Genomic DNA, 110807 nt, shown 5'->3' on the forward strand with positions numbered 1-110807 from the left:
GGGGGGGGGGGCTGGCGAGGCGGGACCACCGGCCCCGCCCGGGCCCGCCCCCGGCGCGGCCCCCCCCCGGGCCGCCGCCAACCCGCCCCCCCCCCGGGGGGGCCCGCTGGCCCGGGGCCTCTTCGTCATGCGCGGCCGGGGCCCTTCGTCATGCCCGGGGGTTGCTCCCGTCCCCCCGCGCGACCTGCACCGACATCCCCGGGTCCAGTTCCTCGCCGTCGATCAGCACCGCCTCCACCGTGCGGGTCTCCGGGTCGATGTCCGCCTCCATGCCCTCGCCCGTGTACCGGGGGTAGCCGGAGGCCCCCGTCTCGCCGGTGGCGGACACGACCGCCGAGCGGATCGGCCGTCCGGGGGCTCCGGTCCGCGTCCTGCTGTGGTCGGGGATCAGGAGGAGTTCGTAATTCTGCGGATGGCTCATGGTCCCGACGCTAGACATCCGCCGTACGCCGCGCATGTCGTCGCGCCGGGCCGGTCAGCTGGACTCGCGGTGTACGGCGCTGGTGCGCAGGAGGTCGTGGTGGACGGGGGCGCTGCCCGGGTGGTGGACGAGCCGGTCGATCGTCTCGGCCAGCGGGTGCTCCATCGCGAGCTCCATCCGGACCGTGGAGAGTCGGGGCCGCAGCAGCCTGCCGAGCAGCAGGTCGTCCGCTCCGACGACCGCCGTGTCGCCGGGTATCTCCACGCCCGCGTCCTGGAGGGCCCTCATCAGCAGCATGGCGTACTCGTCGTTGTACGCGAACACCGCGTCGAGCCCCAGCTCCCGCCAGCCGCCCGCCAGCTCCGCCGCGGACTCCTCCTCGTACCGGAGCGGGAGCGGCAGGACCTGGGCCCCGGCCGTCCCGGCGGCCTGCCGGGCCCCGGCGAGGCGGGGTTCGGAGAACGGGGCGAGTCCCGGCTCACGGGGCATCACCACCCCGATACGGCGGCGGCCGCGCGCCAGCAGGTGCCCGACCGCTCCGGCGCCGACCCGCCGCTGGTCCATGACCAGACCGTGCGCGCCCTCCACCGGCTCCGGCCCGAGCGTGATCACCGCCTTGGCGCCGGAGCGGGTGAGGACGCCCGTGCCGTGCGGGGTGAGCGTGATGCCCGGCGGTACGACGACGGCGACGGGCCGCAGTTCGGCCCAGGCCCTGACCGCCTCCTCGGCGTCGAGACCGGCGCTGCCGTACTGGACGACGGTGTAGTCCAGACGGCGCAGTCCCGCCTGGAGCTCCTGGAAGAAGCGCTGGTGCAGCGGGCCCGCCGGTATGTGGCCGGAGGGCAGCAGGACCAGGCGGCTGTGTCCGGCGCGCAGGCTGCGGGCGGCCGCGTGCGGGACGTAACCGAGCTGCGTCGCGGCCTCCCTGACGCGGTGCCGGGTGGGTTCGCTGATCCGGACGGTGGCGTTGTTGTTCAGGACGTACGACACGGTGGCCCGGGACACTCCGGCGAGGCGCGCGACATCGGCGCTGGTCGGGACGGAGACCTCGGTGGGCTGCTTGGGTAACTGGCTCATGGCGTCCGGCAGTCTTCCAGATCCCCCGGACGGGTCCTCGACCCGGGGCGCCGGTCCGGCACCCGGCGGGCGGGCCGGGCGGATCGCCTCGCCGTGCCCCTCGTTCGGCGGACCCGCTCCCGGGATCGGACCGGGCAGGTCCTACGGTGTTGCGATGACGTTCCACCACAGCGCACAGCGCACCGACAGCCCGCCCGTCGCCCCCGGCAGCACCGGGCCGACCGCCACCGTCCAGGCCGATCCGCACAAGGTGGGCCCGGTCCGCACCTCGTACGCCCCCGACCGCGACGGCACCCCCGACCCGGGCGAGATCGTCTGGACCTGGGTGCCGTTCGAGGAGACGGGAAGGCGCGCCGACGTTTCCGCAGGTAGCGCCCACAAACTGCGAATCGCAGTGAACGGATCCCCGGCGGAACCCCGGATTGAGGCCGGATTCCGAGGGTCCACAGCCCGCATCTAGATGACGAATGTGCCCTTGCCACGGACCGTCTGCACAAGGCCGCGCTCTCGCAGTTCACGCACGGCTCTGGACGCGGTCATTCTGGCGATGTTGTACCGAGCCACCATGTCCAGTTCGCCGGGCAGGCGGTCCCCCGGCCCGAGCTCGCCTGTGCTGATCCGCCGGGCGATGTCGTCAGCCACGGCCATGTACACCAGCTCCGGGCCGCGCCGCTCCAGGTTCCGGATCTCCTCCTCGCTCATGGTCGCCACATAACCACCTGCTGACCTGCGAAGACACTCGGAGGCCCCCACAGGTGCCTGCACATGTCTATAGTGCCCTACATGCATCAGAGCCGCCCCCGCCGCATGTGCCTCGACTGCCAGACGCTCACCGAGACCCCGGTCCTGCTGTACGCCATCGAGCGCCAATCGGGTCCAGCGTTCCCGGTCTACGCCTGTCCAGACTGCGCCCCAGCCCGCATCTCCTATGACTCCGCCCTCGCCCTGCTCTTCAACCACACCACCGCTTGCCCGGACTGCACTCCCCTGGACTCCTGTCCACAGGGCTGGGCTCTCAGCCGGGTTGTCGGCCGCTGCCTCCGCCGCGTCCGTCCCACGGCCGCCCCCGACAGCCCGCCGCCCAATTCTTTGGGGTCATAGGCGAGCCCGTAGGCGTCTGTGAGGCCCCGGGATGAGCGGCTCCGAGTTCGCTCGTTACGCGCCCATACGCTGATTCCGGTGAACGTATCCCGCTTTCAGGGCGAATTGGGCGCAGCCGGTGACGCCGTTACTACCGGCCTCACAATTGCAGATCGAGCGATTACCAAAAGAGGTAGCCTTTCGGGGACGAAAGGAGGCCCACATGGCAATCCCCAAGCGCATAAGCGCCAAGCGCGCGGAAGAGGCTCGACAGTGCTACGAACTCGACCTGGCTGGATTCTCTCAGCGCCAGATTGCGGAGAAAGTCGGCATCTCGCAGACCACCGTGCACAACCGAATTCACGAGCACATCCAGAATCGCGTCCATCGCAAGGCCGACGAGTGGCGAGACCGTCAGCTGGACGACCTGATGGTGATGCGTCGGAAGCTCGTGAAGTCGATCGAGTCCGGCGACATCAAGGCCATCGGCCAGGCCGTCCGCATCTGGGAGCGGATATCCAAGCTGTGCGGCCTCGATTCCGCGACCCTCTTCAAGATGGAGGCACAAGTCGTGTCCAAGGAATCCGACGCCAACGATGCGCAGCGCCTCATGGACCAGTTCTTCGGAGCCAACCCCGCCGAGCAGCGCCGCCCCGTCATCAAGGGCGAGGTCATCACCACCAACGGCCACACCCGGCCACGTCGCAAGTCCGCGCCGCCCAAGCCCCTCGCCTACGCCACGCCGGAGCCCGACGAGTTCGCGGCCGAGCCGGACGCTCTGGAGGAATTCGACATCGAGCCCGCCGAGCCCGAGCCCGCACCTCGGCCACGGCGTAAGCGTGGACAGCCCATCCCCAACCCGGCAGCGCAATTCCTGCGGGACAGCGACGACTAGGCGGACACTATCCGCGTAGCGAACACCCGCGAGGTAACCTTCAAGTGTCATCCGCTGCGTAGCGGATACCGACAGCGCACAGCAGCCCGAGGAATCCCCGTAGCCAGATGGGCAAAGGGAAATCCAGACAGCTGAGTCGGAGCCCCATAGACCGAGCAGGACAACGCCGAATGGCGACCCTGGAGAAGTCTGGATAATCGAATACGCTACACATCATGCGTTGTCACGCTTATGGCGAGACGCGCACCGCAACAAGTGCCGAATGTCGCTGACGAGCGACGGTGGCGGAACAGCCCGAGTGGGCGACTTGGACGGCAACGAAGACTTGTCCATGCAATTGCCCTATGCCCAGGAGGCTTCCAGTGGCTGTTTCCAAGATCAAGATGTCCAATGCCCGCCGCGCTCTGATCGAGGCGGGAATGTCCAGGACGATGGCGCGCGGTGCACTGCGCCTTCTGGACCTGAGCGAGCCCCTCAAGCCGCAGATCGTGGCGCTCGCCGAGGAAGACCCCGAGCTGTTCGGCCTGGACGCCGACGGCAACCCGCTCCCGGACGACGACGACGCCGAGGACGAGCGCCCCATGACGGTCCGAGAGGCCACAAACGCCCGGCTCCGGGGCACGGCGCACCTCAAGGGGACGACCTTCCGCCGCCCGGCTCAGCCGCGCCCCTCCACGGCCAGCAAGGCCGCTCAGGAGGCCGCCGCGCACCTGACCAGCAACCATCGCGAGACGCCGCCCCCGGTGCGCAAGTACATCGAGCCCGTCCGCGACCTCAACGCCGGAGCCAAGCAGTTCAACCGCGAGCGCCCCAGCTCCGCCGACGCTCTCGCCAACCGGCTGCGCGGCAACTGACCGCCCAACACCCCATCCCCGCCACACAGTTAGGACACACCCATGGCCGCTGTAACCCTGGAGACGACCGAGCTGGAAACGCTCGTCACCGCCGCTCTCCGCAACCCCACCGTCGGCATGTCGCTGCTCAACGAGCTCCGCGTCAAGAACAACGGCGAGCCCGCCCGGCTCCCGGCCAACTACGGCCCCGGCGACCTGTCCGTCGTCCACGACTCCGCCTGGCGCGCGGCCCTGTCCGGCCTCACCGCCGACCTGGCGGTCTGACATGAGCGACATGTCGTACCGCGAGTTCGTCAAGGGCCTGAGCAACGAGACCTCCAACGTCAAGGTGCGCGTGCACGGCCGCGACTACGTGGAGCAGACCGCCAACGACCAGGTGCACAAGGTCCTCGCCGAGGCCACGGCGCAGGCGGTCCAGAGCCTCATCTGCGACGCCGTGGAGCAGGCGCTGGACCTCTCCTGGAAGGCGCACGGCGGCGAGACGCCGTTCCGCGAGTGGTTCGAGCCGGTGCGAGAGCGAGCCGCCGACGGCGACCCCTTCTCGACGGTGAACCTGTTCATCGCGCAGTACCTCAACCTCGACGTCTGACCCACAGACCGGGGCGCGGCCTTCTGACGGGTTCGCCGCGCCCCTCCCTTCTGGACCGTTCTCGTTGTCTGGGCTTCCTCCCGGACGCAAGGTGAGACCAACACCTCTCCTGCGAGAACGTCCAACGCAACAGCCCCAGAACAGCCGGATGTGCTCACATCGGTTCTGGGGCTGTTGTGCGTTCTGGAGTCGGTTACGCCGGTGATAGCGGCGTAACCCTCGGAATCACAGGGAGCCCGCGTAAGCGCTCCGCGCGGCTCGGTCGGACGAAGTCACCGACCCTGGGTCTACGAGTCGCCTACGGCCCCACGGAGCGCCGTTACGGATGCGCCCGCGCCGAGGGTCTGTCCGGCCCCGGACAAGAAGGCGTCGATCGCGCTCATCTTCCCTGTGTTGTCCTGTCGGAAGAGGTGGATGTACACCTTCTCCGTGACCGAGATGGACGAGTGCCCGAGCCACTTCGAGATGTCGTAGACGGTGACCTCGCCACCAACAGCCGCCATGATGCTCGCGTACGTGTGGCGAAGGTCGTGCCAGCGGAGTGCAGTCGGCAGGCCGGCAACACCAGACCGCACAGCCGGGCGGAAGTAGCGCTTGCAGAAGTTGTTGATGTCGAAGGTGCGGGTCCAGTCCACCTCTCCGCCCTGGCCCGTGTTCCTGGACCCCGGCCACAACGGCGCGTCGGGGTTGTGCCCGTCGGGATGGGCCGCGAGCCACTCCGTCAGCTCCGCCCGGAGGAAGCCCACCAGCGGCACGTTGCGGACGGACTTGACGGACTTGGGCGCGGTGAACTTCCACTCGCCACCCTTGCCCCGGCGGACTGTGCGGCGCACCTGGACCTCTCCGTGCAACATGTCGATGTCCCGCACGCGGAGCGCTGCCTGCTCGCCCGCCCGGAGACCGGTGTAGGCGGCCATCCGAATCAGCAGGCCGAACCACTCTTCCTTCTGGGACAACAGACCGGCCAGAGACTCCACCTGAACCGGCGTCAGGAAATGCCGCTTCTCCACGATCTCCGAGTTGTCCTTGGGCAGCGCCACGCCCGTGCACGGGTTCACCACAAGCCATTCATGGCGAATTGCATACTTGGCGGCCTTGTTCAGCACATTGTAGATAGTGCGAACTGTGCCGGGGGCCACGTTCTTGGCGAGCTTGGCAATCCACTTTTCGATATCCCGCGCCCGGAGAGAGCCAATTCGGCGCTGTCCAAAGGCGGGGGTGATGTGATTCTTGAGGATGGACCGCTGACCCTCGGTTGTGCGCGCCTTGAGCCGGGCCGCGTCGGCTGCGATGCACGCTTCCACGACCTGCGTAACGGTCCGCTTCTCCACGCGCCACAGCGTCGAGCGGCCTTGCGCTAGCTCGTCCTCAATCCGGTGCTTCTCCTTCTCAGCCTCTTTGAACGTGGTGCACGTTGTCTGGCAGTCCCGACCGCCATCCGTCCAACGCACCTCCCATGCAGATCCGCCCTTGCGCGCGACCTCGCGTATGCCTGCCATGTGTTGACTCCTGAAACGTGGGCCAGGCCCGGTGACGGTTGCGTTAGAACCGTCACCGGGCCGAGCGGGGATGTGGACTAGAAGAGGGCGGACCAGAGACCGGCGATGCCGTCGTTGCCGAGGACGACCCACAGCGCCGCGCACCAGAACAGGCAGAGCGGGGTGGCGATGGACACGAACTCGCGCTCAGCCGTGGCGCGGGTCCAGCGCTTGAAGCGGTCCCACCGGGTGGGCTTCCGGCGGCTCCACGCCGTCCCGATCTCAGGTGAAGCCGATTCGGCTTGACCGGCGCTGACCTGCGGGAACCCGGCGAGCTCGGCCAGGAGGAGCGTGGACAGCTCCTCGCCGGTCGGGTCGGGGTTGGTGGTGTCGATGTGCTCGTACCCGGCGAAGTTGCGGGCCGGGCGGACCCACGAGGCCCACAGCTGGCCGTCGCCCTCTTCGAGGATCTCGGTCCAGGTGCCACGGATCCGGCCGGTCGGCTGGACGGGTTCCATCGTCAGAGCCTCAACGCGGCCCACGAGCTGCTCGATGGAGATGCCGTCCAGGAGCCGAACTCCGCACACGGTGCAGGTCGTCTGGAACGGGTCCTTCGAGGAGACGTGCGGCGGGCAGAGCGGGACACGGGTAGGGTTCATGGTGTAACTCCGTTTCCTGGCGGATTTCGGGGTTCTGGTTGGTGAAGAGGGCCGAGCTACCACTCGGCCCTCTTCGCGTTACTTGGACTCGGTGGCCTTGGCCGGAGCCGCCGTCTTCCGCGTACGGGCTCGCGGGGTCCGCGCCTTGGCCGGGGCCTGAGCCGCCTTCGCGGGCTCGGCAGGCGTGGGCGTAGCGGCCTTACGGGTGCGGCGCGCGGGCTTCTCCGGGGCTGCCGTCTCGACTGCCGGCGAATCCGTTGCGGTCTCCTTGGCCAGCTCGGCCTGGAGCTTCGCCAACTGCGCCTCCAGACGAGCCTTCTTCTCGGCGGCCTGCTTCTTGCGCTTGGCCTCGGCTGCGGCCTTCTTCGCGGCCAGCGCCTTCTGGTTGTCGTCCGACGCCTGGAACTCCATGCGGAAGATGCAGGCGAGCTGGACCGACTTGGTGTCGGGGCGGACGCCGGTCTGCTCGTAGATCCACTGCGCAAACCGCTCGTGCAGCTCGGTGGGGACGGCGGCGGCGCGCTCTTCCAGCGACTTCGCGTTCTCGGACTTGCTCATCTGGGGCTCCTCGGCTCGGCGTTGCGTTCTGTTGACGAGGAGAACTTAACCCCCAAATGTCGACATTCCGCTACCCTTCGGGACGATCCGGACATGTATGACCACATGAGACACATGAAATTTCTTTGCACTGGAGGCGAGTTCAGTCGTCGTCCAGCTCCGTCGAGACCCAAACGGAGGTCCGCCAGCGCTCGGCCGCGTCCCTGCGCCGGTTGTTCTCCTCCTGCGTGACCAACTCCAAGTGAGCGGTGTTCACGCACGCCTTGGAGCGGCAGCCGCGCAGATAGACGTGGTCCAGGACCATGTCATCCGGGATGGTCCCGTGGCGCAGCGTCCAGGCCACCCGGTGCGCCAGGACAGACCGGCCCTTGATCTTGAACTGTCCATAGCCACCAGCGAACTTGGAGGCGTTCCACAAGGTGCAGCCGTCGATGTTCGGCGGGTCCACCTTCTCCAGGAACCGGGAGATGTCCTGATCCGTAAGCACAAGCTGGATGCGCGGCGGTGCGGGCTCACCTCCAGCCACTCGCCAGACGGGAACGATCGGACCTGCCGGGCGGCGACGGCGCTTCGGCTTAACGGGCTCGGTGACGCGGGTAGTAACCGCCTCACCTGCAACTCGCTTGCGCCTCCTGAGGATTGGCTTCTTCGACTCAGCCACGGAAGAACTCCAGCTTCGACAGAATTTCGGACAATCCCTTGTCCTGGATGACGAGTACGGGTCGGTTGCGCAGAAGCGTGAGCAGACCGTCAGGGTTGATGAGGATTGCGCCGGATTCGATTCCTTCAGGGTTCACGAGATGACCCGTGTCCCATCCCTCTTTGCCGACCTCCAGGAGAATGCTTTTCCGCTCCTCCTCCGACATCTTCAACGCGTCCTGCACGCTGCCGACGGTGAAGAAGTAGCTATCTCCGGGACCGTCCACGAATTGGAGTTTCTCCGACTCACGCATCGGCCGACTCCGTCCAGAGCGAGGCGGGGACGCGGAGGATCGCGCCTGCACCGGCCACGTTGGAGAAGCACCGCATGTACGCCACGCCCGCGCTCTCGGCCCGCTGGAGCGCCTCCGCCGTGGCGATGACGAAGTAGCAGATGTTCTCTCGCTGCGGGAGGTCGGACGCTGCCTTGTTGTAGGCGTCCTGGACGTCCTTGACGGGGTACTGCACAACCGTCGCCAGAGCCCGCTTCTCGCGGTACAGGATCTGGACGAGCAGCGCCCCGGACTCGGCCTGTGCACGGGCGATGCCGCGCTTCAGGGACTGGCTACCTACGGCCGTCCGCAGTGCACCTTGTGCCCAACTCGGCAGCCTGCTGAAGGTCGGATTCTTCATCTGCAATTCCTCTCGTACTGGTGTTCGATCCCGAGGGCGTACGTTGGCGCGTACGCCCTCGGGGAAGCGGGGTGAGGCCGGGTGCCTCGGGGTGCCGCGTTCGCTCGTTACGCGGGCGGCGGGATCACTTGCCGGGGTCAGAAGCGGCTGAACGACCTGTCTCGATAGTCGAACTCGTCACCGAATTGGTCCCAGCAAGGCTTGCAACACACCTGGTCGATCTCGTCGAACCCAGCCTCATCACCGGGCTCGATGCGATCGCCGCAGCGCTTGCACTTGCTGTGGTAATTGGCGACAAATGATGCACCCATCAGATCTGCTCCTTACTGGCCTTCAAGCTTGAACTGGACTTTGATCGGGTCGGGGATGCTGAGCCCGTGGACTCGGCGGCTGGTCTTGAAGCGCTCCTTCTCCGCGTGTCCGGAGCGCAGCGGACCGAAGTGATAGCCCAACTTCTTGAGTCGGTTGGTGAATTCGCCCTTGGAGTTGCTCGGGATGGCCACCTTGTTCGTGCGGCCCCACTCCAGAGCGATCTTGTGAAGGTGGCTGACGCTGCCCGAGGTGTTGTCGTCGTCGATGACGTGTCCCTCGTTAAGCGCGTCCTGGAGCCACAGCTTCACGGTGTCGCTCTGGTCCCGGTACTTGGCGATGGCGTTGATGACGGATCGCGGGGGCACGATCTTCCGTCCAGCCTTGATGTACATGCGGAGCCCCTCAACAACCCAGACTCCGACGAACTCCATTTCGCCGGGGAAGCCGTTACGCCCGATGATCTTGTCTGCGAGCTGCTCGTCTCGATCAGGATTCGGAATCATGTTGACGCCGTCGGGTCCAGGGATCATGCGGTGGAACGGCACCTTCCATTCCACCAGCATCATGCGCTCCCAGAACGCGGGGTCCTCGACATTCACATGCACAAGGTGATTGGTGGTGACGAGCATCAATCCCTCACTCGTCCATGACTTGTTGCCGCCGATGGCGTGGTTGTCTCGCGTTGAGACCTCGTCACCGCCCGTGTACTGCTTGATGAAACGCACATCTGGCTGCTTCTTCGGGTCCATCTCGGAAACGATGCTCAGCCGCTTGTCTCGCAGCGCCATGCGGTCGGGGTCTCGGCCGCCGTCGCGGTTGTTGCGCTGGACGATGGTGTCTTCCGCGAGAGAGGCCGCATATCCATTGCCGAAGAACGCCTTCATCACGGCCACGAATATGGACTTGCCGGTGTCGCTCATGGCCGAGTACATCATCAGGATGATCTTCTGGTTGCCATCCCCCGACATGGCATAGCCCATGCACATCTGGATGAATGTTCGCTCCGCCCTGGACACGATGTTGGTGCCCATATACCTCGTCCAGAGCGGCCCCTTGGCATCCGGGATGTACGCGTACGGCGAGACTCGGGTGTTCAGGTCCTCCGGGTTGTGCCCCGGCGAGAACTTGCCCGTTCGGGTGTCGATCTCGCCGTTCTGGAAGGCGAACTTCGTGCGAACCTGGTTGAAGTCCTCCGCGCTGGCCGTGGCTCTCCGTCCGAACTGGCGGACAGCAGCGTTGATGCCGGCATCTGTCGCTGTATAGGCCGCGTTCGCCATGAGGTCCTTGACGATGGCGTCTTTGGACTCCGCCTTCAGACGGTCACCAAACCACTTGATGCGCTCGCTCCCACCCTTGGAGAGCCATGCAGACAGCTTCCGAGGGTGTGAGTTGACCGCGTCCATCGCGGACTTGATGGGCTCTGGGTCCTTGCCACCAGTGGTGAGATTCCACTCGTCGTGCATCGGAGCCCCCATAAGGCTCACAGCTTCGGCAAGATCTCGATTGTTGATGTAGTCCCGCAGGACCGTTGCCACCAAGTGCGCCGTTCCGCCGTCGTCCGTGGCCCAGTGGTTCAAGTTCCAGCAGCGCCACTCGGTGTTCTTGATGCGGCGAATCACCTTGCCGAACAGCATCTCCATGCGCTGTCCGTTGGCGATATCCGAGTTCTCCAGAATCGGCTCGTAACTACCGATGTGCGGACCGAACTTGTCCAGTGCCGCCTTGATGGTCGGATCCTGCTCGCTCACTGGTTACCAGCCTCCTTGATCAGTGCAAATCCAGCACCGTCCTTGTCGATCCAGGCTTGCGGCCGATGCCGCGCCGTGCCGATGACGGAAAGTCCTCTGTTGATGGCTGCATGGCCCCGGTCCCGCCCCTGGACCCACTTGTCAACGCCCGAACCGAGAATCTGGCGGATCTCGTCAGCGGTGGTGTCGTGCGGGGCGTACTTGCTGAACTCCAACGCGGCGTTGTTGCAAGGCGTGTCAGCCTCCGAGCCGACGGGCAGCGCGGCGAGGGAGTCGGCCGCCGCTCGGAGCGCCCGTAGGAGCCCAGGGACGGCCCCTAGGCGGATCGGGAGCGGGTCGGTGGGCGCGGGGACCGGGGCGCGCTCCGGGGCTCGTAGCGCGAGCTCTACGCGCGGCGGCAGGAACGGCAGATCGCGAGGCATCGGCGGCAGGTCCAGACGCTCCGGGCTGCTACCGAAGTACCACTCGTACTGCTCACCGGACTTGGGGTGCAGAGACGGCCAGGCCACAGCGAACCGGTGGTGATGCTGGACAATCTCGACGCCCGGTCCTACGGCCTGCTTCAGGCGCTGCTGTCCGCGCGTCCGGTACAGCCGGATTCCGCTCGCTCCGGGGCCGCGCGAGGTGGTGTAGAACGTCGGCGGGAGCTGTCCGTGCTGCATCTGGAGGCGACGCATCGTGCGATCTCCGCCGCGCCCGTCATAAGCGTCAACGTCGATGCCGATGATGCCCCGAGGCAGCCGGAGAGCGAGATTGCATTGCGTGTACAGATGGGCTATCTGCACGCATTCCTCAGCAGTGAGCTGGGCATATCGGCCGGTGATGCCGCCGACGGCCGGTTCCTTGGTGCCGGGGCGGATGGGGATGATTCCATCCCAGCCAGATCGGGCGTAAGTCGTCACACCCTCGAAGTACGGGCGCGGGGTATAGTTGGGCGTAGCACTCGGCAACGTGCTTTCTCCTCTCGCAAGTGTTCCTTGAAAGGCTCCGGTTGTGGCGACCGGGGCCTTTCGTCATTTCTGGAGTGCGGTGGCCTTGGGTGCCTCCGGGAGGTCCAGGCCCCAGTCTGTGCGCGCGAGTTCGTAGAGAACTTCGCGCAGGACCGTGCTTACCGAGACGTTGCGTTCCTGGGCACGCGCCCTGAACTCCGCCGCCACTTCTTCATCGACATTCGTGCGAAGTGTCGGCATGGCGCGGATGCCCTGTGAGGGACGACCAATTGCCATGAGTTTGCCTTCCGTTCCGGGTCGGTTGACCTGTCCGCTTCAAGTATGCCTTACGAGCTGCGAATGCCGCTGTTCGGAGCGCAGTGCGGAAGAATGGGAGTATTCGCAATGTCGAGATTCAGGCAATAGCGAGATGTGAATGTCGAGATAAAAGGCGTCTGAAGCGAGCAAGCGAGCTTCAAAAAGCGAGCTTGAAGCTGGCTCTACCTGCGGAAGCTTGCAAAGCGAGCAGAGTCCGACAACCCCCTCCCTATAAGAGGCTCCTACTGCGAGGAGAAGCCCTTAGGAGAGAGAACCTTCTTTTTGATCGCTTTGCTCGCTTCAGAGAGAGAAGAGAAGAAGAAGTAGCAGGTAGAAGGCTGTTTATGGCGAAGCGAGCTCGACCCGGCTGCGCGCTTTGTGCTCGCTTCGGTGGTCGCTTCACAGCGCGCTTCGGCCATCCGGCATAGGCCGATTGCCGGGATCTGCGCAGGTCAGGGTGTGTGCACTGTCTGCGGATGTGTACTCGATATTGGTAATCGGACATGAGAAAGCCCCTTGGAATCGCAGCGGAGCGCCAGGAGCCATGAGCATCCCGGCGAACTGACTGCGCCTCCTTGGGGCGTCTGGTGTCCACATTAGCTGAGGGGGCGAATCGCGCTCCGGCTCCCCGGTAGTTCCCCGCCTGCGGCCCTGCCGCGAACGCCCTGGTAGGACGGGGTCGGTTGGTGAAACCCCGACGAACCCCGTCTCCTGATTCCCATCTCGACATGGGCGAACGGGCAGGTCAGAGGGGGCTCGGCGGCCACCGGGGAATCACGCCTTGCGTTCGAGGAGAACGACGGGCGCGGCAAGGACCGGCCGGTTCTCGTCGTCGCCCGCGAGGCGGCGGGCACCCTGCTCGCCGTCCAGCTCTCCAGCAAGCAGCACGACATGGACCACGAGTGGGTGGCGCTGGGGGCCGGTCCGTGGGACAGCTCCGGACGGCCGTCCTGGGTCGACCTGGACCGGGTGCTGCGGGTCCACGAGGACGGGATGCGGCGCGAGGCGTGCGCGCTGGACCGGGAGCGGTTCGATTCCGTCACCGGGCGGCTGCGGGAGCGGTACGGCTGGAGCTGAGTACGGCTCGCCGCCGCGCCGCGTCCGTCGCATGCTGGTCGCAGGAGCGGTACGGGCCGTGCGAAGCGGTGCGGCGGCGACCGCTTTTCCGGTGACTCGGGGGCACTCTTGTGCGATCCCGGGGTACGGGTTTGGGTGGTAGGTACGCAACTGAGAAGGAGGCGCCTCATGTCCTCGGACACACCCGGCGGCCCCGGCCCACGCCCGGAATCCGACCCTCTCGACGAGGGTGCGGCGCAGGATTTACTGCGCGGCATATGTTTCAAGACAGGCCCCCCTCGCATCGTGGGGGTGGAACTCGAATGGCTCATCCATGACCGGGAACGTCCCGCCGTCCCGGTCGCCCAGGAGCGGCTGGACAGCGCGGTCGCGGCCCTCCGGGAGCTCCCCCTGAGCGCCGCGCTGACGTTCGAGCCGGGCGGGCAGGTGGAGCTCAGCTCGCAGCCCGCCGGTTCCCTGATGGAGTGCATCGAGACCACCTCGGCGGATGTGGCCGCCCTGCGCGGTTCGCTCGGCCGGGCCGGGCTCGCGCCGGTCGGGCTCGGCGTGGACCCCTGGCAGACGCCGTACCGCAGGCTGCGCGAGCCGCGTTACGACGCGATGGAGGCGGCGCTCGACCGGGCGGGCCCGGCCGGGCGGGCGATGATGTGCACCTCCGCCTCCGTCCAGGTCTGCCTGGACGCGGGCGAGGAGGAGCCGGGGCCGCTCGGCTACGGGAGGCGCTGGCAGCTCACCCATCTGCTCGGTGCCGTCCTGGTGGCCGCGTTCGCCAACTCCCCGTACCGGCAGGGGCGCCGGACCGGCTGGAAGTCCACCCGGCAGGCCCTGTGGGCCGATCTCGACCCCGTACGGACGCTCGCGCCGGGCGGCGCGCTCCCGCCGCGCGAGGCCTGGGCCGCGCATGTCCTGGACACGCCCGTGATGTGCGTGCGCCGCGAGGAGGGCCCCTGGGACGTGCCCGAGGGCCTCACCTTCCGGGAGTGGATCCGCACGGGTGCGCCCCGGCCGCCGGTCCGGGCCGATCTCGACTACCACATCACCACCCTCTTCCCACCGGTCCGGCCGCGCGGACACCTCGAACTGCGCATGATCGACGCGCAGAGCGGCGCGGACGGGTGGCTGGTGCCGCTCGCCGTCGCCACCGCCCTGTTCGACGACCCGGAGGCCGCCGAGAGCGTGTACCGCGCTGTGAAGCCCCTGGCCGAGTCGGCGGGTTCCGCCGCCGCGCCGCGCAACCCGCTCTGGACGACGGCCGCCCGCGAGGGCCTGGCCGATCCGGAGCTGCGGGCGGCGGCCACCGTCTGCTTCGCCACGGCGCTGACGGCGCTGGAGCGGATGGGGGCGAGTAAGGCCGTACGGGAGACGGTGGCGGCCTTCAACGACCGGTACGTGCTCCGGGGCCGATGTCCGGCCGACGACCTGCCCGAACCGGGCGCCCTCACCGATCCGACCCTGCTGACCGGCCCCGCGGACGCGCCGCCCGCACCGCCGCACCCGGGAAGGGTGACCTCGGCATGACCGACGACCGCACCACCTCCGCCACCGACTCCTCCTCCGCCGCCTCCGCCACTACATCCGCGACCACCACGGACGGCTTCCCCCCGGCCTCCCCGACCCCCTCGGTCCACCCAGTCCCCTCAGTCCCCTCACTCCACGACCCCGAGGCGCTGCGCCGCCGCGCCCTCGACGCGCTGCTGAGGGCCCGGGCCCGCACCGCGACCCTGACCGACAGTGTGGACGACGGTGAACTCACCGCCCGGCACTCCCCCTTGATGTCCCCGCTCGTCTGGGACCTGGCCCATATCGGCAACCAGGAGGAGCAGTGGCTGCTCCGCGCCGTGGGCGGCCGACAGCCACTGCGCCCCGAGATCGACGGGCTGTACGACGCGTTCGAGCACCCCCGAGCCGCCCGCCCCTCACTGCCGCTGCTGGCCCCCGCCGAGGCCCGGACGTACGCCTCCGATGTACGGGGCCGGGCCCTGGACATCCTGGAGGGCGCCCCGCTGCACGAGGGCGGACGGCCGCTGGAGCGGGCCGGGTTCGCCTTCGGGATGGTCGCCCAGCACGAACAGCAGCACGACGAGACGATGCTGATCACCCATCAGCTGCGATCCGGTCCGGCCGCACTGACCGCTCCCGCGCCGCCCGCGCCCACGGACGCCCACACACTGCCCGCCGAAGTCCTCGTCCCCGGCGGCCCGTTCACCATGGGCACCTCCGCCGAGCCGTGGGCGCTGGACAACGAACGGCCCGCGCATCAGCGGGAGGTGGCGGCATTCCATCTGGACACCGCACCCGTCACCTGCGGGGCGTACCAGCGGTTCATCGAGGACGGCGGATACACCGACCCCCGCTGGTGGGCGCCCGAGGGCTGGGCCATGGTCCGCGAACACGGCCTGACCGCACCGCTGTTCTGGCACCGGGACGCCGGGCAGTGGCTGCGCCGCAGGTTCGGGGTGACCGAGCCGGTGCCGGAGGACGAGCCGGTGCTGCACGTCAGCTGGTACGAGGCGGACGCGTACGCCCGCTGGGCCGGGCGGCGGCTGCCCACCGAGAGCGAGTGGGAGAAGGCCGCCCGCCACGATCCGGCCACCGGGCGTTCGCTGCGCTACCCCTGGGGCGACACGGACCCGACACCCGAGCAGGCCAATCTGGGCCAGCGCCATCTGCGTCCGGCGCGGGCCGGTGCGTATCCGGCGGGCCGGGCGCCGTCCGGCGCGGGCCAGCTGATCGGCGATGTGTGGGAGTGGACGTCGAGCGACTTCCTGCCCTATCCGGGCTTCGTGGCGTTCCCCTACCGGGAGTACTCCGAGGTCTTCTTCGGTCCGGGCCACAAGGTGCTGCGCGGCGGTTCGTTCGCCGTGGACCAGGTCGCCTGCCGGGGTACGTTCCGCAACTGGGACCTGCCGGTGCGGCGGCAGATCTTCTCCGGGTTCCGTACCGCGAGGGACGCCTGATGTGCCGTCATATCGCCTATGTGGGCGATCCGGTGGCTCTGGGGACGGTCCTGGCCGCGCCGCCGCACTCCCTGGTGCGGCAGTCCTGGGCGCCGCGCCTCCAGCGGTACGGCACGGTCAACGCGGACGGCTTCGGCGTCGGCTGGTACGCGGACGGCGACCCGGTCCCCGGCCGCTACCGGCGCCCGGGGCCGATCTGGCACGACCAGACCTTCACCGATCTGGCCCGGGTGGTGCGCAGCCGCGCGCTGCTCGCCGCCGTACGGGACGCCACCGAGGCGGGTGCGGACGGGGAGGCCGCGGCCGCGCCGTACGCAGCCGGGCGGCTGCTGTTCAGCCACAACGGCGCGGTGCCGGGCTGGCCCGCGTCCCTGGCGGGGCCGGCCGCCGCCCTGCCCGCCGAGGAGCTGCTGTCGCTGGCCGCGCGCAACGACTCGGCGCTGGTGTGGGCGATGGTCCTGCACCGCGTGGCGGCCGGGGACGACATACCGACGGCGGTCGCGGAGACCGTCCGGGAGGTCTCGGAGGCCGCGCCCGGCTCCCGGCTCAACCTGCTGGTCACGGACGGGTCCGCCATCGTGGCCACCACCTGGGGCGATACCCTCTGGTACCTGCATGACCCGGGCCGCTCGACCGCGGTGGCCTCGGAACCGTACGACGACGATCCCCGCTGGCGCGAGGTCCCCGACCGCACCCTGCTGGTCGCGACCGCCACGGACGTCACCCCCACACCGCTCAAGGAGCCCGTCGCGTGAGCCCATTCCTGCTGACCCGCACCCTGCCGGAGGACGCGACGGACGCGGCGCTGCGCGCGGACGTCCTGAGCGGTCTGACCCGGCACCCGAAGACGCTGCCGCCCAAGTGGTTCTACGACGCGCGCGGCAGCGAGCTGTTCGAGGAGATCACCCGGCTGCCGGAGTACTACCCGACCCGCGCGGAGCGGGAGATCCTGGAGGAGCGCTCCGAGGAGATCGCCGCCGTCTCCGGGGCCCGGACCGTGATCGAGCTGGGCTCGGGCTCCTCCGAGAAGACCCGCCATCTGCTGGACGCCCTACCCGGTCTGCACAGCTATGTACCGGTGGACGTGAGCGAGAGCGCGCTCACGGGGGCGGCCGAATCGCTGATCGCCGAGCATCCCGGGCTCTCCGTGCACGCCCTGATCGCCGACTTCACCGGAGGCCTCGCCCTGCCCGGCACACCGGGGCCCCGGCTCGTGGTGTTCCTGGGCGGCACCATCGGCAACCTGCTCCCCGAGGAGCGGGCGACCTTCCTGCACTCGGTGCGCTCGCTGCTGTCCCCCGGCGACGCGCTGCTGCTCGGCACGGACCTGGTGAAGGACGAGAAGACGCTGGTCGCGGCGTACGACGACGCGTCGGGCGTGACAGCGGCCTTCAACAAGAACGTGCTCAGCGTCATCAACCGGGAGCTGGGCGCCGACTTCCCGCTCGACGACTTCGAGCATGTCGCGGTGTGGGACCCGGAGCAGCGGCGGATCGAGATGCGGCTGCGCGCCCGCCGGGCGCTGAGCGTGAAGATCCGGGAGCTGGACCTGGTGGTGCCGTTCGAGGCCGGTGAGGAGCTGCGTACGGAGGTGTCGTCGAAGTTCCGTCAGGAGGACGTGCGCGCGGAGCTGGCCGGGGCCGGGCTCCGGCTCGCTCAGTGGTGGACGGACGCGGCGGGGCGCTTCGCCCTGTCGCTGGCCACGGCGGTCTGAGCCGCCGCGGGCGAAGGGACCGCCCGGGGAGCCGTCGTCGCTCGGCCCGTGCCGAGGACGGCGGCTCTCGCGGTCCGGGCCAGAGCACGGCGGCCCGGCTCACCGCTCGCGGAGAGGGCCGTGAAGTCGGCGGCCCGGAGCGGGGCGAGAACCTCGACCTCGGCGGTGAGCCCGGCCGCCCGCACCACCCGCCACAGGGAGGCGGCGAGCGGGTCGTCCCCGACGAACGCCACGGCTCCCGGCGCGCGGTAGGTGATACGGACCGGCCGTACGGAGACCTCCGCGTCGATCGCCGCCTGGAACACGGCGGGCCGGAACACCCCGCCGCTCCCCCGCCCGCACCAGGTGCTCCCCTCGGGGAACGCCACGACGCGGGAGCCCGAGCGCAGGGCCGCGGCGACGGTGCCCACGGCATCCGGCAGCGCGCGCAGCCGGTCCCGTTCGATGAAGAGCGTGCCGCCGAGTGCGGCGAGCCGCCCCAGCAGCGGCCACCGGCCGACCTCGCTCTTGGCCAGCATCCGGCCGGGCAGGACCGAGGCGACGAGCGGGATGTCCAGCCAGGAGATGTGGTTGGCCACGACGAGTTCGCCACCGGTGCCTTCGGCGTACGGATGCACCCGGACCGTCACCCGTACGCCGAACGCACGCGGTACGCCGTACGCCCAGCGCCGTACCAGCCACGCGCGCGGGGCCTGCGGGAGCAGCCGGACGGGCGGGGCGCACGCCACTCCCAGCAGCGTCCACAGACAGCCCGCCAGCAGCCGGAGAGCGGCGGGGAGCGGGGCCCGGACCGCTCCGGTGTGCCGGGCACAGCTCTGCGGGGTACAGGGGGCGACGGGCAGCCAGGCACTGCTGCCCACGTCACGGGGGCCGCTCATGCCTGCGGTACGGGGGCTGCTCACGCCCACGGTACGGGGGCCGCTCATGCCTGCGGTACGAGGGAGAGGAAGTGGCGCAGGTAGCGCGGGTCGGTGCGGCGCAGCGAGAGCAGGACGTACAGGTCGGCGACGTTGAACTCGGGGTCGTACGCCGGGGCTCCGCAGACCCAGGCGCCGAGCCGCAGATAGCCGCGGAGCAGGGGCGGCAGGTCCGCGCGGGAGCCGGGGCCCGCGTCGGGGTGCGCGGAGGCGTCCCAGAGGCGGTGCGGGGTGACCCAGTGCTCCTCGGGCGCCAGGTGCGCGGTGCGTACGGTGTTCCAGCTGCGGGCGGCCAGCGTGCCGCCGTCGGCCAGCGGCAGGGAGCAGCAACCCGCGAGCCAGGTGTGGCCCGAGCGCTGCATGTAGCGGGCGAGGCCGGCCCAGACGAGGGCGATGACGGCGCCGTCGCGGTGGGCGGGGTGGACGCAGGAGCGGCCGACCTCGACGAGGTCGTGGCGGATGGGGGCGAGGCGGGTGAGGTCGAACTCGCTCTCCGCGTAGAGCCGCCCCGCTATCCGGGCGCGGTCGGGCGGCAGCAGGCGGTAGGTGGCGACGACCTCGTCCGTGGCGGTCTCGCGGACCAGGAGGTGGTCGCAGTACGCGTCGAACGCGTCGCTGTCGAGGCCGGGTTCGGGCCCTTCGAGGCGGGCCCCGAGCTCACCGGCGAAGACCTGGTGGCGCAGGCGCTGGGCGGCGCGTACGTCCTCCTGGCCGGTGGCGAGGGAGACCCGGTAGGCCGACGGCTCGGGGGATCCGGCGGCGGACGGGGGCGGGGCGGCGGGGAGCGTGGTGGGCGGGAGCGGAGTGGCGGGGAGCGAGGCGGGCGGGGCGGTGGGCAGCACGGTCATGGCGGTCTCCGATGACGGATCGGCGAAGGCGGCTGCCGGTCCGTCGCGGGGTGCGACGGCCCGGCCCCTTACTTCTTCCGTCACCGGCTGGATTCGAGGTGACCGCTGTGGAGCACGCGGATGTGCGACGGCTGAATCCCCAGGGACGAGGCCCCACAGGGATCAGCTGCCGCACCGGCCACCGGATCCGCTGCCGGTTCCGCTGCCGCACCAGCCACAGGATCAGCTCCGCACCGACGGGAGACGATCTCCGGATCAGCTACGGATCAGCTCCGAACCGCCTGCCGGACCGGCTGCCGGATCAGCTGCCGGAGAGCATCGCCGTGATGCGCTCCGACGCCTTCTTCGCCTCGCGGGCCGGGCTGCCGCCCTGGAGGACCGCCGTCATGTACGGCTTGATCGGGTTCTCCGCCTCGACCTTGGCCCACTGGGCGGAGTTGGGCGTGGCGCGGCCCTGGCTCGCGCCCTCGGCCATCGCGGCGGTGCCCTCCTCGCCCTCGACGACGTGGGCGAGGCTGGGCTTGTTGGGGACGTAGCTCATGGAGCGGGCGAGCTCGGTCTGCCACTTCTCGCTCGCCAGCGCCTTGACGACGGCGATACCGGCGCTGCGCTGGTCGGCCTTCTTCGGCACGATGAGGTCCGAGCCGCCGGTGAAGACGGAGCCGGGGGCCTTGGCCGTCTTGCCGGGAATCGGGAAGTAGCCCAGCTTTCCCTTGAGTTCGGGGTTCTTCTGCTCGATGAGCGCCGCGCTGCCGGGCAGCGAGATGATCTGGGCGACGTCCCCCTCGGCGAATACGTCGTTCTGCGGGGGCTTCTCCTCGTCGGAGTCCATGGGCCCGTCGCCGAGCGCCTGGAGTTCCTTGTAGAAGTTCATCCCGGCGAGCGCCTCGGGGGTGTCCAGCGTGCCCCGCCAGTCACCGCCGCCGCCTTCGGCGAGTTCGCCGCCCTCGTCCCAGATGAATCCGGCCAGCACGTACCAGTTCTGACCGGCCAGATAAATACCCTGGTTGCCCTGGGTGTTGAGCTTCTCGGTGTCCTCGATCCATTCGGCGCGGGTCTTCGGGATGTCGTCGATACCCGCGCTCTTGAAGATCTCCTTGTTGTAGATCACCACGCGGTTGGCCGCGTACCAGGGGATCCCGTACTGCACACCGCTGATCTGGCCGGGCTGGGCGAGGCCGGGCAGCCAGTCCTCGCTGCCCAGGTCCCGCATGGATTCGAGGGTCAGGTCACGCAGGCCGCCGCTCTCCGCGTACTGCGCCACCTGCGTGTTGCCGACCTCGATCACATCGGGGGCGTCGTCGCTCTCCAGGGCGGACAGGACCTTGGGGCCGATGCCGCTCCACTCCTGAATCCTGAAATCCAGCGTGATCGAGGGATTGTCCTTCTCGTACGCCTCGGTGAACTTCTCCAGGAAGCTCGACGAGACGCTGTCCTTCATCAGCCAGACCGTCACGGTGCGGTCACCGCCACCCCCACCGGAGAAGTAGCCACATCCGCTGAGCGTGACGGACGAAACGAGCGCGATGGCTCCGGCGAGTATGCGGTTCTTCACGTGGTCACCTTCTGCGAAACGGCACGACGAAATCTGGACCCGGTGTGGGGGGATTGCGGGCGACGCTCGCACGGGTGTTTGGCTGAATTTTGGTATGGACCATTCAGTAGGTCAAGGCGTGCCCTCGTCCCGATTCATCCCACTCGCCCCCTCGCGCTCCACCGGGGATTGAGGCAACGTGGTCACCAGAGAGGAGACATACCATGCCGAACCACACCTATCGGGTCACCGAAATCGTAGGAACCTCCAACGAGGGTATCGACGCGGCGATCCGGAACGGCGTCGCAAGAGCCGCAGAAACGTTGCACAATCTCGACTGGTTCGAGATTAACCAAGTTCGCGGTCATATCGAGGATGGCCGAATCGCGCACTATCAAGTCGGCCTGAAGGTGGGCTTCCGCCTCGACGAAAACACCTGATCAGGTACGCCCGTCCCGCTCCTGCGCCTCCTTCAGCGCCTCCGAGGGGTCGGCCCAGCGGGCCCGTACCACGGTGAATCCAGCCACTTCTGCCGCATCGCAGACCAGTTCGTCGTCGTCGACGAGCATGCGCACCTGACGCGACCGGCCGAGCCGCCGGAGGATGTCGAGCTTCGTCCGGCGGGCCGGACGCCGGTCGTCGTTGCGCCGCATGAACAGCTGTCCCTCGGGCAGCCCCTGACGGCTCAACCACTCCACGGTGTCCCGGCGGCAGCGCTCGGGCCGCCCGGTCAGATAGACGACCTCGCACTCCTCGGCGCTGCTGAGCACCAGCCCTACCCCCTCGGCCAGCGGCGGATCGTCGGGGGCCGCCGCGAAGAAGCCGGACCAGTCGCGCTTGGCCCCTTCCAGGAAGTGCTGCCGGTGGGCGGTGTCGGCGAGCGTGCCGTCGAGATCGAATACGGCCAGCGGCCGGGCGTCTTTGTTCACCCGCCCAGCCTAGGAAGGCCCGGCGCCTTCCGCCCCCCGTTACATTTTTCGCAGTCCTGCAATAGGGCCGCTGGCCTCCGGGCCCGGCATGACTGTGCCCCCTGTCGAAGGCATGACCTGGGGGGTCACCGCGCCCGGGAGGTGTCGTCGGAGAAACTGATGAGAGGTCCGGCCACCGCCCGGCCCGGCGCAATGCCGGGCGGTTCGCGGGCGGCAGGTCTGCATAACGTGGATGCGCGCGCACGACGCCAAAAGCAGCTGCCCAACAGCGAGCCGAAGCTTCGGGTCGTGTTCGAGAAGTCGGCCGCGAAGTTCGGCACCGTTCTGGTGATCGTGGACCAGCCCGCCTCGATCGGTGCCCTGCCCCTGGCCGTCGCCCGGGACACCGGATGCAAGGTCGCCTGCCTGCCAGGACTCGCGATGCGACGGATCGCCGACCTCTACCCCAGTGAGGCGAAGGCCGACGCCAAGGACGCGGCGGTGATCGCGGACGCCGCCCGGGCCCTGCCCCACACCCTGCGCATCAGCGTCCTGTTCGCCATGCTCCGAGACGGAACCTTCTACGAACCCCGCCTCCCCTGGCGACGGAGGCATGAACCATGCCCCCAGGCAAAACGACTCAGGTCAGCGCGTTGCGCCCTCTGTCCACGCCGAGATATCCGCGGCAGCCCGCCGGACAACTTCTTCCCGGTCCCGGGCAAGTCTCGCGCAGGCCGCCGCAACATCCGGCACACCGTCCGGTCCCACGAGCGCGTCATGCACGCCGGTCTGCAGCCAGTCAGCCTGGTTGTCGTCACCCTCGGCAACCGCAAGAGCAATGAGCCTTACGGCGGTCACTGTCCCCACCCTGGCCAGGGCCTCTGCCGTCCCCCGAGCCACCGCCGTGTCCTCGACGTCCAGCAACAACCCCACCAGCGCTTCCGCAGCTTCAGGAACACCAGCGATCGAAGCAAGATCGCGCCCGGCCCGAACACGCTGCACCCACGAAGGAGACGACGCCCTGAGCAAGGCCGCCTCCAACCCACTCGTCGTCTCTGGCACAACCAGACAGTCCCACACCCCACAGAGAAGACCGAACCCCGGACACAGGCTGCCCAGACCCTTGACGAAGAACATAGAGGCCCCCAGACTTCGGGCGCCCTCGGCGGAACGTCGGAACGCTGAAGGGGCGGGACCCGGTGGTCGTAGCGACGTACAGGCGAGCGGCCGGGGCGTTCCGACACTCCTCGACAGTGGCCGCCCGAGCAGGGGGCAAGTACGAAATGTCGTCCGGCTGACGTTCTGGGTCCCCGTTGAACCACCTGACCCGGCGCACCAGGTCAAGGGCAAGCCAGTACGGGGTGCTGGACAGCGCTGGAACGAAGAGGCAGCCAAGTGGAAGCGCGAATTGCCTGGTGTTGCGGACATCGGCATCGACCTGATGGACGGTGGCCACCTGCTTGAGCGCTTGTTGGAACCGGGCGACGAAGGGCGTCAGTGGTTCTTCTTCCAGCAGCGTGCTCTCGGCCTGGAGCGGCTGCGGGAGCGACAGCGAGTCGCTGAGGACATCGCCCACGACCGCTACACCCCCGGCGTCATGTGGCGCTGCCGATCGCGTCAGCTATTGACGGCTACCTGCCAGGCTGGGTGAACAGGTCATGGAGTTCCTGAGGTCTCGGAGCCTCATGAGGGCGCTGGATACCAAAACGCCCAACCAGGCACGTCGTCTACCTGGCCCGACACGACAGGCTGTGACAACGGGTCTCCCCTCAGTGCCTATCCCGCCTCCCCGAAGTACTCGTGGAACAGCAGCAGTCACGACTGCTCCGTGGAAGCCCCTGCCGGCTTGGCCTTGCCCTGCACCAGGCTCATGAACGGAGCCGGTTCACACCGCGACCCCGACAACGGCAACGGCATACCCGCGAAGGCGACCTGGTCGCAAGGGCACTGCAAGGCACCAGACCCACGGGAACGATCAACACACTCCTGGTCCGGCGGGACTGGCTCACCCAGCGTCTCGAACAACTACAGATGCGGATGCTGGACATGTTCGGCGAACGTCAGCCCCGCAGCAATGACCATCTGCGCACCTGGCGCGAGTACAGCCAGACCGCGCTGCTCACGCCGGATATGTGCGTTCTCGCAGCGTCCCGGCTGATCACACAGGTTCGCCGGGATTCAGGGCTCTGACTTCTGCGTACGGCCGCTGCAACGCTTCCGGTTACAGCGCTAAAGGATGTTCCAGAGCTGCTGTCCGTCCCGCCTCATGAGGGCGTCGACTCGTCTCTGGATCTCACTCAGGGAATCAGGGGCATGACGAACCTTCCGGGCATTGGTTGTGATCATGCGTAGTTCCCGGATATCTCGTAGCACGGAATAGCTGGAGCATTTCGTGACGTCCCACCCGTAGTTGTCCACGAAGGCTCGGTAGTGGGCCTGGCCGTAGCCGAAGCGTCGGCAGTGGACCTCGACGGTGGCAAGGTCCCACTCCGGCTGCCCTTGGGCGATCGTGTCCCAGTCACACAGCACCGCAGATCCGTCGGGGGTGTGCAGCGCGTTTCGGTGCTGTGGGTCGCCCTGGATCAGGCCGGGGGAAAGCGTGAACTGGACGTCGAACAGTTCCTCTTCGAGGCGGTTCGCCTCATCCTCCATGTATCGGATCGCCGCAGCCGGAAGGCATGTGGTCGCCTTCAGGGAGCGACGGATCGCCCGGATGTTGTCATGCTCGGCTAGCACGATCGGGGGCGGAGGCAGCGAATGGAGCGCCTTGAGGGGCCCGGCCAGTTGCCCGGCCGCCACCGGGTGCCCTGGCTGCGGCAGGTAGGTCCAGAAGGTGACCGCGTGCCCGTCGACGATCTGCGGCTGATCGCAAGGGTGAAGGGTGACGGTGGGGAAGCCTGCCTCGATGAGCCATCGTACGAAAGTGACTGTGCGCACGACGCTCTCCACGTTCGTTCCCTTCCGCGCGATCTTGGCCACCACCTGCTCCTTCTCCAGGAGAAGAACCGCGTTGGTGTGACCGCGCAGGAGACGCGCATCACGGCTGTCCAGGCCGGCCTTCGTGCAGGCCCGTGCCAGTACCTGGAACATCTCGAACTCGTCGAACCCACCGGGGGCCGGCGTGATTGTCATGTCGCACAGGCTTACCGACAAGGGCCCGTCCTGTCACATCCGGTCTGGCGGAAGATCGATGATTTCAAGAAGCTCTCGCGCCGCTCGGCTTGTCCGTATCGCCCACGGAAGGACCTCTACGACCTCGCGGGCTCGTTCCTCCACGATGGGTGTGCGGTGGGCCGGGTCCATCCGCAGGAAGGTGGCGCTGGCCAGCTGGCACGCTTCGTCGGGGCTTCGGTCCCGCGCGTAGCAGATGGCCGCTTCAAGCCGGAGGAGGGCGGGGTCGATTCCCGTCTTGTCGTGGTAGAGGACGAGCGCCTGCTCCTGGACCTGGCGTGCTTCGCGCGTGTGTCCCAGGGCGGTCAGCGTCCCGCTCCTGTAGAGAAGGTGGCGGCGCTCCGGAAAGGCGAAGGCGTCGTCCGCCGAGTCTCCACCGAACTGTTCGAAGACCTTCGTCGCGTAGCGCAACGCGGCTTCGGCCTCGGCCGCGGCGCCGAGTTTGGCCAGGGCCCGAGCCTCTGCTGCTGCCGCGAAGGCGTGCGTGGCGCTGGACCGTGCTCTGCTGATCGCCCTGGCCTCCCGGCACAGATTCACCGCGTTGGCGATCGGACCGTAGTAGAAGGGCAGCATCGCCGCCTGAGCCCTGACGCGAGCTCGAAGCTCCGAATTTCCGCTGTCGTCCGCAGCAGAACGCGCTGTGGCGTACCAGGATCGCGACCGCGTGAGGTCGCCAAGCTTCATGAGTGCGTCGGCAGTCAGAGTGGAAAGCATCGCCGTCAGCTCCGAGAGCCGAACCTGTACAGCGGCGGGCTGTCGGTATGCGGCCAGCCCCTCGACCTCCGCAAGGAGGTCCAGAAGGCGGGTGAGCATCAGGGCCGGCGGGGTGGAGATGTACTCCTGGCTGGCCCAGAGGACCGTCTCGTCGATGTGGTCCAACTGGCTGGAGGTGACCGTCGCGGAGGCAAGGGTGCGGTCGACCGCGCGACGCGCGGCGTCGACCCTGTACGAAAGGTGCTCGGCGGCCGTCGGGATCCGCTCGCCGATGGAGTACGCGGAGGTGACCTCGGCACGGTGCCCCTGCCGGGCCTGTGACCGGAAGGCGACTGCGGCGACCGCCTCGGTGTCGTCCAGACCCGCATCATGCGGCGAGCAGCCGTAGAAGGCGGCGAGCACGAGCACAGTGGAGCGAATCGGTTGGTGCCGTCCCGTTTCCCAGAGCCTCAGCTGCTCCACGGTGACCCGAGGGGCCCTGTCCACACCAGAGACAAGCTCGCGGATCTGGTCCGCTGCCTCGGCCAGGGTGAGGCCCCTGGCAAGACGGTGGGCGCGCAGAGGGGAGACCGAGCAATGCGCCTGGATCGTGCGGGCGATCTCGTCGGTTGTGTGTCCGCGTTCGGCACCATTTTCACGTAACCGCTTTGCGCAGGACGGACCATGAGGTCCAGGACCACGTCGCATGAAGTCAATTCCCTTCGAACTCGCCGACCAGCGTAGTTACATGCTGTCCGCTCCGTGTCAAGAAGACGCGGCTCCATGGACGACGGCCCGGGAAATGCGTCAAGCGTCACGCAAGCCCGTCACGTATACGTGAACCGTCACGGTTGCCGCCCCTGGTCCGCGGGGGCAACTCTTGCCCTCCTCGGGCCTCCCGAGAACACACACCGCTCGCCGACCGCGGCACCTGACGGCTCTGGCGTGTGAGCCCACGAGCGCCGCCGCGCCCGGCACGAATTCCTGCCCATCCCTGCTCACGACGACCACTGCCGTCGCCTTGTACGCCTGAGGAGCCCCTATGGCACATGAGCATTTCCCCCGGCCTCCCGAACCTTCGCCGTCGCAGGCGGGACCCCTGTGGAACGCCGTCGAGGTGTTCTTGCCCAGCGCACCGTCGTTCATCGGAATGTCACGCCGGATCGCGGCCGGCGCCATGGATCGCTGGGGCGGCATCGCCCCGGAGGTTGTGGCCGACACGGTCCTCATCGTGTCGGAGTTGATGACGAATGCCGTCCAGCACGGATGTGGAGCCGACACCCCGCAGGCAGTGAGTCTGCGCATCGAGCGCAGCGCCGGCCAACTGCTGATCGAGGTCACCGACAGCAGCTCGGAGCCGGCCAGGCTCAAGAGCGTCGGGGAGAAGTCGACGGAAGGCAGAGGGCTTCAACTCGTCGAGAAGCTGTCGACCGCCTGGGGCACCAGCAACACGAACCACACCACGTGGGCCCGTGTCTCCGCCGAGCCGCAGGAGTTGAGGCGTCAACCCTGTTGAACTGTCCGGCCTCGTCACCGCTTCCTGACAGCCGCTCGACGGCCCGGACGCAACGGGCCTTGCCGTTGAGCGGATACCACCCCGGCGCGGGGCCGCCGCCTCGTACCTGATGCGAGCCCTCGCAGCCCCTGCACCATCCGAGAAGGAGAACCGCGTGGACAACGTCCCGGAGACCACGAACACCACAGACACCGAGGAGAGTCCGGACGAGCAGCAGTTGCGCGACACGCTCGCGCGGAACCTCGTCGAGGTCGGGGCGGCCCGCAGTGCCCAGGTGGTGGCTGCATTCCGCACCGTACGCCGGCACCTGGCCGCCCCCGAGGCGGACATGAGCAGCACGTACGAGCCCGAGAAGCCGACGATCACCAAGACGGACGAGCATGGAGTGCACATCAGCTCTGTGTCCGCGCCCCGCATCCAGGCCATGCAGATGGAGCAGGCCGAACTGGCAGTCGGCATGACCGTACTGGAGATCGGGTCGGGCGGCGTCAACGCCGCCAACCTCGCCGAGGTCGTCGGGGAGAGCGGCCACGTGGTGACGATGGACATCGACCCCGATGTCACGGACCGAGCCCTCCGTTTCCTGAAGACGACCGGCTACCAGAACGTCACGGTGCTCACGGACGACGCCGAGAACGGAGCTCCCGGGCACGGCCCGTTCGACCGGATCATCGTCACCGTACAGGCCGCCGACATCCCACCGGCCTGGCTCGACCAGCTCAAGGACGGCGGACGCCTCGTCGTGCCGCTGCGGATGCGAGCCATGACGCGTACCGTGGCCTTCGTCCGCGAGGGTGACAAGCTGGTGAGCAGCGGATTCGAACTGTGCGGCTTCGTGCCGATGCAGGGCCTCGGCGAGAACCGCGTACAACTCGCCGTCCTGCATGACGGGAAGAACGAACAGGTCGGACTGCGCCTGGACGGCCACCCGGAGCCGGACACGGTCGCACTCGCCGAGGCCCTGACCCTTCCGCAGGCCAAGGTCTGGTCCGGGGTGACGCTCGGCGGCTCCGAGTCCAGCGAACATCTCGATCTGTGGCTGACCACCGCGCTCGACAACCTGCCGCTGATGGCCGCCGACCTCGGCGCCCGCAAGCGGGGCCTGGTCGCTTCGGCCTCCCCCATGGGCATCCCCACGCTCGTCGACGGGGACTCCTTTGCCTACCGGACCGTACGGGCCACCGACCAGGACGACCGATTCGAGCTGGGCGCCATCGCCCACGGGCCGCGCGGCGAACAGGTCGCCGCGCGCCTGGTCGAGGAGGTCCGCACCTGGGACCGCGACCACCGCAGCCACCGAGCACGCATCGAGGTCCACCCGTCGGGCACGCCGGACGACCGGCTTCCCGCCACCGGCCGCCGCATCGAGCGTCGGCACACACGGGTCACGATCACCTGGCCGTAGCACCACAACGACGACGGGCCAGGTTGCACAGCACATCCCTACAACCTCTCTGGAAAGGGCGAGATGGCACAGCAGAACAGCACCACGATGAAGGCGGCCACGGACTTCCACGCGGCCGACGGCGGCGACTTCGATCTCGCGATCGAGACCGTCTCCTCGGCGCCCGTACTCGGCGCGCTGCTGAACGACACCAGCGACGGCTGCACATCCACCTGCAACTCGGCCTGCTCGAACAGCACGTGCATCGGCGGCTGAGTACCTCCCCGTAGTTGACGGGGCCGGGGGCGGGAGGTGGCCGCACCGTCCGCCCCCGGGCGCTGCGATCCGAAGGAGTACCGATGTACCGTCACATCGACGCGAGCCTGGTCAGGGCGTCGGTCATGCCGCTCGCCACCCCCGTACCCGAGTGGCCCGGGGACGAGGCCGGCATCGAGCAGGCCCGCACGTGGATCAAAAAGATATGGGCGGACGCCTCCCTCGCCGAGGCCATCAGCCATGCCTCACCCTCACTGGCGTACGCCGTCCAGGAACTGCTGACCGGGCAGGCTGCCAAGCCCTCGCGCGTCCGCCGCATCAGCCGGTCCCTGGCCCGCTACCTGCTGAGAATGCGCTACCGCGCCACGCCCTTCGGGCTGTTCGCCGGCCCGACCACGGCCCGCATCGGACGGGAGGCCCAGGTCCACTGGGGGCCGCTGACCCGCGCCACCGTGCGCGCCGATGCCTCCTGGCTCCACGCCATCACCTCCGCCCTGGAGGCCGATCCCTCCATCCTGTGGCACCTCACGGTCGTCGCCGACCCCACGCGCGTCGTACGCGGCTCCCGCATCACCGTGATGAACCAGCCGGGCGAGGACGGGCCGACCGACACGAGCCTGCGGCACACCCGCGCCTCCGAGGTGGCCTTGCGGCTGGCTCGCGCACCGATCCCGGTCCACGTCCTGGTGGCCAGGCTCAGCATCGAGTACCCGGAAGCCACCAAGGGCGCCATCGGGCAGATGGTGCACAGGCTCGTCGCGCATCGCGTGCTGCTGACCGAACTCCAGGTGCCGATGACCGTCCCCGATGCTCTCGGTCACCTGATCACCCGGCTCGACGAGAGCGGTGCGGACGTACCGACCGCCGCCCGGCTCCGTACCGTGCACCGCCTCCTGCACCGTCACGACCGTGCTCACCCCGACGAACAGCCGGCCCTGCGCGCCCACGCCGCCGAGGCGATGACCGCGCTCAGCGGCACCACCGCGCGGAGCCTCATGGTCGCCGTCCGGCCGGACGGCGACATCATCCTGCCCGAGGCCGTGGCCCACGAGGCGGAGCGCGCCCTGAGCGTGATGGCCAGGATCACTCCTTTCCCCCGCGGTTCTGCCGCCTGGCGGGACTACCGGGCGCGGTTCCTGGAGCGCTACAGCATGGGCACCGTTGTCCCCGTCCGCGACCTCACCGATCCCGACACCGGCTTGGGCTTCCCCGTCGGTTACCGCGGCACCGTACTGCCTCGGCCCGTACTCGCCACCACGCCCCGCGACGAGCACCTGCTCGCCCTGGCACAGGACGCCGCGCTCACCGGCCGGCGCGAGATCGTCCTCACCGAGGAGGACATCGAGGCGCTCACCGTGGGTCGGCCAACGGCTGTCCCCGCCCATGTCGATCTGTGCTTCACCGTCCTCGCACAGTCCGCTCGCGCACTGACGGACGGGCGCTTCGCCATCTCGACCGTCGGCCTGTCCCTCTCCGCCGGCACCCTCGCCGGCCGCTTCCTGCCGATGCTGGACCTCTCCGACCAGAACAGGATGACGGCCCAGTACCGGGCTCTTCCCACCCTCACCGAAGGCGCTGCGCGTGTGCAGGTGTCCTCTCCCCCGCTGCGCCGCCGGACCGCCAACGTCGGCCGAACCTCCCTGGCCGCCCTCGACGCCGTGGCCGTCGGAGAGCACAACCCGGACGCCACCCTCGACCTGGACGACCTGGGCGTCGTCGCCGACGCCGAACGCCTCTGCCTCGTCTCCCTCTCGACCGGAAGGTGCCTGGAGCCCTCGGTGATGAACGCGGTGGAGCTGGGCTCCGCCACGCACCCCCTGGCCCGGTTCCTCACCGAGATCCACCGCTCCCACGCCGCTGTCCTCATGCCCTTCGCCTGGGGAGCCGCAGGCCGACTCCCCTTCCTCCCGCAGGTCCGTCACGGCCGCACCATCCTGTCCACGGCCTGCTGGCGCCTACGCGCCCACGACCTCCCCGGCACCGACAGGTGGACAGAGCAGTTCGCCGACTGGCGTACCCGCTACAACGTCCCGCGTACGGTGTCCGTCGGCTCCGAGGACCATCAGCTGCGGCTCGATCTCGGCCGGACCGGCGACCGCGACCTGCTGCGGGCGGAACTGGACCGGCACCGCGCCCTGTCGGTGTACGAGGCTCCGGAGGAGAGCGCCTACGGGTGGATCGGCCGCGCCCACCAGGTGTCCATGTCCTTCGCGGCCGACCGGCCTCCCGCCCCCGCCCCGAGCCGGAACGCGGTCGCCGGGCGCGACGACGGCCAGACCCCCGGCATGGCCGACACCGCGTATCTGAAGCTGTACGGGAGCACCAACCGTGCCGACGACGTACTCCTTGACCACCTGCCCCGTCTTCTGAACGACCTGACGGTCCTGTTCCGGGGATCCTTCACCTCCGGTGACTACTCCACGGAGCTGATCGAGGATCTGTCCGACCCACGGGCGTGGTTCGTACGGTACGCCGACCCAGACCCTCACCTCCGCATCCGCCTGAGCCCTCCTCGCATGGCCGACTTCGGGGACGTGGCCTTCGAAGTGGCCCGATGGGCGGACGCGTTGCGAGACGATGGCCTGGTCCAGCGCCTGCAGTGGGACACCTACACGCCCGAGTCCGGCCGCTACGGCAATCGTCCCGCCCTGGACGCCGCCGAGCTCTACTTCGCCGCCGACTCCACGGCAGCGTTCACGCAGATGCGCCTCGCCCTCCCCACGGATCTGCGCCCGGCTGTCACGGCGGCCTCGTACGTGGACATCGCCACCGGCTTCCTCGGCTCTCCGGCCGCCGCGCGCTCCTGGCTGACCAAGCACCTCGTCCGCGCGGACGGCGCCGTGGCGCCCCGGTCCACCCAGGCTCTCGTCCTGCGGCTCACCGAGAACGACAACCCGGCCCCAGCCCTCCGCGACTTCCGCGGCGGAGAGGCCGTCCGCGACGCCTGGCAGACCCGCCGCGCGGCCCTCGCCTCCTACCGCGCCGCGCTCCGCAGGCCGGGGCCCGCACCGGAAGCCGTGCTGCCGTCCCTCCTGCACATGCACCACAATCGCGTCGCCGGGATCGACTCCGATGCCGAAGCCCTGTGCCGACGCATGGCCCGTGCCGCGGCCCTGTCCTGGACCCTCCGCCCCGAAGGAACCGCACGGTGACGACTGCTCCGTCCACCCCCGACACCTCACTGTCCACACACCAGTCCCTCGCGCACGGCCCCCTCAGCACCGCGCTCCTGCACATCGAACGCGCCCGGCGCGGCCCAGGCGACTGGACGGAGGCACGCCGTGTTCTCGCCGCCACCGGCCCACTCATCGACGGGAAGAACGCCGGTCTCTTCCTCGGCGCCCCCGCCATGGCCTTCGCCCTGCACCTGGCCGCCGACGGGACCGACCGCTACGCCGGCGCACGGCACACCCTCGACGGCGTCGTGGCCGCGCACACCCGCGCACGGCTCGCCGCCGCCCACGACCGGATCGAAGCCGGGCACCGCACCGCGTTCTCCGAGTACGACCTGCTGCGCGGCCTGACCGGGATCGGCGCCCTGCTCCTGCGCCGTAGCCCCCGGAGCCCGGAGCTGCACGGGATCCTGGAGTACCTGGTCCGGCTCGCCGAACCGCTCACCGGGCGCGACGGGCGGACCCTGCCCGGCTGGTGGGTGGACCACTCCCCGGCCGCCGACCAGAACGCCACCCCGGGCGGCCACGCGAACGCCGGGCTCGCCCACGGCATCACCGGCCCGCTCACCCTGCTCTCCCTGTCCCTGCGCGCAGGCGTCCACGCGGACGGCCAGGAGCAGGCGATCCGCCGTATCTGCCGGTGGCTGGACCAGATCCGGCAGAGCGACGCCCACGGGCTGCGCTGGCCGCGCTGGATCAGCCACCGCGGCGCCGCACCGGCCCTCCCCGCCGCGCCGAGCTGGTGCTACGGCACACCCGGCCTCGTACGCGCGCAACAGCTCGCCGCCATCGTCGTGGAGGACCCTGACCGCAAACGGATGGCCGAACGCTCCCTCGCCTGCTGCCTCACCGACGCCCGCCGACTCGACATGCTGGCCGACCGCGGGCTGTGCCACGGCGTCGGCGGACTCCTGCGAACGGTGCAGCGCGTCGCGGCCGACGCGAACCGGCCCGGCGAGTACGACCTCGGATTCGAATCGCTCACCCAGCGCTTCATACTGGCCGCGGTCCCCGAGGACGAGGGCTTCCTCGTCGGCCGGGCGGGCGCCGCGCTCGCATTCCAGGACGCCGAGGGCGCCGCGACACCCAAGGGGCAGTGGGACGCCTGCCTCCTCCTGACATGACCGACTACGACCCGGCCCGTATGGAGCATGCCGTCCATGGCGTCTTCGGCGGAGCGCCCGTCGAAGACGCCGCGCGGGCAGCGGGTGTCCCCGCCACGCAGCTCGCCGAGGCCGTCGAGCTCTACGCGGCCGCCGGCCGTGCCACTCTGGACACGGCCCCGATCGGCTGGCAGCAGGTCAATATCCGGTTCGTGGACTACGAGCGGGCTCAGCACGCCTTCAGCGCCTGCCTCGCGCCCGCTCTGCGTACCTGGCCCGTTGGGCGGTGGTGGTTCGTACGAAAGGCACCTCACTGGCGGCTGCGCTGCCACCCCGCCCCGGGAGCGAGCGCGCAGGACATGGCTGACCACGTCGCGGCAGCGCTCGACAGCTCCGTGTCCTGGGGTGTGACCGCCGACTGGCGCCCCGCCCTCTACGAACCGGAGACGATCGCCTTCGGCGGCCCAGCCGGACTGCCACTCGCGCACGCCCTGTTCCACTCCGACAGCGAAGGTGTACTCGGCCATGCCCGCGTCGCCGAGGAGAACCCCTCGGACGTGCTGGGGGCGAAGGAGACATCGATCCTGGCCATGACGCTCCTCATGCGGGCAGCCCGCTTGGAACTGGGCGAGCAGGGCGACGTGTGGGGCCGCGTCGAAGAGCGGCGCCCGCTCGCTGACGACGTCACGCCGCAACAGGTCAGCACCATGACGTCGCCGATGAGGCGCCTTCTGCTCATCGATGCCCGCCCTCTTCTCGATTCCGGGTCCCTCACCCCCGTCCGTACGTGGATCGAAGCGCTCGAACAGCACGGCCGCGTTCTGGCGAATGCGGCTGCAGCAGGCGAACTCAGCGCAGGCACACGCGCCATACTCGTGCGGCACATCCTCTTCCACTGGAACCGCATGGGATTCGGACTCCGTCAGCAGTCCATCTGGGCCCGCGCCACCCGCACCGCAGCGATGGGAACGGACTGAAGGAGAACCGGGATCCGACGGAACGAACTTGCTGGGCCGTGATCATTGATGCCGAGGGCAACGCAGCGTTTCAAGCCGGCCTGGACGGGTGAGCCGACGACGTACGGCCAGCACCCCCCGGCCATGCCCCGCCCGGCCTGCCCACCCGTCCGCGCCTAGAATCGAACTGTTTGTCCGTCCCGACACCGCCCCCACCTGTACGGAGCCGAGCCCCATGCACTCCCCCCACGATCCGTACGTCCGGGTGCGCGGCGCGCGCGAGCACAACCTTCAGGACGTGAACGTCGACATCCCGCGCGACACGCTCACGGTCTTCACCGGGGTCTCCGGTTCCGGCAAGTCCTCGCTGGCGTTCGGCACGATCTACGCCGAGGCGCAGCGCCGCTACTTCGAGTCGGTCGCCCCCTACGCGCGCCGCCTCATCCACCAGGTGGGCGCACCCGCCGTCGGGGAGATCACCGGGCTGCCGCCCGCCGTCTCGCTGGAGCAGCGGCGTTCCGCGCCCGGGGCGCGGTCGTCCGTGGGGACGGTGACCACGCTCTCCAACTCGCTGCGGATGCTGTACTCCCGGGCCGGGGACTATCCGGCAGGCGCCGAGCCGCTGGACTCCGACGCGTTCTCCCCCAATACGGCCGCCGGGGCCTGCCCCGAGTGTCACGGTCTCGGGCGCATCCACCGGACGGACGAGGATCTGCTCGTACCGGATCCCTCGCTGTCCATCCGGGAGGGGGCGATCGCCGCCTGGCCGGGGGCCTGGCAGGGGAAGAACCTGCGGGATGTGCTGGACGTGCTCGGGTACGACGTCGACCGGCCCTGGCGCGAACTGGCGGCGAAGGACCGGGAGTGGATTCTCTTCACCGACGAGCAGCCGGTGGTGACGGTGCATCCGGTACGGGACGCGGGCCGCATCCAACGCCCTTACCAGGGAACGTACATGAGCGCCCGGCGCTATGTGCTGCACACCTTCGCCGACACCAAGAGCCGCACACTGCGGGCGAAGGCCGAGCGCTTTCTGACGAGTGTGCCGTGCCCGGTCTGCGACGGGAGCAGGCTGCGGCCGGAGGCGATGGCGGTGACCTTCGCCGGGCGGACCATCGCCGAGCTGGCGGCCCTGCCGCTCTCCGGTCTGGCCGAAGTGCTCTCCGGCGCGGGGGTGGGCGGTGAGGAGACGGCCCGGGTGCTGACCGGTGATCTGCTGGCCCGGATCGGTACGGTGACCGAGCTGGGGCTCGGCTATCTGAGCCTGGACCGTACGGCCCCGACGCTCTCCTCGGGCGAGTTGCAGCGGCTACGGCTGGCGACCCAGCTGCGTTCGGGGCTCTTCGGGGTGGTCTACGTACTGGACGAGCCGTCGGCCGGACTGCACCCCGCCGATACGGAGTCCCTTCTCGCGGTGCTCGGCCGACTCAAGGAGGCCGGGAACTCGGTGTTCGTGGTGGAGCACCAGATGGATGTGGTGCGGCGGGCGGACTGGCTGGTGGACGTGGGGCCGCTGGCCGGGGAGCACGGGGGGCGGGTGCTGCACAGCGGGCCGCCGGAGGGGCTGGCCGAGGTGCCGGAGTCGGCGACGCGGCGGTTCCTGTTCGACCAGAGCCCCACGCCGGTACGCGAGCCGCGCACCCCTTCCGGGTGGATCCGGCTCTCCGGGGTCGAGCGGCACAATGTGCGCGGGGTCGACGCGGCCTTCCCGCTCGGGGTGTTCACGGCGGTGACCGGGGTGTCGGGGTCCGGGAAGTCGACCCTGGTAGGCCAGGTGCTCGCCGGGGTGCTGGCCGACCGGCAGGCGGGCGAGGAGGGCGGGGTGGCCGAGCAGTACTGCGCCTCCGTGACCGGAGTGGAGGCGGTGGACCGGCTCGTCCAGGTCGACCAGAAGCCGATCGGGCGGACGCCCCGGTCCAACCTGGCCACGTACACCGGGCTGTTCGACACCGTACGGAAGCACTTCGCGCGGACGGAGACGGCGCGGGAGCGGGGCTACACGGCGGGGCGGTTCTCGTTCAACGTGAGCGGCGGGCGGTGCGAGACGTGCCAGGGCGAGGGGTTCGTCTCGGTGGAGCTGCTCTTCCTGCCGAGTACGTACGCGCCCTGCCCGGACTGTCACGGCGCGCGCTACAACCCGGAGACCCTGGACGTCACCCTCAACGGGCTGACGATCGCTCAGGTCCTGGACCTGACCGTGGAGTCGGCCGCCTCCTTCTTTGCCGGGACCCCGGCCGCCGAGCGCGCCCTGACCACCCTCCTGGACGTGGGGCTCGGCTATCTGCGGCTCGGGCAGCCCGCCACCGAGCTGTCCGGCGGCGAGGCGCAGCGCATCAAGCTCGCCTCGGAGCTCCAGCGCACCCGGCGCGGGCACACCCTGTATCTACTGGACGAGCCAACAACCGGTCTGCATCCGGCCGATGTGGAGGTGCTGATGCGGCAGTTGCACGGGCTCGTCGACGGGCACAACACGGTGGTGGTCGTGGAGCACGACATGGCCGTGGTGGCGGGCGCGGACCATGTCATCGACCTGGGGCCCGGGGGCGGCGACCGGGGCGGCCGGATCGTGGCGACCGGTACGCCTCGGGAGGTGGCGCGGGCGGCGGAGAGCCGTACGGCCCCGTATCTGGTGCGGGCGCTGGGCAGTTGACCTCGTCGACCCCGTACGGCTCCGGACGTGATCGAAGCCGTACGGGATCGACTCCCGTGTCAGCGGCGGACTTTACGCGTCGCCCGCAGCCACTCCTTGTTCATCGCCGCGATCGAGGGCAGCGGGATGCCCTTCGGGCAGGCCGTGGCGCACTCGCCGGTCAGGGTGCAGCCGCCGAACCCCTCCTCGTCCATCTGGGCCACCATGTCCAGCACCCGGGTCTCGCGCTCCGGGGCGCCCTGGGGCAGGACGTTGAGGTGGTTGACCTTGGCCGCCGTGAAGAGCATCGCCGAGCCGTTCGGGCAGGCCGCGACACAGGCGCCGCAGCCGATGCATTCGGCGTTCTCGAAGGCGAGTTCGGCATCCGGCTTGGGCACCGGGGTGGCGTGTGCGTCGGGGGCGGTACCGGTGGGGGCGGAGATGTAGCCGCCGGACTGGATGATCCGGTCGAAGGAGGAGCGGTCCACGACCAGGTCCTTGACGACCGGGAAGGCGGAGGCGCGCCACGGCTCGATGTCGATCGTGTCGCCGTCGGAGAACGACCGCATGTGGAGCTGGCACGTGGTGGTCCGCTCGGGGCCGTGGGCGTCGCCGTTGATGACGAGGCTGCACGCGCCGCAGATGCCCTCGCGGCAGTCGTGGTCGAAGGCGACGGGCTCGTCCCCGGCGAGGATGAGCTCCTCGTTGAGGGTGTCGAGCATCTCCAGGAACGACATGTCCTGGGAGATGCCGTCGACTTCGTAGGTGGCCATGGCACCGGGCGCTTCGGCGTTCTGCTGACGCCAGACGCGCAGGGTGAGCTTCATGCGTAGCTCCGCTGAGTGGGGTGGACGTACTCGAAGACGAGGTCTTCCTTGTGCAGGACGGGGGCGCCCCCGGTGACGGTGAACTCCCAGGCGGCGGCGTACGAGAACTCCTCGTCGCGCCGCTCCGCCTCGCCCTCCGGGGTCTGGGACTCGGCACGGAAGTGGCCGCCGCAGGATTCGGCGCGGTGCAGGGCGTCCAGGCACATGAGCTCGGCGAGCTCCAGGTAGTCGACGATGCGATTGGCCTTCTCCAGCGACTGGTTGAACTGCTCGCCGGTACCGGGGACCTTGATGCGGCGCCAGAACTCCTCCCGGATCTCCGGGATTTTGGCGAGCGCCTTGCGCAGTCCGTCCTCGGTGCGGGCCATCCCGCAGTACTCCCACATGAGTTCACCGATCTCGCGGTGGAAGGAGTCGGGGGTGCGGTCGCCGTCGACGGAGAGGAGAAGGTTGATGCGGTCCTCGGTCTCCGCCACCACCTCGGCGACGGCGGGGTGTTCGGCGTCGACGTGCTCCGTGTGCGGGTTGCGGGCGAGGTAGTCGTTGATGGTGGAGGGCAGGACGAAGTAGCCGTCGGCGAGGCCCTGCATCAGCGCGGAGGCGCCGAGCCGGTTGGCCCCGTGGTCGGAGAAGTTGGCCTCGCCGATGGCGAAGAGGCCGGGGATGGTGGTCTGGAGGTCGTAGTCGACCCAGAGGCCGCCCATCGTGTAGTGCACGGCGGGGTAGATCCGCATCGGGACCGTATAGGGGTCCTCGTCGGTGATCCGCTGGTACATGTCGAAGAGGTTGCCGTACTTGGCCTCGACCGCCTTGCGGCCCATCCGCCCGATGGCCTCGGCGAAGTCCAGGTAGACCCCTTGCCCGCCGGGGCCGACACCGCGTCCCTCGTCGCAGACGTTCTTGGCGGCGCGGGAGGCGATGTCGCGGGGCACCAGGTTGCCGAAGGCCGGGTAGATGCGCTCCAGGTAGTAGTCGCGCTCGTCCTCGGGGATCTGGTTCGCCGGGCGGGTGTCGCCCTTGGCCTTGGGGACCCAGATGCGGCCGTCGTTGCGGAGCGACTCGCTCATCAGGGTGAGCTTGGACTGGTGGTCGCCGGTGCGCGGGATGCAGGTGGGGTGGATCTGGGTGAAGCAGGGGTTGGCCATGTAGGCGCCGCGCCGGTGGGCCCGCCAGATCGCGGTGGCGTTGGAGTTCATGGCGTTGGTCGACAGGTAGAAGACGTTGCCGTAGCCGCCGGTGGCCAGGACGACCGCGTCGGCGAAGTAGGTGTCGATCTTCCCGGTGACGAGGTCGCGGGCGACGATGCCGCGCGCCTTGCCGTCGACCACGATCAGGTCCAGCATCTCGGTACGGGCGTGGAGTTCGACCCCGCCCGTGGCGATCTGCCGGGAGAGCGCCTGGTAGGCCCCGAGGAGGAGCTGCTGCCCGGTCTGGCCGCGCGCGTAGAACGTACGCGAGACCTGGACGCCGCCGAAGGAGCGGTTGTCGAGGAGGCCGCCGTACTCGCGGGCGAAGGGCACGCCCTGGGCGACGCACTGGTCGATGATCTCGACCGAGATCTGGGCGAGCCGGTGGACGTTGGACTCCCGGGCGCGGAAGTCGCCGCCCTTGACGGTGTCGTAGAAGAGCCGGTGGATGGAGTCGCCGTCGTTGCGGTAGTTCTTCGCCGCGTTGATACCGCCCTGGGCGGCCACCGAGTGGGCGCGCCGGGGCGAGTCCTGGAAGCAGAACTGGACGACGTGGTAGCCCTGTTCGGCGAGGGTGGCGCCGGCCGATCCGCCGGCCAGTCCGGTGCCGACGACGATGACCGTATGTTTGCGCCGGTTGGCGGGGTTCACGAGTTTGGCTTGGAAGCGGCGGGTGTCCCAGCGCTCGGCGACGGGACCTTCGGGGGCCTTGGTGTCGACGACGGGCTCGCCCGTGACGTACTGCGTGTAGTAGTCGGGCATGTCAGCTCACCACTCCGGTCATGACGGCGACGGGTACGGAGATGAAGCCCACCGTCAGCACCGCCGCGAGGACGTTGGCGAGGGTCTTCAGGATGCGGTCGCGGGTCGCGTTGCCGACGCCGAGCGTCTGCGCGGCGCTCCAGAAGCCGTGCTGGACGTGCAGGCCCATGGCGAGCACCGCGACGATGTAGATGACGTTGCTGTACCAGGCGGAGAAGGTGTCGACGACGTTCTGGTACGGGTGTCCGGCCTCGAAGCTGGTGTGGACGGTGCCGGTCGTCAGGTCGAGGATGTGCCAGACGATGAAGAGGGCGAGGATGATCCCGCCCCAGCGCATGGTCCGGGTCGCGTAGCTGGCGCGCGGCCTCTTGTGGACGTACTTCGCCGGGCGCGCCCTGATGTCGCGGCGGCTCAGCTGGTACGCGGAGACGCCGTGCAGCACGACGGCGGCGACCAGGCCCACGCGGACGATCCACAGCGCCCACTCGTAGTGCAGGACCGGTTCACCCAGGGTACGCAGCCAGTGGGCGTAGCCGTCGAACTCACCGGGTCCGAAGAAGATCTTCAGGTTTCCGACCATGTGGGCGACGAGATACCCGAGCATGATCAGACCGGTCACGGCCATGATGGTTTTCTTGCCGACGGTCGAGTCCCAGAGCGTACGCGTCATCGACGGCCGTCGGTCCGTCCGCGTTGCCAATGCCATGGACACGACGGTAGGGGCCGAAGTCCGATCAGTCCAAGACATGGAATGGCTCATCTTCATAGGCTCCACCTATCGAGGGGGGTAGCGTTGGCGCATGCACTTCCAGCAGCTCACCTATTTCGTGACCGTGGCCGAGACCCGGCACTTCACCCGGGCCGCCGAGGCCGTGCACGTCTCGCAGCCCTCGCTCTCCCAGCAGATCCGGGCCCTGGAGAGCGAGCTGGGCGCGGAGCTGTTCAGCCGGGCCCGGGGCAATATCGCCCTGACCGACGCGGGCGAGGCGCTGCTGCCGCTGGCCCGGCGCATCCTCGCGGACGCGGAGACCGCGCGCCAGGAGGTGCAGGAGCTGGTCCAGCTGCGGAGCGGCCGGGTGCGGCTCGGGGCGACACCGAGCCTCTGTACGGGGCTGCTGCCCGATGTGCTGCGCACCTTCCACGACCTGCATCCGGGGGTGCGGCTGCTGCTGGAGGAGGGCGGCTCGCACGACCTCGTACGGCAGTTGGCGCGCGGGGCGCTGGACCTCGCCCTGGTGGTGCTGCCACTGCCTGCCGCGTCGCCCGCGCTGACCACCGTGGAGCTGCTGCACGAGGACCTGGTGGTGGTGTCGTCCGCCGCGGAGCCCGCGCCGGGGCGGGGCGGCCGGGTGCGGATCGCGGATCTGGAAGGGGCGCCGCTGGTGATGTTCCGGCACGGCTACAACCTGCGGGAGCTGACGCTCGCCGCCTGCCGCGCGGAGGGGTTCGAGCCCACGTTCACGGTGGAGGGCGGCGAGATGGACGCCGTGCTCGGTTTCGTACGGGCGGGGCTCGGGATCGCGGTGGTGCCGAGCATGGCGGCACACCGGGCGGGCCCGGACCTGCGGCGGACCCCGCTGGCCCGGCCGGGGCTGCGGCGCACCATCGCGCTGGCGCACCGCAGCGATGTGGCCCCGCCCCGGGCGGCCCGGGAGCTCCAGCGGATGCTGCTGGAGCACGGGCCGGGGGGCGGGTGACGGGGGGCCGGGCCTGGCCGGAGGGCCTGTGACGGACCCCGGACCTGACCGGAGGGCCTGTGACGGGCCCCGGCATCGGTTCGGCGCGCGGCCCCGGCCCCCTTGCGCGCAAGGACCCCGGTCCCGGGCCGCCCCGGCCCCGTACGCCTCACACCGCGTCGGCCAGCAGCAGCGAGTGGATGCGGTCCGGGGCACCGGGGCGGGCGTAGTACCAGCCCTGGGCGGTGTCGCAGCCGAGCCGGCGCAGCTGCTCGGCCTGGGCGCCGGTCTCCACGCCCTCCACCGTGACGGCCAGCTCCAGGCTGTGGGCCAGCGACACGATGCCCTCGACGATCTTCAGGTCCACCGGGTCGGCCGGATGCTGCTGCATGCCCCGGGTGAAGGAACGGTCCAGCTTGAGGACGCTCACCGGCAGCCGCCGCAGATTGGCCAGGTTCGAGTAGCCCGTGCCGAAGTCGTCGAGCGCGATGTCGACGCCCATCTCCGCGAGCTGCCGCAGCGGCTTGAGGAGATCGTCGTCGGCGCCGATCAGCGCGGACTCTGTCACCTCCAGACAGAGCGCACCCGGCTCCAGACCGGAACGTTCCAGCACGTCGACCGTCTCGGCCACCAGCCGGGGGTGGTGCAGCTGGGTCGGCGAGAGGTTGACGTTGATCCGCAGCGGGCCGCCGTCGCTGTGCCGCTCCTTCCAGAAGTTGGCCTGCCGGACGGACTCCTCCAGCACCCAGCGCCCGAGCGGCACGATCAGCCCGGTGTGCTCGGCGAGCGGGATGAACCGGTCGGGGCCGAGCACGCCGTGTTGCGGGTGGCACCACCGTACGAGCGCCTCGGCGCCGTGGACGGTGCCGTCGCCCATGTGCACGAGCGGCTGGTACTCGATGAAGAACTCGCCCCGGTCCAGCGCGGCGGGCAGCGCGGTGGTCAGGCCGTGGCGGGTGATGGCGCGGGCGTCGGCCTCCGCGTCGGCGAGTTCGAAGCGGTTGCCGCCCGCAGCCTTGGCCCGGTACATCGTGATGTCGGCGGAGCGCAGCACCTCGGCGGCGCTGCGCTCCCCCGCGGGCCCCTCGACGACGCCGATCGAGCCGCGCACGGTGAGTTCGCGGCCGTCCAGCCGGATCGGTGTGGTGAGTACGTTGAGGATGCGCCCGGCGAGTTCGTCCACCGCGTCGGCGGAGTCCTGGCCGGTGGTCAGGGCCACGAACTCGTCGCCCCCGAGCCGGGCGACCATCTCGCAGGGCGCGGTCGCGCAGCTCTGGAGCCGGTCGGCGACCTCGACCAGCAGCCGGTCGCCGGCCGCGTGGCCGAGGCTGTCGTTGATGGCCTTGAAGCCGTCGAGGTCCAGGTAGCAGAGCCCGAAGCGGCTGCCGTCCTTCGCGGAGAGCACCTTCTCCAGCCGTTCGAAGAACAGGGTGCGGTTGGGCAGTCCGGTGAGCGCGTCGTGGGTGGCCTCGTAGCGCAGCCGCAGGTTGAGCAGGCGGCGCTCGGTGGTGTCCTCCATGAGCGCGAGCTGGTACTGGGGGCGGCCTTCGGGGTCGCGCAGCAGGGAGACGGTGAGGTTGGTCCACAGGACGGTGCCGTCGTTGCGGTAGTACGCCTTCTCGACCCGGTAGTGGTCGCGCTCCCCCCGTACCAGCTCGTTGTAGTACTTCCAGACCTGCGGCGAGTCCTCGGGGTGGACCCACTCGTTCACCTTGTGGCTGCGGACGTGGTGCTCCAGGCCGCCGAACATCCTGGTGAGGGTGTCGTTGATCTCCAGGATGTTGCCGTCCAGGTCGGCGATGCCGATGCCGACGGCGGCGTCCTTGAAGACCGCCCGGAAGCGGGCCTCCGTGGCGTGCAGGGCCTCCTCCGCGTGGGAGCGGGCGGTGAGCGCCGAGCGGGCGATGGCCTCCTGTTCGGCGAGGGTGCGCTCGCGCAGGGCCTGGGAGAAGCCGGAGGCCAGGGTGTGCTGGATGCGGGCGCACCGGGCGCGGGCGTCCTCGGTGGAGAGTTCGCCGGGGCCGTTGCCGCCGCAGTACAGGACGAGGTAGGAGTCGACGACGCCGAGCGTGGAGCTGAGCGCGTCCGGGTCGGTGCAGTGCGCGTCGACCAGCGCGGCGCCGATCCGGGCGGCGGGCGAGGCGTCGAACGGGTGGGCGTGCAGGGTGCCGTTCAACTCGCGTGCCAGGGGCAGGAGATGACGCTCGAACTCCGGGCGGGTCAGGGAGGTGGCCGTCAGCGGGAAGATGGCCCGGCTCCAGATCGTGGCGAACCTCCGGAGCCGGCCTTCGGGACCGTCAGGTTCCGCGTCCCGCTCGCCGGACGCCTGGGCGGGGATACTCACGCCTTACGCCCGACCCCGGCGAAGCCCGAGAAGGCGTACGGGTCTTCCTGCCCGGGCGACTGCGGGGTGTCCGGCCGCCAGTCGGGCATCGACACGAGGCCGGGCTCGACCATCTCGTACCCGTCGAAGAAGGCTCCGATCTCCTCGCGGGTGCGCATGATGAGCGGGTTGCGGATGTTCCGGTAGACGCCGACCGTGCCGTCCGCCTCCTCCCTGGAGAGCGGGATGCCCTCGTACGAGGCGTGGGTCAGGATCAGCAGGCTGCCAGGGGCAAGTGCCTCGCGCAGTCCCGCCACCGCTCCGCGCGGGTCGTCGGCGTCCTCGATGAAGTGGAGCACCGCGACCAGCAGCAGGGCCACCGGCCGGTCGAGGTCGAGCAGCCCGGTGACCTCCTGGTTCGCCAGGATCTCCCGCGGCCGGCGCAGGTCGGCGGCGGCGATCACGGAGCGGTCGTCGCCCTCCAGCACCGCCTGGCTGTGCGCGACGGCGACCGGGTCGTGGTCGACGTACGCCACCTTGGCCCGGGGGTCGGCGGCCTGGGCCACTTCGTGGACGTTGCCGAAGGTCGGGATGCCGGAGCCGATGTCCAGGAACTGGTCGATGCCCGCGTCGACCGCGTACCGCACGGCCCGGCGCATAAAGGCCCGATTCGCCTGCATGATCTTGGGAAGGCCCGGCAGGAACTCCATGGCCTTCCGCGCGGCTTCCCGGTCCACCTCGAAATTGTGCGATCCGCCCAGATAGAAGTCGTACATGCGGGACACGCTCGGCACCGAAATGTCTATGCCTTGCGGTGCCCAGGCGGGACGCTCCATCGATGTCTCCAACAAGTCGCCACGGCGATCCGGCCATGTTCATGGTCAGTGTTGACCAGAGGCTACTGATCGACCGCCAGGAGAGCGAGAGGAAACGGAAATTAGCGGTCCGTTATTGGTCACACTCCGGTGGCAACAACGGCCGATCCGTCGCTGCGTGTGCTCATGCAGCGACGGACCGGCACTTCGGGCACCGATTCCCGGTGGTTCGGGGCCACTTGGGGGCTACTGGGTGGTTACTTCGGAGCACCGACGAGCTTGGAATCGGGCGAGACCGCGAACCACGTGCCGCCGACTCCCTGGCCGTTGACGTCGCCCGGCTTCTCGTCCCCGGCGAAGGTATAGATGGGCCAGCAGTCGATGGTCTGCTGCTTGATCCCGTCGGGGCGGTCGAAAGTGACGAATCCCTTCTTGGTCACGCCTTCCACCGAGTTCTTGGAGACGGGCTCGACCACCGGCCACTTCTTGAGGCAGTCGCCGGTGCAGGCCGTCTTCATCGGCCATGCGGTGTCCTTGGTGAACCGGTAAACCGTCATACCCCGCTTGTCCACCACGATGTCACCGAGTTCCGGGTCCTTGCGCACCGAAAGGCCCGCCGCATCGGCCGGTTCGGCGGCGCCCGCGCCCGCACTGTCGGCGTTGGCCGCCGCCTTCTTCCCGTCGGGGGCGGAGGCGAACCAGGTGCCGCCGACGCCCTGGCCGTTGATCTGCCCCGGTGCGGTGTCCTTCGCGTACCGGTACATCGGCCAGCCGTCGACGGTGAGTTGCTTGGAGCCGTCGGTCCGGACGACCTCGCCGAGCAGCGAGGCATCGGTTCCGGCGGCCGCCGTGGCACCGCCCGCGGCCACCACCGGCCAGATGTCCGCGCACTCGCCGTCGCAGTTGGACTTCGGCGGGTTGGCGGTGTCCTTGTCGAAGCGGTAGAGCGTGAAACCCTCGCTGTCGGTGAGCACCTTTCCGAGCTTCTTGCTTGCCTGCACGCCGAGTTGACCCGCAGGCTTCGCGGCCGCCGCGGCTTCCTTGCCGGAGCCGTAACCGCCGCCGCCCGAGCCGTAACCGCCATCCGCCGGCTGCTGTGCCGGGGCCGCGTTGCCCACCGACTGACCGTTGGGCGTTGCCGAGCCCTGCTCCTGACCGCACGCCGTCGTCAGCGTCAAAAGGGCCGCGGCGGTGACCGCGAGCGAGGCGTTGCGCCAGGTGTTCATGTCGACTCCCGTAGTACGTCGTCGTATTCGCTCCGATGACGACGCGAGTCCGCGCCGTTCATGGCCCTAGGTACGGGCCACCACGGGGGTCGCGTTCAATGCGGGGCCGAGAAGAATGGCGGGAGGAATGCGGCGGTGGCTCATCTCGGGTGCGTACGGGGGCGGTTGGGGGCGCTCGGGGGCGGTCTGGAAGTCAACCCGGCGCAAACATGAACGACGCATTGTCCCACCATCAGGCGAATCGACGCGGAGTTCAGCGTGTCGGCGGAGAACGTGGATCATGCTCGCCGTCGTGTACGGATCCCGCATCGGGCGGCTCTCGACAGCCGCCGCACTCGTCTGGCTGATAGCCGTACCGCTGCCCGCGAACGCCGACAGCTGTGCGGTGGCCTCCATCGGGGAGGGCGACGGCAGTTCCGCGGTCGCCGTGGCGGGGAGCGGGGGCTGCGTGGCGGTCACCACACCGGAGCCACCGCCTCCATCGCCGTCCCCGTCCCCGGAGCCTCCTCCTCCGCCACCGCCGCCTCCTCCGCCCCCACCACCATCACCGGAGCCGCCACCACCTCCTCCCCCTCCACCGCCACCCCCGGCTCCCGCACCGGCACCCCCGCCGCCACCTCCCCCGCCGCCCGCGCCGGAGGTCGTACCCGAGGCCGCGCCCGAGCCGAAGCCGGCACCGAAGCCCGCACCGAAGCCTCCGCCCGAGCCGTCGCCGAAGCCGTCGCCGGTCCCCTCGGTGCGTCCGGAGCCCCGGCCCGTGGCCCTTCCGACGTACCGCAAAGCGACCCGCAAGGAGCCGCGGAGCGGGCCCTCGCTGGTGTCCACGACCCTGCTGATCACCGCCCCGGCGGTGTTCGCCGTCGCCGTACTGCGGCCCCGATCGTCCCGCTGACGAGGAGATACCCATGTCCGAATGGCTCGTCCTGAGCATTGCCATGGCGTCGGCCTGCGCGGTCGTGCTCACCATCGCGGTCCTCAACAACCGCCGCATCGCCGATGACGACGACCCGTCCCAGACACCCGACGTCATCGAGTACATGACGATGATGATCGGCGTGGTCTACGCGATCGTGCTGGGCCTGGCCATCGCCGGGGTCTGGGAGGGCCGCAGCGCCGCCCAGGAGTCCGTACGGCTGGAGGCGCAGGCGCTGCACGAGGTGCGGGAGCGCTCCTCCGTCTACCCGGCCGAGGTCCGCGACCGTATCCGCGCGGATGTCAACGCGTACGTCGCCCATGTCGTCGACGACGAGTGGCGGGTGATGGCCGAGCGGGGCGCCCTCACCGAACGCGGTACGGAACTGCTGGCCCGGGTGCGGGCAGACGTCACCGACTACGAGCCGCAGACCGAGCACGAGGGGCAGGCGTACCAGCCGCTCGTGGACCAGGTGGCGGCGGCGGACGACGCCCGCAGCTCACGGGGGGAGAACGCCGGGGAGACGATGCCCGGGGTGGTGTGGTTCGGGCTGATCATCGGGGCGCTGGTGACGGTCGGGCTGATCTTCACCCTCCAGATCCGCAGAACCTTCCGGGAACTGCTGCTGGCGGGGCTCTTCAGCGCGCTGATCGCGTTCCTGCTCTTCCTGATCTGGTCCTTCGACTCACCGTTCGGCCGGGGCGTCACGGCCACCGCCGCCCCGTTCCTCGACCTGTTCCCGGAGGCCACCCGCTGATCCTCCGCTCCCCCGGCCGGTGCGCCGGTCGGGGGAGAGATTGACCCGTTCGCCGGACCCCGATAGCGGTCGGTATGCCCCGCTCCTAGCGTGTCGGGCATCGAGGTGCATTTTTCCTGCTATGTGGAAATTCATTCCGCAGCTGCCCCTCGGGGAACCGGAGGATCCACCATGCGCGCGATACGTGTCGCACCCTTCGCTCTACTGGGCGCCACCGCCCTGACCCTGCTGGCCCCGTCCGCCGCCCACGCCACGCCGGACGGGGCCATCAACACGTTCAACCCGACGATCAGCCCCTCGGTCGTCGCACCGGGCGGCCGGGTGACCCTCGGGGGCGGCGGGTGCACCGGCGAGACGACCGTGACCTCGGGCGTCTTCGACACGACCGTCATCCCGAGCGGCAGCACCACGGCCACCGCCACCGTCGACACGGACGCCCGGCGGGGCGCGGTCTACGCGGTGACGTTCTCCTGCGGCTCCACCGGCACCACCCGGAACGTCAACCTGACGATCACCGCCGGGGCCACCACCGCCCCGACGCCCACGACCGCACCGACCACGGCCCCGACCGTCAGCTCCACGGCCATCGCGCCGATCGCGCCGAGCGGCGTGCGGGGCGGACTCGGCGGCAGTTCCGGCACGCTGGACACCGCGCAGGTCGCGGGGGGCGCGGCTCTCGTGCTCGTGGCCGCCGCCGGCACCCTCTACTTCGTACGCCGCCGCAGTGCCGACCGCCGACACTGACGGCGCCCACGGCACTCACGGAACGAACGGCACGAAGTATGGTGCACACGACAGTCGCCCCGGGTCCTGATCCAGGACTCGGGGCGACGGGCGTATCGGGCCGGGCGGGAGGTCGGGCGTCCTAGAACGCCGCATGGCTCGTCCGCCGACGCCGGACGAGGAAGACCGCGCCACCGACGGCCGCCGCGGCCACCAGTCCGCCGCCGATCTGCATCTCCGTGGAGTTCGGGCCCATCGAGCCGCCGAGCCCGCCCTGCGCGCCGTTGCCGGCGAGCACGGTGAACTTGTGCGTCGCGATCTTGTCGTTGTCACTGCACTTCACGGAGAGGTGGTAGTGACCCGGGGTGGTGTTGTGGCGGATGTGCGCCGTGGCGTGGTTGGTGCCGCCCGCCGAGAGCTCCGTCGTCGGGAAGGCGTTCGACCAGACCTTGCCGCCGTGGCCGCAGCCCTGGGCGGTGACCTTCAGGGTCGCGCCCTGGTGGACCGACTGAGGGTTGACGGCGACGTTGACCGGGCCGTTGGTGGCGGCCGCCATGGGAGCGGCGAGCCCGACCGCCGCGAAAGCGGTCACGGTGACCGCGAGAGCGCGTGAAGCACGCATGGTGTGGACCTCCAGCGGGAAACGCCCCCGGAGGCCTGTCCTCCGGGATGGATCGACGTGAACGCCTCCCATGACGAACACTCACCAGTCCTTGATCGGCTCGCACTTCGGCGCTGCTCCACCCCGGTGACGCGACACGCCGTACAAGAACTCCTGCGTCGGACAGATCCGCAGGTCACAGGCTGTCAGAACTTTTATCTGCTCATTACTCCGAAGGGCAGTCACCCGGGTGGGCCGGATTCCGGCCGCCACCCGTTCGCCCCTCTCTGATCGCCGCCCGGCCGCACCGCCCCTAACGTTCCAAGCGTCGCGACGAAGGGAGCACCATGGGCCGGGACTACGCTGGCGCCGGGCGGACCAGACGCGTGCCGTGGGGTGCCGTCGCCCTGGTCATGCTCACGGGCCTCGCCCTCATGCGCAACGGAGCGGAGTTCGGGGAGGCGGGCCCGCCGCAGCCCGCGGCCGCCGCCTCGCTGGACCTGAGCGGGGACACCCCGGGACCGCCGGTGGAGGGCGAGACGGTGCAGCCGCTGCCGTACGCCCCCGCCTCCCGGGTGAGGATCTCGTCCATCAACGTGGACGCCCCGGTCATCGACGTCAACCTGGACGCCAACGGCTGGATCGACGCCCCACCGGCCGAGGACCCCAACCTGGCCGGCTGGTACCAGAACGGCATCGCACCCGGCCAGCAGGGCACCGCCGTGGTCGTCGGCCATGTCGACAACATGTCGGGGCCCGCGGTCTTCTACGGCCTCGGCTCGCTCCAGAAGGGCCACCGCGTCGAGGTGGAGCGCTACGACGGCCGGGTCGGGGTCTTCGAGGTCTACGGCGTGGAGGTCTTCTCCAAGGACGACTTCCCCGGCGCCCGGGTCTACGGCGACACGGGCCATGCGGAGCTGCGGGTGATCACCTGCGGCGGGGCGTACTCGAAGGCGGGCGGCTACGACGGGAACGTGGTGGTCTTCGCCCGCCTCGTCGAGACCCGCTGAGCGGAGCACGTACGGATACGCGTACGGGTGCAACGTACGGGTGCGCGTACAGATGCGCGTATGGGTGCGCGTACGGGTACGCCCCCGGCGGCCGGTCGTATCGCCGGTCCGCCGGGAACGCGGCCCCGCGCCTCAGACCCGCTGCGGCACCGTGATGCGGTAGCCCTCGTCGAGCAGCCGGGGGAGGTAGCGGCGCAGGGCCGCGACGCTCTGGGAGCGGTTGCCGCCCGCGTCGTGGGAGAGGACGACGACACCGGGCGCCGCTCCGCCCAGCACCCGGCGGACGATGGTGTCCGTCCCCGGGGTGGTCCAGTCGAGCGTGTCGACCGTCCAGGCCAGCGGCTCCATGCCCAGGTCGGCGCCGATCTCGAAGGAGTGGCGGTTCCACGCGCCGTACGGGGCGCGGTACCAGAGCGGCGGGGCGCCGAGTGTCTTGTCGACCAGCTCGCTCGTACGGCCGAGCTCGTCGCGGACGCCGGCGCGGGAGAGCCCCGGGATGAGCGGGTGCGACCAGGAGTGGTTGCCCACGACGTGGCCGTCGTCCGCCATCTCGCGCAGGAGGTCCCGGTTGTTCTCGGCCATCTCCCCGCAGACGAAGAAGATCGCGCGCGCCCGGTGCTTGCGCAGGGTGGCCAGGATGGCGGGGGTGTAGCGCGGGTCGGGGCCGTCGTCGAAGGTGAGCACCATGGAGTTCCCGAGGTCGGGAAGCTCCTCGAAGGGGCGGGTGCGTACCGGCGGCGGGGCGGGCCGGAAGCGCGGCGGGGCGGCCGCCGTCATGGGTTCCAGGCGGTACGCGGGCGGTCTGCCCGGTAGCCCGGCGGGCGGCCCGGCGGCCGCGGCGGGCGGGGTGCCCGCGGCCCGTGCGGGGCGGGTGGGTGTCGAGGCCGGGTCGGCGGCGATCAGATGCACGGCGGTGGCGGTCCCGAGGCCGAGGGCGACCTTCAGCAGGGTGCGGCGGTCGGGCCGGAGGTGATCACTTCTCATGGCCAACTGCTCGCACGGCCGGGCGCCCGCTCCGGCCGACGACACCGGACGATGACCCTTTTATACCCATTCGATGCAGCGGCCGGTCCGATCCGCCGGAGGCCGTCGGCGGATAGCCTCGGAGCCGTGACAGAACAGCAGCCCCATCAGTTCGAACGCGGTACGGACGGGCCCAAGGTGATCGTCGCGGGGCTCGACGGGTCCGACTCGTCCATGCGCGCCGCCGCCTACGCCGCCGGACTCGCCCGGCGGCAGAACGCCCGGCTCGCCCTCGTCTACGTCCAGCCCGTGATCCCCTCGGGCGCCGCACTGGGCGTGCCGGTCGGTGACGTGACGGGCGAGGTGGCCCAGGAGCTGGTCGAGGAGATCCGGCAGTCGGCGGAGCGGCTGAAGGACACCTGGGACGTGCGCTGGGAGTTCCACACCTTCCGCGGCGACCCGTACAACGGGCTGGTGACGGCGGCCGAGGAACTCACCGCCGACGCCGTGGTGGTGGGGGCGTCGGAGTCGGCGGGTCACCGGTTCATCGGGTCGGTGGCCGTCCGGCTGGTGAAGGCGGGACGCTGGCCGGTGACGGTGGTGCCGTAGGCCTCGGTGACGGTGGTGCCGTTGACCTCCCGGGCGGCTGTCGCTACTCCCCCATCACCAGGCCGTCGCCCTCCGCGCCCCGGCCGAGGACCACGTTCCGGATGCGGTCGCGGACCTCGCGGTGGTGGTCGGCTCCGGCCTTGATCGCGGTGTTGAGGTTGACGATCCGCCCGGAGCCCGTGTCGTACCACTGCGGAACGAACTCGGCCTTCTTCACCGTCCAGCGCTCACCGGGCCGCACGGGCGGCGCGAAGGTGAAGCGGCCCAGCGTGCCCTGGTTGCCGCGCGGGTCCTGGACGCCCTGGTAGTTGATCATCGCGCCCGCGATCTGGTCGCCCATGCCGTAGACGACCCACGTGCCGTTGACCTTCTCGTACGCCTGCGGCACATGGGCGTGGGTACCGATGATCAGGTCGATGTCGGGGCGGCCCGCGTCCTGGGAGGCGGTGAGGCGGTCGGCCAGTTCCAGTTGCCGGGCGTCCGGTTCGTCCTGCCATTCGGTGCCCCAGTGCGCGGAGAGCACCACGACGTCGGCGCCCGCCCGCCGGGCCGCCCGCGCCTCCGCCACGATCTTCGCCTCGTCGATCACGTTGACCGTCCACGGCTTCCCGGCGGGCAGCGGGATGTCGTTGGTGCCGTAGGTGTACGCGAGGTGGGCGACCTTCGCGGCCCGCTTCCCCGGTCCCGCCGACAGGATCGTGGGGCGGGCGGCCTCGGCGGCGGAGCGGGCCGATCCGGCGTGCCGGATGCCTGCCGCGTCCAGGGCTCCCAGGGTGCGGGCGACCCCGTCGGACCCGTCGTCCAGGGTGTGGTTGGAGGCGGTGGAGCAGGAGTCGAACCCGGTGGCGCGCAGGGCGGTGGCGACCTCGGGCGGCGACTTGAAGGCCGGGTAGCCGGTGTAGGGGCCGCCCTCCTTCCCGTACACCGTCTCCATGTGGCAGAGAGCGAGATCGGCGCGGGAGACGACCGGCTGCACGCCCTTCAGCATCGGGGCGAAGTCGTAGCCCCGCCCGCCCGCGTCGGCCGCCGCCCGGTCGATCACCGAGGAGTGCGGCAGGACATCGCCGGAGGCCAGGAGCGTGAAGGGGCGCGGTACGTCGGCGTCCTGGCCGCCCGCACCCCGGGCGGCGGCGGAAGGGGGCGCGCTCGGGACGGGCGCCGGGGGCGGCGGCTGCCCGGTGCAGCCGGTGGCCGCGGCGAGCAGGAGGGCGAGGGCGGCGACGGTGCCCGGTCGGATGCGCTGGGTCATCTGCTCGACTCCATATCCGGATGGTTAGGACGATCCGACTACACAGATCGTCATACCGCCGAAGCAAGGAGCATTGCCGCATACCTAGCTGAACTGGTCGTACCGTCCGACCCCGACGGCCCCTTGACCGTTCGCCGCACCATTCGCCGCACTGAGCGACCGCTCGTCGCACGCCTCGGTGCACCGCCTGTTCCTGCGCCGCCGAATGCGTTCGTATACGCCAGGCGGCAGCGAGGCCGCCGGGGGCCTCCCGCGGGAAAGGACGTTCATGAACACCACGACGACGACCGATGAGCGGGCCATCGCCACGTTGCAGCGGGAACACGGCCCCGCCCTCTTCCACTTCCTGCTCGGCCTGACCTTCGGGGACCGGCAGCGGGCCGAGGACCTGGTGCAGGAGACCCTGGTACGTGCCTGGCAGCACCCGGAGGCGTTCGACGCGCCCTACGAGTCGATGCGGCCCTGGCTCTTCACCGTCGGCCGCCGCCTCGCCATCGACGCCCGGCGCTCCCGGCTGGCGCGCCCGGCCGAGGTGAGCGACCTGCTGCTGGAGAGCGCCCCGGCGGTCCAGGACACCGCCGACTCGGCCGTCCACGCGCTCGACGTCCGCGAGGCGGTCCGCACGCTCAGCCCCGAACACCGGGCGGTGCTGGTGGAGATCTACTTCCACGGACTGAGCGTCACCGAGACCGCCGAGGCGCTGGGCATCCCCGCCGGGACCGTCAAGTCCCGTTCGTACTACGCCCTGCGGCTGCTCTCACGCAATCTGCCCGGCTACTCCCGGAGGTCCTCCGCCCGCAACAGCGCGAGCAGGGCCGAGGCCTCCGCCACCTCCACGTAGTCCCGGGCGCAGCCGTCGCAGCGCTGGAGGTGGCGGGCGACCCGGCAGGTCTCCTCGGCGTCCAGCGCGTCCAGGACGTACGCGCCCAGCAGCAGGCGCACATGGGGGTCGTCGCCGGGGTCGGTGGTCATGGGCAGCCTCGCATCTCCTGGGCGATCCTCCGCTTCTGCCCACGCGGGGCGTCCGCCCCCGGTTCAATGCTGCGTGAAGCCCGGTACCGAGCAAGGAAAGAGGCGAGACGGGATGCGTCCCGAGGATACGGATGGGACCGGTGGGGGCGGGCTGCCGGTACCGATGGCCTGGCTGTACACGGAATACATCGCGGATGAGCTGTTACGCACCGGCGACCTGATGGAACCGGCGACGCTGGAGTTCCGGGCCGGGCGCGACGCGCTCGCCCTCACGATATTCCTCTCCGGTCTGCTCCGGGAGCCCCCGGTCTCCCGCGCTCTGTCCGAAGCGCGCGTCGACGAACTGCGGCTGCTCACGGCGTACGGGGCCACCTGGCGGAGCTGGGTCTGCGAGCGGCTCGCGGAGTCGGGGCGGCGGGCGGTGCCCGGTGACCCCGATCTGGCGCTGGCGCGGGCGGCCTGGCGGTGGCTGGAGGAGACCGAGCTGCTCGCCGCGGACCTCGACGCGATCGTGCCCGTGCCCCGGGAGCCGGCGGCCGGGGGCGCGGACGATGTCGAGGGGGAGGTCCAGGTGTGGACGCCCGCCTGGCAACTGGGGCTTCCGCTGGGGCATCTGGCCGTGCACCTGTGCTGAGCGGTCCCGGCCGTACGCCCCCGGCCCACGGCTTCATGAACCGTGCACGCCCGCACGGTACTTGGGCAGTCTCAGCGTGATCTTCATGCCCGCGCCGACCCCGGTCTCGATGACGAGCCCGTACCCGTCCCCGTACACCTGGCGCAGCCGCTCGTCCACGTTGAGCAGGCCGATACCGGTGGAGGTGGTGGTGGCCTCGCCGCGCAGGATGCGGCGCAGCCGTTCGGGGTCCATGCCGCTGCCGTTGTCCTCGATCACCACCTCGGCCTCCGAACCGGCGTCGAGCGCGCTGATGGTGATCCGGAACGGGGCGTCCGCCGCCCGTTCGCGGGGCGGGGTGGCCGCTCCCTCCAGACCGTGTTTGACGGCGTTCTCCACCAGCGGCTGGAGGCAGAGGAACGGCAGCGCGACCGGAAGCACCTCGGGGGCCACCTGGAGGGTGACGGACAGGCGCTTGCCGAAGCGGGCGCGGACCAGCGCCAAGTACTGGTCGATGGAGTGCAGTTCATCGGCCAGGGTGGTGAACTCGCCGTGCCGCCGGAAGGAGTAGCGGGTGAAGTCGGCGAACTCCAGGAGCAGTTCGCGGGCCTGTTCGGGGTCGGTGCGGACGAACGAGGCGATGGCGGCGAGGGAGTTGAAGATGAAGTGCGGGGAGATCTGGGCCCGCAGCGCCTTGATCTCGGCCTCGATGAGCTGCGTACGGGAGCGGTCCAGCTCGGCCAGTTCCAGTTGTACGCAGACCCAGCGGGCGACCTCGCCCGCCGCCCGGGCCAGCACCGCCGACTCGCGCGGGGCATAGGCGACGAGTGCGCCCAGGACCCGGTTCTCGACGGTGAGCGGGACGGCGACCGCCCAGCGCAGGGGGCAGTCGAGGTCGGCGCAGCCGCTGTCGAAGGCGGTGCCGCGCCCGCCCTCCAGCAGCTCCTCGATATGGCCCATCACATCCTTGCCGTGATGGTGTCCGGCGCCGTCCCAGACCAGGACACGTTCCCGGTCGGTGAGACAGAGGGCGTCGGTGCCGAGCAGGGAGCGCAGCCTGCGGGCCGAGCGGCGGGCGCTCTCCTCGGTGAGACCGGCCCGGAGCGGGGGCGCGGCGAGGGATGCGGTGTGCAGGGTCTCGAAGGTGGCGTGCTCGACGGGGGTGCCGACATCGCTGGGCCGCAGCGGCCGGGCGGTGCGGCGGCCCAGCAGGAACCCCGTACCGAGCAGCAGCGCCACCAGGACGACGAGGACGGCGACCCCGGCCCCGGTCACCGTTCCCCCCTCCCGGCGCGGGCCGAGGTGAGCGCCTCGGGGAGGTGGAAGCGGGTCATGGCCGCGTTGGTGCCCGGCGGTATCCGTCCCGGAGTGGCGAGCGAGACGAGGATCATCGCGAGGAACCCCACGGGGACGGACCAGACGGCGGGCCAGGCCAGCAGCGCGTGCGGCCAGCCGGGCGGAGTGACGGCCCCGCTCACGGTGATGGCGACGGCGAGGAGGGCCGAGCCGCCGCCGAGCAGGAGCCCCGCGATCGCGCCCGGCGGGGTGAGGCGGCGCCACCAGATGCCGAGGACGAGCAGCGGGCAGAAGGAGGAGGCGGAGACGGCGAAGGCCATGCCCACCGCGTCCGCCACCGGCACCCGGCTGACCAGCAGCGAACCGGCGAGCGGCACGGCGATGGCGAGGACGGTGGCGAGCCGGAAGTGGCGCACCCCGCGCGAGGGCAGCACATCCTGGGTGATGACCCCGGCGACCGCCATGGTGAGCCCGGAGGCGGTGGAGAGGAACGCGGCGAACGCCCCGCCCGCGATCAGCGCGCCCAGCAGATCGCCGCCGAGCCCGCCGATGACCCGGGCGGGCAGGAGGAGGACGGCGGCGTCCGCGTCACCCCCGTACCGCAGTTCGGGGGCGTAGAGCCTGCCGAGGGCTCCGTAGATGGGCGGCAGCAGGTAGAAGAGGCCGACCAGGGCGAGGACGGCGACGGTGGTGCGGCGGGCGTCGCGGCCGTTGGGGCTGGTGTAGAAGCGGACGACGACGTGCGGCAGGCCCATCGTGCCGAGGAAGGTCGCCACGATGAGTCCGTACGTGGCGTAGAGCGGGTGGTCGGCGCGGAAGACGGCGAACTGGTCGTCGAAGCTGACCCGGGGGCGGCCGTCGCCCTGCCAGGCGAGAACGAGGAAGAGGGCGGGGACGAGGAGCGCGGTCAGTTTCAGCCAGTACTGGAAAACCTGGACGAAGGTGATGGACCGCATCCCGCCCGCCGCCACCGCGACCATCACCACGGTGGCGACGAGTACGTCACCGAGCCAGCCGGGCGCCCCGGTGAGGATCTTGAGGGTGAGCCCGGCGCCCTGGAGCTGCGGGACGAGGTAGAGCCACCCCGCTCCGACCACGAGGATGCTCACCAGCCGCCGGACGTGCAGCGATTCGAGCCGCCCCTCGGCGAAGTCCGGCAGGGTGTACGCCCCCGAGCGGCGCAGCGGCGCGGCGACGAAGACCAGCAGCACCAGATATCCGGCGGTGTAGCCGACCGGGTACCAGAGCATGTCGGGGCCGTGCAGCAGGACCAGGCCCGCGACGCCGAGGAAGGAGGCGGCGGAGAGGTACTCCCCGCTGATCGCGGCGGCGTTCATCCGGGGCCGCACGGTGCGGGACGCCACGTAGAAGTCGGAGGTCGTACGGGAGATGCGCAGGCCGAAGCCGCCGACGAGGACGGTGGCGAGGACGACGAGGGCGACCGCCACCCAGGACGCCGTGTGGTCGGGGGTGCTCACGGTGCGGGGCGGCCCTCCACCAGCCGGGCGAAGTCGCGTTCGTTGCGCTCGGCCCTGCGCACGTACCACCAGGCGGCCAGGGTGAGCGGCGGGTAGGTGGCGAAGCCGAGCACCGCCCAGACCAGGGCGGCGCTCTTCAGGGCGGCGAAGAGGAGGGGCAGGGTGCCCGCGACGAGGGCGAGCACGGCGAAGACGGTGAGTCCGGCGCGGAGCTGGCTGCGCATCAGCGAGCGGACGTAGGCGCCGCCGAGGGCGGTCTGCTCCTCGATCTCCGACTGGGTGCGGTAGCGGGGCAGCGGACGCACCCGGCGGGGCTCTCCCGTGACGACTTCGCGCCGGGGTGCGGTCTCCTGTGACATGGGCTGGGAGTCTAGGCGGCGGCAGGCCGTGCTGGGAAGGCTTCCACGGAGCGGCTTCGACGGAGGTCGCCCCAGGTCACGAGCGTGTCGACGGCTGTCCGGTCACCTGTCCACGGCCTTCCGGTCAGCGTCCGCCCTGCCGCATCAGCAGGTCGCGCAGGGCCCGGGTGTGGCGGCGGCTGACGGCGAGCTCGGCCTCTCCGATGCGCACGCTCATGCTCCCCGCGTCCAGCCGCAGCTCGTCGATCCGGTCGAGGGCCACGAGGTGGCGGCGGTGGATCCGGACGAAGCCGCGCGAGCGCCAGCGGTCCTCCAGGGCGGTGAGCGGGATGCGGACGAGGTGGCTGCCGGTCGCGGTGTACAGCCGGGCGTAGTCGCCCTGCGCCTCGGCGTACGCGATCTCGTCGACCGGGATGAAGCGGATGACGCCGCCGAGCTCGACGGGGATCTGGTCGGTGGCGGTGTCGTTGACCGGGGCGGAGCGGTCCCCGACCTGCTCGGCGACCCGGCGCACGGCCTCGGCGAGCCGTTCGCGGCGTACCGGTTTGAGGACGTAGTCGACGGCCTTCAGGTCGAAGGCGTGCACGGCGAAGCCCTCGTGCGCGGTGACGAAGACGATGAGCGGGGGCGAGGCGAACCCGGCGAGGAGCTGGGCGACGTCGAGGCCGGTGAGCCCCGCCATGTGGATGTCGAGGAAGACGACGTCGATCGCGGACGGGTCGTCGGGGCCCGCGTCCACGGCGCTGCCGATCCGGCGCAGCGCCTCGGTCGCCCCGGTGGCACCTTCGGCGCTGCGGATGCGGGGGTCGGCGCGCAGGAGGTACAGCAGCTCCTCCAGGGCGGGTGGTTCGTCGTCGACGGCGAGTACGCGCAGCATGAGCCCGGAGTTTAGGTCCTCCGGGGCCGCATGGCTTGAGTGAATCCCGGCTTGTTCCCGTACCGCAGTACATGCAGACGACCGAGCCCCACATCCGCGTGGGGGCCTATGCCCTGGGCGTGCTCGGGAGGGCCGACGCCTTCCGGTTCGAGGAACATCTGGAGGAGTGTCCGCTCTGCCGTGTCCGGGCGCGCGAGCTGGCCCCGGTGGCGGCCCGGCTGGCGGGGGCCGGGCCGCTGGTACGGCCCTCCCCCGGGCTCGCGGACCGGCTGGTGGCGGCGGTGGCGGCCGGGCGGCGCAGGGCGGGGCGGCGCAGGCTCGCGCTGGTGGCGGCGGCGGCGGTGCTGGCGGTGGGCGGCCCGTGGGCGGTGGCGGGGCTCCAGGACGGTCCGGCGGGCGGTCGGCCGGATGTGGTGCGGGTGCAGCGGTGGGTGGGGGCGGACCCGGGGTCGGGGGCGGCCGCGGTGGTGACGGCGGCGGGGCACGAGTGGGGTACGGCGGTGGCGCTGGAGGCGGTACGGATGCCGGCCGAGGGTGTGTGTGCGCTGGTCGCGGTGGGCCGGGACGGCAGCGAGGAGACGGTGAGCAGTTGGTCGGCCGGGGGGCCGGGGGGCGGTCTGGTGGAGGTGGAGGGCGGGGCGGCGCTGCGGCCGGAGTCCATCGACCGCTTCGAGGTGCGGACGGCGGACGGGCGGCGGCTGGTGACGGTCACCCGCTGAACGCCCCGGATCACTTCAGGAACTTCGAGAGCCTGCGGTCGGCCAGCGGTCTGCCGCCGGTCTGGCAGGTGGGGCAGTACTGGAGCGAGGAGTCGCTGAAGGAGACCTCCAGGACGGTGTCGCCGCAGACCGGGCAGGCCTCCCCCGTACGGCCGTGGACGCGCATCCCGCTCTTCTTCTCGGACTTGAGCTTTCCGGCCTCCACCCCGGTGGAGCGCGCCACGGCGTCCTTGAGGGTGGTGCGCAGCGCGGTGTACAGACCGGTGATGTCGTCCTCGCCGAGGTCGGCGGTCCGTTTGAACGGGGACATCTTCGCCACGTGCAGGATCTCGTCGCTGTAGGCGTTGCCGATGCCCGCGATGAGCGCCTGGTCGCGGAGCGCGCCCTTGATCTGTCGGCGGGCCCCGCCGACGATCGCGGCGAACGCGTCCCGGTCGAAGGCGTCGGCGAGGGGGTCGGGGCCGAGGCGGGCGATCCCGGGGACGTCCATGGGGTCGCGCACCAGGTGGACGGAGAGGCGCTTCTTGGTGCCCATCTCCGTGAGGTCGAAGCCGTCGCCGTCCGTGGTCACCAGCCGCAGGGCGAGCGGTCCCTTGCCGGGGCGCGGCGGGGCGGCCGGGAAGGAGTCCTTCCACCGGAGCCAGCCCGCCCGGGCCAGATGGGTGCAGAGGTGCAGCCCGCCCGCCTCGATGTCGAGGAACTTGCCGTGGCGGGCGACCGAGGTGACGGTGGTGCCTTCCAGGGCGGTGAGCGGCGGGTCGTACGTCTTCAGGACGCTGATCGCCAGCGGGACGACACGGGCGATCTCCTTGCCGACCAGATGGTCGCCGAGGAAGACCCGCAGGGCTTCGACTTCGGGCAGCTCGGGCATGGTTCCAGCCTGCCGCAGGCGGCGTACGGCTGCCTGTCAGGTGACCGGCTCCGCCACCCGGCCGCCGGTCACCAGCGCGCGGAGCTCCTCGAACTCCTCCGCCACCGCCCCGGCCAGCCGGTCCAGGTCCGGCAGTGCCTTGCCGTCCGCCACCAGGCCCACATGCACCCGGCCGCCGTACGTCGACAGCGCCACGGCCAGCGACTGGCCGCGGGCCAGCGGAGCCATCGGGTACAGCGCGCTGAGCGGGCAGCCGCCGAGCGAGAGCGCGGAGCGGGGCAGGGGCACGCTGGTGACGAGCAGGTCGAAGAGCATCCGGGCGGCGTTCGCGGCCAGCGGTGCGCCGAACCGGTGGGCCAGCGGGTGCAGTTGGTCGGCGAGTACGGCGACGGCTCCGGCGCCCTTCAGCGGTCCGGCCGCCTTGTTGCGGTCCATCGCACCCCGGACCGCCCGGAGCCGTTCGCGGGGATCGGCGGCGCCGACGGGGAGGTCCAGGAGGTAGCCGGAGAGGCGGTTCCCCGTCACCGTACCGCCGGGCCTGCGCCGGGAGACGGGGACCAGGGCGCGCGGATCGGTCCCGGGCAGCGCCTCGCCGCGCTCCCCCATCCAGCGGCGCAGGGCCCCGGCGACCACGGCGAGCAGGATGTCGTTGGCGGTGCCGCCCTCCACCCGCCGGATGCGCTGGAGGGCCGTGGCGTCCAGGTCCGCGGTGGCCAGCCGCCGGGTGCCGCTGGAGGGGGCGGTGAGGGCGGAGGCGCCCCGCAGGTCCAGGCGGCCCGCGCGGACGACGGAGGCGCCCACACCCAGCGCCCGGCCGACCTCGCCGATCCGGCCGAGGGCCATGCCCGCCACCTCGCGGGGGTCGGGGAGCCAGGAGCGGGGCGGCACGGCGGGGCGGCCGCGGGCGGCGGAGCGGGCGGTGGCGGCGGCGATCTCGTCGAAGATCCCGGCCCCGATGGCGACCGCCCGCATCCCGTCGGCCAGCGCGTGGTGCAGCTTGACCAGCACGGCGAAGGGCCCGTCACCGGCGCCGCCGATCAGATACATCTGCCAGGGCGGCAGCCCCCGGCCCAGCGGCTGTTCCATCAGCTCCCCGGCCAGCCGAGTGGCGCCCGCCATGAAGTCGCCGTCGCCCACGGTGACGCGGCGCACGTGCCGGTGCACGTCGAAGTCCTTGTCCACGGCCCAGGCGGCGCCGCCGACCGGCAGCAGGACGTCCCGTACGCACATCCGCAGCCGGGGGATGGCGGCAGCCCGGGTGCGGAGCAGGTCCAGGACGTGGTCCGGGGTGGCGCCGGGCGCCGGGGCGAAGACGGCGAGGGCGCCCAGGTGCATGGGGTGGGCGTCGGATTCGAGGTGCCAGAAGGCCAGGTCGAGCGGGGCCAGGAGTTCGGTACCCAACAGGGGCCTCATGTCGTTGGTTGGCGGAACGGCTCGGAGCGGGCGGAACGGCTCGTCGAGGGCGGAACAGCCGTACCCCCGCAGTCAATCGTTCGCGGTCGGTTACGGTCAAGCACAGACATGTTACGTACTGTTACGGAACCGGATCCCCGCCCACCAGCGACTACGACCGCTCGGGGATCAGGAACTCGCACCACACGCACTTGCCGCTCCCCCGGGACTCCACGCCCCAGACGTCGGCCAGCCGGTCGACGAGCATCAGCCCGCGCCCCGAGACCCCCGACTCCCCCGCGTCCCGGCGCCGGGGCAGCGCGCTGGAGCGGTCCTCCACGTCGACGCGCAGCCGCCGCTCGGACCCGGCCATCACCCGGATCGTCACGACGGCCCCGCCGTCGGTGTGCATCAGGGCGTTGGTGATCAGCTCGTCGGCGGCCAGTTCGATCTCGTCGGCCCGCTCCTTCGCCCCCCAGGCGCGTACCGCCGCCCGGATCATGTGCCGGGCCGAGCTGAGCGCCTCGGGGTCGTTCTGGGCCACGTGCTGGCGGAGCCGGCCGCCGGGCTGGGGGGCCTGGGCGGCCCGGCGGCGGAGCAGCAGGAGCGCCACGTCGTCCTGGCCGCCGCGCACGTCGACGGCGTCGCAGAGCTCGTCGGCCAGCTTCTGGAGGTTCTGGGGGCCGTTGGAGACGAGGGTGGTCAGCAGCTGCATGCCCTCGTCGAGGTCGGAGCCGGGCAGCTCCACCAGCCCGTCGGTGAAGAGGATCATCGTCTGGCCCGGGTCCAGCTCCGCCGTACCGACCGGGTACTCCAGCCGCCCGAACTCGGCGGAGAGGCCCAGCGGCAGCCCGCCCTCGGCCGGCATCCGGCGGCAGCTCCCGTCCACGTCCCGTACCAGCGGGTCGACATGGCCCGCGCGGACGAACTGCACGACCCCGGTGGTCAGGTCGACCTCGGCGTAGGTGCAGGTGGCGAAGCGGTCGGTGTCCAGCTCATGGAGGAAGACGGAGGCGCGCGCCATGACGGTGGCGGGGCTGTGCCCCTCGGCCGCGTAGGCCCGCAGCACGATGCGGAGCTGTCCCATGACGGCGGCGGCGTGGGTGTCGTGCCCCTGTACGTCCCCGATGACGGCGCCGACCCGGCCGCCGGGCAGCGGGATCAGGTCGTACCAGTCGCCGCCGATGTCCCGGCCGAGCCGGGCCGAGCGGTAGCGGACGGCCACCTGCGCGCCGGGCACGGCGGGGATCCGGCGCGGCAGCATCGCCTGCTGGAGCCCCTCGGCGAGGTCGTGCTCCTGCTCGTAGAGCATGGCCCGCTGGAGGCTCTGGGCGATGGAGGTGCCGAGCGCCATGAGCAGGTTGCGCTCGTCGGGGGTGAAGCCCGCCTTGTCGCGGTAGAGCAGGCCGAGTGCGCCGATCGGGCGGGCCTGCGCGATGAGCGGCATGTAGGCGGCGGCGGTGATCCCGAGGTGGCTGATGTTGGGCCAGAGGATCGGATAGGAGTCGGCGAAGTCCTCGGCGGACTCGATGAAACGCGGGGCGAGCGTGCGGACGACCTCACTCATCGGGTACTGCTCGTCCACCCGGGTGAACCGGGTGCCGGGGACGTACGCGCCCTCGGGCCCGTCGGCCACGAGGTGGATGCGGCCGGACTCCAGCAGCCCCATGACGAGGCTGGTGGCGCCCAGGTGGGCGAGGCCCTGGGAGTTCTTGAGGACCGCGATGACGTCCTTGACCGTACGGGCGTGGGCCAGGGCCGCCGTGGTGCCCTCCACCAGGCTGGTGCGCCGGCGCCGGTCGAGGTCCAGCTCCTGCCGGGCGGAGGAGTCGGCCAGCTCCTCGGTGGCGTCGCGGACGATGCCGATGATGCGGCGGGGGCGGCCGGTTTCGTCCCGGCGGACGAAGCCCTGGGTGTGGGTCCAGCGCAGGGTCCCGTCGCGGCGCTGGATACGGAAGTAGGCGCCGTAGTTGACGCGCCCGCTCTTGAGCGCCTGCGACACCATCCCGTCCAGGCGCTGCGCCTCGTCGGTCGGCACACGGAGGGCGAGGGAGGCCGGGCGGTTGTCGTACTCCTCCGGGGTCAGGTCGAACACGTCGAGGGCGGCCTGGTCCATGTGCATGAGGCCGGTGTCCAGATCCCAGTCGAAGCTGCCCATACGGTTCAGGGCGAGGCTGAGGTCCGGGTGGGCGGGCCAGTCGTCCGGGAGTGACAGGGCACCCGCTACCCGATCATCCATGTGGGCCACTCTGCCACCATTTGTCCGATTCTTCGAGCGATCCGTGCGACGGCCGGAGCGGTCGCCGCACGGGCTGAGGTCGCGCACGTGGCGAGGTCTCGCGCGTACAGAGGCTGCCGCACGCGCCGAGGGGAGCCGGTCAGCCGGCGAACAGCTCGGGGACCTCGGAGTCCGTCGGTTCGTCGAGCTCGTCGGGCCCATCGGGCTCGGCGGGGAAGACCTGGGTCGGCTCCGGCACCGCGCCGGACCCGTCCTCCTCCTCCAGCTCCCAGGGCTCACCGGTCGGCATCCCGTCGAAGTCGTCCGGTGCCTCGGTGCCGGGGTCCATGGGCGGCGGGCAGCCGGGAGGCAGCTCGGCCGGGTCGTCCGGGGACTCCGGGCACTCCGGCTCCCGTGGTTCGGAGGGGGCGGGGGCCGACGGGGTGGATTCGGGTGACACCGGCTCGGAGGGGCGGGCCGGGGACGGGAAGAGCAGGTCCTGACTCGGCTCGTACGGCGGTGGGTCGTCCGGGGTCCGGTCGCGTCCGCCGTCGTCGCCGACGGTCCGCTCGATCCAGGTGTTGTCGGCGGCGTCCACGATGACCAGGCCGGTGAGCGGCTGCACGCTCGGCCCGATCGCCAGGATCCGCGCGGGGTCGTAGCCGGGCCAGCGTTCGCCCCGATGGGCGACCTGCCCCTTGGCGATCACCGGCGGTTTCAGCGGATTGCCGCAGACGCAACGGACTCGCGGCAGCCCCCTGCTGTCCACCAGGACGGCGGTGCCCGTCTGGAGCACGGCCTGGAAGGCGGTGGCCTTTCCGGCGCTGTAGCCGTGGTTGGTGACCTGGGTGTCGGCGCGCAGGGCCACCGGGGCGAGCGCCCTCAGATAGCCGGGGATCTGCACGGCCTCGATGTCCGCCGTCTCGGCGAAGGCGTCGGCCTTGCCCTGGTCGGCGGCGAGCAGACGGATCTGCTGCTCGACATCGCAGGAGGCCTCGGAGCGGATGCCGCCGTAGAGCCCGGGGACGGCGCCCGAGACCCGATGGACCGTACGGGTGGCGGAACCGTCACCCTCCCCCGGATCCCCCGACCCCTCCGGCTCCTCCGGCGAACGGGTGGGGGACGGCGAGGGTGCCGCGCGGGCCGTCGACTTCGTGAACGGTCCGGGGCCCGGCTCGGCGAGCGGCTGAAGGAGGACGTCCTCGGCCTCCGCGGTGCCCGTCGTGCCCTTCGTGGTGCGGTCGGGGGCGCTGTCGCAGCCGGCGACGGCGAGCAGGACCCCGGCGGAGAGTGCGGCGAGCGCGGCGCGCCGGAGACGTCTGGGTGAGCGCACGGAGCTCTCCTGCCTGTCCATGACTGACGGATGGATCGTCACCATCTGTGCCGCACCGGAGGCCGGACCGCAAACGGACACCGGACCAGGAGTGGACGCAGGACCGGGAGTGGACGCAGGACCGGGAGCCCCCGGGACATGCCGTCTTGAACGCGTTCAAGAAAACCTCTACTCTCATCCCAGGAGTTGAACGCGTTCAAAGTCGGGGGTGGGGCCATGACCGTACTGGTCAATCTGATCGTGATGGTGGGCATGTTCGTCGTCGTCCCGGCGGGGCTGCGGCTGACCGGACTGCCGGAGCTGGACCGGATCCGCAGGCTCTGGCCCCTCTTCGCCGCGCCCGGCGCGATCTCCCTGTGGCTGCCGCGTTCCCCTACCGCCACCGCGCTCGCCCTCTGCTACGCAGTCGGCACCGTCGCCCTCGCCCTGCACGCCCCGCGCCGGGCGGTCCGGGGCCGGGACCTCTCCCCCGCCGGGATCGCCCTCCTCACCGCACTCGTCACCCCGGCGGTCGCGGCGCTCGCCCTGGTCGCGGAGCGGGCGGGCCACGAACTGTTCGGCTTCGAGCTGGGCATCCTCGCCCTGACCGTGCCGCACTTCCACTTCGCCGGTTTCGCCGCCGCCCTGGTCGCCGGGCTGGTCTGCCGGGTCGCCGGGAGCCGGGCGGGCCGGTTCGCCGCGCTCAGCGTGCCGCTGGGCACGCTGCTCGTCCTCGTCGGCTATTTCATCGGCGACTGGGCCGAACTGGCCGGGGCCGTGGTCCTGACGGCGGGCATGTGGACCGTCGGCCTGCTCACCTGGCGCCTGGGCCGCGAGGAGGGCCGGGACAGGACGACCCGGCTGCTGCTGCTCACCTCCGCCGCCGTCCTGGTGGCGACCATGCTGCTCGCCCTGAGCTGGGCGGTCGGCGAGGCCACCGGACTGCCCCACCCCACCCTGACCTGGATGGCCGCCACCCATGGCCTCGGCAACGCCCTGGGCTTCGCCCTCTGCTCGCTCCTCGCCTGGCAGCGCATCCGTGACCCCCGCCCGTCTCACCCGTCCCCTTCGGAAAGCAGGACCGCATGAGCACGCTCACCTACCCCGAGATCGGCGCCACCCGCCTCGGCCCGCTCCCCCGGGGCTACCACCACCTGCACCACCGCACCCGGGTGGGCCGGGGCCCGGACGACTTCGCGGCGGCGGGGGCGGCCGTGACCGAGTGGCGGATGCACCGGGCCTCGGGGGCCCGGATCGAGGCCTCGGCCGCGCGCGCGGAACCCGGGGCGACCGTCCGGGTCTCGCTCGGCCTGGGGCCGATACGGGTGACCGCGCCGTGCGAGGTGATCTGGACGGCGTACGGGGAGGAGGGCCGCACCGGGTTCGGCTACGGCACCCTGGCCGGGCACCCGGAGAACGGCGAGGAGTGCTTCGTGGTGGACCTGATGGACGACGGCACGGTCTGGTTCACCGTCCTGGCGTTCTCCCGCCCCGCCGCCTGGTACGCCCGGCTCGCGGGACCGCTCGTACCGCCCGTGCAGCTCTGGTACGCCCGTCGGCTGGGGCGGACACTCCGCCGGCTCGTCGCGGCGGGCTGAACACCACCGCCGGGCCGATACTGGCAGGGATGGAGTGGTTCTCCGCCGACGGCTACTGGCTGAGCAGGCTGGTCCTCCAGCGGACGCTGGCCGTGATCTACCTGGTCGCCTTCCTCTCCGCCGCGCTCCAGTTCCGGGCGCTGATCGGCGAGCGCGGCATCCTGCCCGTACCGGAACTGCTCCGGCGCACCCCCTGGAAGGCGGCGCCGGGGCTGTTCCGGCTGCACTACTCCGACCGGTTCTTCGCCGCCGTCGCCTGGACCGGCTGCGCGGTCTCGGTGGCCCTGATCGCCGGGCTGGACGCCCACCTCCCGCTCTGGGGCGGGATGCTGCTGTGGGCGCTGCCCTGGGTGCTGTACCTGTCGATCGTCCAGGTCGGGCAGGTCTGGTACGGGTTCGGCTGGGAGTCGCTGCTCCTGGAGACGGGGTTCCTCGCGGTCTTTCTCGGTACGGGGGACACCGCGCCGCCCGTGCTCGTGCTCTGGCTGCTGCGGTGGCTGCTGTTCCGGGTGGAGTTCGGCGCCGGGCTCATCAAGCTGCGCGGGGACGCCTGCTGGCGGCGGCTGACCTGCCTGGACTTCCACCACGAGACCCAGCCGATGCCGGGGCCGCTCAGCTGGTTCTTCCACCATCTGCCCCGGCCGGTGCACCGGGCCGAGGTGGCCGCCAACCACGTCACCCAGTTGCTGGTGCCGTTCCTGCTGTTCACCCCGCAGCCGGTGGCGAGCGCGGCCGCCGCCCTGATGGTCCTCACCCAGCTCTGGCTGGTCGCGTCGGGGAACTTCGCCTGGCTGAACTGGCTGACCATCGCGCTGGCGCTCTCCGTGATCGACTGGACCCCGCTCGCCGCACCGCCGCCCGCCCTGGCCGCGCCACCGCTCTGGTACGAGGTGGTCGTCATCGCGGTGACCGCCCTGGTCCTGGTCCTCAGCTACCGGCCCGCGCGCAATCTGCTCTCCCGGCGGCAGGTGATGAACCGCTCCTACGACCCCTTGCACCTCGTCAACACCTACGGTGCGTTCGGCTCGATCAGCAGAATGCGGCTGGAAGTGGTGGTGGAGGGCACGGCCGATCCGGTCGCGGACGAGGGCGCGGAGTGGCGGGAGTACGGCTTCCGCGGCAAACCGGGCGATGTGCGGCGGCTGCCGCGCCTCTTCGCCCCGTACCACCTGCGGCTCGACTGGATGATGTGGTTCGCCGCGCTCTCCCCCGCGTACGCGCGCTCCTGGTTCGGCCCGTTCACCGAGCGGCTGCTGCGCGGCGACCGGGACACGCTCCGGCTGCTGGCGCACAACCCGTTCCCGGACGACCCGCCCGTACACGTACGCGCCCGGGTGTTCCATTACCGGTTCACGGACCCGCGGGAGCTGCGGGCCACCGGCGCCTGGTGGGACCGCACCTATGTCCGGGAATTCATGCGGCCCGTCTCCCGGCCGCTCCCGCCGGAGCGGGATGGCCGGGACACGGGCCGTGAACAGCGCTGAAGCGGCCGTCCGGGCCGTCAGTCGACGCCGGGCAGGATGTGCGGCTCGGCGAGGTCGTCCTCGTAACCGGCCAGCCGGATCGGTGCGGACCTGGCCCACACCTCGATGTTCCGGAGCTTCTCGGGCCGGGCGGTCCGCTCCCCGTACCGTTCGGCGGGGCGCTTCTCTCGCATCGTCAGTTCTGGTGTCGTCACCGCGCACTCCTCTGTGTCGCGTCGCCCAGGGCGTCGCCGGCGCTCCGGCGGCGGTGCCGGAGACCGAGCGGGCCCCGGTGCGGGGCAGGGGCTGGGATATGTCGGTCGCGGTGGCGCCGTGTCGGGGCGGGACGGCGGTCGGGTTGCAGACCTGTCCCGGGACGGTCGGGGAACCTTCGTGGGCTCCTCGATGGCGTCCGTTCGCCTCAGAGTAACCAAATGAGCGGCGCTGCGCTCGATAGAACGTGTGCAGTGGGTCACTTTCGGCCACTTCGGACAGCGAAAACCCGGCCCAGGATCCATCCTGGGCCGGGTCTGCGGCCGCCGCGCGGAAGGTGCGGTTCCGGTTGAGCCGGAGGAGTTACGCCGACGGGCGCGGGGTTTACCAGTTCGCGGGGGCGTAGTCCTTGAGGAAGCAGCCGTACAGCGGCTCGCCGCCCTCGCCGCGCACGATCGGGTCGTAGACCCGGGCCGCGCCGTCGACGAGGTCGAGCGGGGCGTGGAAGCCCTCCTCCGCGAGGCGCATCTTGTCGGGGTGCGGACGCTCGTCGGTGATCCAGCCGGTGTCCACGGCGGTCATCAGGATGCCGTCCTTCTCGAACATCTCCTGGGCGCTGGTGCGCGTGAGCATGTTGAGCGCGGCCTTGGCCATGTTGGTGTGCGGGTGGCCCGCGCCCTTGTAGCCCCGGCTGAAGACGCCCTCCATCGCGGAGACGTTGACGACGTAGGAGTGCTTGGCGGCGGTCGCGGCCATCGCCGGGCGGAGCCGGCTGATCAGGATGAAGGGGGCGGTGGAGTTGCAGAGCTGGACTTCGAGGAGCTCGATCGGCTCGACGTCCTCCACCGTCTGGACCCAGCTGTTGGTGTCGTGCAGGTCGGGAACGAGCCCGCCCGCGTCGATCGCGGTACCGGCGGCGATCCGGGCCGGGGAGGCGGAGCCGGTGACCAGGGCGAGGTCGGTGACCTCCTGGGCGCTCAGCCCCTCCTTGCGGGCGGCGGGCAGGGCGGCCACCCGGTCGACCGTGCCGCTGCCGAAGGTCCCGATGACCTCGGCGGCGGGCAGCTCACCGGCAGGCAGCGGAGCCGACTCGGCGGCCACGAGCTCGCTGTAGGCCTGCGGGGAGCGGCGCACCGTCTGGGCCGCGTTGTTGATCAGGATGTCGAGCGGGCCCTCGGCGGCGACGGAGTCGGCCAGCGCGACGACCTGGGCGGGGTCGCGGAGGTCGATGCCGACGATCTTCAGCCGGTGGATCCACTCGTCGCTGTCGGGCATCGCCTTGAAGCGGCGGATCGCGTCGTTGGGGAAGCGGGTGGTGATGGTCGTGTGGGCACCGTCACGGAGCAGCCGCAGCGCGATGTACATGCCGATCTTCGCCCGGCCGCCGGTGAGCAGCGCCCGGCGCCCGGTGAGGTCGGTGCGCGCGTCGCGGCGGGCGCGGTTCTCCTTGGCGCAGGGCTGGCAGAGCTGGTGGTAGAACGCGTCCACCTCGACGTACCGGGTCTTGCAGATGTAGCAGGACCGGGGGCGCTGGAGTATCCCGGCGATCTCGGCCTGGGCGGAGGAGGAGGGCAGGACGCCCTGGGTCTCGTCGTCGATACGCTCGGCCGAGCCGGTCGCGGTCGCCTCGGTGACGGCCCGGTCGTGGGCGGTCTTGGCGGCCCGGCGCTCCTGGCGGCGGCGCTGCTTCACGGTGCGGTAGATCCCGGCGGTGGCCCGGCGGACGGCGATCGCGTCCGGGTGGTCCACCTCGATGGTGTCGAGCTCGTCGAGCACGCTCAGGCAGACGGCCAGCCGCTCCGGGTCGATACCGGGACCGAACTCGTCGATTCCGGGAGCGAGCTCCGGGCTGTCCTCTGTCACCGTCATTGCCGTTCCTCTGTCATCTTCTCGCCGCGGATGTCATCTTCTTCGCCGCAGATCGTGGATCACCGCAGGCCGGAACACCCCGCTCAAGTTTGCCATGCGCGCGAGGCGGCTCCGTTCGGGCGTCCGCCGGGATTCCCGGGACCGGACGGGGATCTCAAGAACTTTCGCACGGAGCACGCATGACTTCGCAACGACCGGGAAGGCGACCGTCCGACACATTGGGCAGCAGGGAGGGTGACACCATGACGGCGATGTCAGTGCGAGCCACCGGAGCGACGGCGCCGCTGAGCGACGGCCCGGTAGCCACGCGGACCGACGTCGGCGCCGAGGAACTGCCCTGGGTCGAGGACGCCGGAAAGGTCGCCCCCAAGGACGCGCGGGCCCTGTCCAAGGTCTTCTTCGACCGCCTCCAGGTCCTGGAGGAGGGCACGCACGAGTACCAGTACGCCCGCAACACCCTGATCGAGATGAACCTCTCGCTGGTCCGGTTCGCCGCGTCCAGGTTCCGCAACCGGGGCGGCGACGACACCGAGGACATCATCCAGGTCGGCACGATCGGGCTGATCAAGGCGATCGACCGCTTCGACCTCTCCCGCGAGGTCGAGTTCGCCACCTTCGCCGTCCCCTACATCGTGGGCGAGATCAAGCGCTTCTTCCGCGACACCACCTGGTCCGTGCACGTACCGCGCCGGCTCCAGGAGCTGCGGGTCGACCTCGCCAAGGCGAAGGAGCAGCTCTCCGCCGAGCTGGACCGCGACCCCACGGTCAAGGAGCTCGCCGCCCACCTCGACCTGCCCGAGGAGGAGATCATCGAGGGGCTCGTGGCCGCCAACGGCTACTCCGCCGGCTCGCTCGACACCCCCTCGGCGGACAGCGACTCCGGGCAGGAGCAGCGCGCGTACGCCGATGTGCTCGGCGAGAGCGACCCGGGCATGGAGACCGTGGAGAACCTGCACACCCTGGCACCGCTGCTGGAGCAGCTGGACGACCGGGAGCGCAGGATCGTCCAGATGCGGTTCGGGGCGGAGATGACGCAGGCGCAGATCGGTGCGGAGCTGGGGGTCTCCCAGATGCACGTGTCGCGGCTGCTGACCCGGATCGTCAAGCAACTGCGCAAGGGGATGAGCGTGGAGGCGTGAGCCCGCGCCCCCGCTGACCCCGGGCGGGGCCCACCCCGGCGCCTGCCGTACCGGTCGGGCATCCTCCCGGGTGCCCGGCCGCTTCCTGTCCGACCGGCCGCCCGCGGCATCTTCCGGGGCCGCCGATCACATATGCTTCCCGACGATTGAGCCGGCTGGTCCGATGCCGGTCGTCCGAGGGGGTGGAGGGGTTGGCCGAGACACCCATGGGCATGTCTCTCAAACCTGTGGGCACCGTCGGCATCCCCGCGCAGCAGGAGGACGGCGACGACTCCTCCCCCAGCACTCTCCTGTGGAATGTCGACGCCACGATCCTCCTGGTGGAGGACGACGCGGGTGACGCGCTGCTGGTCGAGGAGATGCTCACCGACAGCGAGCTGGACTCCGCCCTCACCTGGCGCAAGACGCTCGCCGAGGCCCGTGCCTTCCTGCGTACCTGTGCCACCCCGGTCTGCGTACTTCTGGACCTGCACCTCCCGGACGTCCACGGCCTCGACGCCGTACGGCAGATCCTGGAGTCCGACAGCGACGCCGCGATCGTCGTCCTCACCGGTCTCGACGAGTCGGGCACGGGGCTCCGCGCCGTCGCGGGCGGCGCCCAGGACTACCTGGTCAAGGGGAGGCTGGACCCCGAGGTGCTGTCGCGGGCGATCCGCTACGCCCTCCAGCGCAAGGAAGTGGAACGGGCGGCGGCCGCGCTGCGCTCCAACCAGCTGATCGCCCAGGAGAACGCCCGCCTGGAGCGCGGCCTGCTGCCCGTCCCGCTGCTGCGCGACGACCGGTTCCGGGCACGCGCCCGGTACGAGCCGGGGCGCGTCCACGGGCTGCTGAGCGGTGACTTCTACGACGTCGTGCAGACCTCCGACGGAGTGGTCCACGCGGTGATCGGTGATGTCTCGGGGCACGGCGCGGCGGAGGCCGCGCTGGGGGTCTGCCTCCGGGTGGCCTGGCGTACCGCCGTGCTCTGCGGGACCTCCCACCGGGAACAGATCGAGCTGCTGGAGGAGATCCTGGTCGCCGAGCGCTCGGACTCGCACGTCTTCGCCACGATGACCTCCCTGGCCTTCGCGTCCGACGGGCGCAGCGCGCAGATCGTGCGGGCGGGCCACCCCGGCCTGCTGCTGCGCCGGGGCGAGGAGGTCCACTGGGTGGAGCCGGAGGGCGGCATGGCGCTCGGGCTGCTGCCCGGCGTGGGCCGGTGGCCGACGGTCGACCTGCCGCTGGCGCCCGGGGACGGGCTGGTGCTCTTCACCGACGGGCTCTTCGAGGGGCGCAACGGCCCGGAGAGCCGCCTCGGTGAGGAAGGACTGCTGGCGATGGCGCGGGGCCACGGACACCTTCCGGGCCGCAGCTTCGTCGACGCGCTGGTGGCGGGAGCCGCCGAGGGAGCCGCCCCCTACGGCGGCCTCGCGGACGATGTCGCCGTCCTGCACCTGGGCTGGGGATCGGAACTTTCATGAGTACGGAACGGCCCATGGGTACGGAAACGGCGACGAGCACGGACACGGCGGCGGACGCGGCGGCGGACGCGGGCGCGGACGCGGAGACGGATGCGGGCGCAGAGACGGCCCCGGCCGCGCCCGTTGGCATGGCGGCCCGGCTTTCGGTCCAGAACTGGGTGCACCTGATCCTCGGCGGCTTCGTCGTGGTCGTCTGCGGCTGCCTGGTGATCGGCGGGCTCGTCCTGGCCCGGATGTCCGACCGCACCACCGAGCTGGTGGACCGAATACAGCCCGCCCGGTCGGTCTCCTTCCAGTTGCAGAACGCCCTCCTGGACCAGGAGACCGGGGTCCGGGGTTTCGCCCTGACCGGCGACGAATCGTTCCTGGAACCCTATGAGGCGGGCAAGGCCGCCGAGCGGGAACGGCTGGCGCGGGCCCGGCAGCTGGTCGGCGGGCAGAAACAGTTCGCCGAGGATCTCGACGCCATCGAGGCCGCCGCACAGCAGTGGCGGAAGAACAAGGCCGAGCCGCTGCTGCGGATCGTCCGCGCACAGGGGCCGAACGAGTCCGCCGCCACCGCCCAGTTGCAGAGCAGCAAGGCGGACTTCGACACCCTGCGGCGGGCCTACGGCACCCAGCAGGACCATCTCGCCGAGGCCCGGGACACCGCACGGGCCGAGCTGAACGACGCCCGTACCACCCGCGACCAGGTGCTTCTGGCCCTGGTGGCCGTCTTCGTCCTGACCGTGGTGGCGCTCAGCATGCTGCTCCACCGGGTGGTGGGCGTTCCGCTGAACCGGCTGCGGGTCGCATCGGAGCGCGTACGGTCGGGGGCCTTCGGCCAGCGGATCGAGATCAAGGGGCCCTCCGACGTCCAGGCGGTGGCCGGGGCGGTCGAGGACATGCGGCGCCGGCTGGTCGACGAACTGGACGGGGCGCAGAGCCGCGAGACCCTGCTCGCGGAGCAGACGGAGGAGCTGCGCCGCTCCAACTCCGAGCTGGAGCAGTTCGCGTACGTCGCCTCCCACGACCTCCAGGAGCCGCTGCGCAAGGTCGCCTCCTTCTGCCAGTTGCTGGAGAAGCGGTACGGGCAGGAGCTGGACGACCGGGGCAAGCAGTACATCGCCTTCGCGGTGGACGGTGCGAAGCGGATGCAGGTGCTCATCAACGACCTGCTGACCTTCTCGCGGGTCGGCCGGGTCCACGAGGGCTGGAAACCGGTCGATCTGGGCCGGCTGCTGGACCGTGCGCTGGGCAACCTGACGCTGGCGGTCGAGGAGTCCGGGGCCGTGGTCGAGCGGCCGGACGACCTGCCCGAACTGCTCGGGGACGGTACGGCGCTGACGATGGTCTGGCAGAACCTGATCGGCAACGCGGTCAAGTTCCGCCGCGAGGACGTGGAGTGCCGGATCACGGTCGACTGCGTACGCGAGGACGAGACCTGGCACCTGACCGTCTCGGACAACGGGATCGGGATCGCGCCCGAGTTCGCGGACAAGGTGTTCGTGATCTTCCAGCGGCTCCACGCACGCGACGAGTACGAGGGAACGGGCATCGGCCTGGCGCTCTGCCGGAAGATCATCGAGTTCCACGGTGGCCGGATCTGGCTGGACGCCGAACCGGGCGAGGGCACGCGCATACACTTCACCCTGCCTGCCGCGCCCGAGGCGCCCCAGCACACCACGGCGGAGCTTCTCGCTCCGGCCACGATCACCAGCCAGCCGGGAGACGCTTCGTGAACAGCCCCGTACAGCCCATCGAGGTTCTCCTGGTCGAGGACGATCCCGGCGACGAGCTCATGACCCGTGAGGCGTTCGAGGACAACAAGATCCGCAACACCCTGCATGTCGTGCGCGACGGCCAGGAGGCGCTGGACTTCCTCTACCGGCGCGGCGAGTACACCGACGCCCCCCGCCCCGACCTGGTGCTCCTCGACCTGAACCTGCCCAAGTACGACGGGCGGCAGGTCCTGGAGCAGATCAAGGGCGACCCCGAGCTGTCGCTGATCCCCGTGGTCGTCCTCACCACCTCCTCGGCCGAGGAGGACATCCTGCGCAGCTACAAGCTGCACGCGAACGCGTATGTGACCAAGCCGGTGGACCTGGATCAGTTCATCGCGGCGGTGCGCCAGATCGACGAATTCTTCGTGACCGTGGTGCGGCTGCCCGGACGTGCGTAGGATCGGTCCGAACTGCCTGGAGTGGGATCCTTCGACGCGGGTAGACGAATTGCGGAACAGGGTCTCCGACCTCACTGCGGCGCCTGGCTGGAGCACATGAACACAGAGGTCACCTCACCACCGGAGGACCCCGGTCAGGGTCTCCGGTCCACCGAGGTACTGCTCAGCGCCGAGGTCTTCGACGGCGAACCGGGCTGCATCGCGCTCGCGCGTGCCCTGGCGGACCGTTTCCTCACCCGGCTCGCGGTGGAGTGTCTGGCACCGATCGGCGAGCACACCCGCAGCGATCTGATGCTGGCCGTGAGCGAGCTGGTCACCAACGCCGACCGCTACAGCCACGGCCCGTACCTCCTGGAGCTGGAGGGGAACGCGGAGCTGATCAGCGTCACGGTGTACGACAGCAGTACGGCGATGCCCGTGCTGTACGGCCCCGACCCCTCCCGGCTGGGCGGGCACGGCATGGAGATCGTCGTGGCCCTGTGCGACCGGCTCACGGCGGAGCGGGTGCCGGTCGGCAAGCGGATCCGCGCGGAGTTCCAGCTCTCGACCTGACCCGGACTCCTCCCTGACCGGGATACGTCGAAGACCGGGATACGTCGAGGCCCCGTGGGCGCGTGCCGCGTCCACGGGGCCTCCGTACGGTCGTGTCCTCCGGCTCAGCTACCGTCACCGTTGTCGTCCGGGCGGCCGAACCAGTCCAGGCAGACCACCAGCGCGTCGTCGAGCGTCTCCGTGACGCGGTATTCGGCCAGTTCACCGAGGATCGCGCGCGGGACGGTGGCCGCCGGAAGCAGCCGCGTCGACTGGATGGCCCGGGCCAGCGCCCGGTCGCCGTACGCCTCCCCCGCCGGGGACACCGCCTCGTAGACCCCGTCGCTGAGCAGCAGCAGCCGGTCGCCGGGCTCCACATGGAACTCCTGGACCGTGTAGTGCGACTCCTCGAACATGCCGAGCGGGAGCTGGGCCTCCAGCTCCATGCGCCGGACGCTGCGGCCCCGCTGGATCCACAGCTGGGGCGATCCGGCGTCGACGACGCCGACCCGGCCGGTGGCCAGCTCGAAGCGGAGCAGCAGGGTGGAGACATGGGAGGCGCCGCGGTGCTGGTCGTACAGCGCCTGGTCGGCCAGGGCCGCCTGGTCCGCGATGCCGATACCGGCCCGCCGGGCGTTGCGCAGGGCGTTCACGGCGAGGTTGGTGAGCAGGGAGGCCTGTATGCCCTCGCCCATGCCGTTGGTCACCGCGAGCGTCAGCTCGTCGGCGTCGGCCGCCCAGTCGAAGTTGTCGCCGTGGATGGAGTACGCGGGCTCCAGCTGGGCGCCGATGGCGAACTCCGCGGCGGTGCAGGCCCGGGCGGGCAACAGCTGCCACTGCATCTCGGCGGCGAGGGTGAGCCGGGTGGTGCGCCGGGCCCGCTGGTAGAGGTCGGTGTCCCGTTCGGCGACCAGGATCTCGTGGCCCAGCAGATCGGCCACATGCGTCAGTTCGCCCACCATGTCCGGGGTCGACCGCGCCGCCGGGAGCCGTACGGTGAGGATGCCGAGGCGTTCGCCGCGTACGGTCACCGGGAGGTAGTGGTCGACCGCGTCGCCATGCCTGACCTGCTGCTCGCGGGGCTCCTGGCTGCCGAAGGCCCGGCCCTCCGCGCTGTTGTGCAGGGAGAGCGGCTCCTCCTCGCCGTCGGCCGGGTCGAGGCGCTTGAGGACTCGCAGACCGTAGTCGGCCAGATGCAGCTCCACGGCCAACGCCCCGTAGGCGTCGGCGAGCAGGGTGCGCAGCGTTTCCAGCAGCGCGTGCGGAGCGGCGGCCCTGACGGCCGTCTCGATGTCCGGTCTTCTGTTCACGGTCTCTCGTGCATTCTTCGTCCTGCGACGTGGTAGGGGCCTGAGCCGGGCTGACAAGCGGGGCTGACGGATGACACAGTGGATGGATGCCCCACACCGCCCGCCGCCCGCGCACCCGCGCCGAGGTGTCCGCCGACGCCTCCGCAGCCTCGGAGCTGCTGGAAGTGCTCTGGGGCCGTGGCCAGGAAGCGGCCGCTTCGGGAACCGTATCGCCCTCCCAGCTCCGGGCCCTGCTCGTGATCGAGAAGCAGGAGGGCACCAATCTGCGCTCGTTGGGCGAGGCGCTGGGGTCGCGCGCGCCGTCGGTCAGCCGGCTGTGCGACCGCATGGAGGCGATGGGGCTCGTCCAGCGGGCGCCGAGCCGGACGAGCCGGCGTGAGGTGGAGCTGCGGCTGAGCCTGCGCGGCCGGAACCTCCTCGAAGAGTACCGGGCGCTGCGGGCCCGCGAGGTGAGCGCTGTGCTGGAACGGATGGAACCGGCCGCCGTGGCCGCGCTCGCGGAAGGGCTCGCCGCCTTCCATGTGGCCGCTTCGGAGCGGCTCTCGCCGGAAACGGGTGCGGCGGTCCCCCTGCTCCGCGATGATGTCGCCGACACCGCCTAGCCTCATCCAGCCCCTGCTTCCGCTTCTCTCGGGTTCTCTCGGGTGCGTCACCGCTGACGGTTGGTCCATCAACCGTTGCGGATCAGATTGTTACCCAATGGAGAATGTTGTCAAATGGCAACTGTTCCTTCTATCGTTGCCCTCGTACCCCGCCGTGAGCAGGGACGGAACATGCCGACCCGTCCGGCACATCGGCGTCCGTCGTCCGACCGAACCGCCCGAGGTGCCTTCCGTGCAACCACCGCCCAGCGAAGACAGAGCAGTCAGAATCATCACCCGTCAGGAACGGGGTGCTCTGGTCCTCACCGTGTCGGGTGACCTCGATATCGACAGCGTCCCGCCGCTGGCCCGGGCCCTGGAGACAGCGGCCGGGGAAGGCACCGGCCCCGTCGTCGTGGACCTCTCGGGGGTGGGCTTCGCCGACTCCACCACCGTCAACGTGCTGCTCCAGGGGCAGACCGCGCTGGGCGGCCGGCTGCGGCTCGCCGCGCCCTCCGCGTTCGTACGGCGGCTGATCGGCATGATCGGCCTCGACAGCGCGATCCCCGTCCTTGAGGACGTCGACGAGGCCATAGACGCGCCGCTGCCCTCCTGACCCTCCCCGCGCCCTCCCTGCCGGGTGGCCGGGGCCTCGTGCCCCGGCGGCCGGTCCCGGCTACCCGGCGGCCGGTCCCGGCGCGCGGTCGAAGACGCAGTCGCCGCAGAGCCCGCCGCCCGGACAGCGCCAGTACAGACAGCAGCTGCGCCGCCGGAACGCCGGGCCGTGCGGGGCGCCGGTGGAGCGCAGGTCGGGGTGGTCGAACAGCTCGGCCGCCAGGGCGCGGGCCCGCTGCGCCACGTCCGGGCGGTCGTGCCCGCGCGACCAGGTGACCAGCTCGCGGACGGCCCCGGCGAGCGCGGAGCCGGCGTTGCCCCACAGCAGCTGCGGGGAGATGTTCCCGTCGCGCAGGACGGCCGCGGCCAGCGGCACCAGGTGGCCGTACTGGACCTGCTCCCGGATGCGGTCGGCCGTACCGGGCAGCTCGCCGGGGTCCGCGAGCCAGAGATCGTCCGGCGAGGTGTGGAGCGGGTCCCAGTGCAGGGCTTCCGGTACGAGGACGGGAAGCCGCCCGAAGAGCGCGGCCGGGCCCAGCGCGATGGACCAGAGCCGGGCGGCGAGGCCGAGGTGGGCGATGGAGGCGGCGACGCGGCGCTCGGGGGCGCCCAGCCGCGCCGCGACCCTGTCGACCCGGGCGGTCAGGGGCGCGGTCCCGCCCGCGTACAGCTCGGCCAGCGGCCGGTGGGCACCACCGGGCACCGGCGTGGTCCGCAGCGCGAAGAATCCGCCCACCGACGCCGTCTGCGCCAGGTCCATGCCCTGCTCCTCTACTCGCGACCGGGTGTACCGGCTCGGCGGCTCACCGTATCCGCCGGCGCACAACTTCTGACGCGCGGGGGCAGCGGGGCTACCGTCGAGGGGAGGACCTTGATCCTCCGTCCGTACTACTGGGGCAGTACGCGGAATTGACGTCTCAAGGACGACGACGTGGGGCCCCGGACGGGACATCGTGGTGTACATGAGCTCCCTTGCGCTGTCCGTGCTGCTGTCACTGGTCTCCGCGGTCGCCTACGCGGCCGGGGCGATCGTCCAGGAGCGGGTGGCCGCGCACGGCGACAACTCCCCGCACGCCCTGGTGCGCAACGTCGTCTGGTGGGTGGCCGTGCTGCTCAACGGGGTGGGCGCGGTCCTGCACGTGGTGGCCCTCGCCTACGGGCCGCTCAGCCTGGTGCAGCCGCTCGGCGGGCTGACGATCGTCTTCGCCCTGCCGATGGCCGCCCTGTTCGTCGGGCGCAGGGCAGGGGCGACGGCCTGGCGCGGCGCGCTGATGGCGACGGCCGGTCTCGTCGGGCTGCTGGCGCTCACGGGCAGTGCGGATCCGCACACCCTGCGGGGCCCCGAGCAGTTGGCGCTGGCCTCGGGGACCTTCGGGGCCCTCGCGGTGCTCACGCTGTTCGCCCGGGCGCTGCGCCGGCCGGTGCTGCGGAGCGCGGTGCTGGCCACGGGTGCCGGTGTGGCGTTCGGTATGGCCTCGGTGTTCACCAAGACCGTGGCGATGGAGTGGACGTCCGGTTCGGTGCGCTCGGGGCTGCCGACGCTGCTGGTGATCGCCGTGCTCGCGGCCGCGGGCCTGCTGCTCGCCCAGGCCGCCTACCGGGGCGCGGGGCTCGCCGCTCCGCTGGCGACGGTGACGGTGGTCAACCCGGTGGTGGCGGCCGCGATCGGGATCACGCTGTTCGGTGAGCACTTCCGCCACGGTGCGGTCGGCACGGTTCTCGCGCTCGCCTGCGGGGCGCTGGCGGCGGGCGGCCTGGTGCTGCTGACGAGGGAGCGGCTGAGCGCGGAGCAGGCCGAGGCGGAGCGGCGGCTGGAGCGCGCGGCGGGGGCGCGTGCGGGGGCGGTGGGCGCGGGGGCGCGGCCCGCGGGAGGACCGGTGGACGTGGCGGCACAGCCTGAGGAGGCGCCGGTGGGTGCGGCTGCCCGGGCCGATGGGGCACCCGTGGACACGGCGGTCCGGCCCGAGGGGGCGCCGGTCGCCACCGGGTCCACGTACGTTCCGCCGCTGTCCGCGCCCCTCCGGCCGGGCAGCGCGGTCCCGCGCGTGGAGTTCGGCGGGCCGCGCCGGGCGGGGCATGGCCTGAAAGGTGAGCCGGCCGCCCCTCGGTCGGAGCGGACGGTTCAGACGCTGACGCCGCCCGCCCGGAGGTAGGCGAGCGGGTCGATGTCCGACCCGTAGCCGGGGCCGAGGCGGACCTCGAAGTGGAGGTGCGGGCCGGTGCTGTTGCCCGTGGAGCCGGAGCGGGCGATGCGCTGCCCGCCGGAGACCGCCTGCCCCTCGCGCACGTTGAGCGCGGAGAGATGGGCGTACTGGCTGTACTTGCCGTCCTCGTGGCGGATGACGACCTCGTAGCCGTACGCCCCGGCCCAGCCCGCCGAGACGACCCGGCCCGGGGCCACGGACTTCACCGATGTCCCGGTCGGTACGGGGAAGTCGACGCCCGTGTGGTAGCCGCTGGACCAGGAGCCGGCCTGCCGGTAGGCGGTTCCGGTGGAGGCGGAGACGGGGGCGCTGAGGCCGGAGCGCTTCGCGGCGGGCTCGGCGGGGGCCTGCTCGGGCGCAGCCTTCTTCGGCTCCGTCCGCTCCGGCTCCGCCTTCTTCACCTCCGCTTTGGGGGCGGCCGCCCGCGGCTCGGCCTTCTTGGGCTCCGCGGCCTTGGGCTTGGCCGCCGCCTGCCGCTCGGGGGCCTTGGGCGCCGCCTGCTGCTTCTGCTGCGGCGCCGGCTTCCGGGAGCTCGCACCGTCGCCGCCGCGCGGTGTGAGGCTCAGCCGCTGGCCGGGGAAGATCAGGTCGGGGTCGTCGCCGACGACCGTACGGTTGGCCGCGTAGAGCCCCTGCCAGCCGCCCCGGACGCGCTGGGCGTCCGCGATCCCGGAGAGCGAGTCGCCGCTCGCGACGGTGTACGCGTCACGCTTGCCCGGCACATGTGTCGGCGTCGCGGCGGCGGGGGCCGCCTTCGGCTGCCGGGGCGGGGCGCTCTGCGGCGCGGCGGCCTGGACGGGCCGGTTGCCCGCGGTCTGCGGGGTGGTGCCGGGCGCGTCCCCGCCCCGGGTGAGACCGGCCTTCACGGAGCAGGTCGGCCATGCTCCGGGGCCCTGGCCGTCGAGCACCCTCTCGGCGATGGCGATCTGCTGGTCCCGGGTGGCGAGGTCGGCGCGCGGCGCGTACTGCGTACCGCCGAAGGCCGCCCAGGTCGAACCGCTGAACTGCAGCCCGCCGTAATAGCCGTTGCCCGTGTTGATGGCCCAGTTGCCGCTCGACTCGCAGGCGGCGACCTTCTCCCAGACCTCCCCCGAGGCGGCTCCCGCCGAGGCCGCGGTGATGAGCGGGAGCGCCAGCCCCGCGCCGCCCGCGGTGACCGTGAGCGAGGCACGGTTGATCCGGCTGGGCTGGTATCTGCGGTGCCGACCGGTTGCGGCCATGACTGGTCTCCCCCACGGGCGTTGGGACACGTCGCAAGCGGCAAACGTAGGGCGGCGCGGAGACTGATCACAAGGGAAAGGTGATAGTCGGCCGCCACCACCGGTTCTGTGGCCGGATTTCGCCCCTGCGGGCCAATGCCGTGCAGCGTGAACCGGCATGCCCCCAGGGCGGGTTCAGGCCCCGGCGGCCGACCGATGGAGAGCGCTCTCCACCAGTGCTATAAAGGCGCTCATGACGGATGACCGGCGGTCGGCAGGCACACCCACCCTGGAGGACGTGGCACGCGCGGCCGGAGTCTCGCGCGCCACCGTCTCCCGGGTCGTCAACGGCGTACGCAACGTCGATCCGGCGATCCAGGAGGTCGTACGGCAGGCGGTCTCGGTCACGGGCTACGCACCGAACCGGGCGGCCCGCTCCCTGGTGACCCGGCGCGCCGACGCCGTGGCCCTGGTGGTGTCGGGGGCGGGCGTCGAAGCGGGAACGGGAACGGGCCAGGAGGGTCCCGGTCCACGGGCACTCGGGGGGCAGGGCTCCTCCTTCACCGCGCAGGTGTTCGCCGACCCGTTCTTCGGCCGGGTGGTCACCGGGGTGGTCGACTACCTGCGGCCGCGCGGGATGCACCCGGTCCTGATGTTCGCGGAGACCTCGCGGGCCCGCGACGAGGTGGTGGCGTATCTGCGGCAGGGCAGCGCGGACGGGGCGCTCGTCGTCTCCACGCACGCCGAGGACCCGCTGCCGGGCCTGCTCACGGAGGCGGGGCTCGCGGCGGTGCTGTACGCGCGCCCTGCCCGGCCCGCCCGCATCAGCTACGTCGACCTCGCCCACCAGGACGGCGCCCGGCTCGCGGCCGAGCACCTGCTGGCCCGGGGCCGCCGGCGGATCGCGACGATCAGCGGCCCGCTGGACGTACCGGCGGGCCAGGAGCGGCTGGCCGGGTTCCGGGACACGATGGCGCGCCACGGGCACCCGTACATCCCCATCGCCGAGGGGCGGTTCACCCAGGAGAGCGGCGAGGCGGCGATGGAGCGGCTGCTGACGGAGCATCCGGATCTGGACGGGGTCTTCGCCGCCAACGACCTGATGGCGATGGGCGCCTGCCATGTGCTGCGGGAGCACGGGCGCCGGGTGCCGGAGGACGTGGCGGTGGTCGGCTTCGACGACAGCAGCGCGGCCCTCGCGTGCAGGCCGCCGCTGACCACGGTCCGTCAGCCGGTGGAGGAGATGGCCGCCGAGATGACCCGCCTCCTCCTGGACAAGCTGGCCCGCCCGGACTCCCCCGCCACCTCCGTCATCTTCGAACCGGAGCTGGTGGTGCGGGGGTCGGCGTAGGAGCGGGACCTCCCGTGCTCAACCCGCCTTCGTACGGGCCCGGTTGCGTACCGCCTCCGTCGCCGTACGCGAGCGCCCACCGGTACCGTCCGGCCCGGCGCCGGGGGCCGGGCGGCTGCCGCCCCGGGTGAGGAAGTCGGCCAGTGGGAGCGTGGCGGCGCCGACGGTGACCGCATCCGGGCCGAGGCGGCCCATCTCGATGGTGGTGCGGGCCGCCGCGTGGCGCAGGGCGTACTCGTTCGCGTACCGGCGGATCTCGGGGAGCAGGTGGGGGCCGAGCAGCAGCCCCGCCCAGCCGCCGAGCAGGATGCGTTCGGGCAGGAAGAGGTTGACCAGGTCGGCGAGGGCCGCGCCGAGGCATTCGGCGGTCTCGTCCAGGAGGGAGAGGGCGGTCCGGTCCGGGGCGGGACCACCGGGGGGCGGGTAGGCGGCGGCGAGGAGCGCGGCGAGGGCGGTCTCGTCGTCGGCGTCCTCGGGGAGCGGGCCGCCCGCCTCGCGCCAGCGTTCGCGCAGCGCCTCCGCCCCGGCGTACGCCTCCAGGCAGCCGATGGAGCCGCAGCGGCACCGGCGGCCGCGCAACTGGACGGTGGTGTGGCCCCATTCGAGGGCGAGGCCGGTGCGGTCCTCGGCGAGGATGTCGCCGTGGTCGACGCAGGCGCCCACGCCCGAGCCGATGAGCGCGATGGCGGCGACGCCCGCGCCCCGCCCGCCGCCGAACCACATCTCGGCCCGGCCGAGCGTCTTGGCGCCGTTGTCGATGAAGAGGGGCACTTCGGGCGGTACGTCGACGGCCTCGCGGAGCAGTTGCTCGAAGGGGACCGCCTGCCAGCCGATGGTCTGGCCGTGCACCACGGCGGTGCGCTTCCCGTCGGGGCCCTCGGGGCCCTCGCGCTCGATGATCCCGGGGACGCCGACGCCGATGCCGAGCAGCCGGTGCGGGTCGGCGCCCGCGTCGCGCAGGACGTCGGCGACGCCCGTACGGACGTGGGCGACGATGCGGTCGACGTCGTAGCCGTGCTGGGCCAGCAGCCGCTCGGTGCGGGCCAGTTCGGTCAGGGAGAGGTCGAAGAGCTCGACGCGCACCCGGGTCTCCCCGATGTCGATGCCCACCAGCAGTCCGCCGTCCGGGGCGACTCTCAGCAGCGTACGGGGGCGGCCGCCGTCGGAGTCGACGATGCCCGCCTCCTGGAGCAGGCCCTCGGCGGCGAGTTCCGCAACAACGTTGCTGATGGAACCCGAACTCAGCCCGGTGGCCGGTCCGAGCTCCTGGCGGCTCAGCGGACCGTCGAAATACAACCGTTGCAATACCCTCGCCCGGTTGCCCCGCCGCAGGTCACGCACGGTTCGTCTGTTGCGCTCGGCCATGGTGCTCCCTTCCGTCCAGGAACATACCTGGTCCCAGATCTTGACGCGACCTTCTCTCACCTCTTAAATCACGTCATAAATTAAGTCATGGAGGCCGTTCGGTTCCCGAACGCAGCCATCCCCGGAAAGGGGCCACCTCACATGCGTCACGTCAGAGCCGCAAGCGCCATCACCCTCGCGATCGCCATCGCCGCAGCCGCCACCGGCTGCGGCGGCGGGTCGACCGGCTCGGGGAGCAACGAGTCCCCGAAGACCCTCACCTACTGGGCCTCCAACCAGGGCCCCAGCATCGAGGCCGACAAGAAGATCCTCACTCCCGAGCTGAAGAAGTTCGAGAAGGAGACCGGGATCAAGGTGAAGCTGGAGGTCGTGCCGTGGGCCGACCTGCTGAACCGGATCCTCGCCGCCACCGCCTCCGGTCAGGGCCCGGACGTGCTGAACATCGGCAACACCTGGTCGGCCTCGCTCCAGGCGACCGGCGCGCTCCTGCCGTGGGACGAGGAGAACTTCGAGGCGATCGGCGGCCGGGACCGCTTCGTCGACTCGGCGGTCGCCTCGGCGGGCAAGGAGGGCGAGCCGCCCGCCGCCGTGCCGCTGTACTCGCTCGCGTACGCCCTCTACTACAACAAGAAGATGTTCGCCGAGGCGGGCATCGAGAAGCCCCCGGCCACCTGGGACGAGCTCGTCGCGGCCGGGAAGAAGATATCCAAGGGCGGCAAGTGGGGGCTGGGCGCCGAGGGCGGCAACCTCTCCAACAACATCCACCAGACCTTCGTCCTGGGCCAGCAGCACGGCGCCGACTTCTTCGACCAGGACGGCAAGGCGGACTTCACCTCGGACGGTGCCGTCGCCGCCGTCAAGCAGTACATCGACTTCATGGCCAAGGACAAGATCATCGCTCCGGGCAACGCGGAGTACGCCCAGAACCAGTCGCTCACCGACTTCGCCAAGGGGAAGACGGCGATGGTGCTGTGGCAGGCGGCCGCCTCCACCTTCGCCGCCCAGGGCATGAAGCCGGAGGACTGGGGCGCGGCGCCCGTTCCGGTCCCCTCCGGTGCCCCGGGCACCGGCAAGCAGGTCAACTCGATGGTCGCGGGCATCAACATCGCGGTCTTCAAGAACACCAAGAACATCGACGGCGCGAAGAAGTTCGTGAAGTTCATGACCAGCGACGAGGAGCAGAAGCACCTCAACAAGACCTACGGGTCGATCCCGCCGGTCAAGGAGGCCCAGGCCGACGCCGCCTTCGGCGCCCCCGACCTGGCGGTCCTGCGCGACACCCTCGCCACCAGCGCCGCCCCGCTCCCCCAGGTGCCCGACGAGTCGCAGTTCGAGACGGCCGTGGGCACGGCGGTCAAGGAGCTGTGGGCGGACGCCGCCGCCGGACGTCCGGTGACGGAGGAGTCCGTCAAGGCACGCCTCGAAAAGGCCCAGCAGTCGATGCAGCAGTGAGGCCCTGATCCATGACCGCCACCGTCACCAGCCCCGAGGCCGGCACGTCGGCCACCGGGGGTACGAGCCGGGGCACCGGGGGTGTGCGCAGAAGACTGCCGCGCATCCCCGACCGGATCCGCCAAGGCGGACTGCCCTATCTCCTGCTCCTGCCCGCCGTCCTGCTGGAACTCCTCATCCACATCATCCCGATGATCATCGGGATCGTGATGAGCTTCCGTCAGCTCACACAGTTCTTCATCAACAACTGGGGTGCGGCGCCCTGGGTCGGCCTCGACAACTACCGCATCGCCGTCGACTTCGACGCGCCGATCGGTGAGGCCCTGCTCCACTCGTTCTTCGTGACCTGCGTCTTCACGTTCTTCTCGGTCGGGTTCGCCTGGCTGCTGGGCACGGCGGCGGCGATCCTCCTCCAGGAGAGCTTCCGGGGCCGGGGCATCCTGCGGGCGATCTTCCTCGTCCCGTACGCCCTGCCGGTCTACGCCGCCGTCATCACCTGGGCGTTCATGTTCCAGCGGGACAACGGCCTGATCAACCACGTCCTGCACGACCAGCTCGGGATCACCGACGAGCCCTCCTTCTGGCTGATCGGCGACAACAGCATCTACACGCTGATCATCGTCTCGGTGTGGAAGGGCTGGCCGTTCGCCTTCCTCATGCTGATGGCGGGCCTTCAGAACATCCCGCGTGAACTGTACGAAGCCGCCTCGATCGACGGCGCCGGGATCTGGCAGCAGATCCGCCGGATCACCCTGCCCTCGCTGCGCCCGGTCAACCAGGTGCTCGTTCTCGTGCTCTTCCTCTGGACGTTCAACGACTTCAACACGCCGTACGTCCTGTTCGGGAGATCGGCGCCGGAGAACGCGGACCTCATCTCGATCCACATCTACCAGTCCTCGTTCGTCACCTGGAACTTCGGCACCGGCTCGGCGATGTCCGTCCTGCTGCTGCTCTTCCTGCTGGTCGTGACGGCCGTCTATCTGATCCTCACCTCGCGCGGAAGGAAGGGCGCCGATGTCTAGCCTCACGCGGACCCCGGACGCCTCCGGGACCCCGGGCCGTGCGACGGGCTCGCGCCCCCGCTCCCCCATGGCCGCGCCGCAGTCCTTCCTGTGGACCCGCCGCATCGTCCTCACGCTGCTGGCCGGCTTCGTCCTGCTGCCGGTCTATGTGATGGTCAGCAGCTCGCTGAAGCCGCTCCAGGACGTGTCGGGGAAGTTCCAGTGGATCCCGTCGACCGTGACGGTCCAGCCCTACTTCGACATCTGGAAGACCGTTCCGCTCGCCAAGTACTTCGTCAACTCGCTGATCGTGGCGGGTTCGGCGACGGTCCTCTCGGTGACCATCGCGGTCTTCTCCGCCTACGCGGTGAGCCGCTACAAGTTCCGGGGCAAGCGGGTCTTCACCGTCACGGTGCTCTCCACGCAGATGTTCCCGGGCATCCTCTTCCTGCTCCCGCTGTTCCTCATCTTCGTCAACATCGGCAGCTCCACCGGCGTCGCCCTCTATGGTTCACGCGGCGGCCTCATCCTCACCTATCTGACGTTCTCGCTGCCGTTCTCCATATGGATGCTGATCGGGTACTTCGACTCCATCCCGAAGGACCTCGACGAGGCCGCCCTGGTGGACGGCTGCGGACCGGTCGGCGCCCTCTTCCGGGTCGTCGTACCGGCCGCCGTACCGGGCATCGTCGCCGTCTCCGTCTACTCGTTCATGACCGCCTGGGGCGAAGTCCTCTTCGCCTCCGTCATGACCAACGACGCCACCCGCACCCTCTCCGTCGGCCTCCAGGGGTACGCGACGCAGAACGACGTCTACTGGAACCAGGTCATGGCCGCCTCGCTCGTCGTCAGCGTCCCGATCGTCGTCGGGTTCCTCCTCCTGCAGCGCTACCTCGTCGCCGGACTCACCGCGGGGGCCGTCAAGTGACTCCCGTAGAAAGGCAGCACGTGACCGAAGAAGGGCAGCACGTGACCGACCTCAGCGCCTTCCCGCCCGACTTCACCTGGGGCGTCGCCACCGCCGCGTACCAGATCGAGGGAGCCGTCACCGAGGACGGCCGCTCACCGTCCATCTGGGACACGTTCTCGCACACCCCCGGCAAGGTGGACGGCGGCGACACCGGCGACATCGCCTGCGACCACTACCACCGGGTCCCCGAGGACATCGGCCTGATCAAGCAGGTCGGCGCGGAGGCCTACCGGTTCTCGATCGCCTGGCCGCGCGTCGTGCCGGGCGGCGACGGACCGGTCAACAAGGCGGGCCTGGACTTCTACGACCGTCTCGTCGACGGCCTCCTGGAGGCCGGGGTCACCCCGTTCGCCACGCTCTACCACTGGGACCTGCCGCAGGCGCTCCAGGACCGGGGCGGCTGGACCGTACGGGAGACCTCCGAGCACTTCGCCGCGTACGCCTCCCACGTCGTCGAGCGCCTGGGCGACCGGGTCAAGGACTGGGCGACGCTGAACGAGCCGCTCTGCTCGGCGTGGATCGGGCACCTGGAGGGCCGGATGGCCCCGGGCCTCACCGACCTCACCGCCGCCGTCCGCGCCTCGTACCACCTGCACCTGGGCCACGGCCTCGCCGTCCAGGCCGTCCGCGCCGCCTCATCGGACGCGCGGGTCGGCATCGTGAACAACCTCAGCCCGATCGAACCGGCGAGCACGAGCGAGGCCGACCTCGCCGCCGCCCGCCGCGCCGACGGGCACATCAACCGCTGGTGGCTCGACCCGGTCCTGGGGCGCGGGTACCCGCAGGACATGGTCGAGCTGTACGGAGTCGAGCTCCCGGTGCGGCCGGGCGACCTGGAGACCATCGCGGCCCCACTGGACTGGCTGGGCTTGAACTACTACTTCCGCCAGATCGTCACCGCGGACCCCTCCGGCCCCGCACCGGGGTTCACGCAGGTCCCGGTGGCCGGGGACGGCACGCGCCACACGTACATGGACTGGGAGGTGTACGCGGACGGGCTGGAACAGTTGCTGCTGCGGCTCACCGAGGAGTACGGCGTCGAGCGCGTTTACGTCACCGAGAACGGCTCGGCCTACCAGGACACCGTCGCGGCGGACGGCACGGTCCACGACCCGGAGCGCGTCCGCTACCTGGAGGAGCACCTCGCCGCCTGCGCCCGCGCGGTCGCCAAGGGGGCGCCGCTGGCCGGGTACTTCGCCTGGTCGCTGCTGGACAACTTCGAGTGGGCGTACGGCTACGACAAACGGTTCGGCCTGGTCCACGTGGACTACGCGACCCAGCGCCGTACGGTCAAGACCAGCGGCCGCCGGTACGCGGAGCTGATCCGGGAGCACGCGGAGCGCCGGGCGGGGCTGGTGGCCTGAACCAATCACTTGGCCTGCCCTCCGGCCGCGGCGAGCACCTCGCCGCGGCCGGAGGCGTTCGCGGACCCGGGTGGGCCCCCGGGGCGGCGGCCGGCACGGGGAATCCGCAGCGGTCGGCACAGGGGCCGGAACCGCGTGCTTCGGGCCGGGCCGCCGCTTGACAGGCGGCAGACCGGGTCGGCGGGCACCATGGACATATGTACCGCTCGCGCAGTCTTTCCCGCGGCGTACTCGCCGCCGCCGGTCTTCTCGCGGCCGCCGCCTGTTCCACCGGCGCCCCATCGGCCGCGACATCCTCGGTGGGCGACGTCACCCCCGTTGCCGCAGAGCCGTCCCCCGACGCCACTCAAGGGGCGCCTCCCGGAGCCGAGATCCTCGGCTCCCCAGCCCAGGGCGAGGCTTTCGACGTGACCGTGATCGCCTCGAACACCACGGACGACCCGAGCCGATGGCGGTTCACTGTCACCGATGTGACCTGCGGAAAGCCCCTTGACCCCGCGGTGATGGCGAAGGCCGCCGACTCGGTCGGCGCTTCTGCGTCAGCCCCGGCTCCGGAGCCGGGCAAGCAGTTCTGCGTCATGGCCATCGACGTCGAGAACATCGGCAAGAAGCAGGACTCCTGGAACACGAGCGGCAGCGTCAGCCTGAACGTCGGCGACACCCGCTACACCCAGACGCAGACCGACGACGAATATGCGCTCGACTACGCCCAGTTCTGGAACGACAAGACCAGCACGGTGGCCACTTTCGGTGTCAACCCGGGCAGCAAGGGCCCGACCCACGGCGTCTTCCAGATCCCCGTCGGGGACAAGCCCAGCACCGCCTGGTTCACCTCCGGTACAGCCATCGACACCATCGACGGAGCCGAGCCCGGTTACCTCGTCACTCTGAAATGACGAAAACCTCAGGCGGAGGAAGTCCTCGGCGGCCACGGACATCCGGTGTCCGTGGCCGCCGAGGGCCGTCCCGCCGCACCGGCAGCGGGGAGAGAACGGTGCGGCAGGTCTCGCCGGGCCGACGGGGTCAGCGGCGGTAGACGCCGAACTCGTAGAGCGAGTTGCCCCACCCGGTGCCGCGCTCGGAGGTGTTCACACGGACGTAGCGGCCGCTCCCGGCCACCTCGATGTCGTCGATGCCGCCGTTGCCCGCGCTCTCGCTGTGGACGGTCGTCCAGTCCTGGCCGTTGTCCGAGGTCTGGACCGTGTACCCCTTGGCGTAGGCGCTCTCCCAGGCCAGCTGTACGTGGTCGAAGGAGGTGGTGGCGCCCAGGTCGACCTGGATCCACTCCCGGTCGGTCCAGTCACTGGCCCAGCGGGTGTCGAAGGAGCCGTCGACGGCGTTGGACGCCGGGCAGGGGCAGCCGACGCTGTCCGGCTGGAAGGACGAGGCCGTGGCGGCCTTGCCGAGGGCCAGATTGGTGCCCGCGACCGGCGGTGGCACGACCTTGAAGGACGCGGTCTCGATGCCGACGTTGCCCCGCCCGTCGGTCGACTTCAGGTAGACCTTCCAGACGCCGAGCCGGTCCGGTGCGGTCACGTCGAAGGTGCCGTCGCCCCGGTCGGTGAAGGCCGCGTCCGTCAGATGGCCGCTGTCGTCGATGTACTTGGAGCTGAACAGCACCTGATGGCTGAGCGCGTCACCGTCCGGGTCGGTGACGGAGGCGTTCACCCGGAACGTCCGGCCGGCCGGCACGGCGGTGGCGTTCTCGACGCCGAACCCGCTGATCACAGGCGGGGTGTTGTCACCCGAGGTGCCGACGCCGTACGCCTCCTTCACCGCGTAGTACGAGAGCCTCTTCTGGCCTGCGGGGAGGAGGTTGAACCAGACGCCGCCGAAGTCGTACTCGGTGCCGTAATGGAAGAGCGTCGCCCCGAGCGAGACCCCCGGGTGGCCGTTGACGCAGTCCCAGGCGCTCTTGTAGCCCGCCGCCTTTGCCACGTCGGTGGGTTCCTCGGGTACGCCGTTGACGTCGTCCGGCACCTCCCACTCCCCGGCGGGCCCGCCCTCGGTGACGATGTAGGGCTTGTCGTACCCGCCCTCCTCCCAGGTGGAGCGGATGTCGCAGACGGCGTCGTAGGAGTTGACGGCGTACAGGTCGAGGTCGGGCGCGTTCTTCTTGTAGTACGGCCAGGCCCCGGTCCAGGCGTCGGAGGAAGTGACCGGGTGGTCGGGGTCGATGGCCTGGATCTTCCTGGCTATCTCGTTGACGAACGTGGTGTAGGCGTCGCGCTGCTGCTCCAGGGCCTCGCCGCTGTAGCAGTTCTGCAGGCCGAGGACGGACTCGTTGCCGACGTTCCACATGAGGACGCCCTCATGGTCCTTGTACTCCTCCACCCACCGGGGGAACTCGGCGAGCATGTCGTTCTTGTAGGCGGTGTCCGTCAGGTAGTTGACGCAGCCACCGCTCCCGGGGCCGCCGCCGGGCTGGAGCCAGAACCCGGCGATCACCTTGATGCCGTTGGCCGCCGCGCTGTCCAGGAGAGGCTTCGTGGTGGCGTCCGTGCCCCACGTACGGATCGTGTTGACGCCCATCGACCTCACGTCGGGCATGTACTGTCCGGCATCCGCGACGGACGGGCCCCAGGTCAGGCCCTTCACGGTGTACGGCGCACCGTCCACGGTCAACTGCCAGGCGCCCTGCGAGCCGGTCACCTTCACGACGCTGCCCGCCGCGTGGGCGGCAGGCGCCGGGAGGGCGACCAGGGCACCGGCCAGGAGCGCGGCGGCGGCGAGGCGTGCGGTGGCACGGCGGCGGGCACGGGGTGGCCGGCGGAGAGGGGGGATGTTCATGGGGAAGGGCTCCTCGGGGGGTACGTGTGGGGAGGGATTCGGTGGAGCGGGCTGGAGAGGAGGCAGGAGAGCGTTCCCCCGCCTCTCCTCCAGATGGGAGAGCGCTCTCCCTTCAGGGCAGGGTTCGCCCCCGAGGGAGAGCACTTCCACGCCTGTCGGTCAGCCGGTCAGCCGGTCGGCCGACCGGTCAGTCGGGTCAGGGAAGCTCGTAGTCCTCGTTCAGCGCGGCACCCCTTCCCGGGTTGTTCTCGTCGTAGCCCCGGGCGTCGCACTGGAGACCGCCGACCACGCAGTGGTCGACCAGCGCCTTGAGCGTGGCGTCGTCCCAGGCGTTGAAGAAGTCGTAGTGGAAGGAGTAGCCGGTCCCGCTGGCCAGTCTCACCTGCGACATGTCCCCGTTGACCGGCCACGCCATCTTGAACTCGATCATCGGCAGGGCGACCGGGTGGCTCGCCGGGCAGACGTCCTGGTTGGCCCCCATCACGACCGGATAGGCCATGTGGGCCTTGTGGTCGGGGGTGTCCAGGTACTTCCCGTCCCAGCAACTGGGAGCCTGCATACGGAGGTTGAGCTGCGTGTCCGGAGTGGTGGGGCAGACCGCCGGGAAGTCGTAGTTGCGGTAGCTCTCACCGCACTCGTACCCCTCGACCCTGCCGGGATGGTTGCGGAACTGCTCGGCGGTCTGCGTCGGGCTGCCGACGACGAACCGCAGCCCCTTGGGGAAGGGCCGGACCGTGCGGTAGTCGGTGACCCCCGCCTTGTAGTAGATGACCTGCGGCCCGATCGGGCGGATCTCCTCGGTCCCGTCGTAGAGGGTCGGCATCCAGTACGCGGACAGGTCACCGGGCGCCAGGCAGGCGGTCCCGCCGGCGCTCAGCGACGCGGTGGTGCTGCTCGCGTTCGTCGTGTCGTTCCCCATGAACGTGTGGTCGTGCGACGCGCCGGCCCGGCCCGGGTAGACGATCGGGTCGTCCGGGGCGGTGTGGGTGACCGAACAGTTCGCCTGGAACTCGTGGAAGTAGCGGTGCGGGGGTATCTCCTGGGACGGTTCCACGCCCGTGACCGGCGGATTCGCCGGAATGTACCCGTCCCCGTCGGGGTCGTCGCCGAAGGCCACGGGCTCGGCCGCCGCCATTCGGTGCCCCTGCATGACGTGGGACGCCGCAGCGGGCGCATCGGCCGCGGACCGGGCGGTGGTGGCACCGGCCGCGGTGGTCCCGGCGTTCGTGATCGCGGTCAGCCCCAGGGCCACCAGGGCCAGGGCGGTCGCCACGATCAGCGTGGACACCAGGGTCGTTCTGCTGAATCTTGTCGCCATGCGGACCTCCATGCCGCTCTGCATCCATGCACATCGGTGCACGGTGGGGGGAGAGTTGAGCTGGGCGGTGCAGCCGCGAAGAGGCGCCGTTCCCTTGCGTTCACGAACTGCGCTCACAAAGCCGCGCTCACGAAGCCACGTTCACGAAACCGCGTTCACGAAGCCGCGCTCACGAAGCCGCGTTCACGAAGCCGGAAGACTGCGGGAACCGGACGGGAGAGCGCTCTCCAAGGCGGTGTCAGTGTTGCGCCGAGGCTGAGAGGGTGTCAATAGCTTGTGAACGATGCACCGCGCACAGGGCGTTGAGGTATCAGGCGGATGCGGCGATGGGCACCGAATTGCCCGGGGAAGGGCACCCGGGGAAGGCAGGCAGCGGCGTCGACACATGAAAGCGGCCCCGCCCGCAGGCAGGGCCGCTCGGGGCATCCGCCCCTGACCCGTGGAGGGTGGCCGCCCGGCCCGCCGGGCGGGCGGCCACCCCGGTTCACGCGGTGTGCAGGGTCAGCCCGTACCGGTTGAGGATCTCGTTGACCGGCTGGTACCAGGTCTCACCGCCGCTGCTGCAGTTGCCCCAGCCGCCCGAGGTGACGCCCTGGGCCTGGTCGCCGCTGATGAACGAGCCACCGGAGTCGCCGCCCTGGGCGCAGACGCTGGTCTTGGTCATCTGGTGCACGGCACCCTGGCTGTAGTTGACGGTCTCGTTCTTGGCGAGGACCCGGCCGCAGTGCCAGCGGGTGGTGGAGCCGGAGCGGCAGATGGACGCGCCGATCGGAGCCTCGTTCGAGCCGCGCACCAGCTGGTCCGGGACGGTGCCCCAGCCGAGGACGACCGGGACGGTCCACCAGCCGCTGCCGACGTTCACCCAGGCGTAGTCGTCGCCGGGGAAGGACGAGCCCTGGAAGTTGCCGATGTACGAGTTGTCCCAGCCCCGGACCTGCTGTCCGGTGCCCCCGCAGTGCCCGGCGGTGACGAAGCCGCCGTGCACCGAGAAGCCGATCGAGCAGCGGACGTTACCGGTGTAGTACGGGTCGCCGCCGACGGTACCGGCGGCAAAGGTCTGCGGGGCCTCCGCCGTCCGCTCGACCGTGACGGGCCCGGCCTTGCGGGCCTTGGCCACAAAGGCGCGGACATCGTTGTCACCGTACGCGGAGCCGACGACGTTCACGACGACGCGGCTGCCGGCGGGGTCGACGCGCCAACTGGCCACACCGGCCGGTGCGGTCAGGGCGTCGATGCGCTTCATGGTGGCGTCGAGCCGGGCGGCCGAGTGCTCGACGATCCGGGTTTCGGCGCCGGTGGCGCGTACGGCACCGGCCTTGCCTGCGTCCGCGACGGCCACGGTCAGCTTGCCGGTCGCCGGGTCGAACCACGAACCGCCGTAGGCGGAACCGGCGGCGCGCTGGGCCTTCGGCTCCAGGGCGGTGGCCGCCCTCTCCTCGGCCAGCCGGGTACGGGCCTGACCTTCGGTGAGGCCGAGGTCGCGCTGCATGGCGGAGAGCAGGGCGGCCGAGGCGGGAAGCTCAGCGGAGCCGACGGACGCGGGGGCGGGTGCGGGTGCGGCGGAGGCGGACGACGGGCCGACGGCGGCCCAGGCACCGAGGACCAGGAGTGCGGACAGACCGGTCCGCAGCACGGTTGCGTGTCTCAAGGGAGTGACCCTTCCTTGTTGTTCCAGCGAGGTGGGGGTGGAACGGGAGGCATCCGGGAGCACGCCCGGCTCCTGCCATTGAGAGCGCTCTCAGAAGTGCCGTCCCGGACTGTAGCGGAGTTCCATAGTCAGGTCCATGCCAATGACGAGAGGCGGTCAGGAGGAACCGCGCGAGGGCACCCCGCCCGGGACGCACCCGGGGCGCGGACGGGATCCCGGGCAGACCCCGTACCGGGATTGAGTAGGCGTACTCATCCGCCCCCCGGAGACCGGTCCTACTGTCACAGGAACACAGGGCAGAACCACCCGGAGGAGCAGGCCATGGCCGGATCGCGCCGCAGGCAGTTGAGAGCCGTCACCACCTGCGTGCTGGCGGGTTCACTGGCCGTACTCCTCGGTGCCTGTGGGGTGATCACCACCAAGGAGGACCGCCGGGCGGCGGAGGAGCTGGCCGAGAAGCACTTTCCCGGCCAACTGAAGTCGGTCGAGGCCCGTACGCTCGCCCCCGGCTCGGGCGGCTCCGAAGTCACCTTCGCCCTGGCCGACGACCCGGACGCCGTCGTCCGGCTGCGGATCAAGGCGGCCGACGGCACGTGCGACCGCAAGGACTGCGGCAAGGCGCTGACGGAGGCGGTGGCGCGCGGGCGGGCGGAAGCCACCGCGTACCGCACGCTGCGGGGCGCCTTCGACGCGTGCGGCTACGAGATCATCGCCCTCGGCCCCGCCGGGACACCGCCCTATGTGGCGGCCGAGCTGACCAACGCCACCGTGGAGAAGGTGCTCGCGGAGATCGGGGGCTGCGTGCAGCGGTGGGTCTCGGCGAACGGGGCGGACAGCCCGTTGGCGAAGGCGGAGGCCTCGTACGTGAACGTCATCTCCCCCGCCGTCGCCGAGAAGCGCAGCCGGGGCAAGGACTCCTGGCCCACCATGATGCGCCTGACCCGCGGCAACCTGCTGGCCTCCCTCTCCAAGCGCCCCTTCCACTCGGCCAGTTACGACATCCACGCGGGCCGGGTCGACACGAAGGGCAGCGCCCGGGCCGTCCGCCCGTTCAAGGAGAGCCAGGAGTTCGGCAGGACGGTCCGGAACGCGGTGAAGGAGAAGCTGCGCGCCACCTACCCGAACGTGGTCATGAGCACCTATCAGTGGGTGTGGCGCCTGGAACCGGGCCGCGTGGACCGGCAGACCGGCTACCTGCTCTTCTGCCCGGAGCCGGACGAGCGGGGCCGCTGCGTCAACAGTGACGACGCGGTCCTGGTGACCACGGACGAGCGCGGCAACCCGGTGGGGGAGATCCGCATCGTGCACGACGTACGCGACGACAGGGGGTCGCTGCGGCTGCCGCCGTACTAGAGACTGGAGCAGCCGTCAGCCGACCGGGGCCGTCGATGAGGCCGCAACCGTCGAAGGGGCCGGGGCCGTCGATGAGGCCGGGGCCGTCGATGGGGCCGGTGCCGCCGAAGGGGCGGGAGCCGTCGATGAGGCCGGGGCCGTGATCACCATCAGTTTCTCCGGTTCGGTCACGGCCGAGAAGCCCGCATGTGCGTAGACCGCGTGGGCGTCCAGCGTGGAGAGCATCAGCCGCTTCAGCCGGTAGGGCTCCAGCGCCGCGACGACCGACTCGGCGAGCCAGGTGCCGATGCCCCGGCCGCGCGCCTCGCGGGCGACGTAGACGTCGCAGAGCCAGCCGAAGGTGGCGTAGTCCGTGACGACTCGGGCGAAGGCGAGCTGCTCAGCGGTGGCGGTGTCCGGGGTGTACACGCCGAAGACGAGCGAGTGCTCGATCGAGCGCGCCACGGTCTCCCGGCTCCGGCCCAGGGCCCAGAAGGCGTCGGTGGAGAGCCAGTGGTGCACCCGGTCGAGGTCGATGCGCGCGGGGTCGGTGTCGAGGGTGAGCCCGTCGGCCCTGGTCGTGATCATGGCATCCCATCGTACGAGGCGAGGAGGCGGCTTCCGCCGCACGGATCGGGCCCTCAAGGGGGCAGCAGGGGCAGACCGGCCGCGCCCCACAGGTCGCGGAAGGTGTCGGTCCTCCGGCTCTCCTCCCCGGCGGTACGCCACACCCGTACCGCTGTCGCTTCCCCGCTGCCGCTCAGGGCGTCCCAGCCCGGGTCGCCATGGGCGGCGAACGCGGCCCACGCGTCCGCCATGCGGTGCGACAGCTCGTGGTCGGCGGGGCCGGGTTCGCCGCCGGTCAGGAAGTGGACGCTCTCCTCGTGGAGGTTCCCGAAGGCGAAGGGGATGTCCGCGCAGTGCCAGGCCCGGACCCGCTGCCCCTGCCCGCCGCGTCGGCGGTCGAAGCGGGAGAGGAAGGTCCTTCCGCCTGCCCGGGCGTGGGTCTCGGCGAGCCTGCTGCTGTATTCGGCGAAGAGGAGGTCTCCGTACAGGGCCAGATGGACATCGCGGACGGGAGCGTCCGGCAGGCGGTCGCGGTAGCCGTCGACGAGCTGCGGTGGCAGGCCGAAGTCCTCTGCGAACGCGGTCAGTTGCCGGTTCGTGGTGATCTCCGCGCTGCTGCCGACGGCGTCCAGGAGCCAGTACTCCTCGGTCGTGTGGCAGACCAGCAGCTCCACCTCCGCGCCCGCTCCGGCGGCCGCCGCCTCCAGGGGGTCGGCGGCGAGGAAGGTCCCGTCGGCGACGGGGCCGTACAGCGCCGGATCGTGGTGGCGGCGGCCCGAGCCGGGGTCCTGCCGGTACCGCTCGACGACCCGGTCCGATGCTGCCACCAGCGCCTGCGGGGATGCGGCGAGCAGCCCCGCACGGGTGGCGGGGACCCCGGCCTCCGCCGCGACCTCGGCAGTGGTGCGGGCCGCCTGGTCGGCGGGGGCGCAGGCGTTGACGGCGCTGTGCAGGACGGCTCGGTGGAACAGCCCGCGCGCCCGGTCGGCCGCCATCAGGCAGGCCGCGGATGTGGCCCCCGAGGACTGCCCGGCCACGGTGATGCGTTCGGGTGCGCCACCGAAGGCCGCGATGTTGTCGCGCACCCATTCCAGGGCGGCGATCTGGTCGAGCAGCCCCCGGTTGTCGGGGCAGGCGGGGCCCTCGCCGTCGGCGGGAACATGCCCGAACCCCTCGAAGCCCAGGCGGTAGTTGAGCGTGACGACGACGAGTCCCCGGGCGGCGAGGGCGGTGCCGTCGAAGTCGGGCTGGGAGGAGGAGCCGAAGATGTAGGCGCCGCCGTGGATCCAGACGAGCACGGGCAGGCCGCCGGGCCCGTCGGCCGGTGCCCAGATGTTCAGCGTGAGGATGTCCTCGTCGCCGGGCGACCAGGCCGGGGCGCCCGGCAGTTCGGCGGACTGGGGCGCCACGGGGCCGAACGCGGTGCACTCCCGTACGCCGTCCCAGGGCTCCGCCGGACGCGGCTCCCGGAACCGGTGGGCGCCGAACGGCGGGGCTGCGTACGGCAGTCCGCGTACGGTGACGATCCCCGGGTCCCGGTCGGAGCGCCGCCCCCGCACCTGCCCCGCCTTCGTCGTGAATACGTCCACGGCCGCCGCTCCCCCGCTCCGCCCCGACAGCCCGGCTTTCGGGCGTGCGGTTGGCAGGATGTCAGACGGTCCGTCCGTCGCGCCAACACCTTTCCGCAGGTGGGCGGGGGTGGGCGAGGTGGTCCTGCGACAGGTTGGTGAAGACGCCCACGTCGACGAAGGTCCGGTCCGGACGGTGGGTCAGCAGGCCCATCGAGGTGGCCTCCAGGACGACGCTGTCGGCCGCGCTGTCGCGTATACGGCTCAGCAGGTACTGGAGATCGGGCGACTCGGGGGTGGAGAGCGCGGAGGGCGGCATCGGGATCGGTTCGTCCCGGATCCGGCTCCCCGCCGTGCCGATCACCCCGACCCGGGCGCCCTCGGCGAGCCGCAGCACCGACTCGACCATGTACGAGACCGAGGTCTTGCCGTTGGTCCCGGTGATGGCGATCAGGTCCATCGCGCGGCCCGGCTCACCGAAGTAGCGCGAGGCGATGACGGCTGCCGCGCCCCGGGCGACGGCCGGTGCGACGGCGTCCGGGCCGCCGGCCGCGTGGTCGGGCACCGCGACGAAGGCGGAGCCGGGCGTGGCGCGGTCCGCGTCGAACGTCGTACCGGCCGTGATCCTCGTGCGCTCGGGGCTGCCCTGCAGCACGTGGTGGTCCTGGCCGGCCAGGAGGTCGCTCAGCTTCACGGTGGATCCTCCGGCGCGGAGAGGCCAGGGGTCGTACGTGGAAGGGGGCGGTGGACCGGGGCCGTGCCGCCCGTCAACGCCGAAGGTCGCTAGCCGTGGCCGTGCAGCGCGGTACGGCCCGTGCCGGGCGCCGCGGCGGCGGGTGCCGGTGCGGCGGGGACCGCCGCGACCGGGGGCCGCACGGAGGCGGCCCGGTGCGGGCACTTCCCCGGTTCAGCGCTGCGACCCATGAGCCGAGTGTACGTCCGGCCCGGAATACCCCGGGCCACGACAGTGAGGCGGACTGTCACCAGGCCCCTCCATACGGTCCTACGAGCGGGCCGTACGCTCCTCTGAGCGGGCCCGTTGGACGGTACGGGCGTCCTGTGTTCCGGCGGTCCGGACCCCGCACGGCAGGGGCCACGACCTCGTACGGACCCGTCCGGCGCACCACGGGCGGAGGCCCGGAATCCGATCTTCCCTTTGCGGCCGGAGCGGGACCGGAGTGGAATTGCGTACAGGGGACAGTCGTTCTCCCGGAGGAAAGGACGCGCCATGAGCGACACCGACTGGGGGGACGACGTCTACCAGCCCCAGGAGCCGGAGGCTTCCGATCCCGATGAACAGCTCGGCGCCGAGGACACGCTGCTGGACCCTTCCGGCACCGGTGACCCCCTCGACGAGGGCTACTCACCGCCGGACCGGCCCTGGGTGGTCGAGGGGCTCGGTACCACGGCCGCCGAAGGGCTCACGGGTGAGTCACTCGAAGCCCGGCTGACCAGGGAACTTCCCGAGGATCCGGGTATCACCGGGGACGGGGTGGGTGATCTGGCGGGCGGGGACGGCGAGCTCTGGAACGGCGAGGTCGGCGTCGCCCGGGCCGGGCGGCTGACCCAGCAGGCGGAGGGCAGTGTTCCGGCCACCCTCACGGCCAGCGACGTGGGCATCGACGGCGCCGCGGCGTCGGCAGAGGAAGCCGCGATGCATGTGATCCCCGAGGACGGGGACGACGAGTCGCTCCTCGACGGTTCACTGCCGGACGGTTCCTTCAGCGATGGCTCGCCCGCCGAGCGCGATCCCCGCCCGTCCCCCTGAACGGCCACGTCCGCGCGTCGGCTGAACGGCCACGTCCGCGCATCGCCGTATGAACGCCGCCGCCCACCGCCCCGTACTCCCCGGCATCCCCCGGCACGCCCTGGCACCCCCCGACCCGAACGAACACCCACCCCAACGGCACCGAACGCCCCGGAACCGCAGGAGCACACAGATGAGCGGCACTGCCCAGATCGGCGTCACCGGGCTCGCGGTGATGGGCCGCAACCTGGCCCGGAACTTCGCCCGCAACGGCTTCACCGTCGCCGTGCACAACCGCACCGCCTCGCGGACCGACACGCTGGTGAAGGAGTTCGGCGACGAGGGCGCCTTCGTCGCGGCGCACACCCCCGAGGAGTTCGTCGCGGCTCTGGAGCGGCCCCGGCGCCTGGTGATCATGGTGAAGGCCGGTGACCCCACGGACGCCGTGATCCAGGAGTTCGCGCCGCTGCTGGAGGAGGGCGACGTCATCATCGACGGCGGAAACGCCCACTTCGAGGACACCCGCCGCCGGGAGAAGGAGCTGCGCGAGCGCGGAGTCCACTTCGTGGGGGCGGGCATCTCCGGCGGCGAGGAGGGCGCGCTGCACGGGCCGAGCATCATGCCGGGCGGCTCCGCCGAGTCCTACGCGTCGCTGGGGCCGATGCTGGAGAAGATCGCCGCGCAGGCGAAGGACGGCACCCCGTGCACCGCGCACATCGGTCCCGACGGGGCCGGGCACTTCGTGAAGATGGTGCACAACGGCATCGAGTACGCGGACATGCAGCTCATCGCCGAGGCGTACGACCTGCTGCGCCGGGTCGCCGGGTACTCCCCCGCGCGGATCGCGGACACCTTCCGGAGCTGGAACACCGGGCGGCTGGACTCATACCTCATCGAGATCACCGCCGAGGTCCTCGCCCATACGGACGCGGCCACCGGGAGTCCGTTCGTCGACGTCGTGCAGGACCGGGCGGAGCAGAAGGGCACTGGGCGGTGGACGGTGCAGATCGCGCTCGACCTGGGCGTGCCGGTCTCCGGGATCGCGGAAGCAGTCTTCGCCCGGTCGCTGTCGGGCCACGCGGACCTGCGGGAGGCGTCGCGGGAGCTGCCGGGCCCGGTGGCGAGGCCGCTGGAGGGAGCGGAGGCCGCCGCGTTCGCGGACCGGGTCGAGCAGGCACTGTACGCCTCGAAGATCGTCTCGTACACGCAGGGCTTCCACCAGATCCGGGTCGGCAGCGAGGCGTACGGCTGGGGCATCGACCTGGGCTCCGTGGCGGCGATCTGGCGTGCGGGCTGCATCATCCGGGCGGCGTTCCTGGACCGGATCAGGGCGGCCTACGACTCCCGGCCCGAGCTGGTGAGCCTGCTCTCCGACGAGGAGTTCGGGCGGGAGATCGGGGCCGCGCAGGACGACTGGCGCGCGGTGGTGGCGGAGGCGGCGCGTCAGGGTGTGCCGACGCCCGGTTTCGCCGCCGCGCTGTCGTACTACGACGGCCTGCGGGCGGACCGGCTGCCCGCCGCGCTCACCCAGGGGCAGCGCGACTTCTTCGGGGCGCACACCTACCGGCGTACGGACCGGGAGGGTTCGTTCCACACGCTGTGGGGCGGGGACCGGTCCGAGGTCGAGGCCGACTGAGGCGTACGCGTACGCGCCCCAGGGCGACCTTCCGAGGCCCGCCGAGACGCCCACCGAGGCGTACGTGCCCGGGCGCGCGGGTGTCAGTCGGCCGGGCCACCCCGGGTGCGGGCGTCGGCGGGACATGGCTTAGTGGGCTGCGAACCCCGTACAAGCGATCCACCGATCAGCCGATCAACCGATCCACTGAACCACTGATCCACCGGCCCATCAGCCCACCGACCCTCTGATGCCTGGAGTGCGCGCATGCCCGACGCCGTCCCCGACCCCGTCTCGGTCCAGCCCGTCGTGGCCCCGCTGACCAGCGCGGCGCTCTTCCTGGTCGGTACGGTCGAGCCGGGCGGGGAGGAAGCCGTACGGGAGGTGCTGCCGGACCTGGCGGCCGTGGCCCGTTCCCTCGGTTTCCGCTACCCGGACGCAGGTCTGGCCTGTGTGACGGGGTTCGGCTCCACCGCCTGGGACCGGCTCTTCGGCGGGCCCCGCCCCGCGCACCTCCACCCGTTCCCGGAGCTGCGCGGCCGGCTCCACCACGCCCCGGCGACCCCGGGCGATGTGCTGCTGCACATCCGGGCCGAGCGGATGGACGTCTGCTACGAGTGGGCGGCGCAACTGCTGACCAAGCTCGGCGGGGCGCTGCGGATCGTGGACGAGACGCACGGTTTCCGCTATCTCGACCACCGGGACCTGCTCGGCTTCGTGGACGGTACGGAGAACCCGGTGGGCGCCGACGCCCGCTCGGCGGCGCTCGTCGGCGCGGATGACGACCCGGAGTTCGAGGGCGGCAGCTATGTCGTCGTACAGAAGTACCTGCACGACCTGACCTCGTGGAACGCGCTCTCCGTGGAGGAGCAGGAGCGCGTCATCGGCCGCACCAAGCTCGACGACGTGGAGTTCCCGGACGAGGAGAAGCCCGCCGACTCCCATCTCGCGCTGAACACGATCACCGACCCGGACGGCACCGAGCGCGACATCCTGCGGGCGAACATGCCGTTCGGGAACTTCGGGCAGGGCGAGTTCGGCACGTACTTCATCGGGTACGCGGCCGACCCCGACGTCACCGAACGCATGCTCCGCAACATGTTCCTCGGCGATCCGCCCGGTACGCACGACCGCATCCTCGACTTCTCCACGGCGGTCACCGGCTCCCTCTTCTTCGCCCCCCGCGCCGACTTCCTCGACGACCCGCCGCCCCCGCCCGGTCCGGTCCGCGCCGAGGACCGGACCGGGCGCGGTCTCCGCACCGGTCCGGCAGATGTCCGTCCCGGCCGGTTCCGACCACGGTTCGCTGCGCATCGGCAGCCTGCAAGAAAGCGCCCAGTGATGAACAATCTGCACCGCGAACTCGCACCGGTCACCCCCGCCGCCTGGGACGAGATCGAGGAGGAGGCCCGGCGCACGTTCCGCCGCCATGTGGCAGGACGCCGGGTCGTCGATGTCTCCGATCCGGACGGCCCGACGCTGGCGGCGGTGGGCGACGGCCATCTGCGCGACATCGACCCGCCCGCCCCGGACGTCCTGGCCCGGGCGCGTACGTCGATGCCGGTCATCGAGTGGCGGGTGCCGTTCACGGTGACGCGGCAGGCCGTGGACGACGTGGAGCGCGGCTCCGCCGACAGCGACTGGCAGCCCGTCAAGGACGCGGCGCGCACCTGCGCGTTCGCCGAGGACATGGCCATCATCGACGGGTACGCGGCGGCCGGGATCACCGGTCTGCGGGACGGCTCCTCGCACGATCCGCTGCCGCTGCCCGCCGACGCGCGGGACTATCCGGTGGCGGTCAGCCAGGCGGTGACGCGGCTACGGCTGGCCGGTGTCGACGGACCGTACCGGCTGCTGCTCGGCGCCGACGCGTTCACCGAGGCCGCCGAGACGTCCGACCACGGCTATCCGGTCAAGACCCATCTGGCCCGTATCGTGGACGACGAGATCCTGTGGGCGCCCGCGGTCCGGGGCGGGGTGCTGCTCTCCACCCGGGGCGGGGACTTCGAACTCTGCCTGGGCCAGGACCTGTCGATCGGGTACGCGGACCACGACACCACCAGCATCCACCTCTACTTCCAGCAGGCGTTCACCTTCCGGATGCTGACGCCGGAGGCGGTGGTCGGGCTCATCGCCTGAGGCCCGGCTCCCTTCGCCGAAGGCCTGGGGAAGACCTGTGAAAAACCTGGCGGAAGACCGGGCGGAAGACCGGGTGAAAGACCGGGTGAAAGACCTGTGGGGTGCAGCCATCACCGACTCCGGCCGTACGACCCGGACACCTTCCGAAGCCCGTGGGCGGGCCGCCGCCGGGCCACCTGTCGCGGTCCGGTCGCCGGTCGTCCGGTTCGACGCGGCCGTCCGGGCGGCCGTCGGGCAGGGGCTGCTGAGCGAGACCCGCCCGGTGGCCGGGTTCATCGACACCGACGGGGTCCGCGCGTCCGTCGCCGCGCTGCGCGAGGCGTTCGCGCACAGCCCCGGCGTTCTGCACACCTTCGCCGCCAAGGCGTCCTCGCTCGTACCGGTGCTGCGGCTGCTCGCCGACTGCGGGATGGGGTGCGAGGTGGCGAGCCCGGGTGAGCTGCGGCTCGCCGTAGACGCCGGGTTCGCGCCGGGGGCGATCGTGCTGGACTCCCCCGCCAAGACCCGCGAGGAGATCCGGCTGGCGCTCGCGCTCGGGGTGGCCGTCAACGCCGACAGCATCGACGAACTGCTGCGCATCGACGCGTTACGGAACCGGGACTCCCCCTCCGTCCTCGGGCTGCGGGTCAATCCGCAGGTGGGCGGTGGGGCGATCGGGCCGATGAGCACGGCGACGGACACGTCGAAGTTCGGGGTGGCCCTGCGCGATCCGGGCGCCCGCGAGACGGTCGTACGGGCCTTCGGGGAGCGCCCGTGGCTCACCCGCCTGCACGCCCATGTCGGCTCCCAGGGCTGCCCGTTGGAACTGATCGCGGCGGGGGTGGCACAGACGTACGAGCTGGCCGAGGAAATCAACGAACGGCTCGGCACCCGGCAGGTCGCCAGCCTGGACATCGGCGGCGGGCTGCCGGTGAACTTCACCGGCGACACCGTGCGCCCCACCTACGCGGCGTACGTGGACGCGCTCACGGCCGCCGCCCCGGGCCTGTTCTCCGGGCGGTACGCGCTGGTCACCGAGTTCGGCCGGTCCCTGCTCGCGAAGAACGGGTTCATCGGGGCCCGGGTGGAGTACACGAAGGACGCGGGCGGCCGCCGGATCGCGCTCACCCACGCGGGGGCGCAGACCGCCACCCGTACCGTCTTCATGCCCGAATCCTGGCCCCTGCGGGTCGGCGCGTTCGCTCCGGACGGTTCACCGAAGCCCGGCCCGGTACTGGCCCAGGACATCGCGGGCCCGTGCTGCTTCGCGGGCGATGTGGTGGCCCACGGCCGGGAGCTGCCGGAGCTGGCCGAGGGCGACTTCGTGGTGCTGTACGACACGGGGGCGTACTACTTCTCCACCCCGTGGGCGTACAACAGCCTGCCGCGCCCCGCGGTGTACGGCTTCCGCGCCACTGGACCGGGCGGCGAGGTGACGTTCGCGACGGTACGGGACGCGCAGACGCTGGACGCCATCGCCACGGAGAGCGGCCTGGGCCACGCGGACGCGCTGACGGGCCTGGGCGGGGGCTGAGCCCGAGCTCGGTTCCGTACGGTGCGGTTCCGTACGGCGAGGGCCGGGCGCGAGGGCCGGGCGGGCGAGGACGGCCCCCGCGCCCGGCTCCCGCGCTGCTCGCGGCGGGCGGGGGACCGTTCGACGCCTCCTCCACGACCCGGCGGGCCCGGGGGCCGTTCGACGCCTGCCCTACGGCCCGGCGGGCTCGGGCTGCGGCTCCGGGTCCGGTACGGGGTCCGGACCGGGCGCCGGGGGCTGCGGGATCGGGTCCGGGGCAGGCCCGGGAGGCACCGGGGCGGGACCCGGCGGTACGGGCGGCGGGCTCGGCACGGGGGTGGGCGGACCCGGCACGGGCGGAGGCGTCGGCGACGGCGGTACGGGGTCGGGGTAAGGGTGGGTCATCTCGGTCCTCCACAACGACATGAAACGGACAGATGGAGCTTTCCTCCACCGTCTCCCGGTGCGGCTGCCCGCGCCTGCCGAGTCCACACGTCACCGTCCCGATGCCACGGATACCAGGGATGCCACGGACACCGGGGGGCGGGGCCCCGGAACCGTCGCCGCAGCAGTGAAATGGCTCAGAGGCGTGGTATCCGGCCGCGTTCGACTGCGTTAGCGTCGCCTTCCCGACACCGATGGGGAGGTCTCGTGCGCGCTCTCGTCTATCTGGGTCCAGGCTCTGCCGAACTTCGGGAACGGCCCGCAGCGCAGCTCGCGAACGGTGATGGCGTCGCCGTGGAGATCGTCGGTACGGGGATCCGCGGGACGGAACGCGAGGTCCTCCTGCCCGGGCGGATCCCGGCCCGGCCGGTGGGCGCGTGAGGACGCCGCGGCTCGGCTCGATCGAGTCCGGCGGGTCCAAGTTCGTCTGCATGGTCGGCTCGTCCCCCGGCCGGATCGAGGCCGAGACCAGATTCCCGACCGGGCGGCCGGGCCCCACGCTCACGCGGGCCGTCGCCTTCTTCCGGGAGGCGGTCGCCGAGAGCGGGCCGCTGGACGCGATCGGCATCGCCTCCTTCGGCCCCCTCGAACTGCGCCCGGGCCACGCCAAGTTCGGCCATCTGGCCGCCACCCCCAAACCCGGCTGGTCCGGGGTGGACGTGGCCGGTCCGTTCGCCGCCGCGCTCGGAGTGCCGGTGGGCATCGACACCGACGTCAACGGTGCGGCCCTCGGCGAGGGCCACTGGGGCGCCGCGCGGGGGCTGGACACCTATGTCTACCTCACCGTCGGCACCGGGATCGGCGGCGGTGCGGTGATCGGCGGCAAGGTGGTCAGCGGCCTGGTCCACACCGAGATGGGCCACCTCACGGTGGGCCGGATCACGGGCGACACCTTCCCCGGCTCCTGCCCCTTCCACGGCGACTGCTGGGAAGGGCTGGCGGGCGGCGATGCGATGGAGGCCCGCTGGGGTGCTCCGGCCGAAGAGCTGACCGGGGACAGACTGCGTGAGGCGCTGCGGCTGGAGGCGGCCTACCTGGCCGCAGGGCTGCGCAACATCGTGTACACCACCGCACCCCAGCGGATCGTGATCGGCGGCGGGGTAGCGGAGCTCCCCGGGCTCTTCCCGCTGCTCGGCGCCGAACTGGCCGCGACCCTGGCCGGATACCCCGGGCTGCCCGAACACACGGCCGAGGACTTCGTGGTCCCGGCCCAGCTCGGCCGACTCGCCGGACCGGCGGGCGGACTGGTCCTGGCAGCCGGGGCGGCGGCGGGCGCACGGCCGTTGTCCGACGCCGGGTTCGCGGCCGACGCGCGGCGCGCAACCGGCGCTGGATTCGCGGCCGACGCAGGGTTCACGGCTGGCGGAGGGTTCGTGACCGGCGTCGAGCCCGGGACCGACGCTGGGCCCGGCACCGGCGCTGAGCTCGGCACCGGCGCTGGGCCATCGGGAGGAACCGCCGCATGAAGGCGGCCCCCGGCCGGGCAGGCTGGCCGGTGTGACGCGCCGCCATTCGCCTCCGGTGGGTCTCCTGGACCCCGCCACGCGCACCTGGCTGACCCGGCACGCCCTGCCCGGGGCCCTGTTGCACGGGGTGGACCCGCTGCCCGGCGGGTTCACCAACGACATGACGCTGCTCACCGCCCGGCTCCCCGGCGCGGCGGGGCCGGAGCGCTTCGTCCTGCGCCGCCACCGGTCCTCCCCCAGCCGGTTCCCGCGCAACACCTGTGCTGTGGAGATCGCTGTCCTCGGCCGGGCGGCGGCCCGGGCAGTCCCGGTGACCGCAGTGGTCGCGGCCGATCCGCAGGGCCGCACCACCGGCCGCCCCGCCCTGCTCTACCGGTACGTGGACGGGTCCCCGCTCAGCGAAGTGCTCGCGGACCGCCCGCCGAGGGGCGAAGCGCGGGCCCTGGGCCGGGCCGTCGGCGCGGTGCTGGCGCGGATCGGCCGGGTCGGGCTGCCGCACCCGGGCCCGTTCGGCGACCCCTCACTGGTCCCGGCCCCGGACGGCGCGTCCCCGCTCGATGACCTGGCCGGTTTCGTCGACCGCTGCCTGGTCACGGCGGCCGTGGACGGGCCGCTGAGCGGGACCGACTCGGCGGCACTGCGCGCCCTCGCCCGGCGCGGGGCCGGGGCCCTTGCCGCCCTGGCAGGTGAACGGCGCCTGGTGCACGGCGACTTCAACCCGAAGAACGTGCTGGTTCATCGGCGTGCCGGGCAGTGGGCGGTGGCCGCTGTGCTCGACTGGGAGCTCTCCTTCAGCGGCTCCCCGCTCTTCGACGTCGGGAACATGCTGCGCTTCGCCCATGAGTACCCGCCCGCCTTCACCACGGGCTTCGTCGACGGCTTCCGGGGCGGGAGCGGGCGGCTGCCCGACAACTGGCCCCGGCTCAGCCGGACGCTGGACCTCTTCGCACTCGCGGACATCCTCACCGCACCACCCGACCCGGCCTACTTCGCCCGTGCGCGCACCGTGCTGCGCCGGTCCGCCGCCGACGGGCACTGATCGCCCCCCGAGCCCGGCCCGCCACCACCACCAGCCGTCCCTGGCCGCCACCAGCCGTCCCCGACCGCCACCGATTGCCCCCGGTCGCCTGTCGTCCCTGCTTTCCCATCCGACCCGTAGACCGCTCCATTCCCAGGAGACAACTACAGTCCGCACCAATCCCGGAAGACCTGGCGATAAACGCCCCAGGAATGGCCGAGAGGCATCACACGGCCTTCTTCTCACCATCCATAACTCCGGTTACTCTGCCTGAATCGAAACGAAAGATCCTTCACCCAGGGAGAATTCGGCCATGGAGAACGGAAATCCGGATAATGTCCTGAAGACACTCACACCGACCGTTCGCTGCAACGGCACGCCGCCCACGCCCGCCCTGCGCGAAGGGCCGTACTACAAACCCGACACCCCCCTCAGGACCAGCTTCCGGGACGATGTGGACGAGGGTGTCCCGATGCTGCTCCATGGCACGGTCCGCACCCCCGAGGGGAAACCGATCGGCGGCACCCTGCTCGACTTCTGGCAGGTCGGAGCGGCCGGAGTCTACGACGACGACGGGTTTCGGCTGCGCGGTCACCAGTTCGCGGACGCCGAGGGGCGGTGGCGGCTGGAGACGGTGCTGCCCGCCGTGTACCCGGGGCGGACGCGGCATGTGCACGTGAAGGTGCAGCCGCCCGGCGGAGTCGTACTGACCACGATGCTGTATTTCCCCGGCGAACGCCGAAACCACCTCGACAAGTATTTCCGGCCAGAATGCCTGATGGACGTGGAGCAGACGCCCGACGGCTGGAATGCCGCGTTCAACTTCGTCCTGGACGTATGAAATCCCGCCCCTGCCCTACCGGATAAAGCCCTCCACCACACCACCCCAAAGCATCAATATCCGCCCTTCGCCCCGGGCTCTGCTCTCGGCCATCCGTTGGAAGGAGTGACGCCCATGCGCCCCCCGAACGCCCCGCCCACCGAAGCGGTCAGCACCGCGACGGCGGACGACACCGAGTTCCGGTCCCTGCTCGACCGGCTCTCCGACAAGGCCACCGCGGACTACTACAACCCCTTCACTACGTTCGACTGGCCGGACTCGATCCCCACCGACGAGCTCTGGATGTCCCCCGAGCTGCTCTCCGTCCACGGCACCGAGCTGATGGACGAGCTGAGCCCCGCCCAGCTGCGGGCCCTGAGCCGGTGGGAGAGCGTCAACTTCTACAGCCTCAACGTGCACGGCATCCGCGAACTGCTCATCGAGGTCACCCGGCGCGTCCACACGCCTGGCTTCGAGCTCCCCTCCGAGTTCTTCCACCACTTCATCGGTGAGGAGAACGACCACATGTGGTTCTTCGCCACCTTCTGCCTCAAGTACGCCGACAAGATCTACCCCGACAAGTCGGTCAAGCTCCCCGAGCCCCCGCGCGACCCGGACATCGAGAACTTCCTGGTCTTCGCCCGGATCCTGATCTTCGAGCAGATCGTGGACCACTACAACGTCCGCCTGGCCGACGACCGGCGCCTGCACCCGACCGTGCGGCACATCAACCGGCTGCACCACCAGGACGAATCCCGCCACATAGCCTTCGGCTGCCGCCTGGTGCACCTCCTGTGGAAACGGCTGCTCGCCCGAGGCCTGGACGAGGCGGCCCGGCAGGGACTGCGCGACTATCTCGGCCGCTACCTCACCACCAGCATCGAGTCCTTCTACAACCCGGCCGTCTACCGGGACGCCGGGCTCCCGGACGGCTTCGCGCTGCGCCGGCGGCTGCTCGCCCACCCCGCCCGGCAGCCCGCCCACGCCAAGGTCCTGCACAAGACGACCGGCTTCCTCCACCGGATCGGGGTGTTCGATGACCGTCACTGACCCCGCGACCACGGAAGGGACCGGGGCCGCCTGGTCGGTACGGGACGGGCTCGCCACCCTCGACGAACCCGCCGTCCTCCTGATGGACGCGCTCGACGCGGTGTTCACCCGCTGGGGCACCGAGGCCGGTGCCCGGCGCCGGAGCTATCCGCCCCTGCTCCGGGCCGAAGAGCTGGAGACCCTCGACTACTTCCGTAACTTCCCGCACCTGGGCAGCCCGGTCACCCGCATCCGCCCCGACCGGCTGACCGCCCGCGCCACGCCCCCGCCCGGAGCCACCCAACTCCCCACCACGGCCCCGCAAGGAACCACCCGCCTCCCCGCCACCGACCTGGCCGACGCCACCCACCTGCTGCCCTCCGCCGCCTGCTACGGCTGCTTCCTGCACCTCTCCGGCACCAGCGCCGACGCCCCCGTCCTGATCACCACCGCCGCGCAGTGCTTCCGCAACGAGGACCACCACGACGGGCTGCGCCGGCTCTGGGGGTTCACCATGCGGGAGATCGTCTGCGTCGGATCGGCCGAGGCGGTACGGGCCCATCTCGACCGGCACCAGGAGCGGATCGCCGCCTTCGGCGCGGCCCTCGGCCTCACCCTGGAGCGGCGGCCCGCCACCGACCCGTTCTTCGAGAAGGACGGCTCCCGCACGGTGATGCAGCTGCTCGCCCCGGTCAAGGACGAGTACCTGCACACCGACGGCACCGCCGTGGCCTCCACCAACAACCACCGCAACTTCTTCGGCGAGCGACGCGCCATCCACCACGCGGGCCGCCCGGCCTTCACCGGCTGCGTCGCGTTCGGCCTGGAACGGTGGGTGCACGCCCTGGGCGACCTCTTCGCAGGGGACCTGGCCGCCGCGCTCCGCGCCGTACGGCTGATCGGGGACCGTTCGTGACCCGGCTGGCCGACCGGCTCGGCCTCCGGCTGCCGCTGCTGCAGGCCGGGATGGGCGCCGTCGCCGGGCCCGGGCTGTGCGTGGCGGTGTCCCGGGCCGGAGCGGGCGGCACCCTCGCGCTGTACAAGGAGCCGCCCGCGCGGGCGGCCCGGCTGGTCAGGGAGGTGGCCGCCGCCACCGGCCGCCCGTTCGGGGTGA

At 71.1% G+C, this 110807-nt stretch carries 106 protein-coding genes and 5 pseudogenes (1 of these 111 running past the window's edge); 60 read left to right on the forward strand and 51 right to left on the reverse strand.

Features of this window, described 5'->3' with window-relative positions; translation table 11 throughout:
• Positions 1 to 148 precede the first annotated feature (148 nt).
• Positions 149 to 421 carry a hypothetical protein gene (locus ACFW9Z_RS21275; protein WP_384643080.1) on the reverse strand — a complete coding sequence of 91 codons (273 nt, stop codon included), beginning with the start codon at positions 419 to 421 and terminating at the stop codon, positions 149 to 151.
• Positions 422 to 475: 54 nt separating this feature from the next.
• Positions 476 to 1498, reverse strand: coding sequence for a LacI family DNA-binding transcriptional regulator (locus ACFW9Z_RS21280; RefSeq protein ID WP_384643083.1), 1023 nt, complete (start codon positions 1496 to 1498; stop codon positions 476 to 478).
• A 154-nt stretch (positions 1499 to 1652) separates the two neighbouring features.
• Here ACFW9Z_RS21280 and ACFW9Z_RS21285 point away from each other — a divergent pair.
• Positions 1653 to 1850: pseudogene (locus tag ACFW9Z_RS21285) on the forward strand (type II toxin-antitoxin system PemK/MazF family toxin); the annotation flags it as partial.
• Between the two features lie 104 nt (positions 1851 to 1954).
• Here ACFW9Z_RS21285 and ACFW9Z_RS21290 read toward each other — a convergent pair.
• Positions 1955 to 2200 carry a GntR family transcriptional regulator gene (locus tag ACFW9Z_RS21290; protein ID WP_384643086.1) on the reverse strand — a complete coding sequence of 82 codons (246 nt, stop codon included), beginning with the start codon at positions 2198 to 2200 and terminating at the stop codon, positions 1955 to 1957.
• A gap of 601 nt (positions 2201 to 2801) precedes the next feature.
• Between ACFW9Z_RS21290 and ACFW9Z_RS21295 the strand changes: the two genes are divergently transcribed.
• The 4 genes from ACFW9Z_RS21295 to ACFW9Z_RS21310 all read left to right on the forward strand — a co-directional run bounded on the left by ACFW9Z_RS21295 (position 2802) and on the right by ACFW9Z_RS21310 (position 4916).
• Positions 2802 to 3473, forward strand: coding sequence for a sigma factor-like helix-turn-helix DNA-binding protein (locus ACFW9Z_RS21295; RefSeq protein WP_384643089.1), 672 nt, complete (start codon positions 2802 to 2804; stop codon positions 3471 to 3473).
• Positions 3474 to 3835: 362 nt separating this feature from the next.
• The gene (locus ACFW9Z_RS21300; protein WP_384643092.1) at positions 3836 to 4327 is read left to right on the forward strand and encodes a hypothetical protein; all 492 of its coding nucleotides are present in this window, start codon (positions 3836 to 3838) and stop codon (positions 4325 to 4327) included.
• A 42-nt stretch (positions 4328 to 4369) separates the two neighbouring features.
• A complete protein-coding gene (locus ACFW9Z_RS21305) occupies positions 4370 to 4591 on the forward strand; it encodes a hypothetical protein (protein WP_384643095.1) in 222 nt (73 codons plus the stop codon).
• A gap of 1 nt (position 4592) precedes the next feature.
• Complete coding sequence (locus ACFW9Z_RS21310) at positions 4593 to 4916, forward strand: hypothetical protein (protein ID WP_384643098.1); 324 nt, start codon at positions 4593 to 4595, stop codon at positions 4914 to 4916.
• Positions 4917 to 5203: 287 nt separating this feature from the next.
• Here ACFW9Z_RS21310 and ACFW9Z_RS21315 read toward each other — a convergent pair whose 3' ends face one another.
• The 10 genes from ACFW9Z_RS21315 to ACFW9Z_RS21360 all read right to left on the reverse strand — a co-directional run bounded on the left by ACFW9Z_RS21315 (position 5204) and on the right by ACFW9Z_RS21360 (position 12229).
• Complete coding sequence (locus tag ACFW9Z_RS21315) at positions 5204 to 6415, reverse strand: tyrosine-type recombinase/integrase (protein ID WP_384643101.1); 1212 nt, start codon at positions 6413 to 6415, stop codon at positions 5204 to 5206.
• 77 nt (positions 6416 to 6492) lie between these two features.
• Positions 6493 to 7053: a hypothetical protein gene (locus tag ACFW9Z_RS21320; protein WP_384643104.1), complete on the reverse strand. Its 561-nt coding sequence runs from the start codon at positions 7051 to 7053 to the stop codon at positions 6493 to 6495.
• Positions 7054 to 7131: 78 nt separating this feature from the next.
• Positions 7132 to 7611: a hypothetical protein gene (locus ACFW9Z_RS21325; RefSeq protein WP_384643107.1), complete on the reverse strand. Its 480-nt coding sequence runs from the start codon at positions 7609 to 7611 to the stop codon at positions 7132 to 7134.
• A 142-nt stretch (positions 7612 to 7753) separates the two neighbouring features.
• Positions 7754 to 8098: an HNH endonuclease signature motif containing protein gene (locus ACFW9Z_RS21330; RefSeq protein ID WP_384643110.1), complete on the reverse strand. Its 345-nt coding sequence runs from the start codon at positions 8096 to 8098 to the stop codon at positions 7754 to 7756.
• A gap of 166 nt (positions 8099 to 8264) precedes the next feature.
• A complete protein-coding gene (locus tag ACFW9Z_RS21335) occupies positions 8265 to 8564 on the reverse strand; it encodes a hypothetical protein (protein ID WP_384643113.1) in 300 nt (99 codons plus the stop codon).
• Positions 8557 to 8943, reverse strand: coding sequence for a hypothetical protein (locus ACFW9Z_RS21340; RefSeq protein ID WP_384643116.1), 387 nt, complete (start codon positions 8941 to 8943; stop codon positions 8557 to 8559). Before ACFW9Z_RS21340 ends, ACFW9Z_RS21335 begins: the two co-directional genes overlap by 8 nt.
• Before the next feature lie 137 nt (positions 8944 to 9080).
• A complete protein-coding gene (locus ACFW9Z_RS21345; protein WP_384643119.1) occupies positions 9081 to 9254 on the reverse strand; it encodes a hypothetical protein in 174 nt (57 codons plus the stop codon).
• Between the two features lie 12 nt (positions 9255 to 9266).
• A complete protein-coding gene (locus ACFW9Z_RS21350; RefSeq protein WP_384643122.1) occupies positions 9267 to 11003 on the reverse strand; it encodes a hypothetical protein in 1737 nt (578 codons plus the stop codon).
• A complete protein-coding gene (locus tag ACFW9Z_RS21355; protein ID WP_384643125.1) occupies positions 11000 to 11905 on the reverse strand; it encodes a bifunctional DNA primase/polymerase in 906 nt (301 codons plus the stop codon). The genes ACFW9Z_RS21350 and ACFW9Z_RS21355 overlap by 4 nt, the downstream gene beginning before the upstream one ends.
• A 111-nt stretch (positions 11906 to 12016) precedes the next feature.
• Positions 12017 to 12229 carry a hypothetical protein gene (locus ACFW9Z_RS21360; RefSeq protein WP_384643128.1) on the reverse strand — a complete coding sequence of 71 codons (213 nt, stop codon included), beginning with the start codon at positions 12227 to 12229 and terminating at the stop codon, positions 12017 to 12019.
• 804 nt (positions 12230 to 13033) lie between these two features.
• Here ACFW9Z_RS21360 and ACFW9Z_RS21365 point away from each other — a divergent pair.
• The 5 genes and pseudogenes from ACFW9Z_RS21365 to egtD all read left to right on the forward strand — a co-directional run.
• Positions 13034 to 13327: pseudogene (locus ACFW9Z_RS21365) on the forward strand (type II toxin-antitoxin system PemK/MazF family toxin); the annotation flags it as partial.
• 168 nt (positions 13328 to 13495) lie between these two features.
• Entirely contained in the window at positions 13496 to 14845 is a 1350-nt protein-coding gene (gene egtA / locus ACFW9Z_RS21370) for an ergothioneine biosynthesis glutamate--cysteine ligase EgtA (protein WP_384643131.1), read from the forward strand.
• Positions 14842 to 16284 carry an ergothioneine biosynthesis protein EgtB gene (gene egtB, locus ACFW9Z_RS21375; protein ID WP_384643134.1) on the forward strand — a complete coding sequence of 481 codons (1443 nt, stop codon included), beginning with the start codon at positions 14842 to 14844 and terminating at the stop codon, positions 16282 to 16284. The genes egtA and egtB overlap by 4 nt, the downstream gene beginning before the upstream one ends.
• The gene (gene egtC, locus ACFW9Z_RS21380) at positions 16284 to 17039 is read left to right on the forward strand and encodes an ergothioneine biosynthesis protein EgtC (RefSeq protein ID WP_384643137.1); all 756 of its coding nucleotides are present in this window, start codon (positions 16284 to 16286) and stop codon (positions 17037 to 17039) included. The genes egtB and egtC overlap by 1 nt, the downstream gene beginning before the upstream one ends.
• The gene (gene egtD, locus ACFW9Z_RS21385) at positions 17036 to 17998 is read left to right on the forward strand and encodes an L-histidine N(alpha)-methyltransferase (protein WP_384643140.1); all 963 of its coding nucleotides are present in this window, start codon (positions 17036 to 17038) and stop codon (positions 17996 to 17998) included. Before egtC ends, egtD begins: the two co-directional genes overlap by 4 nt.
• Here the strand turns inward: egtD and ACFW9Z_RS21390 are convergent.
• The 3 genes from ACFW9Z_RS21390 to ACFW9Z_RS21400 all read right to left on the reverse strand — a co-directional run bounded on the left by ACFW9Z_RS21390 (position 17941) and on the right by ACFW9Z_RS21400 (position 21318).
• Positions 17941 to 18876 carry a lysophospholipid acyltransferase family protein gene (locus tag ACFW9Z_RS21390; protein ID WP_384643552.1) on the reverse strand — a complete coding sequence of 312 codons (936 nt, stop codon included), beginning with the start codon at positions 18874 to 18876 and terminating at the stop codon, positions 17941 to 17943. The genes egtD and ACFW9Z_RS21390 overlap by 58 nt on opposite strands.
• Before the next feature lie 44 nt (positions 18877 to 18920).
• Positions 18921 to 19763: a GNAT family N-acetyltransferase gene (locus tag ACFW9Z_RS21395; protein WP_384643556.1), complete on the reverse strand. Its 843-nt coding sequence runs from the start codon at positions 19761 to 19763 to the stop codon at positions 18921 to 18923.
• A gap of 301 nt (positions 19764 to 20064) precedes the next feature.
• A complete protein-coding gene (locus ACFW9Z_RS21400) occupies positions 20065 to 21318 on the reverse strand; it encodes an extracellular solute-binding protein (RefSeq protein WP_384643143.1) in 1254 nt (417 codons plus the stop codon).
• A gap of 203 nt (positions 21319 to 21521) precedes the next feature.
• Between ACFW9Z_RS21400 and ACFW9Z_RS21405 the strand changes: the two genes are divergently transcribed.
• Positions 21522 to 21737, forward strand: a complete 216-nt coding sequence (locus ACFW9Z_RS21405; RefSeq protein ID WP_384643146.1) for a dodecin — start codon at positions 21522 to 21524, stop codon at positions 21735 to 21737.
• Here ACFW9Z_RS21405 and ACFW9Z_RS21410 read toward each other — a convergent pair whose 3' ends face one another.
• Positions 21738 to 22226, reverse strand: a complete 489-nt coding sequence (locus ACFW9Z_RS21410) for a hypothetical protein (RefSeq protein ID WP_384643149.1) — start codon at positions 22224 to 22226, stop codon at positions 21738 to 21740.
• A 192-nt stretch (positions 22227 to 22418) separates the two neighbouring features.
• On the opposite strand from ACFW9Z_RS21410, the pseudogene ACFW9Z_RS21415 reads away from it, so the two are divergent.
• From ACFW9Z_RS21415 to ACFW9Z_RS21425, 3 genes and pseudogenes are all read left to right on the forward strand, one after another.
• A pseudogene (locus tag ACFW9Z_RS21415) lies at positions 22419 to 22748 on the forward strand (transposase); the annotation flags it as partial.
• An 865-nt stretch (positions 22749 to 23613) separates the two neighbouring features.
• Positions 23614 to 23856: a hypothetical protein gene (locus tag ACFW9Z_RS21420; protein WP_384643152.1), complete on the forward strand. Its 243-nt coding sequence runs from the start codon at positions 23614 to 23616 to the stop codon at positions 23854 to 23856.
• Between the two features lie 380 nt (positions 23857 to 24236).
• On the forward strand, positions 24237 to 24395 hold the full coding sequence (locus ACFW9Z_RS21425; protein WP_384643155.1) for a hypothetical protein: 159 nt from the start codon (positions 24237 to 24239) through the stop codon (positions 24393 to 24395).
• Positions 24396 to 24434: 39 nt separating this feature from the next.
• On the opposite strand, the gene ACFW9Z_RS21430 is transcribed toward ACFW9Z_RS21425, so the two are convergent.
• Both ACFW9Z_RS21430 and ACFW9Z_RS21435 read right to left on the reverse strand, forming a co-directional pair.
• The gene (locus tag ACFW9Z_RS21430; protein ID WP_384643158.1) at positions 24435 to 25337 is read right to left on the reverse strand and encodes a phosphotransferase family protein; all 903 of its coding nucleotides are present in this window, start codon (positions 25335 to 25337) and stop codon (positions 24435 to 24437) included.
• 33 nt (positions 25338 to 25370) lie between these two features.
• Positions 25371 to 26777, reverse strand: coding sequence for a helix-turn-helix domain-containing protein (locus ACFW9Z_RS21435; RefSeq protein WP_384643162.1), 1407 nt, complete (start codon positions 26775 to 26777; stop codon positions 25371 to 25373).
• Positions 26778 to 27111: 334 nt separating this feature from the next.
• On the opposite strand from ACFW9Z_RS21435, the gene ACFW9Z_RS21440 reads away from it, so the two are divergent.
• From ACFW9Z_RS21440 to uvrA, 7 genes are all read left to right on the forward strand, one after another.
• Complete coding sequence (locus ACFW9Z_RS21440) at positions 27112 to 27585, forward strand: ATP-binding protein (RefSeq protein ID WP_384643165.1); 474 nt, start codon at positions 27112 to 27114, stop codon at positions 27583 to 27585.
• Positions 27586 to 27739: 154 nt separating this feature from the next.
• The gene (fxlM, locus tag ACFW9Z_RS21445; protein WP_384643168.1) at positions 27740 to 28990 is read left to right on the forward strand and encodes a methyltransferase, FxLD system; all 1251 of its coding nucleotides are present in this window, start codon (positions 27740 to 27742) and stop codon (positions 28988 to 28990) included.
• 63 nt (positions 28991 to 29053) lie between these two features.
• Positions 29054 to 29245 (forward strand): FxLD family lanthipeptide, encoded by a 192-nt coding sequence (locus ACFW9Z_RS21450; RefSeq protein WP_384643171.1) that lies wholly within the window; start codon positions 29054 to 29056, stop codon positions 29243 to 29245.
• A gap of 83 nt (positions 29246 to 29328) precedes the next feature.
• Positions 29329 to 32397: a lantibiotic dehydratase gene (locus tag ACFW9Z_RS21455; protein WP_384643174.1), complete on the forward strand. Its 3069-nt coding sequence runs from the start codon at positions 29329 to 29331 to the stop codon at positions 32395 to 32397.
• Positions 32394 to 33542 (forward strand): lanthionine synthetase C family protein, encoded by a 1149-nt coding sequence (locus tag ACFW9Z_RS21460; RefSeq protein WP_384643177.1) that lies wholly within the window; start codon positions 32394 to 32396, stop codon positions 33540 to 33542. Before ACFW9Z_RS21455 ends, ACFW9Z_RS21460 begins: the two co-directional genes overlap by 4 nt.
• Positions 33539 to 34498: a thiopeptide-type bacteriocin biosynthesis protein gene (locus ACFW9Z_RS21465; protein WP_384643180.1), complete on the forward strand. Its 960-nt coding sequence runs from the start codon at positions 33539 to 33541 to the stop codon at positions 34496 to 34498. The genes ACFW9Z_RS21460 and ACFW9Z_RS21465 overlap by 4 nt, the downstream gene beginning before the upstream one ends.
• 214 nt (positions 34499 to 34712) lie before the next feature.
• Positions 34713 to 37127, forward strand: a complete 2415-nt coding sequence (gene uvrA / locus ACFW9Z_RS21470) for an excinuclease ABC subunit UvrA (RefSeq protein WP_384643183.1) — start codon at positions 34713 to 34715, stop codon at positions 37125 to 37127.
• 59 nt (positions 37128 to 37186) lie between these two features.
• Here the strand turns inward: uvrA and ACFW9Z_RS21475 are convergent, their stop codons facing one another.
• The 3 genes from ACFW9Z_RS21475 to ACFW9Z_RS21485 are packed head-to-tail and all read right to left on the reverse strand — an operon-like array spanning position 37187 to position 40552.
• Positions 37187 to 37933 carry a succinate dehydrogenase/fumarate reductase iron-sulfur subunit gene (locus ACFW9Z_RS21475; protein ID WP_384643185.1) on the reverse strand — a complete coding sequence of 249 codons (747 nt, stop codon included), beginning with the start codon at positions 37931 to 37933 and terminating at the stop codon, positions 37187 to 37189.
• Entirely contained in the window at positions 37930 to 39882 is a 1953-nt protein-coding gene (locus ACFW9Z_RS21480; RefSeq protein ID WP_384643188.1) for a fumarate reductase/succinate dehydrogenase flavoprotein subunit, read from the reverse strand. The genes ACFW9Z_RS21475 and ACFW9Z_RS21480 overlap by 4 nt, the downstream gene beginning before the upstream one ends.
• Position 39883: 1 nt before the next feature.
• Positions 39884 to 40552, reverse strand: a complete 669-nt coding sequence (locus ACFW9Z_RS21485; protein ID WP_384643559.1) for a succinate dehydrogenase — start codon at positions 40550 to 40552, stop codon at positions 39884 to 39886.
• Between the two features lie 130 nt (positions 40553 to 40682).
• On the opposite strand from ACFW9Z_RS21485, the gene ACFW9Z_RS21490 reads away from it, so the two are divergent.
• A complete protein-coding gene (locus tag ACFW9Z_RS21490; protein ID WP_384643191.1) occupies positions 40683 to 41579 on the forward strand; it encodes a LysR family transcriptional regulator in 897 nt (298 codons plus the stop codon).
• 148 nt (positions 41580 to 41727) lie between these two features.
• Here ACFW9Z_RS21490 and ACFW9Z_RS21495 read toward each other — a convergent pair whose 3' ends face one another.
• From ACFW9Z_RS21495 to ACFW9Z_RS21510, 4 genes are all read right to left on the reverse strand, one after another.
• Positions 41728 to 43902 carry a putative bifunctional diguanylate cyclase/phosphodiesterase gene (locus ACFW9Z_RS21495; protein ID WP_384643194.1) on the reverse strand — a complete coding sequence of 725 codons (2175 nt, stop codon included), beginning with the start codon at positions 43900 to 43902 and terminating at the stop codon, positions 41728 to 41730.
• Positions 43899 to 44717 carry an SAM-dependent methyltransferase gene (locus tag ACFW9Z_RS21500; RefSeq protein ID WP_384643197.1) on the reverse strand — a complete coding sequence of 273 codons (819 nt, stop codon included), beginning with the start codon at positions 44715 to 44717 and terminating at the stop codon, positions 43899 to 43901. The genes ACFW9Z_RS21495 and ACFW9Z_RS21500 overlap by 4 nt, the downstream gene beginning before the upstream one ends.
• A gap of 236 nt (positions 44718 to 44953) precedes the next feature.
• Entirely contained in the window at positions 44954 to 45922 is a 969-nt protein-coding gene (locus tag ACFW9Z_RS21505; RefSeq protein ID WP_384643200.1) for an SCO0930 family lipoprotein, read from the reverse strand.
• Positions 45923 to 46377: 455 nt separating this feature from the next.
• Positions 46378 to 46527, reverse strand: a complete 150-nt coding sequence (locus tag ACFW9Z_RS21510; RefSeq protein WP_384643203.1) for a hypothetical protein — start codon at positions 46525 to 46527, stop codon at positions 46378 to 46380.
• Between the two features lie 152 nt (positions 46528 to 46679).
• Between ACFW9Z_RS21510 and ACFW9Z_RS21515 the strand changes: the two genes are divergently transcribed.
• The 3 genes from ACFW9Z_RS21515 to ACFW9Z_RS21525 all read left to right on the forward strand — a co-directional run bounded on the left by ACFW9Z_RS21515 (position 46680) and on the right by ACFW9Z_RS21525 (position 48336).
• The gene (locus tag ACFW9Z_RS21515; RefSeq protein WP_018487417.1) at positions 46680 to 46814 is read left to right on the forward strand and encodes a hypothetical protein; all 135 of its coding nucleotides are present in this window, start codon (positions 46680 to 46682) and stop codon (positions 46812 to 46814) included.
• Between the two features lie 13 nt (positions 46815 to 46827).
• Complete coding sequence (locus tag ACFW9Z_RS21520) at positions 46828 to 47592, forward strand: hypothetical protein (protein WP_384643206.1); 765 nt, start codon at positions 46828 to 46830, stop codon at positions 47590 to 47592.
• Between the two features lie 171 nt (positions 47593 to 47763).
• The gene (locus ACFW9Z_RS21525; protein ID WP_384643209.1) at positions 47764 to 48336 is read left to right on the forward strand and encodes a hypothetical protein; all 573 of its coding nucleotides are present in this window, start codon (positions 47764 to 47766) and stop codon (positions 48334 to 48336) included.
• 121 nt (positions 48337 to 48457) lie between these two features.
• Here ACFW9Z_RS21525 and ACFW9Z_RS21530 read toward each other — a convergent pair whose 3' ends face one another.
• Entirely contained in the window at positions 48458 to 48937 is a 480-nt protein-coding gene (locus ACFW9Z_RS21530; RefSeq protein ID WP_384643212.1) for a hypothetical protein, read from the reverse strand.
• A gap of 326 nt (positions 48938 to 49263) precedes the next feature.
• Between ACFW9Z_RS21530 and ACFW9Z_RS21535 the strand changes: the two genes are divergently transcribed.
• Entirely contained in the window at positions 49264 to 49926 is a 663-nt protein-coding gene (locus ACFW9Z_RS21535) for a class F sortase (protein ID WP_384643215.1), read from the forward strand.
• 132 nt (positions 49927 to 50058) lie between these two features.
• Here ACFW9Z_RS21535 and ACFW9Z_RS21540 read toward each other — a convergent pair whose 3' ends face one another.
• The gene (locus ACFW9Z_RS21540) at positions 50059 to 50910 is read right to left on the reverse strand and encodes a polysaccharide deacetylase family protein (RefSeq protein ID WP_384643218.1); all 852 of its coding nucleotides are present in this window, start codon (positions 50908 to 50910) and stop codon (positions 50059 to 50061) included.
• A 126-nt stretch (positions 50911 to 51036) separates the two neighbouring features.
• Here ACFW9Z_RS21540 and ACFW9Z_RS21545 point away from each other — a divergent pair, with 126 nt between their 5' ends.
• Positions 51037 to 51498, forward strand: coding sequence for a universal stress protein (locus ACFW9Z_RS21545; protein ID WP_384643221.1), 462 nt, complete (start codon positions 51037 to 51039; stop codon positions 51496 to 51498).
• A gap of 43 nt (positions 51499 to 51541) precedes the next feature.
• Here the strand turns inward: ACFW9Z_RS21545 and ACFW9Z_RS21550 are convergent, their stop codons facing one another.
• A complete protein-coding gene (locus ACFW9Z_RS21550) occupies positions 51542 to 52747 on the reverse strand; it encodes a CapA family protein (RefSeq protein ID WP_384643224.1) in 1206 nt (401 codons plus the stop codon).
• Between the two features lie 268 nt (positions 52748 to 53015).
• On the opposite strand from ACFW9Z_RS21550, the gene ACFW9Z_RS21555 reads away from it, so the two are divergent.
• Entirely contained in the window at positions 53016 to 53588 is a 573-nt protein-coding gene (locus tag ACFW9Z_RS21555; protein WP_384643226.1) for a sigma-70 family RNA polymerase sigma factor, read from the forward strand.
• On the opposite strand, the gene ACFW9Z_RS21560 is transcribed toward ACFW9Z_RS21555, so the two are convergent.
• Positions 53522 to 53719 (reverse strand): zf-HC2 domain-containing protein, encoded by a 198-nt coding sequence (locus ACFW9Z_RS21560; RefSeq protein ID WP_384643229.1) that lies wholly within the window; start codon positions 53717 to 53719, stop codon positions 53522 to 53524. The two genes, ACFW9Z_RS21555 and ACFW9Z_RS21560, sit on opposite strands and share 67 nt — an antisense overlap.
• Before the next feature lie 112 nt (positions 53720 to 53831).
• On the opposite strand from ACFW9Z_RS21560, the gene ACFW9Z_RS21565 reads away from it, so the two are divergent.
• The gene (locus ACFW9Z_RS21565) at positions 53832 to 54353 is read left to right on the forward strand and encodes a hypothetical protein (RefSeq protein ID WP_384643232.1); all 522 of its coding nucleotides are present in this window, start codon (positions 53832 to 53834) and stop codon (positions 54351 to 54353) included.
• Positions 54354 to 54386: 33 nt separating this feature from the next.
• Here ACFW9Z_RS21565 and ACFW9Z_RS21570 read toward each other — a convergent pair whose 3' ends face one another.
• The 4 genes from ACFW9Z_RS21570 to ACFW9Z_RS21585 all read right to left on the reverse strand — a co-directional run bounded on the left by ACFW9Z_RS21570 (position 54387) and on the right by ACFW9Z_RS21585 (position 58342).
• Entirely contained in the window at positions 54387 to 55607 is a 1221-nt protein-coding gene (locus ACFW9Z_RS21570) for a sensor histidine kinase (protein ID WP_384643235.1), read from the reverse strand.
• Positions 55604 to 57106 carry a cation acetate symporter gene (locus tag ACFW9Z_RS21575; protein WP_384643238.1) on the reverse strand — a complete coding sequence of 501 codons (1503 nt, stop codon included), beginning with the start codon at positions 57104 to 57106 and terminating at the stop codon, positions 55604 to 55606. The genes ACFW9Z_RS21570 and ACFW9Z_RS21575 overlap by 4 nt, the downstream gene beginning before the upstream one ends.
• Positions 57103 to 57465 (reverse strand): hypothetical protein, encoded by a 363-nt coding sequence (locus ACFW9Z_RS21580; protein WP_384643241.1) that lies wholly within the window; start codon positions 57463 to 57465, stop codon positions 57103 to 57105. Before ACFW9Z_RS21580 ends, ACFW9Z_RS21575 begins: the two co-directional genes overlap by 4 nt.
• A 124-nt stretch (positions 57466 to 57589) precedes the next feature.
• Positions 57590 to 58342 (reverse strand): LytR/AlgR family response regulator transcription factor, encoded by a 753-nt coding sequence (locus tag ACFW9Z_RS21585; protein WP_384643244.1) that lies wholly within the window; start codon positions 58340 to 58342, stop codon positions 57590 to 57592.
• Between the two features lie 71 nt (positions 58343 to 58413).
• Here ACFW9Z_RS21585 and ACFW9Z_RS21590 point away from each other — a divergent pair, with 71 nt between their 5' ends.
• Positions 58414 to 59061, forward strand: coding sequence for a zf-HC2 domain-containing protein (locus ACFW9Z_RS21590; RefSeq protein WP_384643247.1), 648 nt, complete (start codon positions 58414 to 58416; stop codon positions 59059 to 59061).
• A gap of 10 nt (positions 59062 to 59071) precedes the next feature.
• Here the strand turns inward: ACFW9Z_RS21590 and ACFW9Z_RS21595 are convergent, their stop codons facing one another.
• From ACFW9Z_RS21595 to ACFW9Z_RS21610, 4 genes are all read right to left on the reverse strand, one after another.
• On the reverse strand, positions 59072 to 59932 hold the full coding sequence (locus ACFW9Z_RS21595) for an Fpg/Nei family DNA glycosylase (RefSeq protein WP_384643251.1): 861 nt from the start codon (positions 59930 to 59932) through the stop codon (positions 59072 to 59074).
• A 36-nt stretch (positions 59933 to 59968) separates the two neighbouring features.
• A complete protein-coding gene (locus ACFW9Z_RS21600; protein WP_384643254.1) occupies positions 59969 to 61333 on the reverse strand; it encodes a wax ester/triacylglycerol synthase family O-acyltransferase in 1365 nt (454 codons plus the stop codon).
• A 163-nt stretch (positions 61334 to 61496) separates the two neighbouring features.
• On the reverse strand, positions 61497 to 63563 hold the full coding sequence (locus ACFW9Z_RS21605; RefSeq protein WP_384643257.1) for a SpoIIE family protein phosphatase: 2067 nt from the start codon (positions 63561 to 63563) through the stop codon (positions 61497 to 61499).
• 139 nt (positions 63564 to 63702) lie between these two features.
• Positions 63703 to 64875 (reverse strand): DUF6777 domain-containing protein, encoded by a 1173-nt coding sequence (locus ACFW9Z_RS21610; RefSeq protein ID WP_384643260.1) that lies wholly within the window; start codon positions 64873 to 64875, stop codon positions 63703 to 63705.
• Between the two features lie 216 nt (positions 64876 to 65091).
• Here ACFW9Z_RS21610 and ACFW9Z_RS21615 point away from each other — a divergent pair, with 216 nt between their 5' ends.
• Genes ACFW9Z_RS21615 through ACFW9Z_RS21625 form a run of 3 tightly spaced genes read left to right on the forward strand, consistent with a single transcriptional unit; the run spans position 65092 to position 67936 of the window.
• Positions 65092 to 65943, forward strand: a complete 852-nt coding sequence (locus ACFW9Z_RS21615; RefSeq protein WP_384643263.1) for a YndJ family protein — start codon at positions 65092 to 65094, stop codon at positions 65941 to 65943.
• Entirely contained in the window at positions 65940 to 66452 is a 513-nt protein-coding gene (locus tag ACFW9Z_RS21620; protein ID WP_384643266.1) for a DUF1990 family protein, read from the forward strand. The genes ACFW9Z_RS21615 and ACFW9Z_RS21620 overlap by 4 nt, the downstream gene beginning before the upstream one ends.
• Before the next feature lie 29 nt (positions 66453 to 66481).
• Positions 66482 to 67936, forward strand: coding sequence for a lipase maturation factor family protein (locus ACFW9Z_RS21625; protein WP_384643269.1), 1455 nt, complete (start codon positions 66482 to 66484; stop codon positions 67934 to 67936).
• A gap of 17 nt (positions 67937 to 67953) precedes the next feature.
• Here the strand turns inward: ACFW9Z_RS21625 and ACFW9Z_RS21630 are convergent, their stop codons facing one another.
• Both ACFW9Z_RS21630 and ACFW9Z_RS21635 read right to left on the reverse strand, forming a co-directional pair.
• Complete coding sequence (locus ACFW9Z_RS21630; RefSeq protein ID WP_384643571.1) at positions 67954 to 68130, reverse strand: hypothetical protein; 177 nt, start codon at positions 68128 to 68130, stop codon at positions 67954 to 67956.
• Between the two features lie 382 nt (positions 68131 to 68512).
• Positions 68513 to 69997: an SDR family NAD(P)-dependent oxidoreductase gene (locus ACFW9Z_RS21635; RefSeq protein WP_384643272.1), complete on the reverse strand. Its 1485-nt coding sequence runs from the start codon at positions 69995 to 69997 to the stop codon at positions 68513 to 68515.
• Positions 69998 to 70239: 242 nt separating this feature from the next.
• Here ACFW9Z_RS21635 and ACFW9Z_RS21640 point away from each other — a divergent pair, with 242 nt between their 5' ends.
• The 5 genes from ACFW9Z_RS21640 to ACFW9Z_RS21660 all read left to right on the forward strand — a co-directional run bounded on the left by ACFW9Z_RS21640 (position 70240) and on the right by ACFW9Z_RS21660 (position 75309).
• Entirely contained in the window at positions 70240 to 71136 is an 897-nt protein-coding gene (locus ACFW9Z_RS21640) for an RNA polymerase sigma factor SigF (RefSeq protein ID WP_384643275.1), read from the forward strand.
• Positions 71137 to 71342: 206 nt separating this feature from the next.
• A complete protein-coding gene (locus ACFW9Z_RS21645) occupies positions 71343 to 72596 on the forward strand; it encodes a PP2C family protein-serine/threonine phosphatase (RefSeq protein WP_384643562.1) in 1254 nt (417 codons plus the stop codon).
• A 128-nt stretch (positions 72597 to 72724) separates the two neighbouring features.
• Positions 72725 to 74317, forward strand: a complete 1593-nt coding sequence (locus tag ACFW9Z_RS21650) for an ATP-binding protein (protein ID WP_384643565.1) — start codon at positions 72725 to 72727, stop codon at positions 74315 to 74317.
• A complete protein-coding gene (locus ACFW9Z_RS21655; protein WP_093689325.1) occupies positions 74314 to 74757 on the forward strand; it encodes a response regulator in 444 nt (147 codons plus the stop codon). The genes ACFW9Z_RS21650 and ACFW9Z_RS21655 overlap by 4 nt, the downstream gene beginning before the upstream one ends.
• Positions 74758 to 74853: 96 nt before the next feature.
• The gene (locus tag ACFW9Z_RS21660) at positions 74854 to 75309 is read left to right on the forward strand and encodes an ATP-binding protein (protein ID WP_384643278.1); all 456 of its coding nucleotides are present in this window, start codon (positions 74854 to 74856) and stop codon (positions 75307 to 75309) included.
• A 104-nt stretch (positions 75310 to 75413) separates the two neighbouring features.
• On the opposite strand, the gene ACFW9Z_RS21665 is transcribed toward ACFW9Z_RS21660, so the two are convergent.
• Positions 75414 to 76598, reverse strand: coding sequence for a PP2C family protein-serine/threonine phosphatase (locus tag ACFW9Z_RS21665; protein ID WP_384643281.1), 1185 nt, complete (start codon positions 76596 to 76598; stop codon positions 75414 to 75416).
• Positions 76599 to 76684: 86 nt separating this feature from the next.
• Here ACFW9Z_RS21665 and ACFW9Z_RS21670 point away from each other — a divergent pair, with 86 nt between their 5' ends.
• Both ACFW9Z_RS21670 and ACFW9Z_RS21675 read left to right on the forward strand, forming a co-directional pair.
• Positions 76685 to 77200, forward strand: coding sequence for a MarR family winged helix-turn-helix transcriptional regulator (locus ACFW9Z_RS21670; RefSeq protein WP_384643284.1), 516 nt, complete (start codon positions 76685 to 76687; stop codon positions 77198 to 77200).
• 223 nt (positions 77201 to 77423) lie between these two features.
• Positions 77424 to 77795, forward strand: a complete 372-nt coding sequence (locus ACFW9Z_RS21675) for an STAS domain-containing protein (RefSeq protein ID WP_384643287.1) — start codon at positions 77424 to 77426, stop codon at positions 77793 to 77795.
• 60 nt (positions 77796 to 77855) lie between these two features.
• Here the strand turns inward: ACFW9Z_RS21675 and ACFW9Z_RS21680 are convergent, their stop codons facing one another.
• Positions 77856 to 78554 (reverse strand): (2Fe-2S)-binding protein, encoded by a 699-nt coding sequence (locus tag ACFW9Z_RS21680; RefSeq protein ID WP_384643290.1) that lies wholly within the window; start codon positions 78552 to 78554, stop codon positions 77856 to 77858.
• Positions 78555 to 78756: 202 nt separating this feature from the next.
• Between ACFW9Z_RS21680 and ACFW9Z_RS21685 the strand changes: the two genes are divergently transcribed.
• Positions 78757 to 79947 carry a DMT family transporter gene (locus ACFW9Z_RS21685; RefSeq protein ID WP_384643293.1) on the forward strand — a complete coding sequence of 397 codons (1191 nt, stop codon included), beginning with the start codon at positions 78757 to 78759 and terminating at the stop codon, positions 79945 to 79947.
• Here the strand turns inward: ACFW9Z_RS21685 and ACFW9Z_RS21690 are convergent.
• On the reverse strand, positions 79917 to 81218 hold the full coding sequence (locus ACFW9Z_RS21690) for a transglycosylase family protein (protein WP_384643295.1): 1302 nt from the start codon (positions 81216 to 81218) through the stop codon (positions 79917 to 79919). The two genes, ACFW9Z_RS21685 and ACFW9Z_RS21690, sit on opposite strands and share 31 nt — an antisense overlap.
• A 232-nt stretch (positions 81219 to 81450) precedes the next feature.
• Between ACFW9Z_RS21690 and ACFW9Z_RS21695 the strand changes: the two genes are divergently transcribed.
• Complete coding sequence (locus ACFW9Z_RS21695; protein ID WP_384643298.1) at positions 81451 to 82548, forward strand: LacI family DNA-binding transcriptional regulator; 1098 nt, start codon at positions 81451 to 81453, stop codon at positions 82546 to 82548.
• Positions 82549 to 82566: 18 nt separating this feature from the next.
• Here the strand turns inward: ACFW9Z_RS21695 and ACFW9Z_RS21700 are convergent, their stop codons facing one another.
• Positions 82567 to 83913, reverse strand: a complete 1347-nt coding sequence (locus ACFW9Z_RS21700) for an ROK family protein (RefSeq protein WP_384643301.1) — start codon at positions 83911 to 83913, stop codon at positions 82567 to 82569.
• 141 nt (positions 83914 to 84054) lie between these two features.
• Here ACFW9Z_RS21700 and ACFW9Z_RS21705 point away from each other — a divergent pair, with 141 nt between their 5' ends.
• From ACFW9Z_RS21705 to ACFW9Z_RS21725, 5 genes are all read left to right on the forward strand, one after another.
• Complete coding sequence (locus ACFW9Z_RS21705) at positions 84055 to 85365, forward strand: ABC transporter substrate-binding protein (protein ID WP_384643304.1); 1311 nt, start codon at positions 84055 to 84057, stop codon at positions 85363 to 85365.
• Between the two features lie 11 nt (positions 85366 to 85376).
• A complete protein-coding gene (locus ACFW9Z_RS21710; RefSeq protein ID WP_384643307.1) occupies positions 85377 to 86387 on the forward strand; it encodes a carbohydrate ABC transporter permease in 1011 nt (336 codons plus the stop codon).
• Positions 86380 to 87294, forward strand: a complete 915-nt coding sequence (locus tag ACFW9Z_RS21715) for a carbohydrate ABC transporter permease (RefSeq protein WP_384643310.1) — start codon at positions 86380 to 86382, stop codon at positions 87292 to 87294. Before ACFW9Z_RS21710 ends, ACFW9Z_RS21715 begins: the two co-directional genes overlap by 8 nt.
• Before the next feature lie 41 nt (positions 87295 to 87335).
• Positions 87336 to 88700: a GH1 family beta-glucosidase gene (locus ACFW9Z_RS21720; RefSeq protein WP_384643313.1), complete on the forward strand. Its 1365-nt coding sequence runs from the start codon at positions 87336 to 87338 to the stop codon at positions 88698 to 88700.
• A 197-nt stretch (positions 88701 to 88897) separates the two neighbouring features.
• Positions 88898 to 89596, forward strand: a complete 699-nt coding sequence (locus ACFW9Z_RS21725) for a DUF4352 domain-containing protein (protein WP_384643316.1) — start codon at positions 88898 to 88900, stop codon at positions 89594 to 89596.
• 127 nt (positions 89597 to 89723) lie between these two features.
• On the opposite strand, the gene ACFW9Z_RS21730 is transcribed toward ACFW9Z_RS21725, so the two are convergent.
• The 3 genes from ACFW9Z_RS21730 to ACFW9Z_RS21740 all read right to left on the reverse strand — a co-directional run bounded on the left by ACFW9Z_RS21730 (position 89724) and on the right by ACFW9Z_RS21740 (position 94456).
• The gene (locus tag ACFW9Z_RS21730; protein WP_384643318.1) at positions 89724 to 91490 is read right to left on the reverse strand and encodes a discoidin domain-containing protein; all 1767 of its coding nucleotides are present in this window, start codon (positions 91488 to 91490) and stop codon (positions 89724 to 89726) included.
• 196 nt (positions 91491 to 91686) lie between these two features.
• Positions 91687 to 92808, reverse strand: a complete 1122-nt coding sequence (locus ACFW9Z_RS21735; RefSeq protein WP_384643321.1) for a DUF1996 domain-containing protein — start codon at positions 92806 to 92808, stop codon at positions 91687 to 91689.
• Positions 92809 to 93292: 484 nt separating this feature from the next.
• Positions 93293 to 94456: a S1 family peptidase gene (locus tag ACFW9Z_RS21740; protein WP_384643324.1), complete on the reverse strand. Its 1164-nt coding sequence runs from the start codon at positions 94454 to 94456 to the stop codon at positions 93293 to 93295.
• A gap of 321 nt (positions 94457 to 94777) precedes the next feature.
• Here ACFW9Z_RS21740 and ACFW9Z_RS21745 point away from each other — a divergent pair, with 321 nt between their 5' ends.
• Positions 94778 to 95809 carry an SCO7460 family lipoprotein gene (locus ACFW9Z_RS21745; RefSeq protein WP_384643327.1) on the forward strand — a complete coding sequence of 344 codons (1032 nt, stop codon included), beginning with the start codon at positions 94778 to 94780 and terminating at the stop codon, positions 95807 to 95809.
• Between the two features lie 15 nt (positions 95810 to 95824).
• On the opposite strand, the gene ACFW9Z_RS21750 is transcribed toward ACFW9Z_RS21745, so the two are convergent.
• From ACFW9Z_RS21750 to ACFW9Z_RS21765, 4 genes and pseudogenes are all read right to left on the reverse strand, one after another.
• Complete coding sequence (locus ACFW9Z_RS21750) at positions 95825 to 96376, reverse strand: GNAT family N-acetyltransferase (protein ID WP_384643330.1); 552 nt, start codon at positions 96374 to 96376, stop codon at positions 95825 to 95827.
• Positions 96377 to 96429: 53 nt separating this feature from the next.
• Positions 96430 to 97944, reverse strand: coding sequence for a carboxylesterase/lipase family protein (locus ACFW9Z_RS21755; protein ID WP_384643333.1), 1515 nt, complete (start codon positions 97942 to 97944; stop codon positions 96430 to 96432).
• Positions 97945 to 98059: 115 nt separating this feature from the next.
• A pseudogene (locus tag ACFW9Z_RS21760) lies at positions 98060 to 98617 on the reverse strand (Mur ligase family protein); the annotation flags it as partial.
• An 89-nt stretch (positions 98618 to 98706) separates the two neighbouring features.
• Positions 98707 to 98847: a hypothetical protein gene (locus ACFW9Z_RS21765; protein ID WP_384643336.1), complete on the reverse strand. Its 141-nt coding sequence runs from the start codon at positions 98845 to 98847 to the stop codon at positions 98707 to 98709.
• Positions 98848 to 99151: 304 nt separating this feature from the next.
• On the opposite strand from ACFW9Z_RS21765, the gene ACFW9Z_RS21770 reads away from it, so the two are divergent.
• From ACFW9Z_RS21770 to ACFW9Z_RS21825, 12 genes and pseudogenes are all read left to right on the forward strand, one after another.
• Positions 99152 to 99691, forward strand: coding sequence for a DUF5709 domain-containing protein (locus tag ACFW9Z_RS21770; RefSeq protein WP_384643339.1), 540 nt, complete (start codon positions 99152 to 99154; stop codon positions 99689 to 99691).
• Positions 99692 to 99863: 172 nt separating this feature from the next.
• Positions 99864 to 101306, forward strand: a complete 1443-nt coding sequence (gene gndA / locus ACFW9Z_RS21775) for an NADP-dependent phosphogluconate dehydrogenase (RefSeq protein ID WP_384643342.1) — start codon at positions 99864 to 99866, stop codon at positions 101304 to 101306.
• A 246-nt stretch (positions 101307 to 101552) separates the two neighbouring features.
• Positions 101553 to 102627: pseudogene (locus ACFW9Z_RS21780) on the forward strand (Dyp-type peroxidase).
• The gene (locus ACFW9Z_RS21785) at positions 102627 to 103424 is read left to right on the forward strand and encodes a family 1 encapsulin nanocompartment shell protein (RefSeq protein ID WP_384643345.1); all 798 of its coding nucleotides are present in this window, start codon (positions 102627 to 102629) and stop codon (positions 103422 to 103424) included. Before ACFW9Z_RS21780 ends, ACFW9Z_RS21785 begins: the two are co-directional and overlap by 1 nt.
• Positions 103425 to 103509: 85 nt before the next feature.
• The gene (locus ACFW9Z_RS21790; RefSeq protein ID WP_384643348.1) at positions 103510 to 104937 is read left to right on the forward strand and encodes a diaminopimelate decarboxylase; all 1428 of its coding nucleotides are present in this window, start codon (positions 103510 to 103512) and stop codon (positions 104935 to 104937) included.
• Between the two features lie 630 nt (positions 104938 to 105567).
• A complete protein-coding gene (locus ACFW9Z_RS21795; protein WP_384643351.1) occupies positions 105568 to 105741 on the forward strand; it encodes a hypothetical protein in 174 nt (57 codons plus the stop codon).
• A complete protein-coding gene (locus ACFW9Z_RS21800; protein WP_384643353.1) occupies positions 105738 to 106826 on the forward strand; it encodes an ROK family protein in 1089 nt (362 codons plus the stop codon). The genes ACFW9Z_RS21795 and ACFW9Z_RS21800 overlap by 4 nt, the downstream gene beginning before the upstream one ends.
• 31 nt (positions 106827 to 106857) lie before the next feature.
• Entirely contained in the window at positions 106858 to 107865 is a 1008-nt protein-coding gene (locus tag ACFW9Z_RS21805; protein ID WP_384643356.1) for a phosphotransferase family protein, read from the forward strand.
• Between the two features lie 292 nt (positions 107866 to 108157).
• The gene (locus tag ACFW9Z_RS21810) at positions 108158 to 108685 is read left to right on the forward strand and encodes a hypothetical protein (RefSeq protein WP_384643359.1); all 528 of its coding nucleotides are present in this window, start codon (positions 108158 to 108160) and stop codon (positions 108683 to 108685) included.
• Between the two features lie 114 nt (positions 108686 to 108799).
• Entirely contained in the window at positions 108800 to 109714 is a 915-nt protein-coding gene (locus ACFW9Z_RS21815; protein ID WP_384643362.1) for a diiron oxygenase, read from the forward strand.
• Entirely contained in the window at positions 109701 to 110609 is a 909-nt protein-coding gene (locus ACFW9Z_RS21820; RefSeq protein ID WP_384643364.1) for a hypothetical protein, read from the forward strand. Before ACFW9Z_RS21815 ends, ACFW9Z_RS21820 begins: the two co-directional genes overlap by 14 nt.
• Positions 110606 to 110807: the 5' end (the start) of an NAD(P)H-dependent flavin oxidoreductase gene (locus ACFW9Z_RS21825; protein WP_384643367.1), read on the forward strand. 815 nt of this gene lie beyond the right edge of the window; only the first 202 of its 1017 coding nucleotides appear in the window; it begins with the start codon at positions 110606 to 110608; its stop codon lies off the right edge, out of view. Before ACFW9Z_RS21820 ends, ACFW9Z_RS21825 begins: the two co-directional genes overlap by 4 nt.

The sequence above is a fragment of the Streptomyces sp. NPDC059452 genome, from assembly GCF_042750035.1.
GTDB lineage: Bacteria > Actinomycetota > Actinomycetes > Streptomycetales > Streptomycetaceae > Streptomyces.

Bases quoted from the DNA above. Each gene is read 5' to 3' on its own strand.
- ACFW9Z_RS21745 (WP_384643327.1), top strand. From the start codon at position 94,778: ATGGCCGGATCGCGCCGCAGGCAGTTGAGAGCCGTCACCACCTGCGTG.
- ACFW9Z_RS21335 (WP_384643113.1), bottom strand. From the start codon at position 8,564: ATGCGTGAGTCGGAGAAACTCCAATTCGTGGACGGTCCCGGAGATAGC.
- ACFW9Z_RS21820 (WP_384643364.1), top strand. From the start codon at position 109,701: ATGACCGTCACTGACCCCGCGACCACGGAAGGGACCGGGGCCGCCTGG.
- ACFW9Z_RS21625 (WP_384643269.1), top strand. From the start codon at position 66,482: ATGGAGTGGTTCTCCGCCGACGGCTACTGGCTGAGCAGGCTGGTCCTC.
- ACFW9Z_RS21310 (WP_384643098.1), top strand. From the start codon at position 4,593: ATGAGCGACATGTCGTACCGCGAGTTCGTCAAGGGCCTGAGCAACGAG.
- ACFW9Z_RS21440 (WP_384643165.1), top strand. From the start codon at position 27,112: ATGGCACATGAGCATTTCCCCCGGCCTCCCGAACCTTCGCCGTCGCAG.
- ACFW9Z_RS21700 (WP_384643301.1), bottom strand. From the start codon at position 83,913: ATGGCCGAGCGCAACAGACGAACCGTGCGTGACCTGCGGCGGGGCAAC.
- ACFW9Z_RS21765 (WP_384643336.1), bottom strand. From the start codon at position 98,847: ATGGGTCGCAGCGCTGAACCGGGGAAGTGCCCGCACCGGGCCGCCTCC.
- ACFW9Z_RS21735 (WP_384643321.1), bottom strand. From the start codon at position 92,808: ATGGCGACAAGATTCAGCAGAACGACCCTGGTGTCCACGCTGATCGTG.
- ACFW9Z_RS21340 (WP_384643116.1), bottom strand. From the start codon at position 8,943: ATGAAGAATCCGACCTTCAGCAGGCTGCCGAGTTGGGCACAAGGTGCA.
- ACFW9Z_RS21315 (WP_384643101.1), bottom strand. From the start codon at position 6,415: ATGGCAGGCATACGCGAGGTCGCGCGCAAGGGCGGATCTGCATGGGAG.
- ACFW9Z_RS21450 (WP_384643171.1), top strand. From the start codon at position 29,054: ATGGCACAGCAGAACAGCACCACGATGAAGGCGGCCACGGACTTCCAC.
- ACFW9Z_RS21585 (WP_384643244.1), bottom strand. From the start codon at position 58,342: ATGCTGCGCGTACTCGCCGTCGACGACGAACCACCCGCCCTGGAGGAG.
- ACFW9Z_RS21770 (WP_384643339.1), top strand. From the start codon at position 99,152: ATGAGCGACACCGACTGGGGGGACGACGTCTACCAGCCCCAGGAGCCG.
- ACFW9Z_RS21555 (WP_384643226.1), top strand. From the start codon at position 53,016: ATGAACACCACGACGACGACCGATGAGCGGGCCATCGCCACGTTGCAG.
- ACFW9Z_RS21695 (WP_384643298.1), top strand. From the start codon at position 81,451: ATGACGGATGACCGGCGGTCGGCAGGCACACCCACCCTGGAGGACGTG.
- ACFW9Z_RS21615 (WP_384643263.1), top strand. From the start codon at position 65,092: ATGACCGTACTGGTCAATCTGATCGTGATGGTGGGCATGTTCGTCGTC.
- ACFW9Z_RS21430 (WP_384643158.1), bottom strand. From the start codon at position 25,337: ATGACAATCACGCCGGCCCCCGGTGGGTTCGACGAGTTCGAGATGTTC.
- ACFW9Z_RS21485 (WP_384643559.1), bottom strand. From the start codon at position 40,552: ATGACGCGTACGCTCTGGGACTCGACCGTCGGCAAGAAAACCATCATG.
- ACFW9Z_RS21520 (WP_384643206.1), top strand. From the start codon at position 46,828: ATGTCCGAATGGCTCGTCCTGAGCATTGCCATGGCGTCGGCCTGCGCG.
- ACFW9Z_RS21505 (WP_384643200.1), bottom strand. From the start codon at position 45,922: ATGAACACCTGGCGCAACGCCTCGCTCGCGGTCACCGCCGCGGCCCTT.
- ACFW9Z_RS21750 (WP_384643330.1), bottom strand. From the start codon at position 96,376: ATGATCACGACCAGGGCCGACGGGCTCACCCTCGACACCGACCCCGCG.
- ACFW9Z_RS21360 (WP_384643128.1), bottom strand. From the start codon at position 12,229: ATGGCAATTGGTCGTCCCTCACAGGGCATCCGCGCCATGCCGACACTT.
- ACFW9Z_RS21645 (WP_384643562.1), top strand. From the start codon at position 71,343: ATGGGCATGTCTCTCAAACCTGTGGGCACCGTCGGCATCCCCGCGCAG.
- ACFW9Z_RS21785 (WP_384643345.1), top strand. From the start codon at position 102,627: ATGAACAATCTGCACCGCGAACTCGCACCGGTCACCCCCGCCGCCTGG.
- uvrA (WP_384643183.1), top strand. From the start codon at position 34,713: ATGCACTCCCCCCACGATCCGTACGTCCGGGTGCGCGGCGCGCGCGAG.
- ACFW9Z_RS21650 (WP_384643565.1), top strand. From the start codon at position 72,725: ATGGCGGCCCGGCTTTCGGTCCAGAACTGGGTGCACCTGATCCTCGGC.
- ACFW9Z_RS21565 (WP_384643232.1), top strand. From the start codon at position 53,832: ATGCGTCCCGAGGATACGGATGGGACCGGTGGGGGCGGGCTGCCGGTA.
- ACFW9Z_RS21290 (WP_384643086.1), bottom strand. From the start codon at position 2,200: ATGAGCGAGGAGGAGATCCGGAACCTGGAGCGGCGCGGCCCGGAGCTG.
- ACFW9Z_RS21595 (WP_384643251.1), bottom strand. From the start codon at position 59,932: ATGCCCGAGCTGCCCGAAGTCGAAGCCCTGCGGGTCTTCCTCGGCGAC.
- ACFW9Z_RS21705 (WP_384643304.1), top strand. From the start codon at position 84,055: ATGCGTCACGTCAGAGCCGCAAGCGCCATCACCCTCGCGATCGCCATC.
- ACFW9Z_RS21640 (WP_384643275.1), top strand. From the start codon at position 70,240: ATGACGGCGATGTCAGTGCGAGCCACCGGAGCGACGGCGCCGCTGAGC.
- ACFW9Z_RS21425 (WP_384643155.1), top strand. From the start codon at position 24,237: ATGCGGATGCTGGACATGTTCGGCGAACGTCAGCCCCGCAGCAATGAC.
- ACFW9Z_RS21715 (WP_384643310.1), top strand. From the start codon at position 86,380: ATGTCTAGCCTCACGCGGACCCCGGACGCCTCCGGGACCCCGGGCCGT.
- ACFW9Z_RS21490 (WP_384643191.1), top strand. From the start codon at position 40,683: ATGCACTTCCAGCAGCTCACCTATTTCGTGACCGTGGCCGAGACCCGG.
- ACFW9Z_RS21295 (WP_384643089.1), top strand. From the start codon at position 2,802: ATGGCAATCCCCAAGCGCATAAGCGCCAAGCGCGCGGAAGAGGCTCGA.
- ACFW9Z_RS21320 (WP_384643104.1), bottom strand. From the start codon at position 7,053: ATGAACCCTACCCGTGTCCCGCTCTGCCCGCCGCACGTCTCCTCGAAG.
- ACFW9Z_RS21480 (WP_384643188.1), bottom strand. From the start codon at position 39,882: ATGCCCGACTACTACACGCAGTACGTCACGGGCGAGCCCGTCGTCGAC.
- ACFW9Z_RS21530 (WP_384643212.1), bottom strand. From the start codon at position 48,937: ATGCGTGCTTCACGCGCTCTCGCGGTCACCGTGACCGCTTTCGCGGCG.
- ACFW9Z_RS21710 (WP_384643307.1), top strand. From the start codon at position 85,377: ATGACCGCCACCGTCACCAGCCCCGAGGCCGGCACGTCGGCCACCGGG.
- ACFW9Z_RS21680 (WP_384643290.1), bottom strand. From the start codon at position 78,554: ATGGACCTGGCGCAGACGGCGTCGGTGGGCGGATTCTTCGCGCTGCGG.
- egtB (WP_384643134.1), top strand. From the start codon at position 14,842: ATGACCGACGACCGCACCACCTCCGCCACCGACTCCTCCTCCGCCGCC.
- ACFW9Z_RS21670 (WP_384643284.1), top strand. From the start codon at position 76,685: ATGCCCCACACCGCCCGCCGCCCGCGCACCCGCGCCGAGGTGTCCGCC.
- ACFW9Z_RS21730 (WP_384643318.1), bottom strand. From the start codon at position 91,490: ATGAACATCCCCCCTCTCCGCCGGCCACCCCGTGCCCGCCGCCGTGCC.
- ACFW9Z_RS21620 (WP_384643266.1), top strand. From the start codon at position 65,940: ATGAGCACGCTCACCTACCCCGAGATCGGCGCCACCCGCCTCGGCCCG.
- ACFW9Z_RS21590 (WP_384643247.1), top strand. From the start codon at position 58,414: ATGCAGACGACCGAGCCCCACATCCGCGTGGGGGCCTATGCCCTGGGC.
- egtC (WP_384643137.1), top strand. From the start codon at position 16,284: ATGTGCCGTCATATCGCCTATGTGGGCGATCCGGTGGCTCTGGGGACG.
- ACFW9Z_RS21535 (WP_384643215.1), top strand. From the start codon at position 49,264: ATGGGCCGGGACTACGCTGGCGCCGGGCGGACCAGACGCGTGCCGTGG.
- ACFW9Z_RS21550 (WP_384643224.1), bottom strand. From the start codon at position 52,747: ATGACCCAGCGCATCCGACCGGGCACCGTCGCCGCCCTCGCCCTCCTG.
- ACFW9Z_RS21815 (WP_384643362.1), top strand. From the start codon at position 108,800: ATGCGCCCCCCGAACGCCCCGCCCACCGAAGCGGTCAGCACCGCGACG.
- gndA (WP_384643342.1), top strand. From the start codon at position 99,864: ATGAGCGGCACTGCCCAGATCGGCGTCACCGGGCTCGCGGTGATGGGC.
- ACFW9Z_RS21810 (WP_384643359.1), top strand. From the start codon at position 108,158: ATGGAGAACGGAAATCCGGATAATGTCCTGAAGACACTCACACCGACC.
- ACFW9Z_RS21405 (WP_384643146.1), top strand. From the start codon at position 21,522: ATGCCGAACCACACCTATCGGGTCACCGAAATCGTAGGAACCTCCAAC.
- ACFW9Z_RS21275 (WP_384643080.1), bottom strand. From the start codon at position 421: ATGAGCCATCCGCAGAATTACGAACTCCTCCTGATCCCCGACCACAGC.
- ACFW9Z_RS21500 (WP_384643197.1), bottom strand. From the start codon at position 44,717: ATGGAGCGTCCCGCCTGGGCACCGCAAGGCATAGACATTTCGGTGCCG.
- egtA (WP_384643131.1), top strand. From the start codon at position 13,496: ATGTCCTCGGACACACCCGGCGGCCCCGGCCCACGCCCGGAATCCGAC.
- ACFW9Z_RS21660 (WP_384643278.1), top strand. From the start codon at position 74,854: ATGAACACAGAGGTCACCTCACCACCGGAGGACCCCGGTCAGGGTCTC.
- ACFW9Z_RS21435 (WP_384643162.1), bottom strand. From the start codon at position 26,777: ATGCGACGTGGTCCTGGACCTCATGGTCCGTCCTGCGCAAAGCGGTTA.
- ACFW9Z_RS21580 (WP_384643241.1), bottom strand. From the start codon at position 57,465: ATGTCACAGGAGACCGCACCCCGGCGCGAAGTCGTCACGGGAGAGCCC.
- ACFW9Z_RS21690 (WP_384643295.1), bottom strand. From the start codon at position 81,218: ATGGCCGCAACCGGTCGGCACCGCAGATACCAGCCCAGCCGGATCAAC.
- ACFW9Z_RS21395 (WP_384643556.1), bottom strand. From the start codon at position 19,763: ATGACCGTGCTGCCCACCGCCCCGCCCGCCTCGCTCCCCGCCACTCCG.
- ACFW9Z_RS21475 (WP_384643185.1), bottom strand. From the start codon at position 37,933: ATGAAGCTCACCCTGCGCGTCTGGCGTCAGCAGAACGCCGAAGCGCCC.
- ACFW9Z_RS21725 (WP_384643316.1), top strand. From the start codon at position 88,898: ATGTACCGCTCGCGCAGTCTTTCCCGCGGCGTACTCGCCGCCGCCGGT.
- ACFW9Z_RS21525 (WP_384643209.1), top strand. From the start codon at position 47,764: ATGCGCGCGATACGTGTCGCACCCTTCGCTCTACTGGGCGCCACCGCC.
- ACFW9Z_RS21540 (WP_384643218.1), bottom strand. From the start codon at position 50,910: ATGAGAAGTGATCACCTCCGGCCCGACCGCCGCACCCTGCTGAAGGTC.
- ACFW9Z_RS21685 (WP_384643293.1), top strand. From the start codon at position 78,757: ATGAGCTCCCTTGCGCTGTCCGTGCTGCTGTCACTGGTCTCCGCGGTC.
- ACFW9Z_RS21455 (WP_384643174.1), top strand. From the start codon at position 29,329: ATGTACCGTCACATCGACGCGAGCCTGGTCAGGGCGTCGGTCATGCCG.
- ACFW9Z_RS21280 (WP_384643083.1), bottom strand. From the start codon at position 1,498: ATGAGCCAGTTACCCAAGCAGCCCACCGAGGTCTCCGTCCCGACCAGC.
- ACFW9Z_RS21560 (WP_384643229.1), bottom strand. From the start codon at position 53,719: ATGACCACCGACCCCGGCGACGACCCCCATGTGCGCCTGCTGCTGGGC.
- ACFW9Z_RS21635 (WP_384643272.1), bottom strand. From the start codon at position 69,997: ATGACGGTGACAGAGGACAGCCCGGAGCTCGCTCCCGGAATCGACGAG.
- ACFW9Z_RS21325 (WP_384643107.1), bottom strand. From the start codon at position 7,611: ATGAGCAAGTCCGAGAACGCGAAGTCGCTGGAAGAGCGCGCCGCCGCC.
- ACFW9Z_RS21605 (WP_384643257.1), bottom strand. From the start codon at position 63,563: ATGGATGATCGGGTAGCGGGTGCCCTGTCACTCCCGGACGACTGGCCC.
- ACFW9Z_RS21305 (WP_384643095.1), top strand. From the start codon at position 4,370: ATGGCCGCTGTAACCCTGGAGACGACCGAGCTGGAAACGCTCGTCACC.
- ACFW9Z_RS21465 (WP_384643180.1), top strand. From the start codon at position 33,539: ATGACCGACTACGACCCGGCCCGTATGGAGCATGCCGTCCATGGCGTC.
- ACFW9Z_RS21390 (WP_384643552.1), bottom strand. From the start codon at position 18,876: ATGAGCGGCCCCCGTGACGTGGGCAGCAGTGCCTGGCTGCCCGTCGCC.
- ACFW9Z_RS21345 (WP_384643119.1), bottom strand. From the start codon at position 9,254: ATGGGTGCATCATTTGTCGCCAATTACCACAGCAAGTGCAAGCGCTGC.